Below are 114,478 nucleotides of genomic sequence, written 5' to 3' on the forward strand. Positions count from 1 at the left end.
CGGCGTTGCGGACGCTGGTCCAGTTGATGGCGCCCTGGTAGTGGGACACGTCGATGCCGGGGACGGTGGCGGCCTGTGCCGGGCCCGCGGTGGCCACGATCCCCGCCGCCGCGGTGGCGAGGACGGTGAGGCCGGCGGCGAGCAATCTGCGCAGGGATGATCTGGTACGGGTCATGGATGCCTCCAAGGACGCCGATGGGATTGACGACTATCTTTGGAGGTAAATGTCCTCGATCACAAGAGGGACTAAAGAAATCTACATCGATGTTCGACGTTCTCTCCGGTCGAGCCGACGGGTAGTGGTCGAAACGGCGGGGGGCGGTAGGCTCGCGCCCCATGGTGTCGATCGACGGGTTGACCGGGTTCTGGGACCGCCTCTTCGGGGCGCAGCCGGATCCGCCGCCGCTGCTGGTGCTGCTCACCGCCGCCGTCGCCCTGGTGGTGGTCTGCACCCGGTTGCCCTGGCGGATCGCCCGTAACGCGGTCACCATCGCGCACGAGGGCGGCCACGCGCTGGCCGCCCTGCTCACCGGCCGTAGGTTGCGCGGCATCCGGCTGCACTCGGACACCTCCGGGCTGACCCTCTCGGCCGGCCGGCCCACCGGCCCCGGGATGATCCTCACGCTGCTCGCCGGCTACCTCGCGCCGCCGCTGGTCGGGCTGGCCGGGGCGTGGCTGCTCGGCGGCAACCGGATCACCCTGCTGCTCTGGGTCGCCGTGGCGCTGCTGCTCGCCATGCTGGTCATGATCCGCAACGTGTTCGGCGTGCTGTCGCTGCTGGTCACCGGCGGGATCGTGCTCGCCGTCTCCTGGTACGCCACGCCGCAGGTGCAGGCCGCGTTCGCGTACACCGGGGTGTGGTTCCTGCTGCTCGGCGGCGTCCGGCCGGTGCTGGAGCTGCAACGGCTGCGTGGCCGGGGCCGGATGCCCGAATCCGACGCCGACCAACTGGCCGGGATCACCCCGCTGCCGGCGTTCTTCTGGGTGACCGTCTTCGCGCTGGTCAACCTCGGCACCCTGGCCGCCGGCGCGCTCCTGCTGGCCGGCCCGATCCTCACCGACGCCGGCCTCACCCTGTGACCGCGCACGAACCCTGGTGACCAGCCCGAAAGCACGAACGACGGTCAGGAGGCGGGATGACGGAGCTGATCGAGCGGAACCGGGCGGCGTACGACCGGATCGCGGCGGACTTCGACGCGCGGAACCCGGAGGTGCCGGCGACCTACCGGGCGATGGTCGACGACTTCCGCGCTCGGGTCGACGGGCCGGTGCTCGACCTGGGCTGCGGGCCGGGGCGGGACCTGGCGTTTTTGGCCGAGTTGGGGCTCGCCGGTGTCGGGCTGGACCTGTCGGCCGGAATGCTGGCCCGCGCCCGCGCCCGGGTGACGGCGCCGCTGGTGCAGGGCGACCTGCTCCGGCTGCCGTTCCGGTCGACCACCCTGGGCGGCGTCTGGTGTTCGGCGTCGCTGCTGCACCTGCCGAAGGCCGACGCGCCGGCCGCGCTGGGCGGCGTCCGCCGGGTGTTGCGGACCGGCGGCCCGTTGCTGCTCAGCCTCAAGGAGGGCGACGGCGAGCGCTGGGAACGCTGGCCCGGCGAGGCGGTGGACCGGTACTTCGCCCGCTACCGACTCCCCGAGGTCGAGGCGTTGCTCGGCGGCGCCGGCCTGGTCCCGGTGCGCCGGGAGCGGGACGTCTCCCCGGTCGGCGAGTCGTGGCTGGCCGTCCTGGCCGTCGCCGCCGGCTGAGCCGGGCCGGGTACCAGGCAGAATGGGGCCGTGCGGTATGTGATCATCGGGGCGGGCGCGGTCGGCGGCACCATCGGCGTACGGCTGGCGGAGGCCGGCCACGACGTCACCCTGGTGGCCCGCGGCGCGCATCTGGACGCGATCCGGCAGCGCGGCCTGACCCTGCGCCAACCGGAGCGCGAGCAGACCGTCCGGCTGCCCGCCGTGGACCGGCCCGGTGACGGCCCGCTGCCCGCGGACACCGTGCTGGTGCTGACCGTCAAGTCGCAGGACACCGCCGGCGCGCTGGCCGCCTGGGCGGACGCGCCGGTGGCCGGCGGCGGTACGGCGGGAGAGCGGCTGCCGCTGTTCACCGCGCAGAACGGGGTGGTCAACGAACCGGCCGCGCTGCGGCTCTTCGCCGAGGTGCACCCGGTCTGTGTCTGGCTGCCCGCCACCCACCTGGAGCCGGGCCTGGTGGTGGCCAACGGCCACCCGCACCCGGGGATGCTCCACCTGGGTCGCTACCCGACCGGGTCGGACGCCGTCGACCGGGCCGTCGCCGCCGACCTGACCGGTGCCGGTTTCGTCGCCCCGGTCCGCGACGACGTGATGCGCTGGAAGTACGGCAAGCTGCTGGCCAACCTCGGCAACGGCCTGCAGGCGCTGCTCGGCCGGAACATTCCGGACGGCCTCGCCGGCCGGGTCCGCGCCGAGGCCGAGGCGGTGCTCGCCGCCGCCGGCATCGCGTACACCAGCCGGGCCGAGGAGGAGGCCGAGCGGGGTGACAAGGTGCAGCACCGGTCGGTCGGTGGGGAGGAGCGGGCCGGCGGTTCCACCTGGCAGAGCCTCGCCCGCGCCGCCGGTTCGGCCGAGGCCGACCACCTCAACGGCGAGATCGTGCTGCTCGGCCGGCTGCACGGCGTACCGACGCCGGCCAACGCGGCCGTGCAGGTCGCGGTGCGCCGTGCGGTGCGGGAGCGGATCCCGGCCGGCGGGTTCCCGCACGCCGAGCTGGCGAAGATGATCGGCTGAGCCGGCAACCGGTGGCACCGCCTCGCGCGTGTCCCCTGCGACCGCCACGGGGGAGGTAACCAGGTGTCGGACGTCGACGAGTTCGACGAGTTCTACCGCGGCAGCCGGCAACGGCTGCTCGGCTTCGTCTACGTGCTCACCGGCGACTTCGCCGAGGCGCAGGACGCGGTCCAGGAGGCGTTCATCCGGGCCTGGCAGCGCTGGTCGACGGTGAGCCGGTACGACGAGCCGGAGGCGTGGGTGCGGGTGGTGGCGACCCGGATCGCGGTCAGCCGGTGGCGCAGCCTGCGCAGCCGGGCGCGGGCCTACCTGCGGCACGGCGCCGCCGAGAGCGTCCCCGGGCCGGACACCGACACCGTCGAGGTGGTGGCCGCGCTGCGCCGGCTGCCGGAGGAGCAGCGCACCGCCATCGCGCTCTACTACCTGCTCGGGATGCCGGTCGCCGAGGTGGCCCGGGAGACGGCCGCCCCGGTCGGCACGGTCAAGGCCCGACTCTCCCGGGGGCGGGCCGCGCTCGCCGGGCTGCTCGCCGTCGCTGACCTGGAGGAGGCCGCCGATGCGTGAGGACGTGACGGTCGTCAACCAGCTGAACCGCGCGCTGCGGGAGGTCCACTGGCCGGAGCCGGCCGAGATCCGGGCGCGGGCCCGCCGGCGCAGTCGCCGTACGGCGGCCGGCGCGGCGGCCGCCGTGCTCGTCCTGGCCGGCGGCTTCGGGTATGTGGCGGCGGACCGGTCGGCGCCGTCAGGGCCGCTGGTCGCCGCGACCCCCGGGCCGCCGGCGACCGTCGGGCTGGCCGAGATCCCGCAGGAAGCCCTGCTCGATCCCGAAGACGTGCCGCTGAAGACCGGCACGCGCCTCGGTGAGGCCGGCCTGCGGGAGCCGGTGCGGGTCGACCCGATGCTGGAGTCCTGCGGCCGCCAGCGGGGCGTGCCGTCGACCGCGCCCACCTCCCGCTACTCGCGGTCACAGACCCTGCTGCCGTCGGCGACCGGACCGGCGGGCCAACGCCCGGTGCTCACCCAGGACGTCTACCGGATCGAACCGGACCAGAGCCCGGCGGTCTTCGGCCTGGTCAAGCTGCTGCTGCACGCCTGCGCGGAATGGGAGTTCACCGGTTCCGCCGTGTTGAACGGCCGGGTGGTGCCGACCGTGAACCCGCACCGCTGGGATACGCCGGGCAGCGACTTCGCCGGCGACGAGTCCGTGATGGTGCGGCACGTCCCGCTGGCGCCGCGCAGCCGCACCGGCGGGAAGCCGGTAGCCGCGACCCCGCCGGTCGAGATCACCATGGTGGTGCGGGTCGGCGACCTGGTCACCGTGGTCGCCACCGGCCCGGACACCGTGGCGGACACCGTGGACGGTGCCCGACCCGGCGGCCTCAGCCACACCGACCTGGAGGCACTGGGCAGGACCGCGGCGCGCCGGATGTGCGTGGCCGCGAACCCCGGCTGCTGACCGGCCACGGTCCGCGCGACGTCCGGACAAACTCCCGGAAGCCGCGTGGCGGGACCGCGCTCAGAGCGGGATGTTGCCGTGCTTCTTGGGCGGCAGGGTCTCCCGCTTGGTGCGCAGCACGCGCAGAGCGCGGACGATCTGGGCGCGGGTCTCGTGCGGCGGGATCACCGAGTCGACGTAGCCCCGCTCGGCCGCGATGTACGGGTTGGCCAGAGTGTCCTCGTACTCGGCGATCTTCTCGGCGCGTACCGCGGCTGGGTCCTCGGCGGCGGCCAGCTCCTGCCGGTAGAGGATGTTCACCGCGCCCTGCGCGCCCATCACCGCGATCTGCGCGGTCGGCCAGGCGAAGTTCAGGTCCGCGCCGAGGTGCTTGGAACCCATCACGTCGTACGCCCCGCCGTACGCCTTGCGGGTGATCACGGTGACCTTCGGGACGGTGGCCTCGGCGTACGCGTAGATGAGCTTGGCGCCGCGGCGGATGATGCCGTCCCACTCCTGGCCGGTGCCGGGCAGGAAGCCGGGCACGTCCACGAAGGTCAGCACCGGGATGTTGAACGCGTCGCAGGTGCGCACGAACCGGGCGGCCTTCTCCGAGGCGGCGATGTCCAGCGTGCCGGCGAAGTGCATCGGCTGGTTGGCCACCACGCCGACCGGGCGTCCCTCGACCCGGCCGTAGCCGATCACGAGGTTCTGCGCGTAGAGCGGCTGGACCTCCAGGAACTCGCCGTCGTCGAGGACGTGCTCGATCACCCGGTGCATGTCGTACGGCTGGTTCGCGGAGTCCGGGATCAGCGTGTCCAGCTCGCGGTCCTCGTCCGTGATCTCCAGGTCGGCCGGCGCCTCGTAGACCACCGGCTCGTCCAGGTTGTTCGACGGCAGGTACGACAGCAGCGCCTTGACGTACTCGATCGCGTCGGACTCGTCGCTGGCGAGGTAGTGCGCGTTGCCGCTGCGGGTGTTGTGCGTCCGGGCGCCGCCCAGGTCCTCCATCGCCACGTCCTCGCCGGTGACCGTCTTGATGACGTCCGGGCCGGTGATGAACATGTGCGAGGTCTGGTCGACCATCACTGTGAAGTCGGTGACCGCCGGGGAGTAGACCGCGCCGCCCGCGCATGGGCCCATGATCAGGGAGATCTGCGGGATGACGCCGCTGGCCCGCACGTTGCGGAAGAAGATCTCGCCGTAGAGGCCGAGCGAGGCCACGCCCTCCTGGATCCGGGCGCCGCCGGAGTCATTAATACCAATGACCGGGCAGCCGATCTTCATGGCCAGGTCCATCACCTTGACGATCTTCTCGCCGAAGACCTCGCCGAGCGAGCCGCCGAAGACCGTGAAGTCCTGCGCGAAGACGCAGACCTGCCGGCCGTCGATGGTGCCGTAGCCGGTGATGACGCCGTCGCCGTACGGGCGGGTCCGCTCCAGCCCGAAGTTGGTGGACCGGTGCCGGGCAAGCTCGTCCAGCTCGACGAAGGAGCCCTCGTCGAGCAGCAGCTCGATCCGCTCCCGGGCGGTCTTCTTGCCCCGCGCGTGCTGCTTCTCCACGGCCCGCGCCGATCCGGCGTGCACCGCCTCGTCGACCCGGCGCTCCAGGTCCGCCAGCTTGCCCGCGGTGCTGTGGATGTTGATCCCGGTCTCGGTAGTCACCCAGGGAATATAACGATGGTTCAGGTCGTCGCCGCTGTGCAGTTCGCCTCAGCTTGGTCGGGGCGACCCGGCGAGCCGCAGCCGGGCGGGCCGTAGGCTGGCGGAATGCCGGGCTCGCCGTACACCGATCTGGACCGCCCGCCGCTGTCGGCGGCGCGGCTGCGGCGGGCGCTGGTCGCGCCGTACGGGCCGTGGAACCGGCTGGAGCTGCGGGCCGAAACCGGCTCGACCAACGCCGACGCGGCCGAGGCGGCGCTGGCCGGTGAGCCGGAGGGCCTGGTCGTGGTCGCCGAGCGGCAGACCGCCGGGCGCGGCCGCCGGGGCCGGCTCTGGCAGTCCCCGCCACGGGCCGGGATCGCGACCAGTGTGCTGCTCCGGCCCGGCGAGGCCGTCCCGGAGCGCCGCTGGCCGGCGGCGCCCTCCTCCGGGTACGGCTGGCTGCCGCTGCTGGCCGGCGTGGCCCTGGTCGAGGCGGTGGCCCGGCTGGCCGAGCTGGACGCCGGCCTGAAGTGGCCGAACGACCTGCTGGTCGGCGACGCGAAGTGCGCCGGGATCCTCGCCGAGGCGGTGCCGGCGCCCCGGCCCGGCGACCCGCCCGCGATCGTGCTCGGTGTCGGGCTGAACGTCACGCTGCGCGTCGACGAGCTGCCGGTGAACCCGACCGGCCTGCCCGCCACGTCGCTCCAGTTGGCGGGCGCGGCGGCGACCGACCGGGACCCGTTGCTGCGGGCCCTGCTGCGCGCGGTCGCCGACTGGTACGACCGCTGGCGCACGGCCGGCGGCGACGCGGTGGCCAGTGGGCTGCGCGACGCCTACCTGGCCGCCTGCGTCACGGTCGGCAAGGAGGTGAAGGTGCTACTACCGGACGGGACGGACGTCACCGGCCTCGCCACCGGCGTGGACCCGGACGGCCAACTCCTCGTCCGTACCGCCACCGGTGAGCGCCACCTGGCCGCCGGAGACGTCCTCCACCTCCGCTGAACGCACACTCCCCGGCGATCTTGCAGTTGACGCCCCCGGCGAAAGGGGTGAAAGCCGCGAACGAGGGGCGCTAAATGCAAGATCGCGCGAGCGGGCCGGTGCCGCCCGCGCGGCTGATGTCCGGGCGCGCCCTGACCGGTTACGGTCAGCGCGTCCGTTCCTGCGAGGAGGTTCCCGTGGCGTTCCCCGAAGACGTGCTCACCGAGGACGAGCACGTCGTGCTGCACCTGCACCCGCACTGGAAGGCCCTGATCCGGCCGGTGGCGGTGCTGGTGCTCGCCGTCGGCGCGGTGGTGGCCGGTCTGGTCCTGCTGCCGTCCGGCGGGGGTGGGTCGATCGCGCTCGCCGTGATCGGGGTGCTGGCCCTGGTGGCGGTGCTCTGGCTGGCGCTCTGGCCGTTCCTGGTCTGGCGCACCACGCACTACCTGTTCACCAACGAGCGGGTGCTGCTCCAGCAGGGGGTGCTCTCCCGGGACCGGCGGGACATCCCGCTCACCCGGGTCAACGACCACGCGATGAGCCAGCGTTTCGTCGAGCGCCTGCTCGGCTGCGGCACGCTGACCATCGAGTCGGCCGGCGAGCGTGGCCAGTCGGTGCTGCACGACGTGCCCCGGGTCGGCCAGGTGCAGACCAAGCTCTACGAGCTGGTCGAGGCGCACCACGACAAGCACTCGCTCGGCGACTCGGAGATGCGCGAGATCCTCGCCGACCTGAACGAGGGCAAGCCGCTGCGCGACCCCACCGCCTGATCCACCCGTCGCTCGCCCCTGGCCCTCGGCCGGTGGGCGGGCGGTCAGCGGCGCGGGGTGCGGCGGGAGGTGGCCTGGAGTTCGGCGGCGAGCTCGGCCTCGAGTTCGCGGTCCAGCGCGCCGACGCCGGCGTCGAGCGGAACCGGGCGGCCCTGCACCGGGGCGCCCGGGCCGTGCGCCGGTTCGGCGGCCGGGCTGCGTCTCGCGCCGGGTGGCGGCTGGACCTCCTCCAGCTCGGAGATCGACTCGGCCAGTTCGGCCACCGGGTCCATCTCGGCCATGGTGTCCCACTCGTCGCGCGGGATGCTGTGCCAGGTCTGCTCGGCCTCGGCGGGCGCCGGCTGGAAGACGAAGGTGCGGTACGACCAGAACCGGAACAGCGTGGCCAGCAGCACGCCGCCGGTCTTCGCCACGTTCAGGGCGAGCAGACTCGTCACGCCCAGGCCGTACTTGGCCAGCGCGAGCACGCCCAACTCGATGAGCAGGCCGGTCGCATTGAACAGGAAGAACAGGGCGTATTCGCGTCGCAGGGCCGATTTGGGGCGATCCCGGTACGTCCAGTGCCGGTTCATCAGATACGACGTGATCGTCGCCACCACGGTGGCGATGACCGTCGCCTTCAGTTGGCCGTCGACAAAAACGGTGAGTGCCAGTGCGTTGAACACCGCGTAATTGATGACGGTGTTGACGCCGCCGACAATGCCGAATTTGAGCGCCTCGTGGATGAACTTCTGCCAGCGCTCGGGCAGCAGACGGACAAGACGCATGCGGAACACCTTAGGCCAGTGGATGGGGCCGGCAGGGGGCCGGCCGGACGAGGTGGGCGGCAGGTCACGCCCCGGGTCGGTCGTGCGTCACTTCCGGAACGGTCGGAGTTCCCGCTTCCACGAAGACGAACCGTCGGTACGACCAGAATCGGAACAGCGTGCCGAGCCCGGTGCCGACGATGAAGCTGGCGATGTTGTCCGCCAGCGGGGTCTGGAACACCTCCGGCCAGATGCTGCCGAGCCCGTAACGGCTCACCGCGAGGCAAGCGACCGCGATGCCCAGGCCCACGCCGTTGAAGAAGAAGAACAGTGCGTACTCGCGGGCCGGGTTGGCGCCCCGGCGGTGCCGCCACGTCCAGAACCGGTTGCCCAGGAAGGCGACGGTGGCCGCGATGACGGTCGAGATGGTCTTCCCGATGACCGGCTCGACGTCCCGCACGCCCGTCAGGTAGTTGAACAGCGCGAAGTCGATGAGGAAGGCGATCCCGCCCACCGTCGCGAACTTGCTCAGCTCCCGGACGAGATGACCGAACCGGTCCAGCAGCGAGCGGACGAGACCCGGGCGCTTCCCCCGAGAGCTCGGCTCCTGCCGGGAGCTCGGCTCCCCGGTCATCGTCGCGGCCACGGAGCGAGCGTACCGGCTGTCGTCACCCGGTACGGGTAGCTACGGCGAGCCGCCGCGGCGGGTGCGATGTCGATGAACGGAGCGTAACCGTCCGGAGGGGAATCCGGAGCCGGTTCGCGGGTAACCATCCGGCGTGCAGCCGGTCGTACCGAGACGCCCGGCGGGTCTGGCGATCCGCCGTCGGTCGAGGGTGCGCGACAGGATTTGCGTGAAACTGCGCGCGAAAGCGGGTATTAGCTCGTGATGCCGCAGCGTGGCCGTACCTTGTGCAGTTCTTCACAACCAGTACCACTGACTGGCGAGGTCCACCGGTTTACGCTGAGCCCAATCCCAGGTTTCCACGAAGGCGACGCATCGCGCCGCCGAGACTCGTGCATCCCATAGACCGGTCAGCGTCGACCACAAGGAGATGTGTCATGGTTGCTCCGGCTACCGTTCGGGGTATCGATCAGGCCCCGACGTCCCACCCCAAACTTCTCGCCTGGGTCCGTGAGGTCGCCGAATTGACCACCCCTGACCGGGTGGTCTGGGTGGACGGGTCCGACGAGGAATGGCGTCGGCTCACCGACGAGCTGGTCGAGGCCGGCACTCTGATCCGGCTCAACCCCGAGAAGAAGCCCAACTCGTTCTACGCGCGCACCGACCCGACGGACGTCGCCCGGGTCGAGGAGCGCACCTTCATCTGTTCCGTCGACGAGGCGGACGCCGGCCCCACCAACAACTGGATGGCGCCGGCCGAGATGAAGCGGACGATGACGGAGCTCTACCGCGGGTCGATGCGCGGCCGCACGATGTACGTCATCCCGTTCTGCATGGGCCCGGTCGAGGCCGAGAACCCCATGTTCGGCGTCGAGATCACCGACAGCCCGTACGTGGTCGCCTCGATGCGCATCATGACCCGGATGGGGTCGAAAATCCTGGAGGCGATGGGCGACGACGCGGACTTCGTCCACGCGCTGCACTCCATCGGCGCCCCGCTCGCCCCCGGCCAGCAGGACGTGGCCTGGCCGTGCAATGAGACGAAGTACATCTCGCACTTCCCGGAGACCCGGGAGATCTGGTCGTACGGCTCCGGCTACGGCGGCAACTCGCTGCTCGGCAAGAAGTGCTACTCGCTGCGGATCGCCAGCGTGATGGGCCGTGACGAGGGCTGGCTCGCCGAGCACATGCTGATCCTGAAGATCACCTCGCCGGAGGGCCGGGTCTACCACATCGCCGGCGCCTTCCCGTCGGCCTGCGGCAAGACCAACCTCGCCATGTTGGAGCCGACCGTCCCGGGCTGGAAGGTCGAGACCATCGGTGACGACATCGCCTGGATGCGGTTCGGCCCGGACGGCCGCCTCTACGCGATCAACCCCGAGTACGGCCTCTTCGGCGTCGCGCCCGGCACCGACTGGAAGACCAACGCCAACGCGATGCGCACGCTCGACCGCGGCAACTCCATCTTCACCAACGTGGCCCTGACCGACGACGGGGACATCTGGTGGGAGGGCATGGGTGAGCCGCCGGCGCACCTGATCGACTGGAAGGGCAACGACTGGACGCCGGAGAGTGACAGCCTCTCCTCGCACGCGAACAGCCGGTTCTGCACCCCGATCACGCAGTGCCCGATCCTCGCCGAGGACTACTACGACCCGAACGGCGTGCCGATCGACGCGATTCTCTTCGGCGGTCGTCGCCGGGACACCGTCCCGCTGGTGACCGAGGCGCGCGACTGGGTGCACGGCGTCTACATGGGCGCCACGCTCTCCTCGGAGACCACCGCCGCCGCCTCCGGCGCGGTCGGTGTGGTCCGTCGCGACCCGATGGCGATGCTGCCGTTCATCGGCTACCACGGCGGCGACTACTTCCGGCACTGGATCGAGATGGGCAAGGGCGCCGACGGCGACGAGTCCAAGCTGCCGAAGATCTACTACGTCAACTGGTTCCGCAAGGACCCGGAGGGCAACTTCCTCTGGCCCGGCTTCGGCGAGAACTCCCGGGTGCTCAAGTGGATCATCGAGCGGATCGAGGGTCGCGCCGAGGCGGTGGAGACCCCGATCGGCATGGTCCCGGCGCCGGACGCGCTGGACGTCGAGGGCCTGGACATGACCCCGGAGGACGTCCGGATCGCGCTCAAGGTCGACCCGGAGGAGTGGCGCAACGAGCTCCCGCTGGTCACCGAGTGGTTCGAGAAGTTCGGCGACAAGCTGCCCGGCGTGCTCTGGGCGGAGCTGGACGCGCTGCGCGCCCGGCTGGACGCGGAGCAGCCGCGCAAGTAGGTGTGACGGTTGCCCGTACCGGGCACCATCGGATCCCATGAGGACGGCCGCCGAGACCGAGGTCCGGCGGCCGTCCGCCGTCCGGGCGTTGACCGGCGGCGGGCCGCTGGTCGCCGCGGCCGGCCTGACCCTGTACGCCCTCCGGCGCGCCACCCGCGCCGAGGGCGCAGCCCTGGCCTGACCCTCCTGGGACGCCGTGCCCCGGCCCCTGCCCCTGCCGCCGGCTTCGGTCGGACCGGGCACCCCCGGAACTCGCCGTGCCGGACTGACCGTGGCCGGACTGACCGTGGCCGGACTGACCGTGATGCCCGGCCGTGCCGTCGACGCCGCTCTCCGGGCATCACCGATGCCTTCAGTGCCCTTTCGAGCTGCCCCATCTGTAGGACCACTGGCTGACGAACGGCCGGGGGGCGGCGGGGCCCAGATCTGGGTCACCGGATGCAGGACCGCCGGGCGCGGACCACCGGCGCCGGGCTGGCCCCGCCGCCGGTCCTCGCGCTCGCACCCCGAGCAGCGGTTTCCGGGCCAGGTCGCGACGCTGCCCCTACAGATGGGGCAGCTCGACAGCGCCTGCGGGGTGTAGTGGGGGTAGTGGATGCCCGGCTCCGGGGTGGGCCGCTCGACATGCGGTGTGGGCTGTGCGTGCCCCGATGCGTGGGGCAGCTCGACAGGGTGGGGCGCGGGGTCGGCGTGCCGATCGGAGGAAGGCGGAGATCGGCCCGGTGCGGTATCGGCGATCGTGACGGTGCGCGAGGCAGGATGGCCCGTGGGAGCCGGCCGGCGCGGGCGACGCCGGGCGACGTGATCGCAGCGCAACGGGCCTGGGCGTCGAGGAGCTGCGGGCCGGAGGGAGGCGACGCGGTGAGCGACGAGTTCGACGTGGTGGTGGTCGGGGCCGGTCCGGCCGGGTCGGCCGCCGCGCTCGCGGCCCGCCGCCGCGGTGCCGGTGTGCTGCTGCTGGACCGGGCCGACTTCCCTCGGGACAAGGCGTGCGGCGACGGCGTCGCCGCGCACGCGCTGGACGTGCTCGCCGACCTCGGGGTACCCGACGCGGTCGCCGGCTACCCGCCACTGCCGGCGCTGCGGCTGATCAGCCCCGGCGGCGGCGCGGTGGCCCGGGCGCTGCCCCGGCCGGCGTACACGGTCCCCCGGTCGGTCTTCGACGCCCGGCTGGTGGCCGCGGCGGTGGCGGCCGGCGCGCGGCTGCGCCAGCACACGGTGCGCCGCGTCGAGATCCGCGCCGACCGGGTGGTGCTCGACGGCGAGATCGCCGCACGCGCGGTGGTCGGCGCCGACGGCGCCGGGTCGGTGGTCCGGCGGGCGCTGGGCCACCCGGCGAACCCCGACCGGCACCTGGCCCTGGCCATCCGGGGGTACGCGCCGGCCCTGCCCGGCCCGCCCGAACAGCTCATCGTCACCTCGGCGCCGCGCTGGCCGGCGTACGCCTGGTCGTTCCCGATCGGCGACGGCCGGGCGAACGTCGGGTACGGGGAGGTGCTGCGCGGCGAGCCGCTGACCCGGGCGCACCTGCTCGACCGGCTCGGCGCGCTGCTGCCCGGGACGGACCCGGCCACGGTCGGCGAGCTGCGCGCCCACCACCTGCCGCTGTCCACGCACCGCCCGCCGCCCGGCCGGGGCCGGGTGGTGCTCGCCGGCGACGCGCTCTCGCTGATCAACCCGTTCACCGGCGAGGGGATCTTCTACGCCCTGCTCTCCGGGGCGCTGGCCGGCGCCGCAGCGGCCGATGTGCCCGAGCGGGCCGCCCGCCGGTACGCCGCCGCGCTCCGCCGCCGCCTCGGCACCCACCTGCGGCACAGCTCGGTCGCGGCCTGGCTGGCCCGGCGACGCCGGGTGGTCGACGCGGCGGTCCGCGCGGCCCGCCGCGACGACCGGACCTACCGCGCCATCGTGGAGCTGGGGTTGGGCGACGGCCGGCTGGACGCGCGGACGCTGGGCATGATCGGCATCGGTCTCTCGGCGTGGGAACGGGCTCCGGGGCCGTGACCGGCCCGGCAGGTCGCTACGCTGCAAGGTGATGACGCTGCGGAACCTTATCTACTCGGTGTACGAGCGCCGGCTGACGGCGAAGCTCGCGGGCAAGCCGGTGCCCCGGCACGTCGGCGTGATGTGCGACGGCAACCGCCGGTGGGCCAAGGAGATGGGCTACGTCGACCCGAACGACGGGCACCGGGTCGGCGCCGCCAAGATCAAGCACGTGCTGGGCTGGTGCGACCAGGCCGGCATCGCGCACGTCACGCTCTATCTGCTCGCCACCGACAACCTGCGCCGGCCGGCCAGCGAGCTGGACCCGCTGCTGGAGATCATCGAGCGCCTGGTGGTCGAGTTGGCCGAGGAGGGCAACCCCTGGCGGCTGCGCATGGTCGGCGCGCTCGACGTCCTCCCGGCGCAGACCGCCGCCTCGCTCAAGGCGGCCGAGGAGCGCACCCGGCAGCGCAGCGGCGGGGCCGAGGTCAACATCGCGGTGGGCTACGGCGGCCGGCGCGAGATCACCGACGCGGTGCGCTCGCTGCTGCTGGAGCACGCCGCGGCCGGCGGCACCATCGAGGAGCTGGCCGAGGTGCTGGACGTCGAGCACATCGCCGAGCACCTCTACACCCGCGGCCAGCCCGACCCCGACCTGGTCATCCGCACCAGCGGTGAGCAGCGCCTCTCCGACTTCATGCTCTGGCAGTCGGCGCACTCCGAGTTCTACTTCTGCGAACTCAACTGGCCCGACTTCCGGCACATCGACTTCCTGCGTGCCCTGCGCTCGTACGCCAACCGCCAACGCCGCTACGGCGCCTGACGCCCGAGCCCCACCCCGGGGCGTGCTCAGCGGAGGTGGTGGGCGGCCTGGGTGAGGAAGTCGCCCAGGGCGGCGGGGGAGTCGATGGTGAGGTCGGCGGCGGAGGCGACCTCGTCCCCGGTCTCCGGGTTGGCGACGGCGACGCAGACGCCGTAGAAGGTCGGATCGGCGGCGGCCCGGGCGCGCAGCGCGGCGAACGCCTTGATGTCGGAGACGTCGTCGCCGAAGTACCAGGCCGCCCCGGCGTCGCGGACCACCTCGCCGATCACCAGACCCTTGTCCCGGTCGACCGGGGGCTTGAGCTCCAGCACCATCCGGCCGGCCTGCATCCGCAGCCCGAGCCGCTCGGCCTGGGCTCGGCCCCACTCCTCGACGGCGGCGGCGAGCTGGGGCGCGGTGCGGTAGTGCAGCGCCACGGAGAGCCGCTTGTACTCGACCAGGGCGCCGGGCGGCAGCTCGGCCCGGGCCAGGTCGGTCAGTTCCGCCATGGTCGGCACCCAGGGCAGCGCGGCCGGCTCGGTCACCGTCTCGCCGCCGGAGTGGCTGTGCTCCAGCCCGTAGAGGCCGTACAGGTCCACGCCGCTGAGCCCGCCGAAGTGGTCACGGAGAAACTCGACCGGCCGGGCGGAGACGATCGCGATCCGCCGGACCGCCGGCGCGAGCTCCGCGATCGCCTCGAGCACCTTCGGCGCCGGCCGCACCGCGGTCGGGTCGTCGCCCACCGGGGCGAGGGTGCCGTCGAAGTCGAAGAAGAGCACGGTCTCGGCCGCCCGGGGCGCGGTCGTCCGCCACGCCTGGTCGACGTCCAACGGGGTCCTCGGCTGCTGGTTGCCCAGATTCAACGGCGGCACGCGCGACAGCGTACCCCGGCTCCGAGGGGTCATTCCTCGGCCGGAAAGGCGGCCTGGCGCGGGAGGGTCAGCCTTCGGCGGCTCCCCGTCCCCGGCGCCCGAACGGCACCACGGCCGCGTCCTGGCCGTGGCTGAGCAGGTAGCCCTCCACGAAGCCGGTGTTTCGGTCGCCGGTGTGGGCCTCGATCTCGTTGAGTCGCGCCACCAGGAACTCGGTGAGCGCGCTGACCCGGTCGTTCAGCCGGTCGTGCAACTCGGCGACGACGGCCAGGACGACCGCGGTGCCGGCGGTGGTGAGCGCGAAGAGATTGACGAGCACGGGAAGCTGCCCGCCGTCGACCGCGAGGGTCACCGCGTTCCCGGTCGCGCACAGTGTCAGCGACACGGTGGCCACTACGACTGCCAACCATTTCAGGGTCATGGACAGACCCCTCCTTCTGTCCCGCAGGGCTGGGTTCGGCCTTGTCCCGTCCCCCCGCCGACGACGAGCCCAAGCAGTACGAATAGGGACGCTAGCGCGCCTGTTCCGGCCCCGGAGCGAAACGAATGAGTCTGACCTGCTGTTCTTTCGCCATCTGAGGAACTACCCGGCTTGTTTACCTCGCTTTCGGACGTCGACCGGCAGGGTCGGGCGGTATGCGAGGTAACGGATGGTCTCTCGAATGTGGAACTTCTCCGCGTCGGAGACGTTGGGGTCGACCAGCCGGCGTAGCAACGCCTCGACGTCCGGGTCCATCGGTGGCGGGGTCGGGACGCTGCGCGGGCGGGCGGCCCGATCCCAGCCGAGTGCGGCGAACGCGGTGGCCGGGTCGAGCCCGAGGCCCTCGCAGAAGGCGACCACGCGTTCCGCTTCCGGGTCGCTGGCCCAGTCGCCGCGTACCCAGCGGTTGATGGTCTGTCGGGAGACTCCGGTGCGTCGGGAGACCTCGGTGCCGCTCCAGGCCCGGGTGGCGCGCGCCTCGTCGAGCGCGCGGCGGACGAAGGTGGCGAAGGCGATCTTCCGTGCGTTGGCCGTCTCGGTCACCTCGTGACGGTACGGCCAGTTCGTCGCCAGCGGGCGTCCCGGCACGCTCCTGTCACGCGGACGTGACGGGATCCTCGGATTCCCGGTTAACGATTCACTGCGCTTTTCGAGGGGTGTCACCCGGGCAGAATAGATGACCGTAGGTGCGGGGGTAAACGCACGAAAAGCTGATACTGTCACGCTCATGAGACAACCTACGGTGTGTCACGTGCTTGAGACGATCAGTGCTCACATGCGTCACGCCCCCGGCGCGAGGGGGGTGTGGTGACCGAGCTCGCTACCCGTGCCCAGGCATTCGCCCTGATCGCCGACGGGGTGGCCGCGGGCCTCAGCGCGCCGTGGCGGCTCTACCTCGCCCGGGGCTGCCGGTTCCTCTCCCTCAGCGTCGGTGACCGGGCCGAGTGGAACGCCTGGCGCACCCATCTCGGCTGCCCGGAACTCAGCGTCCGGGTCTACGACGCCGGCGGCGAGATCCGCCGTTCGTCGGTGGCCGAGGTGGTCCTCGACGGCTGCCGGATCAGCGTCGAGCTGGTCGAGGAGGTCAGCACGGACGACCTGGACCGGCTCCTGGTCGCCGATCCCACCACCGTCGAGCCGGAGGAGCGATGACCCGGTACGCGCGGCCGACCGGAGCCGCCCGATGAGCCCCTTCCTCGCGGTCTTCCTCGTCCTCCTGCTCGGCTCGACGAGCTACGCGGCCGGGCGGCTGCACGGTCAGCTCAGCTACCGGATCGGCTACCGGTTCGGCTACCGGCAGGGTTACTTCGACGGCGACCGCGGCGCCTGGAACCGCCGTCGCCGGGACGCCCAGGCAGCCATCGCCTCCGCGCTGTCCACCCCGCCGCCGACCACCCGGGTCAGCGCCACGGTGGTCCGTCCCGGCACCACGTACACCGGATCGTCGTTCTCGGCGCCGGCCGCCCCGGTCACCGGGCGGCACCCGACCGGCACCCTTGTCCGACGGACCGGCTGAGCCCGGTCGACGGGGCACCCGAGAGCCCCGCCGGCCGGACCCAGGGCACGGTGCGTCGTCCGCGGCGGACACGCACCGTCGGGGCCATGTCAGACCGGTGACGGTGGTCCCGCCGGCCGGGATGCGCGCAGGGGGCATGCATCCCGGCCGGTTCCGCCGTGGCCGGGCCGCAACCGCCCCGCGCCCGCGGTCACACGTCGTTGACGGGAGCGTTACCAGAGATCCACGATCGCCCCTCTAGCCGGGACGGTCGCACGCGGCTAGCGTCTAGGCATGGCACGGGGTTGTCCCGGGCCAGCCGGCAGCCCGGACCTGCGACCTCGCACACGGGGCCCGCATCCGACCCCGTGTCCCCGGGCACCGGAGGAGGCGGAACGCGGGTGGCCGGGTGCCCATCCGCCGGAGCAGGCCTGTGACGACTCGCCGTACGACCGCCGGTGCCGACCAGACCCCGGCCGCGACTGCCACGACCCGCCGCGCCACCCGGAGCCGCCGTACGGCGGCCGCCGCGCCGGCCGACGCCAAGGAGCCCCGACCAGCAGGCCAGGCCTTCGTCCTGGACACCTCGGTGCTGCTCTCCGACCCCGCGGCCTTCCACCGGTTCGCCGAGCACGAGGTGGTGCTGCCGCTGGTGGTCATCTCCGAGCTGGAGGGCAAGCGGCACCACCCGGAGCTGGGCTGGTTCGCCCGGCAGTCCCTGCGCATGCTGGACGAGTTGCGGGTGCGGCACGGCCGGCTGGACCGGCCGGTGCCCGCCAACGACGCCGGCGGCACGCTGCGGGTGGAGTTGAACCACACCGACGACGGGGTGCTGCCGCCCGGCTTCCGCAACGAGAGCAACGACGCGCGGATCCTCTCCGTGGCGTTGCACCTGGCCGCCGAGGGGCGCGAGGTCACCCTGGTCAGCAAGGACATGCCGCTGCGGGTCAAGGCCGCGTCGGTCGGCCTGCGCGCCGACGAGTACCGGCACGGCCAGGCCAGCGATCCCACCTGGACCGGGATGTCCGAACTGGAGCTCGCCGAGGAGGACATCGGCCGCCTCTACGCCGGTGAGGCGCTCGACCTGGACGCCGCCGCCGGGCTGCCCTGCCACACCGGTCTGGTGCTGCAGTCCGCCCGGGGCTCCGCGCTCGGTCGGGTGCTGCCCGACAAGACGGTCCGGCTGGTCCGCGGCGACCGGGAGGCGTTCGGCGTGCACGGCCGCTCGGCCGAGCAGCGGATCGCCCTCGACCTGCTGCTGGACGAGTCGATCGGGATCGTGTCGCTGGGCGGCCGGGCCGGTACCGGCAAGTCGGCGCTCGCGCTGTGTGCCGGGCTGGAGGCGGTGATGGAGCGCCGCCGGCACCGGAAGGTGGTCGTCTTCCGCCCGCTGTACGCGGTCGGCGGGCAGGAGTTGGGCTACCTGCCCGGCTCGGAGTCGGAGAAGATGTCGCCCTGGGCGCAGGCGGTCTTCGACACCCTCGGCTCGGTGGTGCACGAGAACGTGCTGGAGGAGGTCACCTCGCGCGGCCTGCTGGAGGTGCTGCCGCTGACCCACATCCGGGGCCGCAGCCTGCACGACGCCTTCGTGATCGTGGACGAGGCGCAGTCGCTGGAACGCGGGGTGCTGCTGACCGTGCTGTCCCGGATCGGTCAGGGCTCCCGGGTGGTGCTCACCCACGACGTCGCCCAGCGGGACAACCTCCGGGTCGGCCGGCACGACGGGGTGACCGCCGTCATCGAGGCGCTGAAGGGGCATCCGCTCTTCGCCCACGTCACGCTCAGCCGTTCGGAGCGGTCTCCGATCGCCGCGATGGTGACGGATCTACTGGAAGACATCCCGACCTGACGGGCGTTCCACACCTGTTTGTACGCATTTTCGGTGTGGTGCAAGTCACAATTGGGGCTCTTGGTTTCCCATCAGCCTCACTGTGCGCGATGGTGTCCCACGAGCGCCCAGGTACCGGGAAGATCGTTGGTGATCGTTCGTCACACGGCGGACGGCCCCGGCGGTGCGGCCCGGCGAGCCGGTCGTCACCGGCCCAGGGCCGCCGGCGCTCACGGCGTGGACCGCCCGACCAGGGCGAAATCCCGTGCCGTGTCCTTGCCCCCGACGAAGGGACCACTTCGTGAGTCGGCTGTGGAGCCGGTTCGGCGCCCGCACGGCCGCTGTCGCGCTGCTCTCCGTGGGCGTTGCCGGCGGTTTCTACCTGGGCGAAGACCGGGAGACCCAGCAGCAGGGCCTGACCGCGCAGGCCGGAGTCGCGGTCGAGCAGGCCGAGTTCGACTACCAGCGCGAGCGGCAGGCTGCCCACCAGATGGAGTCCGCCAAGCAGCGGGCCGCCGAGTACCAGGCCAAGCTGCGTGCCGAAGCGGCCGCCAAGGAGGCCGCCAAGCGGGCCCGCGAGGCCGAGGCCGCCGCGGCGTCGCGGAAGAAGGAGCGGGAAGAGGCGGAGCGCAAGGCGGCGGAGAGCAAGCCGTACGACGGGCCGATCCCGGCGTCCTGCGCGGAGTTCAGCGGCAACCGGGAGATCGGGTGCGCGCTGATGCTCGAGGCGGGCTTCGAGATCGACCAGTTCCCCTGCCTGAACAAGCTCTGGGACAAGGAGAGCGGCTGGAACCACAAGGCCCGCAACCCCTCCTCCGGGGCGTACGGCATCCCGCAGGCGCTGCCGGGCAGCAAGATGGGTTCGATCGCCGACGACTGGCAGACCAACCCGGCCACCCAGATCAAGTGGGGCCTCGGCTACATCGAGGGCCGCTACGGCACTCCGTGCAAGGCCTGGGCACACTCCCAGGACGTGGGCTGGTACTGATCGAGCGCGTTCGGCGGGGCGGGTGGGTTGCCACCCGCCCCGCCGCCGTCGTGGGTCGCCGATCCGGGCCGCGAGTGGCGGCGGCCGGCGATTGCTGATAGCCATTGGAGGGTGACCCTGCTCCCCGGAAGCGGCGACCCGCACCGGTTCGGCACCGAGGCGTTCTACGCGGCGCTCGGCCGGGCCTTCGTCGCCATGTGCGCGGTGGTGCCGTTCCTCTTCCTCGTCGAGGCCGCCGACCAGGGCCTGGCCTTCGGGTTGGACGCCACCGCCGGGATCATCCCGCAGCGGATCGACGGGCTGGACGGGGTCTTCTTCTCACCGTTCCTGCACCACGGCTTCGACCACCTCTACAGCAACAGCATCCCGCTGATCCTGCTCGGCACCTTCGTGCTCGCCGCGGGCGCCCGCCGGTTCCTCTGGTCCACCCTGGTGATCGTGCTGGTCAGCGGGCTCGGGGTGTGGTTCACCGGCTCGCCCAACTCGGTGGTGGTGGGCGCGAGCGGGGTCATCTTCGGCTACCTCGGGATCCTGCTCACCCGGGGCATCGTCGAGCGCAGCTGGTGGAACTTCGCGGTCGTCCTGCTGGTCGGCCTCCTCTACGGCTGGCAGCTGGTCGGCATCCTCCCCACCGACGAGCGGATCTCCTGGCAGGGGCACCTGTTCGGGCTGCTCGGCGGGATCGTGGCCGCGATCGTGTTCCGGCGCCGCCGCCCCGACCTCGGCGGTCCCTACCACTCCGAGTCCTCGCTCACCCTGCCCTGACCAGGCGCCGGCGCCGTCCACGGCGCGGTGGGACGTGCTTGCCCGGACCCGCCGGCGGCCCTACCGTCGGGATCAGCACGCGTAGATCCGTGAGCGGAAAGCGACGGTACGCCCATGCGTGAGGTCGATGTCGCGGTGATCGGGGCCGGCCCGGCCGGGTTGTTCGCGGCGTACTACGCCGGGTTCCGTGGGCTGTCGGTCGCGGTGGTCGACGCGCTGCCCGAGGCCGGCGGGCAGATCACCGCCATGTACCCGGAGAAGCTGATCCACGACGTGGCCGGCTTTCCGTCGATCAAGGGGCGGGATCTGGTGGCGAACCTGGTCGCCCAGGCCGCCCCGTTCGATCCGCTCTACCTGCTCGGCACCCGGGCCGAGAAGCTCAGCTACGCCGGCGAGCGGCCGGTGCTCGGGCTGGCCGGTGGTGAGCAGGTGAGCTGCGGCGCGGTCGTCATCACCGGTGGGCTGGGCAGCTTCACGCCCCGCCCGCTGCCGGTCGCCGAGCACTTCGTCGGCGCCGGGATCGTCTACTTCGTACCGCAGCCGGCCGAACTGGCCGGGCGGGACGTGCTGATCGTCGGCGGCGGCGACTCGGCGTTCGACTGGGCCGCCACCCTCCAGCCGCTGGCCCGGTCGGTGACCCTGGTGCACCGCCGGGAGAAGTTCCGGGCGCACGCTGCCACGGTCGCCCGGGTGCTGGCGATGCCGGTACGGGTGGTGGTCAACGCCGAGGTCACCCGGCTGCACGGCGACGGTTCGGTGACCGGCGCCGAGATCACCGTACGCGGCGGCGCCGCTGAGACACTGCCGGTGGACACCGTGATCGCCGCGCTCGGCTTCACCGCCGACCTCGGGCCGCTCGCCGAGTGGGGACTACGGCTGGACCGCCGGCACATCGTGGTGGACAGCGCGATGGCGACCAACCTGCCCCGGGTCTTCGCGGCCGGCGACATCACCGAGTACCCGGGCAAGGTGCGGCTGATCGCGACCGGCTTCGGGGAGGCCGCCACCGCGATCAACAACGCGGCGGTGGCCATCGACCCGAGCGCGCACCTCTTCCCCGGGCACTCCTCCGACGGCACCTGAGGCGGCGGTGCCGGACGACGTCCCGGCCGGTGGCGGGTTGACGCGGCACTCCGGTATGCCCGCCCACCGGTCCCGTCGCCCGGCCCGCCCGCCGATCGCGCAGTCGGTCGGCGGGCTCAGGCCGGACCGGGCAGGCCGATGAGGTCGGCCATCAGCGCGATCTGGTGGTCGAAGTAGTCGTCCCGGTGCGGGAGCGCGCGGTTGATCCGGCCGAACAGTTCGAAGCTGATCAGCCCGAAGAGCTGGGTCCAGGCGGCCATGCCCCGGGCCAGCAGGGCCTCCGGCAGACCGCCGCCCAGCAGCGCGGCCATCTCCGCCAGGTCGGCGCGGAGCGGGTCGGCCGGCTCGGTGGTCGGCGGCGGATCGATCCGTCCGGCGGCGTACCCGTCGCGGAGGATGCCGACCAGGGTCAGCGGCGGCCGCTGGGCCGGGCCGATGGTGTCGTCCGGGGCGGCGTAGCCGGGCACCGGGCTGCCGTAGAGCAGCGCGTACTCGGCGGGATGGGCGAGTGCCCAGCCGCGGGCCGCCCGGCAGGCCGCGTGCCAACGCCCGCGCAGGTCGAGGCGGTCACGACCGGCGTCCGCCGTCTCCACCTCGGCGCCGAGCGCGTCGTACGCCTCGATGATCAGCGCGGTGAGCAGGTCGTCCCGGCTGGGGAAGTAGCGGTAGATCGCCGACGAGACCATCCCCATGTCGCGGGCCACCGCCCGCAGGGAGAGGTTGGCGCCGTCGGTGGCCAGGTGCCGCCGGGCCACCGCCTTGATCTCGTCGATCATCTCGGCGCGGACCCGGGCGCGGATCGAGGACGCGGACATGCGTCCACCCTGCCACGAAGAGAGCGCTTATCAAAATCGAGAGCACTGCTCTTGACGCGGCCGAAGGAACGCGCCATGCTGGTCCCGGCGGAGAGCACCGCTCTCGAAACGTATGACCGCTCTGGAGGAAAACTCTGATGGCACTGCACCTGATCGTCGGCGCCGGCCCCGTCGGCTCGGCCACCGCCCGACTGCTCGCCGACCGGGGCGAACGGGTGCGGCTGGTGACCCGCCGCGGCGGTGGACCGGAGCACCCGGCCATCGAGCGGATCGCGGCGGACGCCACGGACGCCGAGCGGCTGGCCGAGCTGGTCACCGGCGCGGCGGCGCTCTACAACTGCGCGAACCCGGCCTACCACCGGTGGACCACGGACTGGCCACCGCTGGCCGCCGCCCTGCTCGCCGCCGCGGAGCGCAGCGGCGCGGTGCTGGCCACGGTCGGCAACCTGTACGGCTACGGCCCGGTGGACGCGCCGATGACGGAGTCGACGCCGCTGCGGCCGAACAGCGTGAAGGGGCAGGTCCGGGTTGGGATGTGGACGGACGCGCTGGCCGCGCACCGGGCCGGTCGGGCCCGGGTCACCGAGGTGCGGGGCTCCGACTACCTGGGCGCCGGCGCGCAGTCGATGGTGAACATGCTGGTGCTGCCCCGGGTGGCGGCCGGCCGGCGGGCGCTGGTGCCGGCCGACCTGGACGCGCCGCACAGCTGGACGTACGTCGGGGACGTGGCCCGGACGCTGGTCGCGGCGGCCGGTGACGAGCGCGGCTGGGGCCGGCCCTGGCACGTGCCGTCACCGCCGGCGGTCTCGATCCGGGAGCTGGCCACCCGGGCGGCGGCCCTGGCCGGTGCGCCGGCGCCGCGGCTGGTCCGGATGCCCGGCCCGGTGCTCTGGCTCGGCGGGCTGTTCGACCCGACGGCGAAGGAGATGCGTGAGGTGGCCTACCAGTTCGACCGGCCGTTCGTGCTCGACTCCACCGCCGCCACGGCCACTTTCGGCATCGACCCCACGCCGCTCGACGACGCCCTCACCGCCACCCTGCCCGCCCTGCGCCCGGCCAGCGCCTGATCCCCGGGCGCCGACTCCGCCCGCTCAGCGGGCCGGAGCGGCCCCCGACCCGCCGCTACCGGCCGCCCGAACCCACCCGCTCAGCGGATGTCCGGGCGGCGCACGGGCGGGCCCACGGCGGCCACCACCACCGCGACCAGGGTCAGTGCCGCGCCCAGCAGGGTGGCCGGCCCGGGGTGCGAGGCCGCGGTGGGCAGCACCCAGTCGACCAGGACGGCGCCGACCACCTGCCCGGCGATGGTGGCCAGGCCGAGCAGCAGCACGCCGGTGAACCGGACGATCGCGGCGGCGACCGCGATGAACACGATGCCGATCGGGCCGCCCAGGTAGAGCCAGGGCTCGGCCGGCAGCTCGCCGGTCGGGCGGCCGCGTACCGCCAGGTCGACGGCGAACGTGACGAGCAGCGCCACGGTGCCGGCGGTGAAGTTGACCAGGGTGGCGGTCAGCGCGCTGCCGGTGGCCACCCGTACCCGGCCGTTGACCGCCTGCTGCCAGGCGATGGCCACCCCGGCGAGCAGCGGCAGCACGGCCAGCGCCAGCGCGGCCGGGTCGCCGAACCGGTCGCCGACGGCGAGCAGCACGGCGACCACGGTCAACCCGGCGCCGGCCAGCCGCTGGCCGGTGACCGGCTGCCGGCCGGCCGGGCCGACCCCGGCCCGGTCCACCGCCAGGCTGCTGGCCGACTGGCCGGCGACCACCGCCACGGTGAAGACCGCCACGCCGAGGGCGCCGATGGTCAGTCCCTGGGTGGCCACCAGGAACGCGCCACAGACGCCGCCCAGGCACTGCACCGGCCGCAGCTCGCCGGCCGCCAGCGCGCGGCGCAGGGCGGCCAGCCCGCGCCGCCCGGCCGGGGTGGCGGGCACCAGCACCAGCAGCACCAGCAGGCCCAGCCCGAAGGAGACCACCGCGGCGGCGATCCCGTCGGCCAGCCGTACGCCCAACTCGCCGTTGATCCGGGACTGCACGGCCACGGCGACCCCGGAGGTGATCGCCAACCCCACCCCGACGATCCGGCGGCTCGCCGGCAGGACGGGTCGGACCGTCGTCCCGGCGGCGCTCACTCCTGCTCGGCCAGCGGACGGCCGTCGAAGTCGACGGCCGAGTAGAGGGCCAGCTTCTCCAGCCGGTGGTACGAGTCGATCACCCGGATCGTGCCGCTCTTCGACCGCATCACGATCGACTGGGTGTACGCGCCACCCGCCTTGTAGCGGACCCCGCGCAGCAGGTCGCCGGAGGTGACGCCGGTGGCCACGAAGAAGCAGTTGTCCCCGGTGACCAGGTCGTCGGTGGTGAGCACCCGGTCCAGGTCGTGCCCGGCGGCGAGTGCCTTCTCCCGCTCCTCGTCGTCGCGCGGCCAGAGCTTGGCCTGCATCGCCCCGCCCATGCACTTGAGCGCGCAGGCGGCGGTGATGCCCTCCGGCGTACCGCCGATGCCCATCAGCACGTCGACGTCCGACTCGCCGCGGGCGGCGGCGATGGCGCCCGCGATGTCCCCGTCGGAGATGAACCGGATGCCGGCGCCGGCCCGGCGGATCTGCGCGACCAGGTCGTCGTGCCGGGACCGGTCGAGGACGCAGACCGTCACCTCGGAGATGTCGGTGCCCTTGACCTTGGCGATCCGGCGCAGGTTCTCGGCCACCCCGGCGTTGATGTCCACCACGTCGGCGTAGACCGGGCCGACGGCGAGCTTCTCCATGTAGAAGACCGCGCTGGGGTCGAACATCGCTCCCCGCTCGGCGACCGCGAGCACCGCCAGGGCGTTCGGCATGCCCTTGCTCATCAGCGTGGTGCCGTCGATCGGGTCGACCGCGACGTCCACCTCCGGGCCGGTGCCGTCGCCGACCTCCTCGCCGTTGAACAGCATCGGCGCGTTGTCCTTCTCACCCTCGCCGATCACCACGACGCCCCGCATCGGGATCGAGTTGATCAGCTTGCGCATCGCGTCGACGGCGGCTCCGTCGCCGCCCTCCTTGTCGCCCCGGCCGACCCACCGGCCGGCGGCCATCGCCGCGGCTTCGGTGACCCGGACCAGGTCGAGGGCAAGGTTGCGGTCGAGATCCTGTGGGATCCGCGTCCTGGTGTTCGTCATGACGGCTCCTCCTCGCGACGGTGCGGGGTGGACCGGCAGCATTCCGTGTCGCGGCTGCCGGTTTGTCGCTGATCCTCACACGATGGCCGAGCCGACGCCGGGGCGGGGCGGTGATGGCCCGGATACCGCCGGTCGGGCGGTGCGGGAAGATGGCGGGGTGGAACCCGCACAGCCTGCCGATCGCGTACCTGCCGACTCGACCCCGCCGGACGGCCAACCGCCGGTGACGGAGGGCGGCCGACCCCCCGCCGCCGCCCCGGCCGGCGAACCGGCCCTGGTCGAGCCGGGCCCGGCCGCCCCCGTTCCCGGAGCGACGCCGGCCGCCGGCAGCGCCGCTCTCGACGGGGCCGCCGAGACCGGGGAGCTGCCCGCCCCGCCGCCGCGGGTGGACGCCGGCAAGTCCGAACGGTCGCCCAAGGACATGGCCATCTCGCTGCTGGTGCTGCTGATCCCGATCGCCCTGCTGCTCGCCTTCTACCGGGGCTTCCTCGGCGGCGACCAGCCGGTCACGGTCGATCCGGCGCCGGCCGTCGAGTCGGCCCGGGCGGCCAACGCGTTCCCGGTGGCCGTCCCGGCCGACCTGGGCGACGGCTGGCGTACGGTCAGCGCCAACTTCCAGACCGTCGAGGGCGGGTCGACGCTGCGCCTGGGCTACCTCACGCCGGAGGGCCGGGGTGCCCAGCTGGTGCAGAGCAGCGTGCCCGCGGAGCGGCTGCTGCCGACCGAGCTGACCGACCAGGGCCAGCCGCAGGGGCAGACCGACCTGGGCGGACGCACCTGGCAGCGGTACACCGCCCGGGGCAACGAGCAGGCACTGGTGCTGCTGGAGCCGACCCGGACGGTGATCGTGGTGGGCGACGCCAGCGACAACGAGCTGCGTCACCTCGCCACCTCGCTGCGCTGACGCCCACCGGGGTCACCTGTCCGGGGCAACCGGACAGAACGGTGATTGTGCGACGCGGCGGCAGGGAACAGGAGAGGAGCGGACTCGCCCGGCCGACTCCGGCGGGCCCGCGCGGCGTGGCCGACCGTGCTGCCGCGCCGCCCGGTTTCCGGCCGCCGCCAGGTGCGTCGGGTGACCCTCTTGGGAGACACAGATGACTGTTCGACGACTGGGTGCCGGCCTGGTGGCCGCCGCGCTCTTCACTCCCGGTCTCGCCGCCTGCAACGCCACCGGGACCCCTTCGGCGGGCTCGTCCGCCACCCCGAGCGTCTCGGCGTCCGGGACCGCCTCCGGGTCCGCGTCGCCGGTGGCCGGTGACGCCAAACAGGCGCTGCTGGACTCCACCCGGGAGATCAGCAACGGCAACTTCCGGTTCACCATGTCCGGCGCCGGCTCCACGGCGGAGGGGCAGGTGCACGAGCCGAGCCAGAGCGCCGAGATGCGGGTCACCGTCGGCGCGCCGACCGACGACCTGTTCATGAAGCTCGACCTCATCCACGCCCGCCCGGACAGCTGGGTCAAGCTGGAGCTGGGCGGGAAGACGGCCGGCAGCCTGCCGGCCGTGCAGAAGCTCAACCTGGGCAAGTACCAGCACCTCGACCAGACCCGGATCAAGGGCAACCGGAACCTCGGCTTCGACTTCGACAAGCTCGACCCGGCCGGCAGCGACGTGCTCACCCAGGGCATCACCGAGGTGCGGCAGACCGGCGAGGGCAGCTACGCCGGCACCATCGACGTGTCGAAGGCCGCCGAGGCCGGCTCGATGGACCCCGGTGTGATCACCGCGCTCGGCGCGCAGGCGAAGTCGGTGCCGTTCACCGCGCGGCTCGACGCGCAGGGCCGGCTCAGTGAGCTGGTCGTCCAGATCCCGGCCGCCGGCCGGAACAAGGCGCAGGACGTCCGCATCACCTACTCCGACTACGGCAACGCCACCGCCGCCCGGAAGCCCCCGGCGGACCAGGTGGTCGAGGCCCCGCCGGAGCTGTACAACCTCTTCAACTGAGGTGACCACGCGGTCGTGGTGGGCGCCCGGCCGCCCACCACGACCGGCGTGACGGTCCGCCGGCGGGCGTGAGGTCGGCCGGCGGGTGTGACCCTCACTCGGCCGGCTGGCGGGCGGCGTCGATGCGGGCCCGGGCGCCGTCGAGCCAGCGCTGGCAGATCACCGCGAGCGCCTCGCCGCGCTCCCAGAGCGCCAGCGACTCCTCCAGCGAGGTGCCGCCGGCCTCCAGCCGCTCGACCACCGAAGCCAGTTCGGCGCGGGCCTGCTCGTAGCTGAGCCGCTCGTCGTTCTTCTCGTCAGTCATCGCTGCCATCCCACCACATCGTGCCCGCGGCCCCGGCTCATCCGTCGACCGTCGCGGCCAACTCGCCCTCGGCGAGCCGTACCCGTAGCGGGTCACCCTTGCCCACCTCGGACGCGGCGCGGACCACGTGGCCGTCGGCGCGCTGGACGATCGCGTAGCCCCGGTCGAGGGTGGCGGCGGGGGAGAGGGCGCGCAGCCGGGCCAGGGTGTGCCGCAGGTCGTCGGTGGCGGCGGCGAGCCGGTGGTCGAGGCAGCGGCCGGCGCGCTGGCGCAGCGCGGCGATCTCGGTGGCCCGCTGCTCGACCATCACCTCCGGTCGGGCCAGCACCGGGCGGGAGCGCAGCCCGTCGAGCCGGTGCGACTCGCGGTCGACCAGGTTGCGTACCGCCCGTTGCAGCCGGTGCCGGGCCTGGCCGATGAGGCGTACCTCCTCGGCGAGGTCGGGGACGACCCGCTTGGCCGCGTCGGTGGGGGTGGAGGCGCGCAGGTCGGCGACGTAATCGACCAGCGGCGCGTCCGTCTCGTGGCCGATCGCGCTGACCACCGGTGTACGGCAGGCGAAGACGGCCCGGCAGAGCGCCTCGTCGGAGAAGGGCAGCAGGTCCTCGATGCTGCCGCCGCCGCGGGCCAGGATGATCACGTCGATGGTCGGGTCGGCGTCCAGCACCTTGAGCGCGTCGACGATCTGCGGGACGGCGCTGGGCCCCTGCACGGCCACGTTGACGGTGCGGAACTCCACCGCCGGCCAGCGCCGCCGGGCGTTGGTCAGCACGTCCCGCTCGGCGGCCGAGGCGCGGCCGGTGATCAGCCCGATCCGGTTGGGCAGGAACGGCGGGCGGCGCTTGCGGGCCCGGTCGAAGAGCCCCTCGGCGGCGAGCAGCTTCTTGAGCTTCTCCAGCCGGGCCAGCAGTTCGCCGAGGCCGACCTGCCGGATCTCGTCGGCGCGCAGGCTCAGTGTGCCCCGGGCGGCGTAGAACTCGGGCTTGGCGTGCAGCACCACCCGGGCGCCCTCGCGCAGCTCGGGCGCGCCGGCGTCGAGGACGTCGCGGTTGGTGGTGACGGTCAGGCTCAGGTCGGCCGACGGGTCCCGCAGGGTGAGGAAGACGGTGGTGGCGCCGGGCCGGCGGCTGATCTGCGCCACCTGCCCGTCCACCCAGACCCACCCCAGCCGCGCGATCCACTGCCCGACCTTCTGGCTGACCACCCGGACCGGCCACGGCTCCTCGGACGTGCTCTTCCCGCCCACCTCGCCCGCGTTCACCCGCCCACCCTACGACCCACCCCCGACCATCCCCTTCGTTGATCATGAAGTTGTTGTCGCGACCCGCGGAAGGTGCCGCCAACCTCATGATCAACGGAGGTTGGGCCCGCTGTGAGTGGCCGGGACGGCACGTACGATGGGTGGGTGACTCAGGCTGAAGCGACTTCCCGGACCGGCAAGCGCGTGCTCCTGGCCAAGCCCCGCGGCTACTGCGCGGGGGTCGACCGCGCGGTGCAGACCGTGGAGGAGGCGCTCAAGCTCTACGGCGCCCCGATCTACGTGCGCAAGCAGATCGTGCACAACAAGCACGTGGTGCGCACCCTGGAGGCCAAGGGCGCGATCTTCGTGGAGGAGAACGAGGAGGTGCCGGAGGGCGCCACCGTCATCTTCTCCGCGCACGGCGTCGCCCCCGAGGTCTACGAGCAGGCGAAGGCGCGCTCGCTGAAGGCCATCGACGCGACCTGCCCGCTGGTCACGAAGGTGCACCAGGAGGCCAAGCGGTTCGCCGCCGAGGACTACGACATCCTGCTGATCGGCCACGAGGGGCACGAGGAGGTCATCGGCACCTCCGGCGAGGCACCCGAGCACATCCAGCTGGTCGACGGCCCGGAGGACGCCGACAAGATCACCGTTCGCGATCCGAACAAGGTCGTCTGGCTCTCCCAGACCACCCTGTCGGTCGACGAGACGCTGGAGACGGTGGCCCGGCTGAAGAAGCGGCTCCCGATGCTCCAGTCCCCGCCCAGCGACGACATCTGCTACGCCACCTCCAACCGGCAGCACGTGGTCAAGGAGATCGCCCCCGACTGCGACGTGGTGATCGTGGTCGGCTCGCGCAACTCCTCCAACTCGGTACGCCTGGTCGAGGTCGCCCTGGACGCCGGCGCGCGCGCCGGTCACCTGGTCGACTTCGCCGACGAGATCGACGACGCCTGGCTGGCCGGAGCGCGGACGGTCGGGCTGACCTCCGGCGCGAGCGTGCCCGACGAGCTGGTCCAGGAGGTGCTCGCCCACCTCGCCGCACGCGGCTTCACCGACGTCGAGGAGGTGGTCACCGCCAACGAGCGGCTGACCTTCTCGCTGCCGCAGGAACTGAAGCGCGACATGAAGGCCGCCGCGGCGGCCCGCGGCTGACGGCGGCGGCCGGGTCGGGAACGGCGGCCGGCGCCGCTGCGTCCGATACGGGTATGAGGACCCTTCGGCTCGCCCTCTCCGCGCTGGTGGTCTGCGTGGCGCTGAGCGCCTGCGGTGGCCAGGACGGCGGCGACGGCACCCCCAGTCCCAGCCCGACGGACGCGCCGGCGACCAGCCCGCCCGGCCCGACGCCGGCGAGCCCCAGCCCGTCGCCGAGCACCCGGGTCCCGGACGACCCGGTGGACCCGACGATTCCCGACCCGCCGCTGGGCACCAAGCGTCCGGGCGGGCCGACCCCGCCACCGCCGGTGGGGGACACCACGCTGACCGGCACGGTCGCCGCCGGGGTGGAGCCCAACTGCCTGCTGCTCGACGGCTACCTGCTGATCGGCGGGCCGCGCGACGTGCTGGCGGTGGGCGCGAAGGTGAGCGTCACCGGCCGGGCCCAGCCCGGCATGATGACCACCTGCCAGCAGGGCATCCCGTTCCTGGTCGAGTCCGCCCGGCGCGGTTGACGCCCGGCCCGCCCGCGCCGAGGGCCACCCTCGTCGCGGCCCGCGCGAGCCTCGCGGCGTAGCGGCCCGCCCTCGTCGCGGCCCGGCCGGCGTCGCGGCGTAGCGGCCCGCCTTCGTGGCGGCCGGGCCGCCCCCGGCGGCGAGGGGTCAATCCAGGGCGGCGCGGTGCGGCGGGATCTCGGGGTCGGCGGTGTCGAGCAGCTCCGGCGCCTGCGGTTGGCGGGGCGCCAGCTCGATCTGCGCCGGCGCGGCCAGCTCCTGGTCGGAGACCCCCAGCTCGGCGAGCTTGCGCGCGCTGACCAGCACCCGCGCCTCCAGCGACCCCACCGCCCGGTTGTACGCGGTCACCGCGCCGCTGAGCGAGGCGCCGAGCTTGCCGACGTGGTCGCCCAGCGTGGACAGCCGGCCGTAGAGTTCGCGGGCCAGCGAGTGCACGGCCACCGCGTTGCGGGCCAGCGCCTCCTGCCGCCAGGAGTAGGCGACCGTACGCAGCAGCGCGACCAGGGTGGCCGGGGTGGCGAGCACCACGTTGCGGGCGAAGGCGTACTCCAGCAACGTCGGGTCGCGCTGGAGGGCGACGTCGAGGAACGGGTCGGCGGGCACGAAGAGCACCACGAACTCGGGGGTGCTGTCGAACGCGGCCCAGTAGGACTTCGCCGCCAGCGCGTCGACGTGCGCCCGCAGGTGCTTGGCGTGCGCGTCGAGGTGGGTGTCGCGCCCGCGCTCGTCGCGCGCCTCCATCGCGGTCAGGTACGCGTCGAACGGCGCCTTGGCGTCCACCACCACGGACCGGCCGCCGTGCAGGCGTACCACCAGGTCGGGGCGGACTCCCTGGTGGTCGGTGGCGGCGGTGACCTGCTCGGCGAAGTCGCAGTGCTCCAGCATGCCGGCGGCCTCGACGATCCGCCGCAGCTGGTGCTCGCCCCAGCGGCCCCGCACCTGGGGCGCCCGCAGCGCCGCCACCAGCTGCTTGGTCTCGGTGCGCAGCTCGCCGGAGACGGTGCTCATCGCGCGCACCTGCTCGCGCAGCTCGGCGTAGGCGTCGACCCGGTCGCGCTCCAGCTCGGCGACCCGCTGCTCGTAGCGGCGCAGCGTGTCGTGCAGCGGGGCGACCGCCCGGGCGACCGCCTCCTGGGACTGGGCGGTGGCCTCGTAGCTCAGCGCCCGCATGGACTGCTCCAGCCGGCTCTCGCCCTCGCGGGTGGCGCGCAGCGTGGCGTCCAGCCGGGCGATCTCGGCCGCGGCGCGGGACCGGGCGGCGAGCCAGCCCAGGGCACCACCGGCGGCGAGGCAGACGACCACCACGGCCAGCGTCGAGAAGTCCACCCCCGGAGCTTGCCAGAAGAGTACGACGTGAGCGGCGCGGGTACCTTCGGGCCATGGAACTTCTGCTGGTGGTGATCCTGGCGGCGCTGCTGCTGGGCGCGTTCCTGTGGTGGCGCCGGGAGAGCGCGGCCCGGCAGGAGCGGGACCTGGCCGACGTGCGGGCCGACGCCCAGCGCTGGTACGAGCGCCTGGGCGGCCAGGTGATGAACCTGCACGGCGACGACCCGGCGGTCCGCCAGGCGCTGGTCGACGCCGGTGAGCGCTACAACGCCGCCGGCGGCCAGTTGGAGCAGGCCCGCACCGTCCAGCAGTACCGGCTGGCCCGGGAGACCGCGCTGGAGGGGCTCGCGTACGCGCGGGCGGCCCGGGTGGCGCTCGGCATCGACCCCGGTCCGGAGCTGCCCCCGCTGGCCGCCGCGGCGGACGCCGGGCAGTTGACCAGGGAACGCCAGGTCGACGTGCAGGGGCAGACGTTCAAGGCCGGTCCGCAGCCGGGCCGGGACACGCCCTACTACCACCCCGGTGGGCGGTTCCAGGGCCGGCCGGTGCCGGCCGGCTGGTACTCCACCCCGTGGTGGAAGACGGCGCTGGGCGCCGGCGCCGGGGTGCTCGGCGGCGTGCTGATCGCCGACGCGCTCTTCTCGCCGGCCTTCGCCGACCCCGGCTATGGCCACGACGCGGGCTACCAGGAGGGTTACCCCGACGGCGCCGACTACGGCGATCAGGGCGGCGACGTCGGCGGCGGGGACTTCGGTGGCGACTTCGGCGGCGGGGACTTCGGCGGCGGAGACTTCTGATCCCGCCGACGGCCGTCGGGCCGCCGGCGGACCAGGTTCGCCCGGGCCGCGATGGCGGAGCGGCAGGTTGATGACTCTCCGGTGTCAGGCTCGCCGACAGTCGTACCCGCGGGAGCGGGCGGCCGCTCAGCCCGTGTTGCGCATGCCGGCGGCGATGCCGTTGACCGTGGTGAGTAGCGCCCGCTCCAGGGCGGTGCCGTCGCTCGGCGCGCGCCGGCCACCCGGCGCGGTGGCCACCGCCCGCCCGGCGGCGCCGGAGTCGCGGTACTGGCGGAGCAGCGCCACCTGGAGGTGGTGCAGCGGCTCGAGGTAGGTGTCCCGTACGGCGAGGGTGCGCTGGAGCACCGGCGAGCCGTCCAGCAGCGCCGGGGACCCGGTCACCGCCAGCACCTCCTGCCGGGTCAGCTCGTACTCCTGCTCGATCTTGTGGAAGATCGGGTGCAGCTTCTTCGGCACCAGCGTCTCGACGTACCGGCGGGCGATGCTGAGGTCGGTCTTGGTCAGCATCATCTCCACGTTGGACAGGAACGTGCGGAAGAAGTGCCAGTTGCGGTGCATCTCGGCCAGCACGTCCGCCCGACCCTCGGCGCGGGCCGCGGCCAGCCCGGAGCCGACCCCGAACCAGCCCGGGACGATCTGCCGGGTCTGCGTCCAGCCGAACACCCACGGGATGGCCCGCAGGCCGGCCAGCCCGGCCCCGGTGTTCGGGCGCTTCGCCGGGCGGGAGCCGATGTTCAGCGCGCCGAGCAGCTCGGTGGGCGTCGACGCCCAGAAGTACGCCGGCAGGTCCGGGTCCTCGACCAGCGACCGGTACGACCGGAACGCCGCCCCGGAGACCAGCTCCATCGTCGCGTCCCAGCGTTCCAGCAGCTCGGCGGGCTGCCGCGGCGCGGTGTGCAGCAGCGTCGCCTGCAGCACCGCGGCCAGGGTCAGCTCCAGGTTCTCCCGGGCCAGCGACGGCAGGGTGTACTTGTCGGAGATCACCTCACCCTGCTCGGTGACCTTGATCGCGCCGTCCAGGGTGCCGTACGGCTGGGCCAGGATGGCCTCGTGGGTCGGCCCGCCGCCGCGACCCACCGTGCCGCCCCGGCCGTGGAAGAGCCGCAGGTGCACGCCGTGCCGGGCGGCCACGTCGCGCAGCGCCCGCTGGGCCCGGTGGATGGACCACTGGCTGGTGGTGATGCCCGCCTCCTTGTTGGAGTCGGAGTAGCCGAGCATCACCTCCTGCACGTCTCCGCGGGCGGCCACCAGCGCCCGGTACGCCGGCAGCGAGAGTAGTTCGTCGAGCAGGTCGCCGCCGGCGTTGAGCTCGGCCGGGGTCTCCAGCAGCGGGACGAAACCGATCCGGGCCCGGCCGCTGTGCACGTCGACCAACCCCGCCTCGCGGGCCAGCACCACCGCGGCGAGCACGTCGTCCACGCCGAGGGTCATCGAGATGATGTACGACTCGATGACCTCGTTGCCGAACCGGTCCTGCGCTTCGCGGATGGTGCTGAACACGTCGAACGTCTTGCGCGCCGCCTCGGTGAGCGGGGTGTCCAGGGTGGACAGCGGGCGGCGGCCGGCCAGCTCGTCGGCGAGCAGCTTCGTGCGCTCCAGCCGGGTCAGCGACGGGTAGTCGGAGACCTCACCGACGGCCCCGTAGAGCTGGGCCAGCACCGCGTGGTGTGCCTCGGCGTGCTCGCGGACGTCCATGGTGGCCAGGTGCAGGCCGAACGCGGAGACCGTACGGATGGTGGAGGCGAGCCGGCCCACCGCGGTGAGCTGGCCGGAGTTGCGGGCCAGCGAGGCGCGCAGCAGCTCCAGGTCGGCGACCAGCTCGGCCGAGCCGCGGTAGTCCCGGCCCGGCACGTGCGCGGTGCCCTGCCGCAGCCGCTGCCGGGTGTTGGCCAGCTTGGCCTTCACGCAGCGGGCCTTGAGCCGGTAGGGCTCCTCGGCGTTGACCCGGCGGAACCGGGGCGCCACCTCGGGCAGCGCGTCCAGGTCGGCGGCGAGGCTGGCGGAGAGGTCCAGCGACACCCCGCGCAGCCGGCGGGAGACCGACACCTCGTTGATCAGGTGGTCCATCGCCTTCTCGGTCGCCGCGATGCCGTGCTCGTGCTGGATGGTCAGCACCTCGCGGGTCACCGTCGGGGTGACGAACGGGTTGCCGTCGCGGTCGCCGCCGATCCAGGTGCCGAAGGTCAGTGGCCGGGCGGTCGGCGAGGTCTCCACGCCGAGGGTGCGCAGCGTGTCGGCGAGGTCGTCGAGGACCTGCGGGGCGGCCTCCGCGTACAGGTCGCGCAGGTAGTAGATGGCGTTGCGGGCCTCGTCCGTCGGGTCCGGCCGGTCCAGCCGCAGCTCGTCGGTCTGCCACATCAGGTCGAGCAGCTCGGCCAGCCGGCGGTTGGCCGGCCCTTCGTCGCTGGCCCCGTAGAGGATCGCGTTGGCGGTCTCGGCGTCCAGCTCGTCGGCGATCGCCCGCAGCTTCGACAGGATCGACCGGCGGGCCGCCTCGGTCGGGTGCGCGGTGAAGACCGGCCGGACCGCCAGCCGGCGGGCGACCGCCGCGATCTCCTCGGCCGGCACCCCGCGCTCGGCGATCATCTTGGCCGCCTGGTCCAGCCAGCCGCCCTGGACAGCCCGGCGGCGGCGCAGGTCGCGGGCCCGGTGCACCTGCTCGGTGATGTTGGCCAGGTGGAAGTAGGTGGAGAAGGCCCGGGCCAGCTTGGTGCCGGTGGTGACGTCCAGGCTGCCCAGCCGCCGGGCCGCGGTGGGGGCGTCGGAGCGGACCTGCGCGCGGATCTCCTCGACCAGGTCGAGCAGCGGGCGGCCCTCCTGGCGGGCCAGGGTCTGGCCGAGCAGGGTGCCGAGGCGGCGGATGTCGGCCCGCAGGGCGGCGTCGGGGCCGTCGTGGTCGTGCTGGTCGGTCACGGTGCGCTCCTTACGCGAGTACGAAGGACAGCGCTGTCCGACTCCCTGGATCGTATCCGCGTGGCCCCGGCGGGAAGGAGGGGGCCCGAACCTCAGCCTATGACGGGATTCGCCGGATTCAGGCTTCTTCGCCGGCCGGAAACCGCTCGACCGGCCGGTTAGCGTTCGATCATGGAACCGCTGAGTTATCCCCCCAAGCCGCGGCCCGGCGACCGGGTCGCGGTCGTCTCACCCTCCGCCGGCCTGCCGGGTCTCTTCCCCCACGTGTACGAGCTGGGCCTGCGCCGGCTGCGGGAGGAGTTCGGCCTGGAACCGGTGGAGTACCCGACCACCCGGGTGCTGGGCGCCGACCCGCGCGACCGGGCCCGGGACCTGACCGCCGCCTTCGCCGACCCGTCGGTGACCGCCGTGCTGGCCACCGTGGGCGGCGACGACCTGATCACGGTCACCCCGCACCTGGACGACGCGGTGCTGCGGGCCAACCCGAAGCCCTACTACGGCTACTCGGACAACACCAACGTGCTCAACCACCTGCACCGGCTGGGCATCGTGAGCTACCACGGCGGGTCGGTGCTGGTGCACCTCGGCCGGCCCGGCCAGCCACACCCGCTGACCTTCGACTCGCTGCGCGCCGCCCTGTTCACCGCCGGCTGGTACGAGCTGACCCCGGCGACGGAGTGGGGCGACCAGCCCAACGACTGGCGGGACCCGGCGTCGCTGGCGGACGAGCCGCTGATGTTCCCGGGCACCGGTTGGAGCTGGCAGGGACCCGAGCGGGTGGTCGAGGGGCGCACCTGGGGCGGCAACCTGGAGATCCTGCACTGGCTGCTCGCCGCCGACCGGGTCGCCCCGGCCGCCGAGCTGGCCGGCTCGGTCCTCCTGATCGAGACCTCCGAGGAGCTGCCGCCGGGCACCGAGGTCTACCGGATCCTGCGCAACCTGGGCGAGCGTGGCCTGCTGGCCACCTTCCCGGCCGCCGTGGTCGGCCGGGCCAAGGCCTGGGACTTCGAGCGGCCGCACACCCCCGAGCAGCGGCAGGCGTACGCGGCGGAACAGCGGGCGGCGGTGACCCGGGCGTTCGCCGAGTACGCCCCGGACGCGGTGCTGGTCTTCGACGTCGACCTCGGCCACACCGACCCGCAACTGATCGTGCCGTACGGCGGCGAGATCCGCGTCGACGCCGTCGACCGGCGCATCTCCGTCCGCTACTGACCACCCTCTTCTCGCACGAAGACTCCGGCGCCCGGCGCGCCTTCGACGAGTCCTCGCGCCTTGAGCCAGTCGATGGCCGAACGCACCACCTGACGGGACACGTCGAACTCGGCGCAGAGCTCGGTGCCGGATGGCAGCTTTGCTCCGGGCGGGTACTCACCTGACTCGATGCGCTGGGTCAGGGCGTCGATGAGGCGTTGCTTCTTCGTGTATGCAGGCATGGGCAGACTTCCGTGGCAGGTGAGCCCATGTGATCACGACTGTCGGTGAAGCGTCAATGAAAGGCACCGTCAGGTATTGACCTGACATGACAGGTAGTCCTAGGTTGACCTACGGGTGGCGGTGGCAGGCATACCCGTTCCAGAAGAGCGGCCCGGGGTGGAGGTGGCACTCCGCTCCCCGGGCCTTGACCGGGAAGGACCCAGCTCGTTCGGGCGCAGCCCCGGGCCGCCTGAGGCGCCGCCGCCGCGAGATCCACTCCATGTCCCGGATATGGCGGTATCCACGCGTGGTGGATACCGCCGCATCGCGAATCTCGTGTGGACTTGACCGGTGGGTCTGCCCGCGCTGCGGCGGGGCGGGCCGTTCGGCCGGCGGGTCGGTGGTCAGGCGTCGACGAGGGCGAAGGCGCGGACCGGGAAGGTGCCCATGCCGGCGACCCGCGGCGGGGCGGCGGTGAACCGGAAGCCGTCCGGCGGCAGCTCACCCAGGCCGGTCAGGTGTTCCACGATCGGGATGCCGGCGGCGAGCAGGCTGCTGTGCGCGGGGCGTTCGCCGCCGGCCGCCGGGCCCATGTCGTCGATGTTGATCGAGTCGATGCCGACCAGCGCCGCGCCCGCCTCGGCCAGCGCCCGAGCGGCCTCCCCGGTCAGGTGGGGCGCCTCCGGCGCGCCGTACCGGTCGGTGCCGAAGTGCGCGTCCCAGCCGGTGTGCAGCAGCACCGCGCGGCCGGCGACGTCGTACGGGGCCAGCATCAGCCGGTCGATCGCCCGGGTGCCGGCGGGCACCCGCACCACGATGCCGGGCAGGTCGGCGAGGCGGTCCAGCGGCACCCCGGTCAGGTCGGCCCCGTCGGCCCAGCGGTGCGCGGGAGTGTCCAGGTAGGTGCCGGTGTTGGCGATCATGTCGACCCGGGCCACCCGGAACTCGGTGCCCGGCGCGTAGTTCGCCCGGGACGCCGCGAAGGTCAGCCAGTCACCGATCCGCGGCGCCGGCCAGCCGGGCAGGGTGACCATGCCGTCGCTGATCACGTGGCTCAGCTCCACCAGCCGCCGACCGGCGCCGGTCGGCGCGCCTTCGGTGGCGGCCACGCCGCGGCCGCCCTTGTGCGGCTCCTGGATGATCGTCTTGTTGCTGATCCGTACCTCGGCGACCATCAACAGGCCGAGGTGCCGCACCAGGAGCGCGCCCAGGTCCGTGTCGCTGATCTCCCGGCCGGGGATGTCCAGCCGGAACCCCTCTGTCCGCAGCCCGCCGCCGTTGGCGAAGCTCACCTCCGCGTCGAACTGCGCCCGCCACTCCTCCGTCATGACAGCACCCGATCACCACCCCCGCCACCCCGTCAAGATCCCACCGGGACGCCAGAAACCACGCACGTTCTCCGAATGAGTGCCCTCCGGCGCGTCGGAGGGCACTCATTCACTGAAAGTGTCCGGATCTTCGGGCGGCTCGGGGTTCGGCGCTCAGGGGGCGGGTGGCTCCGGGAGGGCCAGAGCGCGCGGGAAGGGGGTGGGTGTCGGGCGGCGGAGATAGGCTGGCAGTCGTGCACCCCCCCCCGTCCGGCCGGACGAGGGGCATCTGTCGTGTGCCTGCCCACGCGTGCCGACTCCCCACGGAAGTGATCACATGCTCACCGGTCTGTTCTCCGCCGCCCTGGCCGACCCCGGGCTGGCCCGGGCGCGTGACCTGGCGCGCTCCGGTGCCGCCCAGGTCGACGGGCTGGACATCACCGCGCCGGCGGCGCTGCGGCCGTTCGCGGTCGCGGCCGTCGCGGCGGACGCCGACGGGAAAGCCGGCGGAGCCGGTCGGCCGGTGCTGGCCGTGACGGCCACCAGCCGGGAGGCCGACGATCTTGCCGCCGCCCTGGGCAGCCTGCTGCCGGCCGAGCAGGTGGCGGTCCTCCCGTCCTGGGAGACGCTGCCGCACGAGCGCCTCTCGCCCCGGTCGGACACGGTCGGGCGGCGGCTGGCTGTGCTGCGCCGGCTCGCGCACCCCGACTCGGCCGACGCGCACGGCCGTACCGGCCCGCTGCGGGTGGTCGTGGCCCCGGTCCGCTCCCTGCTCCAGCCGCAGCTCAAGGGCCTGGGCGACCTGGTGCCGGTGCAGCTCGCGGCCGGCGACGAGGCCGACCTGGAGGACGTCGCGCGGCGGCTCACCGACATGGCGTACGCCCGGGTCGACCTGGTCACCAAGCGCGGCGAGTTCGCGGTCCGCGGCGGCATCCTGGACGTCTTCCCGCCCACCGACGAGCACCCGTCCCGGGTCGAGTTCTGGGGCGACGAGGTGGAGGAGATCCGCACCTTCGCCGTCGCCGACCAGCGCACCATCGAGCAGGTCGCCCAGCTCTGGGCCCCGCCCTGCCGCGAGCTGCTGCTCACCCCCGACGTACGGGAGCGGGCCGCCGCACTGGCCCAGGAGCACCCCGAGCTGGCCGAGATCCTGGACAAGCTGGCCGAGGGCATCCCGGTCGAGGGGATGGAGTCGCTGGTCCCGGCGCTGCTCGGCGAGGAGAGCCTGGAACTGCTGCTGGACACCATGCCGGCCGGCACCCACGTGATCCTCTGCGACCCGGAGCGGATCCGCACCCGGGCGCACGACCTGGTGCGTACCTCCGAGGAGTTTCTCCAGGCCAGCTGGGCCGCGGCCGCCACCGGTGGGCAGGCCCCGGTCGACCTCGGCGCCGCCGCCTTCCGCACCCTGGCCGACGTACGTGCCGCGGCGGCGGCGCTGCGCCAGCCGTGGTGGACGCTCTCCCCGTTCGGCCTGGTCGACGCGGCCGCCGCGCCCGCCCGGCAGCCGTGGGAGGACGAGCCGACCGAGGTGGCGGTCACCCCGGACGACGCGATCGCGGTGACCCTGGCGGCCCAGCCCGCCCCGCTCTACCACGGCGAGACCGCCCGGGTGGTCGACGACCTGAAGCGCTGGGCCGGCGAGGGCTGGTCGATAGCGCTGGTGTTCGAGGGGCACGGCCCCGCCCAGCGGGCGGTCGAGGTGCTCCGCGACGCCGGCCTCGGTGCCCGCCTGGTCGAGGAGGTGCCGACCGCGCCGGCCCCCGGCGAGCTGCTGGTCACCTGCGGCAGCCTGGCCAGCGGGTTCGTCGACGAGGCGTCCCGGTTCGTGCTGCTCACCGGCAACGACGTCACCGGCGGCCGGGGCACCTCGACGCGCGACATGCGCAAGATGCCCAGCCGCCGCCGCAACACCATCGACCCGCTGGAGCTCAAGGCCGGCGACCACGTGGTGCACGAGCAGCACGGCATCGGCCGCTACCTCGAACTGGTGCAGCGCACGGTCAACGGCGCCTCGCGCGAGTACCTGGTCATCGAGTACGCGCCGAGCAAGCGCGGCCAGCCCGGTGACCGGCTCTTCGTCCCGACCGACCAGCTCGACCAGCTCTCCCGGTACGTCGGCGGCGAGCAGCCCACCCTGCACAAGATGGGCGGCTCGGACTGGCAGAAGTCCAAGGCCCGGGCCCGCAAGGCGGTCCGGGAGATCGCCGCCCAGCTGATCCAGCTGTACGCCGCCCGCAAGGCGTCCAAGGGACACAACTTCGGCCCGGACACCCCGTGGCAGCGGGAGCTGGAGGACGCCTTCCCGTGGCAGGAGACGCCGGACCAGCTCGCCGCGATCGAGGAGGTCAAGCGGGACATGGAGCAGTCGGTCCCGATGGACCGGCTGATCTGCGGCGACGTCGGCTACGGCAAGACCGAGATCGCCGTCCGGGCGGCGTTCAAGGCGGTGCAGGACGGCAAGCAGGTGGCGGTGCTGGTGCCCACCACCCTGCTGGTGCAGCAGCACTACAACACCTTCGCCGAGCGGATGAGCCAGTTCCCGGTGACCATCCGGCAGCTGTCCCGGTTCCAGACGCCCAAGGAGGCCGAGCAGACCCTGGCGATGGCCGCCGACGGCACCGCCGACATCGTCATCGGCACCCACCGGCTGCTCCAGGCGGCCACCCGGTTCAAGTCTCTCGGGCTGGTGATCGTCGACGAGGAGCAGCGCTTCGGCGTCGAGCACAAGGAGCACCTGAAGACCATGCGGGCCTCGGTCGACGTGCTGAGCATGTCGGCGACGCCGATCCCGCGCACCCTGGAGATGGCGATCACCGGCATCCGGGAGATGTCCACCATCGCCACCCCGCCGGAGGAGCGGCACCCGGTGCTCACCGCCGTCGGGGCGTACGACGACCGGCAGGTGGCCGCGGCCATCCACCGTGAGCTGCTCCGCGACGGGCAGGTCTTCTACCTGCACAACCGGGTCGAGTCGATCGACCGGGCGGCCCGGCGGATCCGCGAGCTGGTGCCCGAGGCGCGGGTCGCGGTGGCACACGGCCAGATGGGCGAGGACGCGCTCGAGAAGGTCATGGTCGGCTTCTGGGAGAAGGAGTTCGACGTGCTGGTCTGCACCACGATCGTGGAGTCCGGCATCGACATCCCGAACGCCAACACCCTGATCGTGGAGCGGGCCGACCTGCTCGGCCTGGCCCAGCTGCACCAGATCCGCGGCCGGGTGGGCCGGGGGCGCGAGCGGGCGTACGCCTACTTCCTCTACCCGCCGGAGAAGCCGTTGACCGAGCACGCGCACGAGCGGCTGGCCACCATCGCGCAGCACACCGAGCTGGGCGCCGGCATGTACGTGGCGATGAAGGACCTGGAGATCCGGGGCGCCGGCAACCTGCTCGGCGGCGAGCAGTCCGGGCACATCGAAGGCGTCGGCTTCGACCTGTACGTGCGGATGGTCGGCGAGGCGGTGCAGGCGTTCAAGGGCGAGCGCCCGGAGTCCGACGGTGCGGTGGACGACGTCCGGATTGATCTTCCGGTGGACGCGCACCTGCCGCACGACTACGTCGGCGTGGAGCGGCTGCGCCTGGAGATGTACCGCAAGCTCGCGGAAGCGCGCGACGAGGAGCGGCTGCGCGAGGTGGTCGCCGAGATGACCGACCGGTACGGCGAGCCGCCCGCTCCGGTGCAGAACCTGGTCGCGGTGGCCCGGTTCCGGCTGCTCGCCCGGCGGTACGGGCTCACCGACGTCAGCATGCAGGGCAAGCACATCCGGTTCGGCCCGCTGCCGCTGCCGGACTCGAAGCAGCTGCGGCTCAAGCGCTACCACCCGGACGCGGTCTACAAGTCCGCGCTCGACCAGGTCAGCGTGCCCCGGCCGAGCACCCGGCGGGTGGGCGGCGAGCCGCTGCGCGACCAGGCGCTGCTGGAGTGGTGCGCGCAGCTCCTCTCCGACGTCCTCGGCGTCCCGGCCCCGGCCGTCCCGGCCGGCGCGACCGCCTGACCCGGCCGGCTTCCGGTCGGCCGGGGAAGGGCCGTGTCACGACGGCGTCTCCCCGGCCGCCGGGCGGGTCGGCCGGGGAGGTGGGGGGCGTCACAGCGACGTCGGTTGGCGTGAGAGAGTGGCCCCCATGCGTGCTCGCCGTCTTGTCGCCGTCGCCAGCGTGGCGGTCGGCCTCGTCGCCCTCTCCGGTTGCCGTACCGAGCCCGGCGTCGCCGCGTACGTCGGTGACCACCGGATCACCGAGGACGCGGTCACCGCCGTGCTGGACGACGCGCGGGTGAAGAACCCGGCGCCGACCCCGTCCACCACGGCCAGCCCGGGTGAGGAGCAGCCGGAGCTGCCCGGGCCGCAGCTGCCCCGGCGCGGTCAGGTGGCGAGCGTGCTGGTGCTGACCGAGGTGTGCGAGCGGGTCTCGACCGAGCGGAACTACCAGCCGCGCGGGCAGGCGGCGCCGCAGCAGATCGCCCAGCAGATCGGCCTCTCGCCGGAGACCGAATACGTGCGGCAGCTGGCCACTCTCTACACCTGCCTGTCCGGCGTGCCGGCCGCGGCGCCGGTCGCGCCGACCGAGCAGGAGATGGCGGATCTGATCGCGGCCGGCCGCAAGGCGGGCGCGATCCCGGCCGACGTGACCGACGACGCCGCCGCCGGCCAGCTCGACGGTGACCAGCTGCGCAGCGCGCTGGCCACCCGGAAGACGCTGGCCGAGGCGGTCGAGTCCTACGACGTCACGGTCAACCCGCGCTACCGCCCGCTGGAGTTCCCGGTGCTCAGCTTCTCCGGCGACGCCGCCGCGGTGAGCGTGCCGCTGGGGGAGCCCGGCTCCGACACGGTGACCGACCTCTGAGCATGTCCCGGATCGTCCTGCTGGTCACCTCGCCCCGGCTGCCGGCCGGTCTGCTGACCGCGGCGGCCTGGGACGTCGTACGCTCCGCGCCGGTGCTGGCCGGCGCGGAGAGCGCTGTGACGGCGGCCGTGCGGGCGGCGGGCGCCGAGGTCACGGTGGTCGGCTCCGGGGCGACCCAGGCGCTGCTCGACGCGGTGGCGACGCACGGCACCGTGGTCTGGCTGGCCGGGCCGACCGGCGACGAGCCGCTGGCCCGGGAGCTGGGGCTGCGGCTGGCCCGGGAGCCCGGGCTGGCCGAGCTGGAGCTGATGTACGGCTCGTGGGACCCGCCCGGCGCCCGGCTGCTGGACGCGGTCGAGGTGATGGACCGGCTGGCGTCCCCGGGCGGCGACCCGTGGAAGCGGGCGCAGACGCACCGCAGCCTGGCCGGGTTCCTGCTGGAGGAGTGCTACGAGGCGTACGACGCGATCAGCGCCGACGACACCGAGGCGATGCGCGAGGAGCTGGGCGACGTCCTGCTCCAGGTGCTGCTGCACGCCCGGCTGGCCGAGGAACTGCCCGAGGGCGAGCGGTGGAACGTCGACGACGTGGCGGGCGCGCTGGTCGACAAGATGATCCGGCGCAACCCGCACGTCTTCGCCGGCGCCGAGGCGGGCACCCTTGAAGAGATCACCGAGAACTGGGAGCGGATCAAGCGGGCCGAGAAGCCGCGCGGCTCGGTGCTGGACGGGGTGGCGCCCAGCCAGCCCGCGCTGGCGCTGGCCGCGAAGATCCTGGAGCGTGCCGCCCGGGTCGGCCTGGCCGTGCCGCCCCCGCTCGCCGAGTCCCAGGTGGACCCCGCGGCCAGACTCGGCGCCAGCCTGCTCGCCACCGTCGCCGCCGCCCGCGAGGCAGGAATCGACCCCGAAGCCGCCCTCCGCCGCACCACCCTCGCCTACGCCGACGCCATCCGCGCCGCCGAACCCCGCACCCTCGACCAGTCCGGTTGATCATGAGGTTGTTGTCGTGACACGCCGGGCGCCGGATGACAACAACTTCATGATCAACGCGCCGGACGAGTGCGGCGCGCCGGACGCTCGGGTTGGTTAGGGTCGGTGGGTGGAATCGTTCGGGGTGGTGGCGGAGCGGATCGTCGAGGCGTTGCTGGAGAGCCGGCCGGGGCTGGCCTCGTCGGCGGGAGACCACCGGTACGACGACCGGCTGCCGGACCTCTCCGCCGACGCTCTCGCCGCCGACCGGGCGATGCTCCGGGAGGCGGCCGACGCGCTCTCCGAGTCGGACCCGGACGCGCTGGACGTCGAGGAGCGGGTCGACCACGCGCTGTTGACCGGCCTGGTCGACCGGGCGCTGTTCGAGGCGACCGAGATCCGTACCCACGAATGGGACCCGCTGCGGCACAACCCCGGCCCGCTGCTGCACGCGCTGGCCGCCCGCCCGTACGCTCCGGCCGAGGTCCGGCTGGAAAGCCTGGCCGGCCGGCTCGCCGCCGTACCGGACGCGCTGGCGACCGCCCGCGCGACGCTGCGGGACATGCCGCGGATCCACGCCGAGACGGCGGTCGGGCAGTTCACCGGCACGGCGGCACTGATCCGCGACGAGGTGCCGGCGCTGCTCACCCAGGCGCCCGCGCTGCACGACCGGGTCGAGCCGGTGGCGACCGTGGCCATCGCGGCGCTGGAGGAGTTCGTCGCCTGGCTGCGCACCGGCCTGGCCACCGACGCCGGCCCCGGGCGGGACCCGCGGCTGGGTCGGCGCCGCTGGGAGGCGCGGCTCTGGCACACCCTGGACACCGAGTTGGGCGCCGCCGAGATTCAACGCCGCGCCTGGGTCAACCTGGACCGGGTCACCGAGGAGATCCGCGCGGCGGCGGTCGAGCTGGTCGGCGGCCCCGCCGACGACGAGACGGTACGCCGGGCGCTGGACCTGCTCGCCGCGGAGCACCCGGACGACGACTCCATCGTGGACCTGGCCGGCGTGACGCTGGACGAGGCGAGCGACTTCGTCCGCGCGCACGACCTGGTCACCCTGGTCGACGACCCGTGCGTGATCCAGGTGATGCCGGAGTTCGCCCGGGGCGTGGCGGTCGCCTACTGCGACTCGCCCGGCCCGCTGGAGACGGCGAACGTGCCGACCTTCTACTGCATCGCGCCGACCCCGGCGGACTGGCCGGCGCACCGGATCGAGTCGTTCTACCGCGAGTACAACGACCACATGATCCGCAACCTGACCGTGCACGAGGCGATGCCCGGGCACTTCCTCCAGCTCGCCCACGCCCGCCGCCACGTCGGCGGCACCCGGGTGCGGGCGGTGGCGCGCTCCGGCCCGTTCATCGAGGGCTGGGCGGTCTACGCCGAGGAGCTGATGGCCGGGCTCGGCTTCGGCGGCCTGCCGGTGCGGTTGCAGCAGCTCAAGATGCAGCTGCGGATGACCATCAACGCGCTGCTCGACCAGCTGGTGCACTGCGAGGAGCTGCCCGAGGCCGAGGCGATGGCGCTGATGACCGGACGCGGCTTCCAGGAGGAGGGCGAGGCGGCCGGCAAGTGGCGGCGGGCGCTGCTCACCTCGACCCAGCTGTCGACCTACTTCGTCGGCTACAGCGAGGTGGCCGAGATCGCCGCCGCCCGTCCGGACGGGGTGCCGGTGCGCGACTGGCACGACGCGATGCTCGCCCACGACTGCCCGCCCCCGCGCCACCTGCGCACCCTGCTCGGCGTCTGACCCGCCGCCCGACCCCGGGCGCCGCCCGTCGCCGGCCAGCCCCGCCCGGCTCCGGGCAGCGGCCGTTCCCCGGTCAGCCCCGGGCCGCGGTCACCGCGGCGTCGATCAGCCAGCGCGAGATCGAGTACGCCGGCGGCAGCTCCGCCGGCAGCGCGTCCAGCGGGAACCAGCGCGCCTGCACCAGCTCCCGCCCGTCGACCACCGGCTCGGCGGCCGGGTCGGCGGCGGTGGCGGTGAAGCCGGCGAGCAGCACCCCGGGGCCGGACATCGCCCACGGCTGGCTGCCGAAGTAGGTCAGTCGGTCCAGGGCCAGCCCGACCTCCTCGCCGACCTCCCGGTGCGCCGCCCCCTCCAGCGTCTCGCCGGCCTCGACGAAGCCGGCGACCAGCGCCCACAGCTCGGTCGGCCCGTACGAGTGGCGGACCAGGAGCAGCTCGTCGGGGCGGCCGGCCGGACCGGGACGGGTGATCGCCACCAGCACCGCCGGGGAGAGCTGCATCGGCACGTACAGGTCGCAGTCGGGGCAGCGCCGGGCCGACTCGCCCGGCACGTCGGCCAGTTCGGTTCGGCAGGCGCCGCACCAGCGGTGGGCGTGCCGCCACGTGACCACCTGCAGGGCCCGCCCGGCCAGCGCGGCCAGCGGCTCCGGCACTTCGGCGGCGAGCGCCCGCCAGCTCAGCCAGCGGCCCGGGTGTTCGGTGCCGTCCGCGCCGCCCGGACGATCGCCGGCGTGGTCGGCCGGCCGGGCGGCCCCCCAGGCGGGGACGCCGTCGAGCGTGCCGAGCGGCACCCAGTCGGTGCCGGCGGGCAGGTCGGCGATCCGGAGGAAATGACCGTCCGCGCCGACCAGCAGCTTCCGGCCGGCCACCAGCAGCGCGGGGTCCTTCGGCGCCGGTGGCCCGGCGTGCCCTGCGCCGGGCACGAAGCGGGCACCGGCCCCGGTCGCCGCGGTCACGAGTCGGCCGTGCGGCGGTCGACCACGCCGGCGCCGGGCGGCAGGTCGAACGCCCCCTGGTCGACGGTCTCCCGGTAGCGGCTCAGCGCCAGCTCCACCGGCTTGCCGTCGACCTGTCCGGTGAAGCTGCCCAGCGCGCCCTCGGTGGTCACGCAGGCGGTGAAGTTGCCGGTGGCCTGTCGTACGTCCACGCAGGTGGCGTGCCGCCCGGCCAGCGTGGTGTCGCTCTGCGTGATCACCGCGTCCGGGTCGAGCGCGGCCTCGGTCAACATGCCCACCACGACCGGCGGGGTGACCAGGCCGCGCCGCTTGGCCGCGGTGAAGACGGTCACCGACGGCTTGCTGTTCGGCGCCGGCGGCGCCTCCAGGGTGCAGGTCGTCCGGGCGCCGGTGGTCTCGCAGCGGGTGGTCGCCTCGTCGGTGACGGTCAGCTTGCCGCCCGGGTAGGTGTACGCGGAGCGGGCCGGCTGCTGCGCCTGGGCGATGCTGGCGGTCTGCCCGCCCGGCAGCTGGTATTCGGCGGAGTAGGTCAGCTCCAGCGCCCGGTCCAGCCGGGCGGCGAGATCGTTGACCAGGTCGGACCGCCCGATCGCCCGGCCGGCGTCGTCGATGGCCTGACAGCCGGTGACGGTGAGCGACGCGATGACCGACACGGCGAGCGTACGAAGGGTGGTCGAGGCGGCGGGCATGGCGCCCAGCCTGCTCGATCCGGTCCACGGTACGCAAACCCGTTGCCGGTTGAGATACGAGAATCCGGGAATGTCCGGGTAACCCGCCGTCGGGGGCAGGTTTCGGGTCAAGCTGCGTCCGAGAGGGCAGGCCCGGGTGTGCCCGGACGGCCCTGCCCCGACCGCCGCCCGATACGCTGCGTTCAACACCTGCCCCAGCCGCACCGTCGCGGCCCATACCGGACCGGAACCACACAAACGAGGAGCGACTCAGTGGCAACCATCGAGGGAATCGTCGCCCGGGAGATTCTCGACTCGCGGGGCAACCCGACCGTCGAGGTCGAGGTCGGCCTGGACGACGGCACGGTGGCCCGCGCCGCGGTGCCCTCCGGCGCCTCCACCGGCGCCTTCGAGGCGATCGAGCTGCGCGACGGTGACGCCGACCGCTACCAGGGCAAGGGCGTGGAGAAGGCGGTCTCCAACGTCGAGGACAAGATCGTCGACGAGCTGATCGGCTACGAGGCCAGCGAGCAGCGGCTCATCGACCAGAAGATGCTCGACATCGACGGCACCGACACCAAGTCCGAGCTGGGTGCCAACGCCATCCTCGGGGTCTCCCTGGCGGTGGCGAAGGCCGCCGCGGGCAGCGCCGAGTTGAGCCTCTTCCGCTACCTGGGCGGCCCGAACGCGCACCTGCTGCCGGTGCCGATGATGAACATCCTCAACGGTGGCGCGCACGCCGACTCCAACGTCGACATCCAGGAGTTCATGATCGCCCCGATCGGCGCGCCCAGCTTCCGCGAGGCGCTGCGTTCCGGTGCGGAGGTCTACCACGCGCTGAAGTCGGTGCTGAAGAAGAAGGATCTCTCCACCGGGCTGGGCGACGAGGGCGGCTTCGCGCCGAACCTGCCCACCAACTCCGCCGCGCTGGACCTGATCGCCGAGGCGGTGGAGAAGGCCGGCTACCGGCTCGGCACCGACATCGTCTTCGCGCTCGACGTGGCCGCCACCGAGTTCTTCGACAACGGCACCTACACCTTCGAGGGCGCCACCAAGACCGCCGAGGAGATGAGCAACTACTACACCAAGCTCATCGGTGACTACCCGATCGTGTCGATCGAGGACCCGCTGTCGGAGGACGACTGGAGCGGCTGGCAGACGCTGACCGCCTCGATCGGCGACCGGATCCAGATCGTCGGCGACGACCTGTTCGTCACCAACCCGCAGCGGATCGCCCGCGGCATCGCCGAGAAGGCCGCCAACGCCGTGCTGGTCAAGGTGAACCAGATCGGTTCGCTGACCGAGACCCTCGACGCGGTGGACCTGGCGCACCGGGCCGGGTTCAAGTGCATGATGAGCCACCGCTCCGGCGAGACCGAGGACACCACCATCGCCGACCTGGCGGTGGCCACCGGCTGTGGCCAGATCAAGACCGGCGCGCCGGCCCGTTCGGACCGGGTGGCGAAGTACAACCAGCTTCTGCGGATCGAGGAGGAACTGGCCGACGCGGCGCGGTACGCCGGGGCGGGCGCGTTCCCGCGCTACCGTTCGGCCTGAGTCGCGCGAAGCCTCGGGGGAGGGGTGTGACGATGCAGCAGCGCCGCACACCGGGCGGTCAGCGGCCCGCCCGCCGGCCCGGTCAGCCCGGCCGGCCGGGCGGGAGCCGGGCCGGCCGGGGATCGGCCCGCGACGGCGGGGTTCGCGCCGACCCGCGCGCCGCCGCCGGCCGCGCGCCCGGCGCCGCCCGCGGTGCCGAGGGCGTACGCTCCGCGAACCGGCCCGCCGCCGCCCGGCGTGCGGCGGCCGGAGGCGCTGTCAAGCGGCTCACCGCACCCCATCCCCGACGCTTCACCGGGCGGGCCACCGTGCTCTTCGCGGTGCTGATCGCGCTCGCCCTGGCCTACACCTACCCGGTGCGGGTCTACCTGGACCAGCAGGCCGACATCGAGCGGATGGAGGCGTCCCAGGCGGAGCAGGAGAGGCTGATCGCGGACCTGTCCGCCGAGGCGGCCAAGTGGCAGGACAAGGCGTTCATCGAGACCAAGGCCCGGGAGCGGTTCTTCATGACCCGGCCGGGCGAGAAGATCGTCATCCTGCTCAACGACCCGGAGGGCGCCGCCCGGGACGCCGGCCGCGGTGCTCCGGCCCGGCCGACCACCCCGGACCCCTGGTACGACACCCTCTGGTCGAGTGTGCAGGCCGCCAACGCCGAGCAGCCCGACAGGTGAGCACCGGCCGGGCACCGAACGAGAGACGGACACCGTGACTGTCGTACCACCGCAGGAGCCGGCGGCGGACTCCGTACCCCTGCCGCAGCGGGAACCGGCCACCGAGGCCGACCTGGCCGCGGTGGCCGCGCAGCTCGGCCGCCCGCCCCGGGGCACCCGGGCGGTGGCCCACCGCTGCCCGTGCGGCCTGCCCGACGTGGTGGAGACGACGCCGCGACTGGCCGACGGCACGCCCTTCCCGACGCTGTACTACCTGACCTGCCCGCGGGCGACCGCGGCGTGCAGCCGGCTGGAGTCCGCCGGGCTGATGAAGGAGATGGCCGACCGGCTGGCCACCGATCCGGAGCTGGCCGCCCGCTACCGGGCCGCGCACCAGGACTACCTGACCCGCCGCGAGGCGATCGGGCACGTGCCGGAGATCGCCGGCATCTCCGCCGGTGGCATGCCGGGGCGGGTGAAGTGCCTGCACGTGCACCTCGGTCACGCGCTGGCCGCCGGGCCGGGGGTGAACCCGTTCGGCGACGAGACGCTGGAGCTGGTGGAGCCCTGGTGGACCGCGGGGCCGTGCGTGGACGTGCCGGCGGCCGAATGACCGGGGTCGCCGAACCGGGCCGGGTCGCCGCGGACGAGATCGTCGTCCGCCGGGCCCGCACCGGCGACGTCCGCGGCATCCGCCGGCTGGTGGACACCTACACCGACGACCGGCGGCTGCTCAGCAAGGCCACCGTCACGCTCTACGAGGACGTGCAGGAGTTCCGGGTCGCGGTCCGGGCCGCCGACGACACGGTGGTCGGCTGCGGCGCGCTGCACGTGATGTGGGAGGACCTGGCCGAGATCCGGACGGTGGCGGTGGACCCGTCGTGCCGGGGTCGCAAGATCGGCCACCGGATCGTCGGTGAGCTGATCGACGCCGCCCGGGACATCGGCGTCTCCCGGATCTTCGTGCTCACCTTCGAGACCCGGTTCTTCGGCTCGTTCGGCTTCACCGAGATCGACGGCGCGCCGGTGCCGCAGCCGGTCTACGAGCAACTGCTGCGTTCGTACGACGAGGGCGTCGCCGAGTTCCTCGACCTGGAGCGGGTCAAGCCGAACACTCTCGGCAACACCCGCATGCTGCTGCGCCTTTGACCCGGGCGGCGGTTCCCGGCTGGCTCCGCCGGCGGACTGCCGTAGGGTGGCTGCCGTGACGACGCGCGTGGCCGCCATCGACTGTGGGACCAACTCGATCCGCCTGCTGGTGGCCGACCTGCCCGACACCGACGCCGGACCGGAGGCGCCGCTGGTCGACCTGAGCCGGCGGATGGAGATCGTCCGGCTCGGCCAGGGCGTCGACAGGACCGGCCGGCTGGCCCCGGAGGCGATCGAGCGCACCCGGGTGGCGCTGGCCTCGTACGCCGCCGACATCGACAAACTCGGCGCCGAGCGGATCCGGATGTGCGCCACCTCGGCATCCCGGGACGCCTCCAACGCCGCCGACTTCCGGGAGATGGTCGAGCGGACCCTCGGGGTCGCGCCCGAGGTGGTGACCGGCGACGAGGAGGCGCGGCTCTCCTTCACCGGCGCGGTGCGCGGGGTGCCCGCCGACGCGCGCGAGCCCTTCCTGGTCATCGACATCGGCGGCGGCTCGACCGAGTTCGTGGTCGGCACCCGCACCGGCGGGGTCGAGGCGGCCGTCTCGATGGACATCGGCTGCGTCCGGATGACCGAGCGGCACCTGCACGGCGATCCGCCGAGCCTGGACGAGATCGCCGCCGCGCAGGCCGACATCGCGGTCGCCGTCGACCGGGCGCTGGAGGTCGTGCCAGGCCGGAAGGCGGCCACCCTGGTCGGGCTCGCCGGGTCGGTCACCACGGTCGTCGCCATCGCGCAAGGGCTCCAGGAGTACGACCCGGGCCGTATTCACCACGCCCGGGTGTCGTACGAGGCGGTGGCGGACGTGACGGCTGACCTGCTCGGCAAGACCCGCGAGCAGCGGCTGGCGATACCGGTGATGCACCCGGGCCGGGCCGACGTGATCGGCGCCGGCGCCCTGGTGCTCCGGGTGATCATGGAGCGCGCCGGGATGCCCTCGGTGGTCGCCTCCGAGCACGACATCCTCGACGGCATCGCCTGGAGTCTCCAGCCGTGAGGCCGTAGCGGTCAGGCGCGTTCGGTGGCGAGCCGGGCGCCGAAGCCGAGCAGGGCGAACCCGGTCAGCCCGTCCAGCCAGCGGCGCACCCGCCGCCGGGAGAGCATCTGTCGCGCCCGGTGCAGCGCGCCGACCAGCACCAGCAGGTACAGCAGCGAGAGCACCGCGTGGCTGAGCGCGAACGCCATCAGCACCGCCAGTGGCGCCGAGCCGCCGACGAACTGCGGCAGCACGGCCAGGTAGAAGGCGAGCACCTTCGGGTTGGTGATGTTGGACAGGAAGCCCTGCCGGAAGCCGGTCGCCGCCTGGCCGGGCGGGGCCGCGTCGCCGGTCAGCGGCGGGTAGCGGCCGGCCCACGCCGATCGCCACGCCTGCACGCCCAGGTACGCCAGGTAGGCCACGCCGGCCCAGCGGATCGCCTCGAACAGCGGCTGGGAGCGGACGACGAGCGCGCCGAGGCCGGCCGCCGCAGCGATGCCCTGCACCGCGTTGGAACCGGTGACGCCGACGGCGCTCCACACGCCGCGCCGCCGCCCGGAGGCCAGGGTGTTGCGGGTGACCACGGCGAAGTCCGGGCCGGGGATCAGGATCAGCACCAGGGCGAAGACCAGGAACGATCCGTAGCTGCTCCAGGACATGTTCCGACCCTAGGCGGGCGGACGACGGGAGGCCACCGGCGTGGCGAGCTACTGTTTCGTTGACGGTACTCCGCATCGCACAGTAGTGTGCGAATCGTGGACACCACACAGCTGCTGAAGGGCGTGCTGGATCTCGCGGTCCTCGCCGTGCTGCGCGAGGAGGACGGCTACGGCTACGACATCCTCCGCCGGTTGCGCGAGGCCGGCCTGGAGGAGGTCGGCGACGCCTCCGTCTACGGCACCCTGCGCCGGCTCTTCGCCGCCGGCCTGCTGACCACGTACGTCGTGCCCAGCGAATCCGGCCCGCACCGCAAGTACTACTCACTCAACGCCGCCGGGCGGGACCAGCTCTCCCGCTCCGGCAAGCTCTGGCGCTCGTTCGCCACCACCATGGACACACTGCTCGACGATCGGGGGATGGCGGCATGACCGTCACGGAGCAGGAGATCGCGAACTACGTCGGGCAGGTCCGGGCCGCGCTGGCCGACCTGCCCGCCGAGGCCCGCGACGAACTGACCGAGGACCTGCCGGAGCACCTCGCCGAGGTGGCCGCCGAGGCGGACGGCACCCTGGTCGAGCGCCTCGGCGAGCCCGAGGCGTACGCGGCGGAGCTGCGGGCCGCGGCCGGTGCGCCGGCCACCGCCGCCGGGCGCAACCTCGACCAGCGCGTGGCCGCCGTCGTGGGCCGGACCCGGCGCCAGGCGCGCCAGCTGGACACCCAGCTCGGTCCGCTGCTGGGGTACGCCCGGGCGAGCGAGTTCCTGCGGCTGCTCCGCCCAGCCTGGTGGGTGCTGCGTGGCTACCTCGCCGCCATGCTGGTCACCGTGATCACCACCGGCGGCACCTTCGGCCTGCTGCCGCGCTTCGGCGGCGAGCTGGTCGCCGGGCTGGTGATGCTGGCCGCCTTCCTGCTCGGCTCGATCTGGCTCGGCCACCGCTCGGCGCGGCTGCGGCGCTGGCCCCGCTGGGCGATGCACGCGGCCAGCCTGGTGCTCGTCGTCTTCGCGCTGGCCGGGCTGGCCAACGCGGAGGACCGGGCGGGCTACCTGAACTACAACTACGACGCCACCTTGGTGCAGAACCCGTACGACCAGGTGCGAGACGTCTTCGTCTACGACAGCGAGGGGCGGCTGGTGGAGAACGCGCGGCTGTTCGACCAGAACGGCGCGCCGATCCGGCTGGGCTACCCGGACTGCCTCGACCCGCGCGACCCGAGCGGTACCGGCAACCCGCTGCTGCGGACGTACCCGTACTGCCCCGAGCAGGCGCCCTTCGCGCCGCGCGCCCCGGCCGCACCCGCGCCGACCGTGCCCCCGCTGGGCACCCCGACGCCGGAGGCCACCGGCGCGCCGGAGCCCACCGGCGGACCGGACGCCACCGGCACGCCGACCCCGGGCGTGACGGTGAGCCCGAGCGCCACCCCGACCCCGGGCGCCACCGGCTGAGGCCACCGCCGGGATCCCGGTCACCCGCTGTGGAGTGGCCGGGATCTCGGCGTACCGGCCGAAGCTGGGAAATGGCTGAACGGATGAGGCCGGCGGGGCAGCGGCGCCGTCCGGTGATCGTTACGGTGTCGTCTGCTCATCAACCCCTCGGAAGGAAAATCCGTGTCAGAGCAGGTCGCACCGCCCCCCGCCCCGGACGCCCAGCAGTCCCAGCCGGGCGTCCAGGCGCCGCCCCCGGCGGAGCCGGCGCCGAAGAAGTCCGGCGGCAAGAAGGTGCTCGGCATCGTGGGCGCGATCGTCGTGTTCCTGGTCATCGCCGGGCTGAAGTTCGGCCTCGGCACGGCCATCGGCAACTTCCTGAACAAGGATGAGACGGCCGAGGCCAAGGCGGGCGACTGCATCGCCGAGCTGCCCGAGATCACCGGCACCGAGGAAGAGGAGGTCGACAACGCGAAGGTCGTCGACTGCACCTCCACCGAGGCGGTGTACAACGTGGTCGGCCGCGTCGACGGGCAGACCGAGGCGCAGGCCAAGACGGGCGAGGCCTGCGAGCAGTACATCAAGGAGGGTGAGGACGGGTACGTCTTCTACAGCATCGAGCCCGGTAAGAAGGGCTACCTGCTCTGCCTCACCAAGAAGGCCTGACCTTCCGTACGGCACCCCCGACGGCGGCGCGGAGACCTCCGCGCCGCCGTCGGCGTACCGGGAGGCGAACGGGAGGTGAATGCCACTGTTCCAGCGTCTTCCCGCCGACGGTGGGCGCGTGGCAGGCTACCGGCACGTAGGACCACTGGGCGACCAGCCAACGATGACTGACCGCTAGGAGGACGGGTCGATGGGCGAAATGGTGAGCTTCACCAGCAACGGGGGGACGAGCGAGGGGTATCTCGCGATACCCTCCGGCGGTGCGGCGAGCCCCGCGGTCATCGTCATCCAGGACTGGTGGGGGCTGGTGCCCCACGTCCAGGCCGTCGTCGACCGGTTCGCCGAGGCCGGCTTCGTCGCCCTCGCTCCCGACTTCCGGCACGGCGGTCCGGCCAGCAAGCCGGACGAGCCCCGGCAGATCCTGAACGCCCGGCAGATGGACGAGGCGGCGGCGGACATCGCCAGCGCGGCCGACTACCTCGCCGGCCGTCCGGAGGTCGCCGGCAAGGTCGGGTGCGCCGGCTTCTGCGCCGGCGCCAGCCTGGCCCTCTGGGCGGCCACCCGCTCCGAGCGGATCGTCGCCACCGCCGCGTTCTACCCCCGGCTGCCGTGGGACGGGATGCGCGCCGAGTGGGCCGACTACGCCGGCAAGGCCGCGCACGTCCACTGCTCGGAGGCGGACGGCACCTCCGCCGCCGAGGGCGTACAGACCGTCCGGCGGGCCATCGAGACCGCCGGCGGCAGCTGCCAGACCTACGACTACCCGGGCACCGCGCACGCCTTCTTCAACGAGGACCGGCCGGAGAACTTCGACCAGCGGGCCGCCGCCACCGCCTGGGCCCGTACCCTCGAACTCTTCCGGGCCAAGCTTGGCTGAGCCGCGTACGCCCGAGGAGGTGGTCGCCCGCGCCGCGCGGGCGACCGACCTGGCCGACCTCGACGGCGCGGTCAGCGACTGCTTCGCCTGCCCCCGACTGGTCGACTGGCGGGAGGAGGTGGCCCGGACCCGCCGGGCTGCCTTCCGCGACCAGGAGTACTGGGGCCGGCCGGTGCCCGGCTTCGGCGCTCCGGACGCGCGCATCGCCATCCTCGGCCTGGCCCCGGCCGCGCACGGCGGCAACCGCACCGGGCGGATCTTCACCGGCGACCGCTCCGGGGACGTGCTCTTCGCCGCGCTGCACCGCGCCGGCCTGGCCAACCAGCCGACCAGCGTCTCCGTCGACGACGGCCTCGCCCTGCGGGACACCCGGATCTTCGCCGCGGTGCGCTGCGCGCCGCCGGACAACAAGCCCACCCCGCAGGAGCGGGACACCTGCGCGCCGTGGCTGCACCGCGAGGTCGCGCTGATCCGCTCCACCCTGCGCGTCGTGGTCGCGCTGGGCGCGTTCGCCTGGGCCGCGTGGTGGCCGGTGCTGCGTCAGGTGTACGGCCAGCGCCCGCCCAGCCCGCGACCGGCGTTCGGGCATGGGGCACACTGGTCCGGCACGGCCGCCCCGGAGCTGCTCGGCTGCTACCACGTCAGCCAGCAGAACACCTTCACGGGACGGCTGACACCAGGGATGCTGGACGATGTGTTCGCCCGGGCGAAGCGGTTGGCCGGGGTGGACTGAAACGGCGGGGCGGTGACGATGACGGACGGAACCCACCGACCGTTGCGGCACGCCCAGGTGGTCCGGAGGTAGTCCCGGATGGATCTCAGCGTGTGGCGCAGGTGGTGGCCGGTGGCGGCGGTGGTCGCCCTGCTCGCCGCCGCCGCGCTGGCTGCCGCGCACTCGTCGATCGGCGCCAGCCGGATCCCGCCCGCCGCCGACAACGTCCCCTACGTCCCGGACTACCCGTCGGTGGAACCGCCGCCGTCGATACCGGTCGAGCCACGGGACGCGGGGGAGGCCACCAGGGCGCAGATCCCGCAGTGGCTCGGCACCGTGGCGATCGTGCTGCTCGGGCTGGCCGCGCTGGTCGCGTTCGGCTACCTGGTCTGGACCCTGGTCCGGGGCGCGATCCGCCGGACCACCCGGGCGTTGCCGGTGCAGCCGGCCCGGCGTACCGCCGAGGGCACCGCCCGCGAGGTGGTCGCCGCCCTCGACGCGGGCCTGGTCGAGCTGGACGACCGGGACACCGACCCGCGGACCGCGGTGATCGCCTGCTGGGTCCGGCTGGAGGAGGCGGCCGCCGCCGCCGGCGTCCCCCGGCTACCCGGGGACACCCCCACCGACCTGGTCACCCGCCTGCTGCGCGGGGACCCGGCCGCCGGCGTGCCGGCGATCGTCAGCGCCGATGTGCTGGCCGAGTTCGCCCACGTCTACCGGGAGGCGCGGTACGCCACCCACCCGGTCGACGAACACACCCGGGACCAGGCCCGCGCCGCGCTGCGCCGGCTGCGTGGTGAACTCACCACGGTGGTCGGGGCGGAGCCGGCATCATGAGCAGCACCAGCATCGACGACCTGCTCAGCTTCGAGGAGGAGCGGCCCCGGGCCGACGGGCGGGAGCGGGGCGGCCGGGTCGGGCGGGTGCTGCGCGCCCTGGCCGGCATGGCGGCGGTGGTGGTCGTGCTGGTCGCCGGGCTGCGCGCGGTCGGCCTGCGGGTCTCCCTGCTGATCCTGGTCGCCGGGGTGGTCGCGCTCTTCGCGGTGCGCCGGATCGTCGCCGCGCTGACGCCCCCGCCGCCGCTGCCGGGCGCCGGACCCCGGGCCTCGGTCGGCACGGACGACGGCGTCTGGAACTGGGGCGCCCGGGACGCGCTGCGGACCGCGATCAACGGCTGGGAGGTCCCGCTGGACTGGTCCGCCACCCGGCCGGAACGGTTCACCAAGGTGGTCCTGCCCCGGCTCGGTGAACTGGCCGACGAGCGGCTGCGCCAGCGCCACGGCGTGACCCGCGAGTCGGACCCGCCCCGGGCCCGCGCCCTGCTGGGCGAGCGGCTGTGGACGTTCCTGGAGACCCCGCCCCGCCGTACCCCGTCGCCGCGTGACCTCGCGGCGATCGTCGCCGAACTGGAGAAGCTCTGATGAACGACGTCGACCGGACGATCCCCGCCACCGAGGTCGGCCACCTCGCCCGGGCGGTGCTGGACGCGGTCGGCCAGGTCGTGGTCGGCAAGCGGGAAGCCCTGGAACTGGTCCTCGCGGGGATCCTGGCCGGCGGCCACGTGCTGTTGGAGGACCTGCCCGGGCTGGGCAAGACGCTCACCGCCCGCTCCTTCGCCCAGGCGCTCGGGCTGGACTTCCGCCGGCTCCAGTTCACCCCGGACCTGCTGCCCGCCGACGTCACCGGCTCGTTCCTCTACGACCAGCGCAGCGGTGACTTCGCCTTCCGGGCCGGGCCGGTCTTCACCAACCTGCTGCTCGCCGACGAGATCAACCGGACCCCGCCGAAGACCCAGTCGGCGCTGCTGGAGGCGATGCAGGAGAAGCAGGTCTCGGTCGAGGGCGTGACGTACCGGCTGGACGAGCCGTTCCACGTGCTGGCCACCGCCAACCCGATCGAGTACGAGGGCACCTATCCGCTGCCCGAGGCGCAGCTCGACCGGTTCCTGCTGCGGGTGTCGTTCGGCTACCCGGAGCACGAGGAGGAGTGGGAGGTGCTGCGCCGGCGGATGGCCCGCCGCCGCGAGGAGGCCGAGATCAAGCCGGTGGTCGACGCCGCCACGCTGCGCGCCATGCAGGCCGCGCTGGAGGACGTGGTGGTGGAGGACTCGGTGGGCCGCTACATCGTGGCGCTGACGGCGGCCACCCGCGAGCACCCGTCGGTGCTGGTCGGCGCCTCACCGCGTGGGTCGCTGGCACTGCTGCTGCTGGCCCGGGTGCGGGCGGTCCTCGCCGGCCGGGACTACGTGGTGCCGGAGGACGTCAAGGAGGTCGCCGCGCCGGCGCTGGCGCACCGGATCACGCTGCGCCCGGAGATGTGGCTGCGCCGGGTCGATCCGTCCTTCGTGGTCGGTGAGGTGCTCGCCGGCACCCCGGCCCCGGCCAGCGGCGCGCTGCCCAGCTACGCCGCCGGCCGGCCCGGGCGCTGATGGCCCGGTCCACGGCGCCGCGCGTCGACGCGGGCGAGCCGGAACCGTCGCCCGGCTGGGTGCCCACCTGGGCGCTCGGCCGGGCGGTGCTGCTGACCGGCCTGCTACTGATCGCGGCGGTGCTGCTCGGCCGGGTCGACCTGATCGTGCTGGCCGCGCCGATCGCGCTCGGCACGGCGTACGCGCTGCGCCGCCGGCCGACCGCGCAGCCGCAGGTCTGGATCGCCGGCGGGGACGACCACCTGGTCGAGGGCGGCGAGGTCGTCGGCACGGTCACCGTCGGCAACCCGGACACGGTGGACTACGACGTGGCGGTGGTCCGCACCCGGGTCTCGCCCTGGCTGCGGATCGAGCGGGCCAGCATCGCCGGCACCGCGATCGCCACCGGCGGCGGCCCGGGCGCCCCGGCGGTGGCCGACCGGCCGTTCGTCACCTCGCTCGCCACCGCCACCGCCGTCGACCTGGAACTCGCCGGCAAGGCGCTGCGCTGGGGGCGGCACCCGGTCGGCCCGGCCGGCGCGCGGGTCGCCGCCGCGCAGGGCCTGCTCGTCTCCCGCGCGGTGATCACCGAACCGGTCCGCATCCGGGTCTATCCGAAGACCGAGCCGTTCGAGGCGGTCGAGGCGATGCCCAGGGCCGCCGGCCTGGTCGGCGCGCACCACTCGCGCCGCCCGGGCGAGGGCGGCGAACTGGCCGGGGTGCGCGTCTTCGCGCCCGGTGACCGGCTGCGCCGCATCGACTGGCGGGTCTCGCTGCGGGCCCGGCAACTGCACGTGGCGGCCACCCTGTCCGACCGGGACGCGGAGGTGGTGGTCCTGCTCGACGTGCTCGCCGAGGCGGGCCGCTCCGGTGGCGTCGGCGGCGCCGCCTCGGTGCTGGACACCACGGTCCGGGCGGCGGCCGCGATAGCCGAGCACTATCTGCACCGGGGTGACCGGGTCTCGCTGCTCGAGTACGGCCCGAGCGCCCGCCGGCTGCGCCCGGCCACCGGCCGCCGGCAGTACCTGACCGTGCTGGAGTGGCTGCTCGACGTGCGCCCCGAGCACTCCCCGCACGAGCCGTACGACCAGATCTTCGGGCCGCAGCTGCTCTCCGCCGACGCCCTGGTGGTGGTGCTCACCCCGCTGCTGGACGAGCGGTCGGCGCAGATGCTGGCCCGGCTGGCCCGCTCCGGCCGGTTCGTGGTCGCGGTGGACACCCTGCCGGCCGACCTGCCGGTGCCGAAGGACCGCGGCTGGGCGGAGGTGGCGTACCGGCTATGGCGGCTGGACCGGGACACGATGATCGGGCAACTGCGCGAGCACGGCGTGCCGGTGGTGGGCTGGGCCGGCGCGGGCAGCCTCGACCAGGTGCTGCGTGACGTGGCCCGGCTGGCCACCGCTCCCCGGGTGGGTGCCCGGTGAGCGCGAGGAGTGAGCCGGGTTTGCGAGCCCCGCAGTCGCGAACGAAGGTGGCCCGGTGAGCGCGAGGAGTGAGCCGGGTTTGCGAGCCCCGCAGTCGCGAACGAAGGTGGCCCGGTGAGCGCGAGGAGTGAGCCGGGTTTGCGAGCCCCGCAGTCGCGAACGAAGGTGGCCCGGTGAGCGGGCGGCCCGCGGTGGCGGACGGGAGCGGGCGCGGATGATCGACGCGGTCAACGAACGGGTCCGGGCGGTCCGGCGGGCGGCCGGCCGGGTCAGCCTCACGCCGCTGCTGGTACGCGCCGGCATCTTCCTCAGCGCGCTGGTCGGCTTCGTGCTGGCGTACCCGGCGCAGGTGCTGTCCGGGCGGCCGCTCGGCGCACTGGTCGTGGTGGCGGTGCTGCCCGCGGTCGGGCCGCGCCGGGTCTGGCCGACCTTCGCGGCGCTGGTCACCGTCGGCGGGTGGCTGCTGGCCACCGACGGGTACGGCCGGCCGATCGCGCTCTGGCGGCTGCTGGCCGTGGCGGCGGTGCTGTACCTCACCCACACCCTCTGCGCGCTGGCCGCGGTGCTGCCGTACGACGCGGCGGTCGACCCGGACGTGCTGGTCCGCTGGCTGACCCGGGCCGGCGCGGTGGTGCTCGCCGCCGCGGTGCTCGGGGTGCTGCTGGTGGAGTTCGCCGGCGCCGGCGGCGCCGGCGGATTCCAGCTGGTGACGGTGGCCGGCCTGCTGGTCGCGGCCGCGGTGACCGCGTTGCTGGGGTGGCTGCTGCGCCGCAGATGACGCCCGGGGCGACCATTGCGGCGGCACCCCGGCGGACCCGGCCGCCCGGCACGTTGCGCAGGTCACAGGGGTTGTGCTCGGTCACAGAAGGGGGCCGCGAACGGGATTAGCCGAGCCGCCCGGGGAAAGATAGATGACGTGAATCCGAAGCGGATCCTTGTGGTGGGTGCCGGGCACGTCGGTCTCTACGCGGCCCTGCGCCTGTCGAAGAAGCTCAGCTCCCGTGAGGCTGAGGTCATCGTGGTGGACCCGCAGCCCCACATGACCTACCAGCCGTTCCTGCCCGAGGCGGCGGCCGGCAACATCTCCCCGCGGCACTCCGTGGTGCCGCTGCGACGGGAGTTGCGCCGGTGCAAGGTGGTGGCGGGCGCGGTGACGCGGATCGACCACGACCGCAGGACCGCCGTGGTACAGCCGATCAGCGGCCCGACCCGGGAGATCCGGTACGACCACGTGGTGGTGGCGCCCGGTTCGGTCTCCCGGACCCTGCCGATCCCCGGCCTGCACGAGCACGGCATCGGGTTCAAGACCATCGGCGAGGCGATCTACCTGCGCAACCACGTGCTGGACCGGCTCGACGTGGCGGCCGCCACGCCCGACCCGGAGGTCCGCCGCAGCGCGCTGACCTTCGTCTTCGTCGGCGGCGGGTACGCCGGCATCGAGGCGCTCGCCGAGATGGAGGACATGGCCCGCGACGCGCTGCGGTACTACCCGGAGCTGAAGCCGACGGACATGCGCTGGGTGCTGGTCGAGGCGACCCAGCGGGTGTTGCCCGAGGTCGACCGGGACATGGGCGCCTACACGGTGCAGCAGCTGCTCAAGCGGGACATGGACATCCGGCTGGACACCCGGCTGGAGTCCTGCGTCGACGGCGTGGTCAAGCTCTCCGACGGCGACAGCTTCAAGTCCGACACGATCGTCTGGACGGCCGGCGTCAAGCCGTCGCCGCTGCTGGACGCGACCGACTTCCCGCGTGACGAGCGGCGCCGGGTGACCTGCCTGCCGACGCTGCAGGTGGTCGACGGCGGCCGGGTGGTCGACGGCGCGTGGAGCGCGGGCGACTGCGCCGCCGTGCCCGACCTGACCGGCCCGCCCGGAGCGTACTGCTCGCCGAGCGCGCAGCACGCGGTGCGCCAGGCCGCCCGGATGGCCGACAACATCGTCAACGTCATCCGTGGCCGGGAACCGGTGAAGTACAAGCACAAGCACGCCGGCAGCGTGGCCAGCCTCGGCCTGCACAAGGGCGTCGCCCAGGTGTACGGCGTCAAGATGAAGGGCTGGCCGGCCTGGTTCATGCACCGGACGTACCACATGAGCCGGATCCCCTCGTTCAACCGCAAGGTCCGGGTGGTGGTCGACTGGACGCTGGCGTTCTTCCTCAAGCGCGAGGTGGTCGCCCTCGGCCAGCTGCACGACCCGCGCGAGGAGTTCGCCGAGGCGTCCCAGCCGGTCGGCGCCGCGCGCGGCTGACCCACGGCACGTCGACGCACGCCCCTCCGCCCCGGCGGAGGGGCGTTCGCCGTCTCCGCGCCCGGCCGCGCCGCCGGGGTGGTCAGACCCGCCAGATCCAGGCGTCGGCGATCCGGGTGGCCGGGCCGTAGAGCTGCTCCAGCGTGCCGCGCAGGCTCTCCGCGTGCGGGGTGTCCACCGCCAGCGCCACGCACGACGCGCCCCAGAAGTCGGCGTCCTTCTTCGCCTGCTGGCGCTGCTCGTCGCCGATGGCCGGTTGCAGGCCGCGCTTGGCGACGTCGGCCAGCAGCGCCGAGGTGGGCTGCTTGAAGGTGCCCATCGCGGCGGTGCCGCCCCGGCCGTACGGGCCGATGAAGAAGCCCTCCGGGATGCCGAAGCCGGCGTCGGTGGCGGCCGCCCAGCGCATCGGCCACGGTTCCTTCGGCGTGGGCAGTGGCACCGGTACCAGCACCCCGCCCGGCTGCACGCACTGCCGCCAGTGGCCGGCGGTGATGAACTCCGGCGCCGGCGGGCGGTCGGCGGTCGGCAGCGGCGTCGGCACCAGCGGCAGCAGCGCCGCGCCCACCAGCGCCGGCACCAGCCGGCGGACCCGGCCGGTGTCGCGCAACGCCCGGTCCACCGCCAGCACCAGCAGGGTGGCGGTCAGCGGCAGCACGGCGAGGGCGAACCGCATCGGCAGCGCGCCGTCCACCACCGGCAGCCCGGCGATCAAGGCGTACGGGCAGGGCACCGCGGTGCGGTCGCCGTCCAGCACGAGCCGGGGGCCGAGGGAGAGCGCCCCCATCGCGAGCGCGCCGGCCACGCAGGCGACGACCAGCGGACGGCGGCCCAGCCAGAACGCGCAGCCGACGGTGACGGCCAGCAGCGGCCAACCGAGGAAGGTGTTGTACTCGGCCGGGCCGGTGGTGAGCCGGGCCGTCTCCTCGCCACCGGCCAGCGACAGCGGGGAGATCGACCACCAGCTGCGCAGGTCCGCCGAGAAGTAGTCCGGGCTGAACATCCCGTCCGCGACGCCCTGCGGGCCGGCGAACTGGAACCACAGCGGCCCGGCGAGCGCGAGCAGGGCCAGCCCGGTGGCGAGCGTCATCCCGCCGGCGAAGCCGGGCAGTGCGCGCCGGGCCAGGTCCCGGTCCACCACCGCGTAGCCGATCGCCATGAACAGCAGGGTGACCGCGCAGAGGAAGAGCACCTCCTCGCCGATGAAGACCTGCGCGGTCACCGCGGCGGCGAGGCCGATCGCCGAGGTGGTCAGCCGGCGCCGGTCCGGCCCGGCGGTCCCGTCGCCGTCGCCGTCGCCGCCGGCGCGGCCCGGGTCGGCGGCGCGCAGCATCCGGACGACCAGCCAGACGATCACCGGGACCAGCCACTGGGCGGTCATGTGCAGGTGACTGTTGGTCTGCGACACCATGCCCGGACCGAAGCCGCAGACCGCGGCGCCCAGCCCGGCGGCGAGCCGGCGGGCCCGCAGGGTCCGGGTGTACAGCAGGTACCAGGCGATCGCGGTGCCGGCCAGGTTCCCCGCCGCCAGCAGGGCGAAGGTGACCGGCGCGCCGAGCAGCAGGGTGACCGGGGCGAGCAGCACGCCGAGCGCGATGACCGAGGTGTTGGTCATCAGGTTCACCCCGTCCGGCGCGTTGAGCCGGTCGCTGAGCAGGCCGAAGTCGCCCAGCAGGGCCCGCGAGTCCATCGCGAGGAACCACTCGTAGAGGGTCTGGTCCTCGGGGTTGAGCGCCAGGGTCCGGCCGTTCGGGTCGGGCCACAGGCCGTGGGTGAGCCAGCCGGCGAGCGCCACGAAGAGCAGCCCGACGAGCAGGTCCGTACGGTTGCGGGCGGCGGCCGTCAGCAGCCGGGCGAGCCGGGCCCCGAGCGCCCTTTCGGTGGAGTGGACAGCCTGGTCAGGGACGGCGTCCGGGGCCGTGGGGGCTGCGCTGGTCACGGTCTCGACCCTAGTGTGGGGCGGGCATCGGGGTACGCCGGGTCGCCGAGGACCCGCTACCGTGACACTGCACCACGCGTGTCGACACGCCGGTGTCCCTCGCCCGGGTGGTGGAACGGCAGACACGGCCGCCTTAAAAGCGGCTGCCGCAAGGCGTGCGGGTTCGACCCCCGCCCCGGGCACCGACACTTTCAGCTTCCCCTCAGGTCGCCGATCTCCACGGGACTGGCCGGGACGTTTACTCTTGACGGTGCACGTTCACGTGCAACGACCCCCTGAGGGAGGCCTGACAGTGAAGACTTCGAACCCGGTGCTCGCCCGGCTCGGCCAGGCGGCCGAGCGGGAGCGCTCCGCCGGGTACGCCCCGACCGGGCCGTACGGACAGCCCGGCTACCCCCAGCCATACCCGACGGAGGCGGGCTACCCGGCCGCGCCGCCCACCGTCGCCCCCATGACGCTCGACGACGTGGTGGTCAAGACCGTCACGCTCCTGGGCATCCTCGGCGTCTCCGCCGCGGCCGCCTGGGTGCTGGTGCCCGACGCGCTGGTCGGCGTCGCCTGGATGGGCGCCGCGATCGTCGGTCTGGTGCTCGGCCTGATCATCTCGTTCTCCCGGATGGCGAACCCGGCGCTGGTCGTCACGTACGCCGTCGTCGAGGGTGTCTTCGTCGGCATGGTCAGCAAGGCCTTCGAGTCGCTCTACGACGGCATCGTGCTCCAGGCCGTGGTGGCCACCTTCGGGGTGTTCTTCCTGATGGCCATGCTCTACAAGGCGAAGGTCATCCGGGCGACCCCGAAGTTCGTCAAGGGCATGATCGCCGTCATGGCCGGTCTGTTCGCGGTCATGCTGATCAACCTCGTGTTCGCGCTCTTCGGCGTCAACACCGGCCTGCGCGACGGCAGCCCGCTGGCCATCGGGTTCAGCCTGGTCTGCATCGTGGTCGCCTCGCTGAGCTTCGTGCTCAGCTTCAAGGAGGTCGAGGACGGCGTCCGGATGGGTCTGCCGCAGCGCTACTCCTGGGTGGCCGCCTTCGGCATCCTGGTCAGCCTGGTCTGGCTCTACATCGAGGTGCTCCGCCTGCTGAGCTACTTCCAGGGCGACGACTGACCTCGCCCGCAGCCGACCGGCGCCCGTCCCCGCACCCGCGGGGGCGGGCGCCGTCGTTTCCGCCCTCCGCCGGGCCGGGCCGTCGCTTTCCGGCCCGCGCCGGGCCGAGGCGTTTGCCCGCCGCCGCCGGGCCGTCCGGGGCAGAGTGACAGCGAGGGGTACGCGGTGGAGGAGGCGACGTGCGCAGCAGCAACCCGGTGCTGACCCGGCTGGACGACACCAGTCGGGTGCAGCGACGGGTGCTCGGGGTCGGCGGCGCGGAGGCGATGACCGTCGACGACGTGGTGGTCCGCACGGTCGGGTTGCTGCTGCTCACCGGGGCCACCGCCGCGGCCGCCTGGGTGGCGGTGCCGCAGGCGGTCTGGCTGCCCGCCGCGCTGGCCGGCAGCGCGCTGGCCGCGGTGGTGCTCGCCGTGGTGATCTCCTGGCGCGGCATCACCAACCCGGCGCCGATCGTCGGCTACGCCCTGCTCCAGGGGCTGCTGCTGGGCGTGGCCAGCCGGGCGTTCGAACTGGTCTATCCCGGCATCGTGGTGCAGGCGTTGGCGGGCACCTTCGCGGTCTTCCTCGGTATGGCGCTGCTCTACCGGGCCCGGCTGGTCCGGGCCACGCCGCTGCTGGCCCGGCTGGTGGTCGGCACGCTGCTCGGGATCGTCGCGATCAGCCTGGTCAACCTGGCCGTCTACCTGGTCACCGGCCGGCAGGGGTTGGAGATCTACAGCCTCACCGGTGAGGTCGGCTGGCCGGCGTACGCCTTCTCGGCGGTCGCGATCATCGCGGGCGCGCTCAGCTTCATCCTCGACTTCGACCTGGTCGAGCGTTCGGTCCGCGCCGGCCTGCCCCGCCGGTACGCCTGGCTCTGCGCGTTCGGCGTGCTGGTCGGCCTGATCTTCCTCTACTGGCAGATCCTCCGCCTCCTCTCCTACCTCCGCCGCTGACCGCCCCCGCCCACCCCGTCGATCATGAAGGTGTTGTCGCGACACGCCGATCCGGCGGCTGACAACTTCATGATCGACGCTCGGGGCCGAAGGTGGGGCGGGCGTCGTAGGGTGGGTGGGTGCGTGGGACGGAGTTGGGGCGGGCGGTGGAGCTGCTGGTGCGGCAGGTGGGGCACTGGGAGCAGCCGCGCTGGGCGGCCGCGGCGGCGGGCGGCAACGCCGCGCGGGGGGACCTGGTGCACCGGCTGGTGCAGGAGGTGGCCAACCTGGCCGCCGACGCCGAGGGGCAGCCCCGCCGTACGGTGCCCCGGCTCGACAACGACCTCGCCCTGCCCGACCAGCTCCGGGTGGTCGCCGCCGACCTGGTCGCCGCCGGCCCGCCGCCCGAGGTGCTGGCGCGGGCCGCCGCCGAGGTGACGGCGACCCGCGGCGCCCTCTAGCCGGGGCGCCCGCCAGCAGTGCCAGGGGCAACCGGCGTCGGGCTCAGCTGAGGCGTTCGAGGACCATGGCCATGCCCTGGCCGCCGCCGACGCACATCGTCTCCAGTCCGATGGTCTTGTCGTGCCACTCCAACGCGTTGAGCAGGGTGCCGGTGATCCGGGCACCGGTCATGCCGAACGGGTGCCCCACGGCGATGGCGCCGCCGGCCACGTTCAGCTTCTCCAGCGGGATGCCGAGCTGGCGGTAGGAGGGGATCACCTGCGCGGCGAACGCCTCGTTGATCTCCACCAGGTCGACGTCGTCGATGGTCATGCCGGCCCGCTTCAGCGCCTGCTTGGACGCCTCGACCGGACCGAGGCCCATGATCTCCGGAGAGAGCGCGGTGACGCCGGTCGAGACGATCCGGGCCAGCGGGGTGAGCCCCAGGTCCCGGGCCCGCTGGGCGCTCATCACCACCACGGCGGCGGCGCCGTCGTTGAGCGGGCAGCAGTTGCCGGCGGTGATCCGGCCGTCCGGGCGGAACACCGGCTTCAGCCCGGCGACACCCTCCAGGGTGACCCCGGGACGCGGGCCGTCGTCGGTGCTGACCACGGTGCCGTCCGGGGTGGTCACCGGGGTGATCTCCCGGGCCCAGAAGCCGTCGGCGATCGCCTTCTCGGCCAGGTTCTGACTGCGTACGCCGAACTCGTCCATGTCGGCGCGGGTCACGTCGTACACCTGGGCCAGGTTCTCGGCGGTCTGCCCCATGGCGAGGTAGATGTCCGGCAGTTCGCCGGCCTCGCGCGGGTCGGTCCAGACCGGGGCGCCGGCCTCGGCGCGCGCCTTGGACCGCCGGCGGGCCCCGGCGAACCGCGGGTTCTCCCAGCCGCCACCGACCAGCGCCTGCGCCTCCGGCGGCAGGGCGTCGGAGTTGCCGCGGGCGTACCGGGAGACGCACTCGACGCCGGCGGAGATGAAGACGTCACCCTCGCCCGCCCGGATAGCGTGCATCGCCATCCGGGTGGTCTGCAGCGACGAGGCGCAGTAGCGGGTGAGGGTGGCGCCCGGCAGGCCGTCCAGGCCCATCAGGGTGGCCACCACGCGGGCCATGTTGAAGCCCTGCTCGCCGCCGGGCAGGCCGCATCCGAGGTAGAGGTCGTCGATCTCGGTCGGGTCGAGCGCCGGGATCTTGTCGAGCGCGGCCTGGACGATGGTCGCGGCGAGGTCGTCCGGGCGGACCTCGCGCAGGGACCCCTTGTGCGCCCGGCCGATGGGGGAGCGGGCGGTGGCGACGATGACGGCGTCGCGGGACGACTCAGTCGGCATGAACCAACGTTAACCTGCGGGTAACTTGGCACGGAAGGCGCGCACCCGGCGGGAAATGTCACCCCGGAAGCGGGCACCGCGCCGATCGCCATGTAGTGGCCTCGGAGCGTACCGGTGGCCACCACATCCAGGATCGAGCACGATCTCGCCGGCCGGCGACGGACGGTCCCGCCGAGGCGGGGGCGCGGGTCAGTGGCGGGAGGCGACCGCCGCCGCGGCGGCGACGGCGGGCAGCAGGGCGTGCGCCCAGACCCGGTAGCCGTCGGCGGAGGGGTGGAAGCCGTCGTGGCAGAGGGTGCCGGCGTCGGCCCGGAACACCGGCCCGGTCTCGGTGCCCAGGTCGACCACCGTGCCGCCGGCGTCGAGCACCGCGGCGATCTGGGCGCGGGCGATGCGCCGCCCGGACCAGCCGACGAGCTGCCGCAGCGGGGGCGCGATCGCGCGTACCGCGCCGAGGTCGGGGCAGGTGCCGACGACGACCTCCACCCTGGCCTCGCGCAGCCGGTGCACCGCCGCGCCGAGGTACGCGGCGGCGTCGGCCGGCCGGCGCAGGCTGGTGGCGTCGTTGGCGCCGATCAGGATCACCGCCACGTCGGGCCGCTCGCCGAGCAGCGCCCGGGCCACCTGGGTGGCCAGGTCGGTGGCCCGGGAGCCGGAGACGCCGACGCTGGACAGGTGGACCTGCCGCCCGGCCGGGCCCTCGGCGAGCAGGTTGGCCAGCTGGCCGCCGATGGTGTCGTCGAGGCGTGCGACGCCGACCCCGAGGGCGGACGAGTCGCCGAGCAGCACCAGCCGCAGCGGCGGGGCGTCGGTCCGCCCGACGGTGGCGCGCAGCGCGAGCCCCAGCTCGGGCTGGGCGTACCGGCGGTGGCGGGCGAGGAACGCCTGGCCGGCGAGGACGGCCGCGCCGCCCACCGTGCCGGCGAGCAGGGAGAGCGCCGCCGCCCGGCCGAGCTGGCGGGCGAGCCCCGAGGTGACCATCTGCTCGCTCATGACGGCACTCCGCTGCGCTGCGTGCCGTCATGAGGCACCTTCGCGCTGAGCCTGATGATTCGCTCGCTGCGCTCGCTCATGACGGCACTCCGCTGCGCTGCGTGCCGTCATGAGGCACCTTCGCGCTGAGCCTGATGATTCGCTCGCTGCGCTCGCTCATGCCAGTCCCTCCACTGTGGGTGAGTCGGTGGCGCGACCGGGTTGCGGCACGGCACCGGCCCCGAAGAACGCCCGCCGGCGCAGTTGCGCCCACCGACCGGCGGGGCCTCGGTCGCGGCCCCGGACCTGGGTGCCGCTGACCTCGGTGCCCGCGTGCCGGGCCGCCTCCTGCGCGGCCTCCGGCAGCGACCGTACGCCTTCTCCGCGCACCGGCGCAGGGCGGCGTTCCGGCCCGGCGCCCAGCGCGGAGAGAATGGTCGGCAGCAGCGCGGCGGCGGCAACCGCGTAGCCCTCGGCGGACGGGTGGAAACGGTCCCAGGCGAACATCCGGGTGGGCTCGGCCGCGAACCGGGGGCCGAGCAGGTCGCCGAGGGAGACCGTCCAGCCGCCGGCCTCGACCACGGCCACCGTCTGCGCGGCGGCGAGCTGCCGGCTCCAGCGCCGGGCCAGCCAGCGCAGCGGCGGCTGGATCGGCCGGATGGCGCCCAGGTCGGGGCAGGTGCCGACGACCACCTCGCAGCCGGCGGCGCGCAGCGCGCGGACCGCCTCGACCAGATAGCGCACGGCCAGCCCGAGCGGGGTGCGGTTGGTGACGTCGTTGCCGCCGATCAGGATCACCGCGATGTCGGGCTGGCACTCCAGGGCCGCCTCGACCTGGTGCCGGAGCCCGGCGGAGATGGCGCCGACCACGGCGAACCGGTGCAGCTGCACCGGCCGCTGCAACCGGCGGGACAGGCCGGTGGCGAGCAGCGCGCCCGGGGTCTCCCGCCGGCGGTGCACGCCGTAGCCGGCCGCCGAGGAGTCACCGAGGATGACCATGGTGACCGGCGGGCCGGGCAGTTTGGCGCCGTAGACCCCGTCGCAGCGTGGCGGTGGCGCCTCGGCCATCGGGATGGTGCGCCGGGCCTGCCGGGCCTGGCCGAGCAGCACCCCGGTGGTCGCCGCCGCGGCCGCCACGGTGGCGCCCGTGCCGATCGCCGCCAGGCGGGCGACCCGCCGGGCGCGCTGCCAGCGCGAACCAACCGGTACGACGGAACCAGCGACCCCCATGAGGCGACATTATCGCGCCGGCACGACAGGCCGCTGTCGTCGTGCCGGCGGGCGGGGTGCCGGGAACACGACGGCTGGGTACCAGTACCGGTGCCGGCCGGACCGCCGGCACGGGGTTGCGCGGGCGCGGCACCCTGGCACCCGGAGAGGGGCGGAAGAGATGGCGAAGACGTTGAAACGGAGCGCGGCCTTCACCGCGCTGGCGCGGGCGCTGATGGCCGGCGCGCGGGGCGGCCCGTCGCTCGGGGCGCGGCTGGCGGCGCTGCCCCGGATGATCCGGGCCACCGCCCGCGGCGAGTACGACGGCGGTTTCCGGCTGGCCCTGATGACGGCGGCGACGGCGTACATCGTGTCGCCGGTCGACCTGCTCCCGGAGATCCCGCTGGCGATCTTCGGCCTGGCCGACGACGCGGTCATGGTCACCTGGCTGGCCGGCAGCGTGCTCGCCGAGACCGAGCGCTTCCTGGAGTGGGAGGAGCGCCGCCGGTCGGTGATCCCCGGTCACGTGGTGCCCTGACCCGACGTACCCTGGGCGCGGGAAACCGCGAATCACCAGCCCGGCCGCCGGCGCCGGCGCCGGAGGAGAAGGGCACAACGAGGTGCAGTACTACGACAACGTCGTCGAGTTGATCGGCAACACCCCGCTGGTGCGGCTGCGCAACGTCACCGAGGGCATCCAGGCGACCGTGCTGGCGAAGGTGGAGTACCTCAACCCGGGCGGTTCGGTGAAGGACCGGATCGCGCTGCGCATGGTGGAGGACGCCGAGGCGGCCGGGATCCTCAGGCCGGGCGGCACCATCGTCGAGCCGACCAGCGGCAACACCGGCGTCGGGCTGGCCCTGGTGGCGCAGCTCAAGGGCTACAAGTGCGTCTTCGTCTGCCCGGACAAGGTCAGCCAGGACAAGCAGGACGTGCTGCGCGCGTACGGCGCCGAGGTGGTGGTCTGCCCGACCGCGGTGGCCCCGGAGGACCCCCGCTCCTACTACAACGTCTCCGACCGGCTGGCCCGGGAGATCCCCGGCGCCTGGAAGCCGAACCAGTACAGCAACCCGGCCAACCCGCGCTCGCACTACGAGACGACCGGCCCGGAGCTGTGGAAGCAGACCGGGGGCGGGCTCACCCACTTCGTGGCCGGGGTGGGCACCGGCGGCACCATCTCCGGCATCGGCCGGTACCTGAAGGACGCCTCGCAGGGCCGGGTCAAGGTGATCGGCGCGGACCCGGAGGGCTCGGTCTACTCCGGCGGCACCGGCCGGCCCTACCTGGTGGAGGGCGTCGGCGAGGACTTCTGGCCGGAGACGTACGACCGGGGCGTCGCCGACGAGATCGTCGAGGTGTCCGACAAGGCGTCGTTCGAGATGACCCGCCGGCTGGCCCGCGAGGAGGGGCTGCTGGTCGGCGGCTCCTGCGGGATGGCCGTGGTGGCTGCCCTGGAGGTGGCCCGCAAGGCCGGCCCGGACGACGTGATCGTGGTGCTGCTGCCGGACAGCGGCAAGGGTTACCTGTCCAAGATCTTCAACGACCAGTGGATGGCCCGGTACGGGTTCCTGGACAACTCCGGCGCCGAGCCGACGGTCGCCGACGCGCTGGCCGGCAAGCCGGGCGGCCTGCCCGAGCTGGTGCACGTGCACCCCACCGAGACGGTCCGCGACGCGATCGACTACATGCGCGAGTACGGCGTCTCCCAGCTGCCGGTGCTCAAGGCCGAGCCGCCGGTGGTCACCGGCGAGGTGGCCGGCTCGATCGCCGAAAAGGACCTGCTCGACGCGCTCTTCACCGGCCAGGCGCACCTGCACGACACGATCGAGCGGCACATGGGCGACCCGCTGCCGATGATCGGCGGCGGCCAGCCGGTGAGCGAGGCGGTCAACCTGCTGGAGAAGTCCGACGCGGCGCTGGTGCTGGTGGACGGCAAGCCCAAGGGCGTGCTCACCCGGCAGGACCTGCTCGCGCACCTGGGCGCCCGCTGACCCACGACCGACCGTGAACGGGCCGCGTCCCCTTTCGGGGAGCGGCCCGTTCGCGTACCCGGCCGGCGTGGCGAGAGGTCAGCGGGTCAGCTCGGTGGGCACCGCCACCACGTCGACGAAGGCGCCCTTGCGCAGTACGGTCACCGGCAGCCGGGTGCCGATCGCCCGGCCGAGCATCAGCCGTTGCAGGCCCTGGCCGTCGCGCACCGGCCGCCCGCCGGCCGAGACGATGACGTCGCCCAGGTAGATCCCGGCCACCCCGGCGGGAGAGCCCGGCACCACCTCCACCACCCGCAGGCCGCGCCGCTGACCGGTGCGCGCGGCGACCTCCGGCGGCAGCGGCACCGGCACCCCGGCGACGCCGAGCCAGGCCCGCCGGACCCGGCCATCGGTGGTCAGATCGGCGATGATCTGTCGGGTGGTGCCGTTGATCGGTACGGCGAGCCCGAGCCCGTAGCCGGCGACCGCGGTGTTCACGCCGATCACCCGCCCGGCCGAGTCGGCGAGCGCGCCGCCGGAGTTGCCCGGGTTCAGCGCGGCGTCGGTCTGGATCACGTCCTCGATGAGCCGGGTCACCCGGCCGTCCCGGGCGGGCAGCGAGCGGCCCAGCCCGGAGACCACGCCGGCGGTGACCGAGCCGGCCAGCCCCATCGGGTTGCCGACGGCGACCACCAGCTGGCCGATCCGCAGCGCGTCGGCGTCGCCCAGCTCGACCGGCGGCACGGTGGCCTCCTCGACCCGGAGCACCGCCAGGTCGGACAGCGGGTCGGCGCCGACCACCCGGAACCGGGCCTCGGTGCCGTCGGCGAAGCTCGCCGTCCCGCTCCCGGCGCCCTGCACCACGTGCGCGCTGGTCAGCAGCAGGCCGTCGGCGCCCACGGTGACCGCGGAGCCGGCGCCGGCCCCGCGCGCGGTCCGCACCGACAGCGCGGCCACGCTGGGCAGCACCCGGGCCGCCACGGTCGTGACCACCCGGGAGTACGCGTCCAGAGCGGCGGCCTCCGCCGGCTCCGGCACGGTGTGATCGGTCTCCATGACCCCGGCAACGCGGCGGGATCGACGGGCATGCCCCGATCAGCTCAGAGCGAACGGGCGGTCACAACGGACGGGCGTAGCGCAGCTGAGTGGTGACCGCCGTGCCGATCACGTCCTCCCGCTCCTGCCCGGTGTGCGCCCACCCGCCCCGCTCGTAGAAGCGCCGGGCGTGGGTGTTCCGTTCGAGCACCCAGAGCGCGGCGCGTCGCCAGCCGCGCTCCCGCATGGTGGTCAGCGCGTCGACCATCAGTTCCCGGCCCACCCCGCGGCCCCGTTCGGCCGGGGCGAGGTGGATGGCGTGGAGCAGCCCGGCCTCCGGGTCGCCCTCGTCGTCCGGTCCCACGTAGCTGAAGCCGACCAGCGCGCCGTCCCGTTCGGCGACGGTCATCAGGTGGGTGTCGCGTTCCCAGCCCCACCGCTCGGCCCAGTACGACCCCATCGCCCCGGCCGACGGCTCGGCCAGCGACTCCGGTGGCAGGAAGGACGAGTACGCGGCGACCCGGGACCGCTGGTGGAGGGCGCCGACCGCGAGCAGGTCGTCGCGGGTGGCCCGGCGGAGGGTGACGCTCACCCGGCCGAGGATACCTGCCGTGGCGGCACCTGCACGGTCAGCAGGTCCTCGGCGATCACCAGCTCCCCGTCGAAGTGCTCGCGCGCCTCGTCGGCGAACCGGCTCGCGTCGGCGTACCGCTGGGAGAAGTGGGTGAGCACGAGCCGGCGTACCCCTGACTCGGCCGCCACCCGCGCGGCCTGGGCCGCGGTCAGGTGGCCGACCTCGGCGGCGAGCGCGGCCTCCGACTCCAGGAAGGTCGACTCGATGACCAGCAGGTCGGCGTGCTCGGCGAGGGCGTAGACCCCGTCGCAGAGGCCGGTGTCCATCACGAAGGCGAACCGCTGCCCCGGCCGGGGCACGCTCACCTCGTCCCGGGTGACGCGGCGTCCGTCGAGGTCGAGGTGGCCGACCCGGACCAGCTCGCCGACCGCCGGCCCGGTGACGCCGTACGCGGCCAGCTTCTCCGGCAGCATCCGGTGGCCGTCCGGCTCGATCAGCCGGTAGCCGTACGTCTCGATGGGGTGCCGCAGCCGGCGGGCCTCCAGCGTGCCGCAGCGCAGCGCGACCCGCTGCCCGTCGGCCTCGATCGGCTCGACCCGCAGCTCGGCGGTCTCGTAGAAGCTGGATGCGTGCCGCAGCCGGGCGAAGTACTCGGCGCCGCCGGCCGGGAAGTGCATCGCCACCGGGCGGGGCACCCGGTCCAGGGAGAGCCGCTGGATGGTGCCGGGCAGGCCGAGGCAGTGGTCGCCGTGGAAGTGGGTGACGCAGACCCGGGTCAGGTCGGTGGCGGTGACCCCGGTGTACAGCAGTTGCCGCTGGCTGCCTTCGCCCGGGTCGAAGAGGATCACCTCGTCGTCCCAGCGCAGCACGTAGCCGTTGTGGTTGCGCTGCCGGGTCGGCGCCTGGCTGGCCGTCCCCAGCACCACCAGCTCGCGCATCGACACGGGCCCTCCCGGAACATGAAGCGACCCCCGGGGCTTCCGCGCTCGCGCGGACCGGCTGGACTGGGCCGGTACCCCGGGGGTCGGGTGGCTGTCGTGGATTCGCCGCACCGCTGCCACACGGTCTCGACGATGGTGCCTGTGCCCGCCTCGCGGCGGACGGGATTACTGTCGAGGACAGCGGCTAGCGGACAGCCACCTCACGAGTCCGATTGCTATACAAGTCTGGACCACCTCCTTTCCCGTGTACGGCCACGCTATCCAGTGCCGGTGCCCCCGGCAACGGATTTCGATCACACGGCCGGTCGGGAATGCGGGGCGGCTGCGGCGGCGTCGGCGATGCCGATCGGGCCCTCGCGGGGCCCCTCCCCGCCGGCCGGCTGTACCGCCAGCGACGGAAAGTCGGCCAGGTCGCGCCGCGACGGGCTCGGGATCTCCAGCAGCTCCATCAGCACCTGGCGCAGGTAGTCCAGGTCGATCGCCAGCGGTCGCGGGCTCACCCGGCACCTCCCGGGCCGGCCGGCGACCAGAGCCGCTGCGGGGCCCGGGTGCCGGGGAAGAGCAGGTCCACGAAGCGTTCGGCGGTCGGCTGCGGCTCGTGGTTGGCCAGGCCGGGCCGCTCGTTCGCCTCGACGAAGACGTGCTCGGGCCGGTCCGGGGAGCCGACCAGCAGGTCCAACCCGGTGACCGGGATGTCCAGCGCCCGGCTCGCCGTTACGCACGCCTCGGCGATCTCCGGGTGCAGCTCGCCGGTGACGTCGTGGATGGTGCCGCCGGTGTGCAGGTTGGCGGTCCGGCGCACCACCAGCACCTCCCCCTCGGGCAGCACGTCGTCCAGCGTGTAGCCGGCCTCGGCCAGCACGTCCCGGGTCAGGTCGTCCACCGGGATCCGGGACTCGCCGCCGGTGGCGGCCGCCCGGCGGCGGCTCTGCCGCTCGATCAGCTCGGCGATGTCGTGCACGCCGTCCCCGGTGACCGCGGCCGGCCGGCGCACCGCCGCGGCCACCACCTCGTGGTCGATCACGATCACCCGCAGGTCCTCGCCGCCGCACAGCTCCTCGATCAGCACGTCCGGGCAGAACCGGGCGGCCAGCTCGACCGCGGCGGCCAGCGCCTCGGGGCTGGCCACCCCGACGGTGATGCCGTTGCCCTGCTCGCCGCGCGCCGGCTTGACCACCACCCGGCCGACCTCGGCCAGGAAGGCGGTGTCGCCGTCGTCGCCGATGGCGGTCCGGCCGCGCGGCACCGACAGGCCGGCCTCGGCGAGGATCCGCCGGGTGACCCGCTTGTCGTCGCAGCGGCTCATCGCCACCGCCGAGGTCAGCTCGGACAGCGACTCCCGGGTGAGGATGGTCCGGCCACCGCTGGTCAGTCGCAGTTCGCCCCAGGCCGGGTCGGTCACCTCCACCCGGATGCCTCGGCGCATCGCCTCGTCGGCGACGATCCGGGCGTACGGGTTGAGCCGGTCGTAGCCTTCGGGCAGGGCGGGCAGGAAGAGTCGTTCGTTGATCGGGTTCTTCCGCTTCACGCAGAGCGTGGCGGTCCGGTGGAAGCCGAGCCGCTCGTAGAGCCGGATCGCCCCCTCGTTCTCCGCCAGCACCGACAGGTCCACGTACGCCCGGCCGCGGGCGACCAGCCGGGACGCCAGCTCGGTGATCAACGCCTGGCCGGTGCCGGGCGGGGCCCGGTTGAAGTCGACGGTGAGGCACCACAGGCTGGCGCCGCGCTCCGGGTCGGCGAAGACCGCGACGTGGTCCACGCCGGTGACGGTGCCGACGATCGCACCGTCGGCCGCCTCGGCGACCAGGTGCAGGAAGCGGTCGGTGCGGGCGTTGGCGACCAGCACGTCGACCGGCGCGGTGACCATCCCGTTGGCCGCGTAGATCCGGTTCACCGCGTCCGCGTCGGCGGCGTCGCGCAGCGGCCGGACGCGTACCCCGGGCAGGTCGACCGGCGGGTCGGCGGCGGCCCGGCGGTCCGCGCCGAGCGGCAGCCGGTAGGTCAGCGACGGGTCGATGAAGAGCTCGTCCGGCAGCCGGGAGACCAGCACGTGCGGGTCCCGCAGGTAGATGCAGATGTCCCGGGAGCCGGCCGCCTCGGAGCGCAGCACGTCGGCGACCTCCGCCTGGTCGGCGAAGGTCTGCCCGAAGACCAGCCGGCCCCAGCCGCAGTCCAGCACCACGCCCGCGTCGTCGACCGGAGGCTCGTCGCCGCCCGGCGCCACCGGGTCGCCGCCCGGACCGACCCGCTCGTACCGCCGGACGTCGCCGCGGGCCCGGTCGAGCCGCGCCATCCCGGTCGCGATGGTGTCGGTCACGGTCAGTCGATTCCGTGGCTCTGGAGCCACATTTCCAGGAGTCCGAGTTGCCACAGCTTGTTTCCGTTCAGCGGGGTCAGTTCGGCGTTCGGGTCGGCCAGCAGCGCGTCGACGTAGTCGGCGCGGAACAGGTCGCGGCGGCGGGCGGCGGGGGCGGTGAGCGCGTCCCGGACCCGGTCGAGCAGCTTCCCCTCCAGGTGGGTCAGGCCGGGCACCGGGAAGTAGCCCTTGGGCCGGTCGATGACCTCGTGCGGCAGCACCCGGCGGCCGATCTCCTTGAGCACGCCCTTGCCGCCCTGGGCCAGCTTGAGTTCGGGCGGGCAGCCGGCGGCGAGTTCGACGAACTCGTGGTCGAGGAACGGCACCCGGGCCTCCAGCCCGTGCGCCATGGTCATGTTGTCCACCCGCTTCACCGGGTCGTCGACCAGCATCACCTGGGTGTCGATCCGCAGGCCCGCGTCCAGGGCGGTCTGCGCGCCGGGGCGGGCCAGGTGCGCGGCCACGAACTCCCGCGCCGGGTCGCCGTCGGCCAGCCACGCCGGGTTGAGCAGCCGGGCCAGGCCGGCCGCGTCCCGGTCGAAGAACGCCTTGGCGTACGTGTCCAGGGCCCGCTCCCGGTCGACGCCGGCCAGCGGCGGGTACCAGTGGTAGCCGCCCAGGATCTCGTCCGCGCCCTGGCCGGACTGGACCACCTTGACGTGCTTGGCGACCTCCTGGCTGAGCAGCCAGAACGCCACGCAGTCGTGGCTGACCATCGGCTCGGACATGGCCGCCACGGCGGCCTCCAGCGGCGGCACCAGGTCGCCGGCCGCCACCCTGATCTGGTGGTGGTCGGTGTCGAAGGTCTTCGCCACCAGGTCGGAGTAGACGAACTCGTCGCCCTCCCGGCCGCCGACCGAGTCGAAGCCGATGGAGAAGGTGGCCAGCCCGCGCTGTCCCTGCTCGGCGAGGAGGGCCACCACCAGGCTGGAGTCCAGGCCGCCGGAGAGCAGCACCCCGACCGGCACGTCGGCGACCATCCGCCGGCGTACGGCGGTGGTCAGCGACTCCCGCAGGGCGTCCTGCCAGTCCCGCGCGGACCAGCCGGACCGGCCGGCGTCCCGGGTGAACGACGGATCCCAGTAGACCCGCTCCTGGGTGCTGCCGTCCGGCTCGTAGACCCGGACGGTGGCCGGGGGCAGCTTGGTCACCCCGCGCAGGATGGTGCGCGGCGGCGGCACGATGCTGTGGAAGCTCAGGTAGTGGGCGAGGGCGACCGGGTCGATGCCGGTGTCGACGCCGCCGCCGGCCAGCAGCGCGGGCAGGGTGCTGGCGAACCGCACCACGCCCGGCGTCTCGGCCAGGTAGAGCGGCTTGATGCCGAGCCGGTCCCGGGCCAGCACCAGCCGGCCGGTGTCCCGCTCGGTGATCGCCACGGCGAACATGCCGACCAGGTGGTCGACGAAGTCGAGGCCCCACTCGGCGTACGCCTTGACCACGACCTCGCTGTCACCGGTGGAGAAGAAGCGGTGGCCCCGGGCGGCCAGTTCCGCCCGCAGTTCCCGGTAGTTGTAGACACAGCCGTTGAAGACGCAGGTCAACCCGGCGTCCGGGTCGACCAGTGGCTGACCGCTCGCGGCGGAGAGGTCGATGATCTTCAGGCGTCGGTGCCCCAGGGCGGTCGGTCCCTGGGACCACACTCCGCTGTCGTCGGGCCCTCGGTCACTCATCGTGGCCGCCATGCGCTCCACCGCCGCCACCTCGGCGCGTGAACCGTCACGGCGGAACTCACCCGCAAGTCCGCACATGCGAGCCCATGCTGCCAGAGGATGTTGCAGTTCGCCTGTTGAGACGATGACAGTCAGATGACAGCTTCGCTAGAATGCCCGCCACTCTGGGTAACCGTTGACCCCCGGCGGCGGTTCCTGTCCTGGCCCGGCGGATGCCGGAAATGTGCCGGGCCCACGGTGTGACAAACACCGCAGGCCCGGAACCGGACTGTCGGGACGTTCAGCCCGCCGTACGCGCCACGCCGACCGGGCAGCTCAGCCCGTTCGGGCCGTGGTTGCAGTACCCGTTCGGGTTCTTCGTCGGCGCGAGGTACTGCTGGTGGTAGTCCTCGGCCAGGTAGTAGGTGCCGAGCGGGCGGATCTCCGTCGTGATCTCGCCCTTGCCGGCCCGCGCCACGATCGGGGCGAACGCGTCCCGCGACGCCTCGGCGACGGCGAGCTGCTCGTCGGTCGTCGGGTAGATCGCCGACCGGTACTGGGTGCCCACGTCGTTGCCCTGGCGCATGCCCTGGGTCGGGTCGTGGTTCTCCCAGAAGACCTTGAGCAGGTCCTCGTAGCTGATCACGTTGGGGTCGTAGACCACCTGGACCGCCTCGGCGTGCCCGGTCATCCCCGAGCAGACCTCCTCGTACGTCGGGTTCGGCGTGATGCCGCCCGCGTAGCCGGCGGAGGTGGTGAAGACGCCGGGCAGGGACCAGAACAGCCGCTCGGCGCCCCAGAAACAACCCATCCCGAACACGGCGACCTGGGTGCCGTCGGGGAACGGACCCTTCAGCGGGGTGCCCAGCACCTCGTGCCGGTCGGCGACCGGCATCGAGATCGGGCGGCCCGGCAGGGCCTGGTCCGGGGTGGGCAGGTCGGCCTTCATACGGCGCAGGAACACGTGGGACTCCTTTCGTCCTCTCCCAGCGTGCAACGCCGGCGGACCCGGCATCCTTACCCGCCCCACCACCACTCAGGCGCGCCCGCGTCGGTACCTCGTGCGGGCGTACTCGTTGACCCACTTCCGGCTGCTGCGCCAGACGCCGTCGTCTCCTTTCACCGCCCGAAGACGGCCACGGCTGGCGGCGACCCGCAGGGCGTCCTGCGCGTCCGTTGCCGTTTGTTCGGAATCGCCGAGGAAACTCGTACGAACAAAATCAGCCTGCGGACGCGCTCGGGTCGCGCCGGTTTGCGTACAGCTGTTGTCGCTGTTCAGCCCGGCCAGGCACGACCGCCTGCCGTCAGGGGGCGGGCAGGGCGGCGCTGACGCGGGTGGCGTGGTCGGCGGCGTCGGTGTCGTCGGCGTAGCGGGTGCGGGGCCAGAAGAAGCCGCGCAGCCCGTCCCTCTTGGTCCGGGGAACCACGTGGGTGTGCAGGTGGGGGACGGACTGGGACACCTTGTTGTTCATCGCCACGAACGTCCCGCCGGCCCCCAGACCGGTCTCCACGGCCACCGCGATCCGCCGGACCAGGCCGAAGTAGCCGGCGAGCGCGTCGGCCGGCAGGTCGGCCAGGGTGATCAGGTGGGTGCGGGGCACCACGAGCACGTGTCCCTTGAAGACCGGTCGGGTGTCCAGGAAGGCCACCCCGTCCGGCTCGTCGGCCACCCGGAACGCCGGGACCTCGCCCGCCACGATCCCGCAGAACACGCACCCGCTCATCCCGGCAGGGTAGTCCCGTCCGCCCGGCGCACGTGCCGGTCAGCGCGCGTCGCTGATCGACCCCGCTCCGCCGGTGTGGGGCCATCCCGCTCATCCCGACACCCCCACTTGGGCGACACGGAGTCGATCGAGCGGGCGACGTGCGACCCGGCGAAGTCGACCAGGCCCGTCGCGGCGGGCGGGCGGAGGTGAGCTGCCCCGGGTTCCGTGGGCTGGGACGGGCTGGACGACTAACGTTCCGGGAATGAGTCACGGCTTCGAGACGCTCGCCATCCACGCCGGTCAGGACCCCGAGGCCCGCACCGGCGCGGTGATCCCACCGATCTACCAGACCAGCACCTACGCCCAGGACGCGGTCGGCGCGCCCCGCCAGGGGTACGAGTACAGCCGCTCCGGCAACCCGACCCGCGACGCGCTCCAGGAGTGCCTCGCCGCGCTGGAGGGCGGCCCGGTCGGGCTCGCCTTCGCCAGCGGCCTGGCCGCCGAGGACACCCTGCTGCGTACCGTCTGCAAGCCGGGTGACCACGTGGTGATCCCGGACGACGCGTACGGCGGCACCTACCGCCTCTTCGCCCGCGTCGCCGAGCGCTGGGGGCTGGACTTCACCCCGGCCAAGGTCTCCGACCCGGACGCGATCCGGGCCGCGATCCGCCCCGGCGCCACGAAGATCGTCTGGGTGGAGACCCCGACCAACCCGCTGCTCGGCATCGCCGACCTCGCCGCGCTGGCCGCCGTCGCGCACGACGCGGGCGTGCTGCTGGTGGTCGACAACACCTTCGCCTCGCCGTACCTGCAGCAGCCGATCGCGCACGGCGCGGACGTGGTGGTGCACTCCACCACCAAGTACATCGGCGGTCACTCCGACGTGGTCGGTGGGGCGCTGGTCGCGGCCGACGCCGGGCTGGGCGAGGAGCTGCGTTACCACCAGAACGCGATGGGCGCGATCAACGGACCGTTCGACGCCTGGCTCACCCTGCGCGGCGTCAAGACCCTGGGCGTACGCATGGACCGGCACTGCGACAACGCCGAGCGGATCGCCGCGTACCTGGACGGGCACGCCAAGGTCGCCCAGGTCATCTATCCGGGCCTGCCCGCGCACCCGGGGCACGAGGTGGCCGCGAAGCAGATGCGCCGGTTCGGCGGCATGATCTCGTTCCGCGCGGCCGGCGGCGAGGACCACGCGGTGGAGATCTGCAACCGGGCCAAGCTCTTCGTGCTCGCCGAGTCGCTCGGCGGGGTGGAATCCCTGATCGAGCACCCGGGCCGGATGACACACGCAAGTGCTGCCGGCTCGCCGCTTGAAGTTCCCGGCGATCTCGTGCGACTGTCTGTCGGCATCGAGACGGTCGACGACCTGCTCGCCGATCTGGAGCAGGCGCTGGGCTGACCGCTGGCTGGGGAGGGTGGCCGTGCAGGACATCATGCCGACCTGGGTGGGGGCGACCGCCAAGCAGATCGCCCGCGGCGTACGTCGGGGCGACGTCTCCGCCACCCAGGTGGTCGCCGACCACCTCGACCACATCGCCCGCGCCGACGCCGACCTCGCCGCGTTCCGCACGGTCCGCGGCGGGGAGGCGATCACCGAGGCGGAGAAGGTCGACGAGCAGGAGGATCTGGCCAACCTGCCGCTGGCCGGGGTGCCGGTCGCCGTCAAGGAGAACACCCCGGTCGCCGGGCTGCCCACCTGGAACGGCTCGGCCGCGGTGCGGACGCCGGTGGCGGAGGCCGACCACGAGGTGGTCCGCCGGCTGCGCGGCGCCGGCGCGGTGATCCTCGGGGTGACCCGGATGCCGGAGCTCGGCCTCTGGGGCCTGACCGACGACGCGACGGCGGTGACCCGCAACCCCTGGGACACCGGCCGCACCCCCGGCGGGTCCTCCGGCGGCGCGGCCGCCGCGGTCGCCGCCGGCCTGGTGCCGATCGCGCACGGCAACGACGGCCTCGGCTCGATCCGTATCCCGGCCGCCTGCTGCGGCCTGGTCGGGCTCAAGCCCGGCCGGGGCGTGGTCCCCTGCCAGCTCGGCGCGGACGACTGGTTCGGCCTCACCGAGCACGGCATGTTGACCACCACGGTCGCCGACGCGGCGGTCGGCTTCTCGGTGCTGGCCGGTCGCCGGCCGGAGAAGCTGGTCCCGCCGCAGCGGCTGCGGGTCGGCGTCTCGCTCCGCTCGCCGGTGCGTGGCGTCCGCCCCGACCAGCCGAACCGGGACGCGGTCGCGGCCGCCGGCCGGCTGCTCGCCGCCGCCGGGCACGACACCGTCCCCGCCGACCCGGTCTACCCGACCCGCCTCGGCCTGCAGGGGATCGCCACCTGGTTCGCCGCGGCCGCCGCCGACGCCCGCGCCGGCGGCGTGGACCGGCGCAGCCTGCAACCGCGCAGCCGCCGGCACGTCGCGCTCGGCGAGTGGGCGCAGCGGCGCGGGTACGTGCGGGAGGCCGACCGGGCCGCCTGGCGGGAGCGGTCCATCGGCTTCTTCACCGACCACTCGGTCGACCTGCTGCTCACCCCGGCGCTGGCCGGCCCGCCGCCGGAGGCCGCGCAGTGGTCCGGCCGGTCCTGGCGGGCCAACATGGTGGCGAACATCCGCTACGCCCCGTACGCCGCGCCGTGGAACGTCGCCGGCCTGCCCGCGCTGGTGGTACCGGTCGGCCGCCGCCCGGACGGGCTGCCGGTGGCGGTGCAGCTGGTCGGCCCGCCCGGTTCGGAGCTGCTGCTGCTCGGCGTGGCCGGCCAGTTCGAGATGCAGGCCCCCTGGTCCCGGCACGCCCCTGGCTACCCGCGGATCCCCGCCCCCGCCGTCTGACCTCGCCGATCCTGCACTTCCCGTCCCGGTGAACCGGGGCAGATGGTGCGTTCCGGGGGCCACAACTGCAAGATCGCGGAGACGTGGGTGCGGGGGCGTCGGTGCCGGCCGCCCGGCGACGGGTGGCACGATCGGGGCATGACGGAACTGGTCGGTCTCGCCGACGTACGGGCCGCGCGGGACCTGCTCGCCGGCGTCACCCGCACCACCCCGCTGGAGCCCTCCCGACCGCTGAGCGCGGCGCTCGGCGGGTCGGCGTGGCTCAAGTGCGAGAACCTCCAGCGGGCCGGCTCGTACAAGGTGCGCGGCGCGTACGTGCGGATCTGCCGGCTGTCGGAGGCGGAACGGTCCCGCGGCGTGGTCGCGGCGAGCGCCGGCAACCACGCCCAGGGGGTGGCGCTCGCCGCCGGCCTGGTCGGCACGCACGCCACGGTCTTCATGCCGGTGAACGCGCCGCTGCCGAAGGTGGCTGCCACCAAGGGGTACGGCGCGCAGGTCGAGCTGGTCGGCAACAACGTCGACGAGTCGCTGGTCGCGGCGCAGACCTTCGCCGAGCGCACCGGCGCGGTGCTGATCCACCCGTTCGACCACCGGGACGTGATCGCCGGCCAGGGCACCGTGGCGCTGGAGATCCTGGAGCAGTGCCCGGACGTCAAGACGATCATCACCGGGGTCGGCGGCGGCGGGTTGATCTCCGGCATGGCGGTCGCGGCCAAGGCGCTGCGCCCGGACGTCCGGGTGATCGGGGTGCAGGCGGCCGGCGCGGCGGCCTTCCCGCCCTCGCTCGCCGCCGGCGAGCCGGTACGCCTGCCCGCGTTCGCCACCATCGCCGACGGCATCGCGGTGGGCCGGCCGGGCGAGCTCACCTTCACCCACGTCCGCAAGCTGGTCGACGAGGTGGTGACAGTCTCCGAGGAGGACATCTCCCGGGCGCTGCTGATGCTGCTGGAACGGGGCAAGCAGGTGGTGGAGCCGGCCGGCGCGGTCGGGGTGGCCGCCCTGCTGGCCGGCGCGGTGGAGGTCCAGGCGCCGGTGGTAGCGGTGCTCTCCGGCGGCAACATCGACCCGCTGCTGATGCTGCGGGTGATCGAGCACGGCCTGGCCGCCGCCGGCCGCTACCTGCGGTTCACCGTGCGCTGCTCGGACCGCCCCGGCCAGCTCGCCTCGCTGCTCGGCGAGATCGCCGAGCACCGGGCGAACGTGGTGGACGTGGAGCACCAGCGGGCCAACCCGCACCTGCGGCTGGGCGAGGTGGAGGTGGCGTTGTCCGTGGAGACCCGTGGGGTGGAGCACTCCGACACGCTGATCAGCGCCCTGCGGGCCAGCGGCTACCAGGTGGTCTTCGCGGCCGAGGCGTGACACCCGCCGGTGCCACGCCTCGGTCTAAACGCGATGCCGCCCGGCGCCCGGCCGTGGCCTAGCCGGAGAACGGCTCGAAGCTGACCACGGTCACCTTGATGTCGGCGCCACTGGGCGCCGTGTAGGTGCAGGTCTGGCCGGCCTTGCAGGCCAGGATGGCCTTGCCGAGCGCGGATTCGGGGCTGTAGACCGTCAGGTCGGTGGTGGACGCGATCTCCCGGGAACCGAGCAGGAAGGTCTCGGTGTCGTCCTTGTCGTCGTCGAAGTAGATCGTGACGACCATGCCGGGCGCCACCGCGTCGACGGACGGCGCCTCGCCGACCTTGGCGGTGCGCAGCAGCTCCTGGAGGTAGCGGATCCGGCCCTCGGCCTTGCCCTGCTCCTCGCGGGCCGCGTGGTAGCCGCCGTTCTCCCGCAGGTCGCCCTCCTCGCGCCGCGCGTTGATCTCGGCGGCGATGACCGGCCGGTTCGCGATGTGCTCGTCGAGCTCGGCCTTCAGGCGGTCGTAAGCGTCCTGGGACAGCCAGGTGGCGGGCGCCTCGTTGCCGTTGGACACAGGCGATCTCCTCAGATGTGCGTGGCTGGCTGACAGGTGAACTTCCAAGTTACCAGTGCGGTACGACACCGGGTGTCGCCGATCACCACCGGTGCCCGTTCCGGGCGCCGGTCGTTCCGTGGCCGCTCAGCCGGCCGATCGGCAGCGCAGCACCTCGCCGATGAAGGGCCGCGCGCTGGTCGCCAGGCGGTGCACCGTGGTGACGTGCCGCTCACCGGGCGGGGCGGTCACGGTCACCTCCTCGCGGGCCACCTCGGCGCCGTCGCGGTCGCGGGCCCGCAGCACGCAGACCGCCGAACCGCCGTCCGGCACGGTCACCCGGAAGTTGACCAGCACCTGGGTGTCCGTGATGTCGGTGTACGTGATCACCTGGGCCTGGTAGTTCGGATCGCCGTACTGCCGGTAGAGCCGGACCGAGACCAGGCCGAGCAGCGCCACCAGGACCACCGCCAGCAGTGCCGCCAGCAGCGGGCGGCGGCGGCCGGGCTGGCGGCGGCGGCCGTACCGCCCGGGCGGGAAGACGGGCGTGCCCGGGGGGATTGTGGCGTGCGTCTCGGTCACCGGCGGGTATCTCCTGGCGTTGTTGTCGGCGGTATCGGCAAGAATGAGAGTCCATCCTCCCGGTCCGGCTTCGCCACTCAAGGATGACACCTCGGTGCCGGCGGTCCTCGGGGCGGGGAGGATTTCGGCAGGTCAGCAGGCCAGCAGGTGGTCCCGGGGTCGGGGCCCGCCGCTGGGCACGAACAAGGAGCGCACGTTGGCAGAGCAACTGCGACTCATGGCCGTCCACGCCCACCCGGACGACGAGTCGAGCAAGGGCGCCGCGACCATGGCGAAGTACGTCGCCGAGGGGGTGGACGTCCTGGTCGTGACGTGTACCGGCGGTGAGCGCGGCAGCGTGCTCAACCCGAAGCTCGACCGGCCGGACGTCTGGGCCAACATCGGCGAGATCCGCCGGGCCGAGATGGACGCCGCCCGGGCGATCCTCGGCATCGAGCAGGCCTGGCTGGGCTTCGTCGACTCGGGGCTGCCCGAGGGCGACCCGCTGCCGCCGCTGCCCGAGGGCTGCTTCGCCCTGCAGGACGTCGAGGTGGCCGCGGGGCCGCTGGTGCGCCTGATGCGCGAGTTCCGTCCGCACGTCGTCACCACGTACGACGAGGAGGGCGGCTACCCGCACCCCGACCACATCATGTGCCACAAGGTCAGCGTGGCGGCCTTCGACGCGGCCGGCGACCCGGAGCGCTACCCGGAGCTCGGCGCGCCGTGGCAGCCGCTCAAGCTCTACTACGACGTGGGCTTCTCCAAGGGCAAGATCATGGCGCTGCACGAGGCGATGCTGGCCGCCGGCCTGGAGTCGCCCTACCAGGAGTGGCTGGAGCGCTGGGAGGACCGGCCCGACAAGGGCAGCCGGATCACCACCCGGGTCGAGTGCGCCGAGTACTTCCCGGTCCGCGACGACGCGCTGCGCGCCCACGCCACCCAGGTCGACCCGGACGGCTTCTGGTTCCAGGTGCCGATGGAGCTCCAGCGGCGCGCCTGGCCCACCGAGGACTTCCAGCTCGCCCGGTCGATGGTCGACAGCCCGCTGCCCGAGTCGGACCTCTTCGCCGGTGTCCGCGAGACGGCGCATGCCCGCTGATCCGGCCCGGCGTTACGCTGGGTGCCAGTCGCACATCGGAGGAACGCCATGCTGACCGCTGCACAGGTGCTCGCCCAGAACAACTTCGGGGACACCCGCACGGGTGGCCTGGCCGGCCCGATGGGCCTCTTCCTCATCCTGCTGCTGGGCACCGCCACCGTTCTGCTGATCCGCAACATGAACTCCCGGCTGCGCCGACTGCCGGACCGGTTCCCCGCGCAGGCGCGGTCGGGCGAGCCGGGTCGGGCGGACGCCGCAGTCGCCGATCCGACAGACGGGACCGGCTCGCAGGATTCATCCGCGAACGCTCCCAACGGGCGTCAGCAGGAGCGCAACGGCTAGTTCCGGCATGATTCACGTCGAACCGGGTCGTCGCCCCCTGTTGCGACCACCGGGTTTGGCTTAGCCTTCCGCCGGGGGGACCACGCGTCCCCGAGCCGTGCGCGGGAGGGGGCGCCGATGACCGTCACAGTCGCGGCCGCCCGCCGTACCCTCCGCCGGTGGGCGGGAGGGGGTCGGTGACCTCCGATCGGGCCGGTGCGGAGTTCGACCGGCTCGGGTTGCGCGGCACGCCGCCACGGGTGCTCCTGCTCACCGCCGCGGTCGCGGTCACCGCCCTGGTCGCCGCCGCGGTGGGGCTGACCCTGCCGGCCCGGCTGCCGGCCGACGACCCGCTCGGCGGCCCGGCCCGGTTCGGCGTCGCGGTCGCCGTACTCGCCGTCGCCCAGCTGGCCCGCCTGCGGTTCCGCGCCGCCGCCGGCATGGTCAACATCACCTGGGGCGAGGCCGCGTTGATCGTCTGCCTCTACCTGGTGCCGGCCGGCTGGCTGCCCGCCGCCACCCTGCTCGGCGCCGGGCTGGCCTGGTCGGCGATCTCGCTGTTCGGCGAACGCCGCAGCGCCCTCGAGGTGGTCCGCATCGCGGTGTCGCTGACCGCCGCCACCGCGCTGGCCGTGTCGGTCACCACCGCGCTGGGCCAGCCGCTGCTGGCCGTGCCGACGCCGGCGCTCGCGCTCGCCGTGGTCGCCGGCTCGGTCACCTACCTGTTCGCCAGCGCCTGGCTGGGCGGGGTCACCCTGGCGCTGCGGCACGGGGTGCCGATCGGGCCGTCGCTGCTCGCCGCGCTCCGCGGCAAGCTGCTGATGTTCGTCGGCAACGTCGCCGTCGGCCTGACCGTGGTGACCCTGCTGGAACTCGACGCGCACTGGCTGCTGCTGCTTCCGCCGCCGCTCTGGCTGCTCCAGCAGACCTACCGGCACCGCCTCCGGGCCGACGAGGAGCGGCGCACCTGGCGGGCGTTCGCCGACGCCACCGCCGCGCTCAACCAGCTCGACGAGCGGGGGGTGGCCACCGCGGCGGTCACCGGCGCGGTGGCCCTGTTCAATGCCGAGCTGGTCGACGTGGACGTGGCCCGGGGCGACGGACGGTGGCGCCGCTACCGGGCCGACGCCGCCGGCCAGGTGGTCGACCGCGAGGTCGGGCCGCCCGGGCGGGCCGAGCCCGACGAGCACGAGCTGGTCCGCACCCTGACGGTGGGTGCCGCCCGGGTCGGCGAGCTGCGGGTCCGGTTCCCCCGGTCGGCGCCGCCGAGCGCCCGGGAACACGACGCGGTGGCCGCCTTCGGCGACGCCCTCGCCGCCGCGTTGCACGACGCCGCGACCCACCGGGAGCTGCGGCTGGTCACCGCCCGCTCGTCGTACGAGGCGGTGCACGACCAGCTCACCGGCCTGGTCAACCGGGCGGCCATGCTCAGCAAGGGCGACCAGGCGCTGCGGCAGCTCGCGCACGACCACCCGGTGGCCCTGCTGCTGCTGGACATCAACCAGTTCAAGGAGGTCAACGACACCCTCGGGCACGCGGCCGGCGACCAGCTGCTGCGGCTGACCGCCAGCCGGCTGGGCACCCTGGCCCGCTCCGGCGACCTGCTCGGGCGGCTCGGGGGCGACGAGTTCGCGCTGCTGCTCACCTCGGTCCCGGTGCTCGGCGGCCGGACCGCCCCGATGGCGTACGCGCTGCGCCAGGCCCGCGAGATCGCCGAGCGGCTGGCCGCGCCGACCGAGGTGGCCGGGGTGCGGATGTCCGTGGAGGTCTCCGTCGGGGTGGTGGTCGCCGACGCCGGCACCGCCGACCTGACCGAGCTGCTGCGCCGCGCCGACATCGCGATGTACCAGGCCAAGGAGGGCGGCGGCAACGTCGCCGCGTACGACTCGGCCCGGGACGCGGCCAGCACCGACCGGCTGGCCCTGCTGGCCGAGCTGCGCGAGGCGCTGGCCGCCGACGACCAGCTGGTGCTGGCGTTGCAGCCGGCGGTGGACCTGGCCAGCGGCGCGCCGACCGGGGTGGAGGCGCTGATCCGCTGGCGGCACCCGCGCCGCGGCTGGCTGGGGCCGCACGACTTCATCCGGCCGGTGGAGAACAGCGAGCAGTTGGGCACCTTCACCCGCTACGTGCTGGACAAGGCGCTCTCGGTGGCCGCCGGCTGGGCCCGCGAGGGGCTGGACATCCCGATCTCGGTGAACCTCTCGGCGCGCAGCCTGCTCGACCCGCGGCTGCCCAACGAGATCGCCGACGCGCTGCGCCGGCACCAGGTCCCGCCGCAGCGGCTGGTTCTGGAGATCACCGAGACCGTGGTGATGAGCGAGCTCGAGGTGATCGACGAGGTGCTCGCCACCCTCCGCTCGATGGGCGTGCAGCTCGCGGTGGACGACTTCGGCACGGGCTTCTCCTCGCTCACCTTCCTCACCCGGATCGCGGTGGACGAGCTCAAGGTCGACCGGTCCTTCGTGATCCGGATGGCGGACTCCCCGGAGGCGGCGGCGATCGTCCGGACCACCGTCGGGCTCGCCCACGAGCTGGGCCTGCGGGTGGTCGCCGAGGGGGTGGAGACCGCCGAGCAGCGCACCGCCCTGGCCGAGCTGGGCTGCACCGCCGCCCAGGGCTACCACTTCTTCAAGCCGATGCCCGCCGACAAGATCGGTGCCGTCCTCGGCACCCTGCTCGACGAGGCCCGCCCCAACGTCTTCCCGCTGCGTGCCGACGACGCCTCCTGACCGACCGGCGGGCCCGGCGGCGGCTGGTTATGGTCGTCGGGTGAACCGACTCGCCGACGCCACGAGCCCGTACCTGCTCCAGCACGCCGACAACCCGGTCGACTGGTGGCCGTGGTGCGACGAGGCGTTCGCCGAGGCGAAGCGGCGGGACGTGCCGGTGCTCGTCTCGGTCGGCTACGCCGCCTGCCACTGGTGCCACGTGATGGCCCACGAGTCGTTCGAGAACGAGCAGGTCGGGGCGCTGATGAACGACGACTTCGTGTGCGTGAAGGTGGACCGCGAGGAGCGGCCGGACGTCGACGCGGTCTACATGACCGCCACCCAGGCGATGACCGGCCAGGGCGGCTGGCCGATGACCGTCTTCGCCACCCCGGACGGCACCCCGTTCTTCTGCGGCACCTACTACCCGCGGCCCAACTTCGTCCGGCTGTTGCAGTCGGTGGCCACCGCGTGGCGCGACCAGCGGGAGGCGGTGCTGCGCCAGGGCGCGGCGGTGGTCGAGGCGATCGGCGGCGCCCAGGCCGTGGGCGGGCCTACCGCGCCGCTGGACGCCGGGTTGCTCGACGCCGCCGCCGACCAGCTCGCCAGGGAGTACGACGAGATGAACGGCGGCTTCGGCGGCGCGCCGAAGTTCCCGCCGCACATGAACCTGCTCTTCCTGCTCCGGCACCACCAGCGCACCGGCTCGGCGCGCAGCCTGGAGATCGTCCGGCACACCTGCGAGGCGATGGCCCGGGGCGGCATCTACGACCAGCTCGCCGGCGGCTTCGCCCGCTACGCGGTGGACGGGCACTGGACCGTGCCGCACTTCGAGAAGATGCTCTACGACAACGCGCTGCTGCTGCGGGCGTACACCCAGCTGTGGCGGCTCACCGGGGACCGGCTGGCCCGGCGGGTGGCCCGGGACACCGCCCGGTTCCTCGCCGACGAGCTGCACCGGCCCGGGGAGGGCTTCGCCTCCGCTCTCGACGCCGACACCAAGGGCGTCGAGGGCCTGACGTACGTCTGGACCCCGGATCAGCTGGTGGCGGCGTTGGGGGAGGAGGACGGCCGGTGGGCGGCCGACCTGTTCGGCGTCACCGCGGAGGGGACGTTCGAGCACGGCACCAGTGTGCTCAAGCTGGCCCGCGACGTCGACGACGCCGACCCGGCGGTCCGCGCCCGCTGGCAGGGCGTCGTCGGCCGGCTGCTCGCGGCGCGGGACACCCGCCCGCAGCCGGCCCGGGACGACAAGGTGGTGGCCGCCTGGAACGGCCTGGCGATCACCGCCATCGCCGAGTTCCAGCAGGTGGCCGCGCTCTACGCGAGCCCGGACGACGAGGACGCCAATCTGATGGAGGGCGTCGTCATCGTCACCGACGGCGCGATGCGCGATGCCGCCGAGCACCTGGCGAGGGTGCACGTCGTCGACGGCCGGCTGCGCCGGGTCTCCCGGGCCGGGGTGGTCGGTGAGCCGGCCGGGGTGCTGGAGGACCACGGCTGCGTCGCCGAGGCGTTCTGCGCCATGCACCAGCTCACCGGCGAGGGGCGCTGGCTGGAGCTGGCCGGCCGGCTGCTGGACGTCGCGCTGGAGCGGTTCGCCGCGCCCGGCGGCGGCTTCTACGACACCGCCGACGACGCCGAGCGGCTGGTCACCCGGCCGGCCGACCCCACCGACAACGCCACCCCGTCGGGCCGGTCGGCGATGGTGGCCGCGCTGGTGGCGTACGCGGCGCTGACCGGTGAGACGCGCTACCGGGAGGCGGCCGAGGCGGCGCTCGGCACCGTCGCGCCGATCGTCGGCCGGCACGCCCGGTTCACCGGGTACGCGGCCACCGCCGGCGAGGCGCTGCTCTCCGGGCCGTACGAGATCGCGGTGGTCACCGACGACCCGGCCGGGGACCCGCTGGTCGCCGCGGCGCACCGGCACGCCCCTCCCGGGGCGGTGATCGTGGCCGGCCGGGCCGACCAGCCGGGGGTGCCGCTGCTCGCCGACCGGACGACGGTCGACGGGCGGTCCACCGCGTACGTCTGCCGGGGTTTCGTCTGCGATCGCCCGGTCACCGGCGTGGCCGACCTGGTCGCCCAACTCGGCCGGCGCTGAGGCTCACGGCCAGAGCAGTTCGCGCTCCCACTCGCGGCCGGTCCGGCGGTAGCGCAGCCGGACGTGCCGGCGCTGCCGGTCCGCCTGCCAGAACTCGACGGTGTGCGGCGTGACCGTGTAGACCGTGTGCGTCTCGGCGATCAGGCCCGGGCCGGCGGCCAGTCGCTCGCGGACCCGGTCCAGCTCGCGGTCCAGCTCGGCGTGGTCGCTGAGCACGTCGCTCTGCCGGCCGGCCAGGCTGGCGATCCGTGACGGGCGATCCGCGGGTTGCCGGCGAGGTGGCGACCCTTCGCGCTGGCGGAGCTGGTGGCGAAGTGCCAGCCGGTCTCGTCGAGCCCCGGCCGGGTCGAACGACGGCATCTCGTGCGCGAGCACCGGCAGGCCGCGCAGCAGGGTACGGATGGTCATGACATGAGCATCTCAGCAGGGTCGACGGGTGTCTGATCGCCATCCGGCGGTGGCGGCGGCGACCGGCCCGGATAGGCTGGCGCCGCTATGGATTCCCGTACCGGTCTGCCTGTTGTCGGCATGGTGGGCGGCGGCCAGCTGGCCCGGATGACCCACCAGTCCGCGATCGCCCTCGGCCAGTCGCTGCGCGTGCTGGCGCTCGCCCCCGACGACGGCGCCGCGCTGGTCGCCGCCGACGTCCAGTACGGCGACCACACCGACCTCGCCGCGCTGCGCACCTTCGCCAAGGGCTGCGACGTGGTCACCTTCGACCACGAGCACGTGCCGAACGAGCACATCCGCACCCTGGCGGCCGAGGGCGTGAAGCTCTTTCCGCCGGCCGAAGCGCTGCGGTACGCCCAGGACAAGCGGGCGATGCGCGAGCGGCTGACCGAGCTGGGCGCCCCCAACCCGGCGTGGCGGTCGGTCCGGGAGCCCGCGGACCTGGTCGGCTTCGGCGACGAGGTGGGCTGGCCGGTGGTGCTCAAGGCGGCCAGCGGCGGGTACGACGGCCGGGGCGTCTGGCTGGTGGACGGCCCGGCGCAGGCCGCCGAGCTGGCCGGCAGCCTGCTGGCCGGCGGGACCCGGCTGATCGTCGAGGAGCGGGTGCCGCTGCGCCGCGAGCTGGCCGTGCAGGTGGCCCGCTCGCCGTTCGGGCAGGTCGCCGCGTACCCGGTGGTCGAGACGGTGCAGCGGGACGGCATCTGCGTCGAGGTGCTGGCCCCCGCGCCCGACCTGCCCGAGGAGCTGGCCGTCGCCGCCCAGCAGCTCGCCATCGACCTGGCCACCTCGCTCGGCGTGGTCGGTCTGCTCGCGGTCGAGCTGTTCGAGGTCGCCGATTCCGGCGGCCGCCCGGCGATCATGGTGAACGAGCTGGCCATGCGGCCGCACAACTCCGGCCACTGGACCATCGAGGGCGCCCGCACCTCGCAGTTCGAGCAGCACCTGCGGGCGGTGCTCGACTACCCGATGGGTGACACCGCGCTGACCGCGCCGGTGGTGGTGATGGCGAACGTGCTCGGCGGCGAGCCGGGCGGGATGTCGATCGACGAGCGGCTGCACCACCTCTTCGCCGCCGAGCCGGGGGCGAAGGTGCACCTCTACGGCAAGCAGGTGCGCCCCGGCCGCAAGATCGGGCACGTCACGCTGCTCGGCGACGACCTGGACGAGGTACGGACGCGGGCCGCGCGGGCCGCCCGCTGGCTGCGGGAGGGACGCGAGTGAGCGCGAGAAGTGAGCTTGCGAGCCCCGCAGTCGCGAACGAAAGGCAGGCACGCGTGAGCACCGTCGGGTTGATCATGGGCAGCGACTCGGACTGGCCCACCATGAAGGCGGCCGCCGAGGTGCTGGTCGAGTTCGAGGTGCCCTACGAGGTCGAGGTCGTCTCGGCGCACCGCACCCCGGTGAAGATGATCGACTACGGCCGGGCCGCCGCCGACCGTGGCCTGAAGGTGATCATCGCCGGCGCGGGTGGCGCCGCGGCGCTGCCCGGCATGGTCGCCTCGGTCACCCCGCTGCCGGTGATCGGCGTGCCGGTGCCGCTGAAGCACCTGGACGGGATGGACTCGCTGCTCTCCATCGTGCAGATGCCGGCCGGCGTGCCGGTGGCCACCGTGTCGATCGGCAACGCCCGCAACGCCGGGCTGCTCGCCGTCCGGATCCTGGCCGCCGCCGACCGCGCCCTGCTCGACCGGATGTCGGCCTACCAGGCCGACCTGGAGCAGTTGGTGGCCGAGAAGGACGCCGCCCTCCGCGCCTCCCTGGCCTGACCCGCCGGAGCGCCCCTGGCGCTGCCGGACCGGGATCTGATGCCGTGGGGTCGGTCGCCTGCCGGAGCGGCGCCGGCCGGCCCTGACGCCGTGCGCCCAGGGTCGGGTCCGGGCCGTGCCCGGCGTCCGCTACCTGCGGGCCGGGCAGCAGGCGGTTGCCACTTTGACGTGATACCTCTGAGGCATATTTATGACTCACAGGTATCGGGCTCGCCGGCGACAACATCCAGGCCGGCCGACACGCGGCGCTGAACCGCCGCCGCCCGGTGCCCCGGGCCTCGGCCGCAGTGCCGGCACGCGGGTGCGACGCAGTCCGGGCCGGCACGCACTGCCCACCCGGGCCGACGCCCGCACGGACCCTCCGGTTTCACCGCATGCCGCGCAGGGCGGTCTGCAACCGCTCCTGAGCGCGACGGCGCCGCTCGTTGCTGGCGCCGAGCACCAGCAGCAGGATGCCCACCGGGATCAGCGCCAGCCACGGGCCGAAGGCGAACAGCGCGTGGATCGCGGTGATCGCGGTGACCGTGGCGCCGACGATCACCGGGGCCTGCTGCTGGCTCATCGAGCCGAAGATCAGCACGGCCACCGCGCCGAGCAGCAGCAGCACCTGCCGCAGCGTGCTGGAGTCGGTGGCCAGCACGATCGCCAGGGTCGGCAGGAACGCGGCGACCAGCGCCGGCCCGTACGCCACCCAGCTGCTCAGGTCGGCGCGCTGCCGCAGCTCCAGGACACCGACCAGCAGGGCCAGCGCCGCGAACGGCAACGTGTACGCCTCAGGCAGCGCCACGTCGGCGACCCGCATCAGGATCCACCAGGCGCTGATCTCGCAGACCACCACCGCCCAGAACAGGATCCGCCGCTCCACCGGCCGGCGGCCGGGCCGGGTCGCCGCCACGCCGAGGACCGCACCCCAGGCGGCCAGCAGGGCAGCGATGTGCCGCGGCGAGTCGAACGCCAGCGCCAGGGCGATCAGCGCGGCGGCGTGCCCGCTCCACTCCACGGTGGCCGCCTCGCGCTGCGCCTCGGGGCGGCGCAGCCGGGGCAGGGTGGCCGCGAACACCTGCAACGCCGCGCCGACCGCCAGTACGCCGAACGCTGACCAGACGGCCGCCAGCCCGGCGACCAGGCCGGCGGTGAGCACGAAGAGCTGGGCCATCAGCGAGGCGAACAGCCAGCCGAGGATGCGGGCCCGCTGGGTGGTGCCGAAGAGCGCGGCGACCGTGCCGACGCCGACCGCGCCGCCGAGCGTGAACAGGGTCAGTTCCCGGGTGGCCAGGCTGCCGGCGAGCCCGGCGCCGCCGGCCGCCAGCCCGATGACGAAGACCAGCACCCGCGCCAGCCGCAGCGAGCGGGCCGGCTCGACCAGTGGCGGGGGCGGAGTCAGCGCCAGACCGAGCATCGAGATGGTGAAGACGGAGAGCGCGGCCAGCGTGCTCGTCGGCCAGCCCATACCGAGCGCGGTCGGGGTGATCAGCAGGGTGACCGCCGCGCCGGGCAGCACCACCGGGACCGCCCGGGACCGGCGGCCACCGCTGAAGCCGGTGGCGGCCAGCGCCGCGGTCGCGGTCAGCAGCAGCGCGGTGAGCACGTGCGCCGGGTCGACCGCGCTCGGCGGCGGGTCGAGCAGCCCCGGCGGCGGCCCCTGCCACACCCGGGTGAGAGTGGCCTGCGGCTCGACCAGCGCCACGACCAGCGCCGGCATGATCGACACCAGCGCGAGCGCGGTCGGCAGGGCGGCCGCGGCGAGGGCGCCGGCCGCCGGGCTGACCCGCCATCGGCGCCGGCCGTCGTCGTCGGGCAACCGCCGTAGCGCGCCGTCGAGCAGCACCGACCAGCGCCGTACCGGCTGGGCCGAGCCCACCGGTGGCTCGGTGGCTCCGCGGACCAGTTCGGCCAGCACCCCGAGCAGGGCCGCGGCGGCGGCGTACACGCCCACCGGCAGGCCACTGGGGACGGCGGCCAGGGCGCTGATGGTGGCGCCGCCGACCACCGCCGCGCTGGTCCACGGCAGATACTGCGGAACCTGCCGGCGTACCGCGGCCACCCCGGCGAGACCGAGGCTGGACGCGGCCAGCGCGGCGGTCAGCACCACCTGTGGCGAGCGGCCGAATTCGGCGGCCAGCGCGGCGACCGCACCGGGCAGCGCGAGCACCGCCGCGCCCGCCGCCGCGCCCCCGATCTGGGCCAGGTACGGCGGCATCCCGTCGGCCTCGATGTCCGGCACCAGCGGCTCGGCGAGCGACCGGGCCAGCGCCGCCACCACCACGCCGATCAGCGTGATGCTGCCCAGGGCCAGGGCGGTGGTCCACGGCCGGACCAGCCCGGCACCGGCCGCGTGCAGGGCCACCACCCCGGCCACGGTGGCCCGGGACAGTGCGGCGCGCGGCTCGACCGAGGCCACCGCCGCCATCCCGAAGACCGTGGCGACCATGCCCCCGACCAGCACGGGTGACCACCACGGCAGGTTGAACGCGGCCGGGGCGCCGATGGTGGCCAGCACGGCCGCCACCCCGGACACGTCGTACCGCCAGGGCGGCGGCAGGAGGATCGCGGCGGCGACGCCGAGCAGCGCCAGCGCGACCGGAGCCTGCCAGGTCGCGCCGCCGGTCGGCGCGGCCGGCCAGCCGCTCAGGTCACCGGCCCAGATCGCCCCGGGGGTGGCCAGGACGCCCACCCCGCCGCGCAGCGCCATCCAACCGGCCAGCACCCCGATCAACGTCCCGCCGAGGGCTATCCCGAGGACCGGCCCGCGCCGCCACTCCGTCGGCATCGCCCGGGCGGCGACCGCCACCACCAGCACCAGCGCGGCGGCCACCGCGAGCTGGCCATCCGGGGCGAGCACGGCGGCCACCCGGACCAGGGTGGCGATCAGGGCGGCGGTCACCGCGGCCGCCGCCAGGTCGGACCCGTCGAGGGTGAGGTCGGAGCGCCGGCCGGCGTCGATCGACGGAGCCAGGAAGAGCAGCACCGCGGCGACCAGCAGCAGCGCGCCCACCCAGGCGTCGGCGACGGTCGCGCCGGGTGCGCCGAACGCGGCCGCGGTGACGACCAGCGCCCCGAGCCCGGTGCCGACCGCCAGCGGGACCGGGATCTGCCGCTGCGAGACCTGCACGATGGCGGTGTACCCGAGGGTGACGCAGACCGCGAGGAAGGCGGCCGCGAGCACCGGGACGGTCACCTCGCGCAGGGCGGCCGGGGTGGGGGTCGGATCGGCGGGCACGGTCGCGGCGACGAACGCCGCCACCGCGCCGGGCAGCGCGAACGCGGCGCTGCCGGCGGCCCAGGCGGAGAGGGTCGAGGTCGCCGCTGGGGCGAGCCGGACCCGGGGCGCCACCGCGACCAGGACGCCCGCCGCGAAGAGGGTGAGCAGCACCGCGGTGGTCAGCGCCGGCCGGGCCAGCGCGGCGCCCGCGCCGAACAGGCCCACCCCGGCGGCGGCGAGCGCGTGGGCCAGCGCGGCCCGTTCCGTGCCGGCGGAGAGGCCGGCCACGCCGATGCCGACCGCGGCCAGCACCATCGGCCAGGGCGCCACCGCCCAGTCGAGCCCGACGGACGCCGGGACGGCGAGCGCGGTCAGTGCCGCGCCGACCACCGCGAACTCCCGGCGGATCTCCGGCGGCAGGGCCAGCACCGCGGCGACGGTGAGCAGGAACGCGCTCGCGGCGAGCTGCCACGCGGCCGGGCCGACCGCCGCCGCCAGTTCGGCCGGGTGCCGGTCGAGGTCGGCGGCCCAGGCCGGCAGCGCGGCGCGGACCGGGGCCACGCCGGCCCGCAGGGCGCCGCCGGCCACCACCACGCCGCTGACCGTCAGCGCCACCGCGGAGGCGAACTGCGGGCCCCGCCGGGCCGCCTCCGGCACCGCGCGGACGGCCAACCCGGTCACCGTGATCACCGCCGCGATCAGCAGCAGCGACCGGCCGGGCAACGCCACCGAGGCGACCCGGCCCAGCGCCCCGATCACGGCGAGGGTGAGGATGCCGGCGCCGACGTCCGGCAGCGGCGGCTTGCGCAGCGCGATCGTCCCGACCAGCGCCACCGTGGCGGCCAGCAGCACCACCGCGCCCGCACCGACCGCGGTGGGCACGGTCTGCGCGCGCAGCAGCGCGGTGACCGCGTACGCGAGGGCGACCGCGACCGCGACGCCGTGCAGCAGCCAGGTCAGCTCGCGCAGCCACGGCACCGGACGGGTCGGTGCGGCGTCCGGGCCGGCCGGGGTGGTGCCGGTGAGCAGCTCGCCGGACTCCTCCGGCGCGCCCTCCGGCCGGCCCTCGGGCTGCCGCTGCCGGGGCGCCGTCGGCGTTGCCGCCGGTGCGGCCGGTTCGGTCGGCTCGACCGGGGCGGGCGGCGGGAGGTCGCGGCGCACCGGCCGCTCCACGGTGACGGCGGTGCGGGCCAGCCAGAGGTCGAGGACGGCCACTGCGGTCAGCGCCAGCGCCCAGCCGGCCGGGCCGGTGATCCGGTCGTACGCGAACAGCGGCAGCACCGGTTGGGCGGCGAGCACGGTGGCGAACCGCGGGGCGCGCAGGCCGGTCCAGCTGGCGTACCCGAAGGCGACGCCGGCGGTGACCGCGAAGATCAGCCCGGCGAAGACCGCCCCCGAGGCACCGCTGCCGCCGATCCGGTCGACCGCCCACAGCGCGTACCCGGCCAGCGGCAGCAGCAGCAGCCCCACCGCGGCGATGGTCTCGGCGGTGGAGGTGAGCCCCCGGCGGGCCAGCGCGGGCGGGGCGAGCAGCATCAGCACCGTGGCGAGCAGCAGGATGCCCAGCCGGCCCAGCGCGTCCATCGAACTGGTCGCCACCGCGGCGAAGACCACCGCGGCCACCCCGAGCAGCAGCGCGCCCAGGCCGAGCGGGATGTTCTGCACCTCCCGGGAGGACGCCTCCGGCGGGTGCTCCGGGTCGTCGGCGTCGAGCCAGGTGGCGGTCGACAGGGGCGGCGCCGGGTCGTCCGGGCCGGGCGGCGGGGTGCCCTGCCGGGGCACCCGGGGCGGGGCACCGGTGGTGGCGGTCGGCGGCCGGCGGCCGGGCCGGCGGCGCAGCACCCGGCGGGGCCGGGTGGCCTGCTTGAGCCGTTCCTCACCGGCGTGCGCGAGGATGTCCCGCTGGAAGAGCGCGGCCTGCATCTTGGCGGCGATCTGCCGCTGCTCGCTGGCGATGGCGGCCTCGCGGGCCTTCATCTCCGCGATGGAACGCTCGATCTCCGCCAGGTGCTCGATCCACTGTGGCTGCTCGGCCCCGCAGTGCGGGCAGCGGACGGCCGGCTTGATCTCCCGGCCGCACGAGGAGCACTGAAAGGTCGCCACGACACCCCTCCACCCGCACTGTGGACTTCCACTGTCGCAGCATGCCCAATGGCGGCGCGGAATTCGACAGTTGACGGCGGGTCCGGGGCAAACCAGTGACGCGGCCGGCCGCGGAGCACGCTCCGCGGCCGGCCGCCGGTGTCGAGGAGGGAACCGTCAGGGGCGGCCCATGCCGCGGTACTCCCAGCCGGCCTGCGTCCACAGGGTGGAGTCGAGGCAGTTGCGGCCGTCGACCACCTTCCGGCCGGCGGCCAGTTCGCCGAGGGCGACCGGGTCGGCGTTGCGGAAGTCGGCCCACTCGGTGAGCACGCAGACCAGGTCGGCCCCGGCGACGGCGTCGTTCATGCTGGCCTCGTAGGTCAGCTCGGGAGCCACCCGGCGCGCGTTCTCGGTGCCCTGCGGGTCGTAGACGTGCACGTCGGCGCCGGCCTTGTGCAGCAGCGCGGCGACGGCCAGCGCGGGCGCGTCGCGTACGTCGTCGGTGTTGGGCTTGAAGGTCGCGCCCAGCACGGCGATGCGGGTGCCGGACAGGTCCGGGCCGGCCGGCCCGGAGCGGCGGCCGAGCAGGTCCGCGGCGAGCTGGAGGACGCGGGTCCGGCGGCGCAGGTTGATCAAATCGACCTCGTGCAGGAAGCGCAGCGCCTCCCCGGCGCCCAGCTCCTGGGCGCGGGCCTGGAACGCCCGGATGTCCTTGGGCAGGCAGGCGCCGCCGAAGCCGAGGCCGGCCTGGAGGAACCGGTTGCCGATCCGCGGGTCGTAGCCGATCGCCCGGGCGAGCTGGGTGACGTCGCCGCCGGAGGCCTCGCAGACCTCGGCCATCGCGTTGATGAACGAGATCTTGGTGGCCAGGAAGGCGTTCGCGGCGACCTTGACCAGCTCGGCGGTGGCGAAGTCGGTGACCACCAGCGGCACCTCGCGGTCCTCGGTGGCAGCCAGGTCGAAGACGCCCTTGTGAGCGGCGTAGAGCATGCCGTTGGCCCACTCGCTCTTGACCCCGACGACGATCCGGTTGGGGCGCAGCACGTCGTCGACGGCGAAGCCCTCCTGAAGGAACTCCGGGCTCCACGCCACCTCGACGCCGAGGTCGGCCGGGGTGTGCTTGCCGACCAACTGCTCGACCCACTCGGCGGTGCCGACCGGGACGGTGGACTTGCCGACGATCAGCGCCTTGCGGGTCAGGTGCTGGGCGAGGCTGGTCACCGACGCCTCGACGTACGACAGGTCGGCGCCCATGCCGTCGGCCCGCTGCGGGGTGCCGACGCAGATGAAGTGCACGTCACCGAAGTCGGCGGTCTCGGCGATGTCGGTGCTGAACCGCAGCCGGCCGGCGGCCAGGTTGCGCTTGAGCAGCTCGTCCAGGCCGGGCTCGTGGATCGGCACCTCGCCCGCGTTCAGCTTGGCGATCTTGTCCGCGTCGACGTCGAAGCCGAGCACCTCGTAGCCGAGTTCGGCGTAACAGATGGCGTACGTCGCGCCGAGGTAGCCGGTGCCCAGGAAGGTGACCCGCGGCCGGGGTGCGCCCGAGGGGGGCGTCACCGCGGCGATGGCGGGTACCGGCTGGATGTTCGGGTACGGAATCGTCACGCCTGTCTTCTCCGCTCGCACTGGCGGCGCGTCGTCGCGTCGCGTTCTGCCGCTGCGGCGCCTGGCCGGGCACCAGAGGGACTCTATGCCTGTCTGTTCCATCATCGCCGGCGGCGTGGGCGCTCCGTCAGGTCCAAGCCTACGCGGCGGTAACATCAGCTGAACCGGTCGCTATCCTTCAGTCTGCGCCGTGGGGCGATCAGGTGACGTTACCGACTGCGCATGATAGCCGTGAAGGGGAGGGGCCGACATGGCCGCAGAGGAGTCGTTCGACGTCTACCGGTTGCCGGAGGAGCACCAGGCGATCCGGGAGGCGGTCCGTGAGGTCTGTGCGGCCAAGGTGGCGCCGCACGCCGCCGAGGCGGACGAGACCGGTGAGTTCCCGAAGGCGTCGTACGACGCGCTGCGGGCCGCGGACTTCCACGCCCCGCACATCCCCGTCGAGTACGGCGGCGCCGGCGCGGACGCCCTGGCCACCGCGATCGTGATCGAGGAGGTGGCCCGCGCCTGCGCCTCCTCCTCGCTGATCCCCGCGGTGAACAAGCTGGGCACCATGCCGCTGCTGCTGGCCGGCTCCGACGAGCTCAAGCGCCGCTACCTGACCAGCGTCGCCTCCGGTGACGCGATGTTCTCGTACTGCCTCTCCGAGCCGGAGGCGGGCAGCGACGCGGCCTCGATGACCACCCGCGCGGTCCGGGACGGCGACCACTGGGTGCTCAACGGCGTGAAGCGGTGGATCACCAACGCCGGCGTGTCCGAGTACTACACCGTCTTCGCGGTGACCGATCCCGCCGCCCGCTCCCGGGGCATCTCCGCCTTCGTGGTCGAGAAGTCCGACTCCGGGGTCAGCTTCGGCGCGCCGGAGAAGAAGCTGGGCATCAAGGGCTCGCCGACCCGTGAGGTCTACCTGGACAACGTGCGGATCCCGGCGGACCGGATGATCGGCGCGGAGGGCACCGGTTTCGCCACCGCGATGAAGACCCTGGACCACACCCGGGTCACCATCGCGGCCCAGGCGGTCGGCATCGCGCAGGGCGCGCTCGACTACGCCAAGGGCTACGTGCAGGAGCGCAAGCAGTTCGGCAAGCCGGTCGCCGACTTCCAGGGCGTGCAGTTCATGCTCGCCGACATGGGCATGAAGCTGGAGGCGGCGCGACAGCTCACGTACGCCGCGGCCGGCCGGTCCGAGCGCGGCGACGCCGACCTGACCTACTTCGGCGCGGCGGCCAAGTGCTTCGCCTCCGACGCGGCCATGGAGATCACCACCGACGCGGTGCAGCTGCTCGGCGGCTACGGCTACACCCGGGACTACCCGGTGGAGCGGATGATGCGGGACGCCAAGATCACCCAGATCTACGAGGGCACCAACCAGGTGCAGCGCATCGTGATGGCCCGCCAGCTGCTCAAGGGCCTGGCCTGACCGGTCGGCGGGCCTGACCCGCGGCGGCGGACGGCGAGTCATGGGCGGGCCGGTCACCCGGCCCGCCCGTCCGTCACTTGATCTCGGTGGTGGTGTCCTCCGGACGGCTGGTCGAGCGCGGCGGCGCCGACCAGGGCGACTCGCCGCCGGTCCGGCGGGGCAGCGGCTCGGTCGGCGTGGGGTCGGGGTAGCCCAGGGTGAGCGGGGGAGTGTCCTGGTCCGGCGTGCCCGACGACGACCAGTCGGTCAGGGTGAAGTCCTGCCCGGCCGGTCCGGCGGCCGGCGCCGGCTCGGTCGCCGGTGGTGGCCACTGCCGCCAGCGCTGCCCGCTGAACACCGCCACGATCAGCAGCAGGCCGATCAGGAACAGCGTGCCGTTCTCCACCGGCAGCCGCAGTGGGAGTGGATCACCGAAGGCCTTCCAGTCGTCCGGGATGCGGTTGCGCACCTGGAACGGCGCGACGAACAGCCCCACGTACGGGACGGCCAGCAACAGCCCGGCCACCAGCGGGCCGAGCGGTGAGATGCGCAGCGTGCCGAGCAGGCCCAGCACGATCCCGCCGACCGCGAGGTAGACGGCCGGCTCGATGAGATTGGCCGTGTTGAAGGTGCCGATCTCCACCCAGCGGTCGACCGTGCCGGCCGACCCGTCCTGCCCGAGGGCGACCAGCACCCACGTGACGGGTGCCACCACCAACCCCGCGAGGAAGCTCCAGAGATGTCGCATCCGCGCACCGTACCGTTTCCGACATGACAGAGCACCCCTCCGCCGCACCGTCGGGCAAGCCGACGTCGTACTCCCGCGTCACGCTGAGCCGGATCATGACCGCGGTCGACGTGAACCTCTACGGCACCGTGCACGGCGGCGTGCTGATGAAGTTCGTCGACGACGTGGCCGGCGCCGCGGCGGCCCGGCACAGCGGTGGCACGGCGGTCACCGCGGCGATCGACGAGATCGTCTTCTCCGAGGCGGTCCGGGTGGGTGACCTGGTGCACGCCCACGCTCAGGTCAACTGGACGGGGCAGACCTCGATGGAGGTGGGCGTGCGGGTGGTGGCCGAGCGCTGGGACTCGGCCGAGGACGAGCCGGTCCGGGTGGCCACCGCGTACCTGGTCTTCGTCGGGGTGGACGTGGGCGGGGCGCCGCGTCCGGTGCGTCCGGTGCTGCCGGAGACCCCGGAGGACGAGCGCCGGTTCCGGGAGGCGGAGATCCGGCGTGCCCACCGGCTGGCCCGCCGCCGCGCCATCCAGGCCCACCGGGCCGGCTGAGCCAGCGGCCCCGGCGCCCACCCCCGTGGGGGCGGCGGAGAGCGGGGCCGGGCGGGTCCACACAACCGGCCGGTGCGGCATGTGGCCCGGCCACGCGCCCTGGACGGCACCCGGTGCGCAGAATGACGATCTGAGGTAGGGCAAGATGGCGCCACGGCCCATTTCACAGCGTCGTGCGGGGCCAGGGGAGGGTGGAGCAGTGACTGACGTGCTGTGGACGCCGCCGGCGGACGTACGCGAGCGGTCCCGGATCGGGACCTACCTGAGCTGGCTGCGTGAGCACCGGGGGCTGGACTTCGCCGACTACGACGAGCTGTGGCGGTGGTCGGTCACCGACCTGGACGCGTTCTGGCGGTCGATCTGGGACCACTTCGAGGTGGTCGCGCACACCCCGCCGACCGCGACGCTGGCCGACCGGGGAATGCCCGGCGCCCGCTGGTTCCCCGGCGCCACGCTCAACTACGCCGAAAACGTGCTGCGGATGCCCGGCCGCGCCGACGACGACCAGGTGGTCGTCGCGCACGGCCAGACCCGGGAGCCGGTCACCCTCACCGCCGCCGAGCTGCGCGAGCAGGTCCGCCGGGTGGCGGCCGGGCTGCGCCGGCTCGGCGTCACCGCCGGCGACCGGGTGGCGGCGTACGCGCCGAACATCCCGGAGACGTACGTGCTGCTGCTCGCCACCAGCAGCATCGGGGCGATCTTCTCGTCCTGCGCGCCCGAGTTCGGCACCCGCAGCGTCACCGACCGGTGGCAGCAGATCGAACCGAAGGTGCTGGTCGCGGTGGACGGCTACCGCTACGGCGACAAGCCGGTGGACCGCCGGGGCGAGGTGGCCGCCATCCGGGCCGCCCTGCCGTCGCTGGAGCACACCGTCGGCATCGCCTACCTCGACCCGGCCGGTCCGCCGCCGGAGGGCGCGATCTCCTGGGACGATCTGGCCGCCGACACCGACGAACCGCTCACCTTCACCCCGGTCCCCTTCGACCACCCGCTCTACGTGCTCTACTCGTCCGGCACCACCGGCCTGCCGAAGCCGATCGTGCACGGCCACGGCGGCATCCTGCTGGAACACCTGAAGATGCTCGCCCTGCACCACGACCTCGGCCCGGCCGACCGGTTCTTCTGGTTCACCACCACCGGCTGGATGATGTGGAACTTCCTGGTCTCCGGGCCGGCCGTCGGCGCGGCGATCGTGCTCTTCGACGGCAACCCGGGCCACCCCGACCTGAGCGCGCTCTGGCGGCTGGCGGAGCGGACCGGCACCACCTACTTCGGCACCTCGGCGCCGTTCCTGCTGGCCTGCCGCAAGGCCGGCCTGGTGCCGAAGGAGATCGCCGACCTCACCGCGCTGCGCGGCCTCGGCTCCACCGGCGCGCCGCTGCCTGCCGAGGGCTTCACCTGGGTGTACGCCGCCGTCGGCGACACCCTCCAGCTCCAGTCGCTTTCCGGCGGCACCGACGTCTGCACCGGCTTCGTCGGCGGCGTGCCGCTGCTGCCGGTGCACGCCGGGCGGATCACCTGCCGGGCGTTGGGCGCCAAGGTGGAGGCCCGCTCCGGTGACGGCACCCCGGTCATCGGCGAGCTGGGCGAGCTGGTGATCACCGAGCCGATGCCGAGCATGCCGGTCGGGTTCTGGAACGACCCGGACGGCAGCCGCTACCGGGAGGCGTACTTCGACCACTACCCGGGGGTCTGGCGGCACGGCGACTGGATCACGATCGACGAGCGGGGCGGCTGCGTGATCACCGGACGCTCCGACGCCACCCTCAACCGGGGCGGCGTCCGGCTCGGCACCGCCGAGTTCTACTCCGTGGTCGAGGGGCTGGACGAGGTCGTCGACTCGGTGGTGGTGCACCTGGAGGACGACGAGGGCGGCGCCGGTGAGCTGCTGCTCTTCGTGGTGCTCGCCGAGGGCCTGGAACTCGACGACGCGCTGCGCGTGCGGATCTGCCGCGAGCTGCGGACCGCGCTGTCGCCGCGGCACGTGCCCGACGAGATCCACCAGGTCCGGGCGGTGCCGCGCACCCTGTCGGCGAAGAAGCTCGAGGTGCCGGTCAAGAAGATCCTCACCGGCACGCCGGTGGACTCGGCGGCGGCCAAGGGCGCCCTGGCCAACCCCGAGTCGCTGGCGGCCTTCGCCAGCTTCGCCCAGCGCCGGGCCACCGAGAACCACCCCACCCCGGCCTGACCCCGGCGAGGGCTCAGGGCAGGGTGCGGGTGACCTTCTCCGTCTCCGCCCGCGCCGGAAGGCGGGCGGGGTCGAGGTTGGCGCAGAGGACGGTGCTGGCGGTGGCGGTGAGCGGGGCCAGCAGCCAGTCGACCGGGTCGGGGTGCGCGGCCGTGTCGATCAGGACCCGGTCGCCGGGGGCGATGCCCAGCTCCGCCGCGCGCTCGACCGCGCGGGAGATCAGCTCCGGCTCGCCCGGCCCGGCCGGGGCGTACGGGGTGAACTGGTCGCCGTGCGCGCGTACCTCCAGCACGTAGTCGGCGAAGCCGGGCGGCACCTCGGGCAGCGGCAGGGCGAACGGGTGCAGGGCGAGCGCGTACCGCTCGCCGGCCGGCCAGGCGTCCGCCTCGCCGGCCCGGTCGGCGGTGGCGAAGAGCGCATCCACCGGCCCCGGTTCCCGGGCCACCGCCAGCCCGGCCGACCAGCAGCCGAGCAGGACGGCGGCGGTCTGCCAGTGCGGTGGGAGCAGCACCGCGGCGCTGTCGCCCGGGCCGAGCGCCGCGCCGTCGACCAGCAGGTTGGCCGTCTTGGCCACCCAGTTCGCCAGCGTCGCGCCGGACAGCTCGGTCCGCTCGCCGGTGGCGTCGTCGTACCAGGTCAGCAGCGGGCGGGTGGGGTCGGGCGCGATCGCGCCGGCGAACACCCGGGCAATGTTGTCGGCCATCGACGCGAACGATACGCCCCCGCGGGCCGTACTCGATGACGACGTCAAGTCGGCGTACCGTCGGGTCGCAGTCAGCGCCCGAGCCGGGCTCCGGCGTAGGCTTGCCCGGAGTGTTGTTCCCCACAGACCCGCCAGTTCAAGGAGTCGCCCCGTGACCGCCGGTCGCCCGCCCCGCGTGCTCATCGACGCCACGAGTGTCCCCGCCGACCGTGGCGGCGTCGGTAGATACGTCGACGGCCTGCTCGGCGCGCTCGGCAAGGTGTGCGGGTCGGGGGTGGACCTGGCCGTGGTGAGCCTCCGCACCGACCTCGAGCGCTACACCCGGATGCTGCCCGGCGCGGAGATCATCCCCGCGCCGGCCGCCGTCGCGCACCGCCCGGCCCGGCTGGCCTGGGAGCAGACCGGTCTGCCGCTGCTCGCCCAGCAGGTCGGCGCCCAGGTGCTGCACTCGCCCTTCTACACCTGTCCGCTGCGGGCCGGCTGCCCGGTGACGGTGACCGTGCACGACGCCACCTTCTTCACCGAGCCGGAGCACTACGACAAGTCGCGCCGCACGTTCTTCCGCAGCGCGATCAAGACCTCGCTGCGCCGCGCCGACCGGGTGATCGTGCCCAGCAAGGCCACCCGGGACGAGCTGATCCGGCTGCTCGACGCCGACCCGACCCGGATCGACGTGGCCTACCACGGGGTCGACCACGCGGCCTTCCACGCGCCCAGCGAGGAGGAGAAGGCCCGGGTGCGGGCCCGGCTCGGGCTGGGCAGCAGCAGCTACGTGGCGTTCCTCGGCGCCAAGGAGCCGCGCAAGAACGTACCCAACCTGATCCGGGGCTGGGCCCGGGCGGTGGCCGACCGGGTCGACCCGCCGGCCCTGGTGATCGCCGGCGGGCAGGGGCACGACGACGACATCGATCGCGCGGTGGCCGAGGTCCCCTCGCACCTGCGCCTGCTGCGCCCCGGCTACCTGCGCTACGCCGACCTGCCCGGCTTCCTCGGCGGGGCGCTGGTCGCCGCCTACCCCTCCTACGGCGAGGGCTTCGGCCTGCCGATCCTGGAGGCGATGGCGTGCGCCGCGCCGGTGCTCACCACGCCCCGGCTGTCGCTGCCCGAGGTCGGCGGCGACGCCGTCGCCTACACCAGCGAGGACGCCGATCAGATCGCCACCGACCTGGCCGCCCTGCTGGACGACGAACAGCGCCGGCTGACCCTGGCCAAGGCCGGCTTCGACCGGGCCAAGGAGTTCACCTGGGAGTCCAGCGCCGAGGTGCACATCGCGGCCTGGTCCCGGGCTCGGGCCTGAGGGAGTGCGGCCGGTCGGCGACCGCGGCGTACCAGGCCGGGCGAATCGGGCATGATGTGCGGGTGATTTACGCCGTCATCCCGGCGGGCGGCAGCGGCACAAGGTTGTGGCCGCTGTCCCGCGCGGGCCACCCCAAGTTCCTCCACCCGCTGACCGGCACCACCGCCTCGCTGCTGCAGGCCACGGTGGAGCGGCTGGCGCCGCTGACCACCCCCGAGCGCACCCTGGTGGTCACCGGGGCCGCGCACGTGGCCGCGGTGGCCCGCCAGCTGGCCGGCCTGCCGGAGGAGAACATCCTGGTCGAGCCCTCGCCGCGGGACTCGTGTGCGGCGATCGCGCTGGCCGCGGCGGTGATCGCGCTGCGCGACCCGGAGGCGGTGATGGGCTCGTTCGCCGCCGACCACCTGATCGCCGACCCGGAGCGCTGGGTGGCGACGGTCCGCGAGGCGGTCCGCGGCGCCGAGCAGGGGCGGCTGATGACGGTGGGGATCACCCCGACCCGACCGGAGACCGGCTACGGCTACCTGCAGACCGGCGACCCGGTCGGCGACGGGCCGATGCGCCCGGTCACCGAGTTCAAGGAGAAGCCGAGCGCCGAGGTGGCCGAGGCGTACGTGCGCTCCGGGCAGCATCTCTGGAACGCCAGCATGTTCGTCTGGCGGGTGGACGTCTTCCTCGCCGAGCTGGCCCGGCAGCAGCCGGCCCTGCACGCCGGGGTCACCGCGATCGCCGCGGCGTGGGGGACCGAGGACCAGGACGACGTGCTCGGCACCGTCTGGCCCACGCTGCCCCGGATCTCCGTCGACTACGCGGTGATGGAGGGCGCGGCGGCGGCCGGGCGGGTGGCCACAGTCCCCGGCGAGTTCGGCTGGAACGACGTGGGTGACTTCCACACCCTCGGCGACGTGCTGCCGGCCGACGGCGACGGCAACGTGGTGCTGGGCGCGGCGAAGCCGGGGGTGCTGCTGCGGGACAGCAGCAACCTGGTGGTGGTGCCGCACTCCGGCCGGCTGGTGGCCACCGTCGGGGTGCACGACCTGATCGTGGTCGACACCCCGGACGCGGTGCTGGTCTGCCCCCGCGACCGGGCGCAGGACGTCAAGAAGATCGTCGACGAGCTCAAGGAGCGGGGCGAAGAGGGGCTCGTCTGAGGGCGGCCAGGGCCGGCGCGACGAGCTGTGCGGTCCCGCCGGCCAGCGGCTGCGGCAGCCGGTCCGGCGGGAACCAGCCCAGCGCCTCCGACTCGTCGCTGACCCGTTCCACCGCGCCGGGCGGGGCGAGGACGGCGAACCGGACGTCGTAGTGCAGCGAACCACCCTGGCAGGCGACCGGGTGGATGTCCACGTCGATCGGCACCGGGTCGACCCGCAGGCCGGCGATCCCGGACTCCTCGGTCGCCTCGCGCAGGGCGGCGCCGGCGAGGGTCCGGTCGGCCGGCTCGCAGTGCCCGCCGAGCTGCACCCAGCGCTTGAACTTGCCGTGCAGGCAGAGCAGCACCCGCTCGCCGGTCGGATCGAGCACCAGGGCGCTCGCGGTGACGTGCCCGGCGCGGTGCGCCCGGCTCATCGCCACCGGCCCGGCGTCCAGCAGGTCGAGGGTGCGGTCCCGGGCCGCGGCGGCAGCCGGGCTGGTCGGCGCCCAGTCGCCGAGCACCGCGAGCGCGTCGGCGTGCAGCGCCGGGTGCCCGGCCGGGTCGGTGGTGCGGATGGCGGTGGATGCGTCCGGCATCCCGACACTGTACGAGCCGCCGGTTCGTACCCTGGCCGGGTGACCCTGCGACTGCTCGAGTTCGTGGTCGGTGGCAACGAGGCCAGCGACCTGCTGCCGGTCCGCTCCGCGGCGCTGCTGCGCGCCCACGGGGCCCGGCGTGGCTTCTGGACGGTGCTCGACGAGGGCCCGGTGGAACACTGCCTGGCCCTGCTGCTGGAACTCGACGACGGCCGGTGGACGGCCCACCACGTCAGCGCCGACGCGGGTACGGAGAACGGCCGGACCGAGGACGGCGAGGCGCTCGCCCACCACGACGGCTGGGTCTACGTGTTCGGCTCGCACTTCGGCTCCAAGGGCGGGCCGCTGCGCCCGCGGCGCGCCTTCGTCGCGCGGTTCCGGGAGGACGACGCGGCGACCGGGGTGCTGCCGGTGCGGGTGGTACGGAACCGGTTCCGGGTGCACCGGGCGGTCAACGACGCGCTCACCAAGGCGGCGTTCACCCCGCTGCCGCCCGGCGACCGGGTGCGGTCCCGGTTCGTCGAGGCGACCCTGGCGCGCGGCACCGCCCGGGCGAAGGGCTGGGTGAACCGGCTGAACCCGGACGACCTGCCGCTGAACGTCGAGGCGACCGCGTTCACCCCGGCCGGCACGGTGCTGCTCGGGCTGCGGTTCCCGGTGACCGTCGACGGCGAGCCGATCCTGGTGGAGCTGGCCGGGGTGCCGGAGCTGTTCGCGGACGCCCCGGCCTGGCCGACCGCGGTGGCCGCGTACGCCCTGACCGGGGTGACCCCGCGCGGCGCGCTCACCGGCTTCCGGGCCCTCGCCCCGACGCCCGACGGCGGGTACGCGGCGGTGATCGGTTCGATCGACGCGCTGGGCAAGGGCTCGGTGCTGCTCGACGACCATCCGGCCGGCGGCGACGTCACCTCGCGGCACGTCCGATTCCGGCTGCCGGCGCAGGGGCACCTGGTCGCCGGTGAGCTGGTGGCCGACCTGGCGCCGTTCCACCACGTCGAAGGGCTGGCGGAGCTGGACGGGCGGTGCTTCTACGTGACGGACGAGGACCACCGGGTGGCGCTCTGGGTCGGCTGAGCCGGCGGATCGCCCGGGACGAGACGACCGGACGGCACCTCTGCGGAGCGTGGGCCGCAGACCCTCGTGGTGCCGCCCGGCCACCGGTTCCTCCCCGGTCCCGGCGCCCCGGGCACGTGGCGCGTCGTCGACGCGCCGGCCTCATCGGGCATCTGGAAGCATGCCTAACCGTCCCCGGGGGCGTCGAGGTTTTTCAGTCCACGCTTAAAAATGGAGATAAGTGCCGGCCGGGTACAGTGCGAAGGGTCGCCCGCCGTCCCCCTGACCCGGCGGCGCGGGAGCGCACCATGCTGAAGATCTACTTTTCCGAGGAGGACATCCTCCGCACCCGGGTGGCCCCGGGTGCGGACCCGGTCTGGGAGTTGGTCCTCAGCCTGCACCTGCTGCAGGGGCGCAGCCGTGACCCGTTGATGGCCAACTGGCGGCGCTCGGTGGCCCAGGGGTTGCGCCAGGAGAGCGCCTCCGAACGGCTCCGCCTGCTGTTCGCGCTGAACCCGCCGCGCGGCTACTTCCCCGACTTCCTCACCCCCTACCAGAGCGTCGCCGGTTTCGAGGCCGGCCTCGACGCGGTCCGCAGCACTCCGGTCCCGCTGCTCCAGCGCGACCTCGCCCTGCTGGCCGGCGGCACCAGCCTGCCCGACAGCGCGTCCGCGCTGGCTCGGGGCGAGCCGGAGGCGCTGCGGCAGCTCACCGGCGCCATGGAGCAGTACCGGTCGCTGGCCATCAACCCGTACTGGGCGCGGATCCAGGCGGCGGTGGAGGCCGACCGGACCCGCCGGGCGCGGGCCCTGCTCGACGGCGGGGTGGAGGGGCTGCTGGCCAGCCTGCGGCCGGCGATGCGCTGGGAGTCCGGCATGCTCGAGGTGCGCGACTATCCGGACAGCCGGGAACTGCACCTGGACGGGCGCGGGTTGCTGCTGGTCCCGTCGTTCTTCTGCGCGCGCACCCCGGTCGCGCTGCTCGACCCGGCGCTACCGCCCGTGCTGGTCTACCCGGTGGACCGGCTGGGTGGCCTGGAGCCGGGCGGGGCCGGGTCCGCCGCCGGCCGGGAGGCGCTGGCCGCGCTGCTCGGCCGCACCCGGGCCGCGGTGCTGGAGGCCAGCGACGACGGCTGCACCACCGGCGAGATGGCCCGCCGGCTGCGGATCTCCCCGGCCGCCGCGAGCCAGCACGCCACCGTGCTGCGCAACGCCGGCCTGCTGGTCAGCCAGCGCGACCGCAACACCGTCCTGCACACCCTCACCCCCCTCGGCCGCGCCATGCTCGACGCCTGACCCGCCCTTTCCGGGTCGAACCCGGTCGATCATGAAGTTTGTTGTCAGTCGTCCCGGCGTGTCGTGCCAACAACTTCATGATCAACGGGGGTGTCGGGGCGCGGGCTCAGAGGGCCAGGGCGGCGGTGGCGGTGGTGTGGGCGGGGGGTGGGAGGAGGGTGGAGGGGATTCCCTCGGCCGCCAGGGCGGTGCGGAGGCGTTGCAGGTCGGCGCCGAAGCGGACCAGGTCCGCCGGGGCGACCGGGGTGGCCGGTGAGCCGAGCACCAGGGTGCTGGCCTCGGCCGGCCAGCCGGGCACCGCGGCGACCAGTCCGGCGCGTACCTCCTCGTCGGCGACCAGGGTGAAGGTCGTGCCGGGCGCAACCACCTCGGCGACCGCGGCGATCGCCCGGCGCACCGCGGCCGGGTCGGGCGGGGTGGCACCGGGGCCGTCCGGCAGGGTGGCGGCGGCGGCCAGCCCGGCGGCCCGCGCCTCCGCGGTGCCGAGCGAGAAGAGGTCCATCGAGGCGTCCCGGACCAGCGCCGCCGCGCCGGCGCCGTCGTCCGGTCCGGCCGCGCCCAGGTAGCCGCGCACCACCGCGACCGGGACCTGGTCGCACTTGCCCTTGACCAGCTCACCGGCGCCGGCCAGCTCGTCGACCACCGCCATCTGGGTCAGCTGGAGCTCGTTGCCGTACGGGTCGGTCTCGCCCCGGTGGTCGCGGATCGCGTCCATCCCGGCCACGCCGAGCGCCACGTCGGTGAGCCCGTTGCGCCAGGGCCGGCCCATGGTGTCGCTGATGATCACCGCGACGTCGACGTGGTAGCGCTCGCGCAGCGCGGCCCGCAGCGCCCGGGCGGAGGCGTCCGGGTCCTTGGGCAGCAGCACCAGCCGGGTCTTGTCGACGTTGGACGCGTCGATCCCGGCCGAGGCCATCACGAAACCGTGGTGGGTCTGCACGATCCGGGTGGTGCCCCGGGTCGCCACCACCCGCGCGGTCTCCGCGGCCAGCATCTCGTCCCGGGCGGCGAGCCGGTCCGGCCCGTCCGCCGGGACGTCCACCAGCCGCCCCTCCGCCTTGGAGACGATCTTGCTGGTCACCACCAGCACGTCGCCGTCGCGCAGCCACGGCGCCGCGGTGGCGATCAGCGCCGCCAGGTCGTCGCCCTCGGTCACGTCGCCGATGCCCGGCACCGGCAGGATCTCCAGCCTCACGTCAACTCCACCGCGGCACGGACCATGGCCGCCGTCGCCGCCTCGTCGGTCATCCGCAGCGGCACCGCGCGGACCGTCACCTCCGGCACCACGGTGCCCTCGTCCTCCTCGGCCACCAGCCAGCCGTCGAGCAGTCCGCCCGCCGTCCGGCCGCCGTAGAGCCGGCCCACCCCGGCCGCGCTGCACTCGACGCCGAGCACCTCCAGACAGCGGTCGGCCATCCCGCGGACCGGCGCGCCACCGATGATCGGCGACACGCCGACCACCGGGGCCGGGCCGTCGGCGACCGCCTCGCGTAGCCCGGGCACCGCCAGGATCGGCGCCACGCTCACCACCGGATTGCTCGGCGCGATCAGCACCACGTCCGCGCCGGCGATCGACTCGGCCACGCCGGGCGCCGGCTTGGCCGTCTCGGCACCGACGAAGACGAACCGGTGGGTGGGCAGCTGCGCCCGGTGCCGCACCCACCACTCCTGGAAGTGGATCGCCCGCTGGCCGCCGTCCAGGTCGACCACCACGTGCGTCTCCAGCCGGTCGTCGGTCGCCGGCAGCAGCCGTACGCCGGGCTGCCAGCGGGTGGCCAGCGCCTCGGTCACCGCGTGCAGCGGGTAACCGGCGTTGAGCATCGTGCTGCGCACCAGGTGGGTGGCGACATCCTTGTCACCCAGGCCGAACCAGGCCGGCTCGGCGCCGTACGCGGCCAGCTCCTCCTTCACCGTCCAGCTCTCCCCGACGCGTCCCCAGCCCCGCTCGGGGTCGGCGCCGCCGCCCAGGGTGTACATGACGCTGTCCAGGTCCGGGCAGACCTTCAACCCGTGCAGCAGCAGGTCGTCACCGACGTTGACCACGGCGGTCACCTCGGCGCCGACCTCCCGCGCGTACGCCCGGACGCCGAGCAGGAAGCGGGCGCCTCCGATGCCGCCGGTCAGAACCACGATGCGCATGCCGACCATCCTCGCGCACGCGACGCCGTCGGTCCGCCGGAGGCCGGGGAGACTAGGCTCACGTCGGCAACTGTCCGCTTTCGCCCCCAGGGGGATCTTCGTGACCAGCCCCGCCGAGCCCGCGTCCACCGACGCGACCCGGGCCAGCCAGCTGACCAAGCCGTTCCGCGAACCCGCCGCGCTCGTGCTTCTCGGCGCGAACGCCGTGCTGCTGTTCGTCGGGCTGATCCGGTTGCTGACCCCGACCGAGTACGGCACCTTCACCAACC

The 114,478-nt window shown here is 73.9% G+C and carries 106 protein-coding genes, 1 tRNA gene and 2 pseudogenes (2 of these 109 cut by a window edge); 67 read left to right on the forward strand and 42 right to left on the reverse strand.

What is annotated here, in order from left to right:
• Positions 1-175, reverse strand: partial view of a GH25 family lysozyme gene (locus FHX32_RS13830; protein ID WP_167181623.1) — the 5' end (the start) only. It extends 578 nt beyond the left edge of the window; 175 of the gene's 753 nt are visible here — the first part of the coding sequence; its start codon is at positions 173-175; its stop codon lies off the left edge, out of view.
• 161 nt (positions 176-336) lie between these two features.
• Here FHX32_RS13830 and FHX32_RS13835 point away from each other — a divergent pair, with 161 nt between their 5' ends.
• From FHX32_RS13835 to FHX32_RS13855, 5 genes are all read left to right on the forward strand, one after another.
• Positions 337-1,080 (forward strand): M50 family metallopeptidase, encoded by a 744-nt coding sequence (locus tag FHX32_RS13835; protein WP_167181625.1) that lies wholly within the window; start codon positions 337-339, stop codon positions 1,078-1,080.
• A 56-nt stretch (positions 1,081-1,136) separates the two neighbouring features.
• Positions 1,137-1,745: a class I SAM-dependent methyltransferase gene (locus FHX32_RS13840; RefSeq protein WP_167181627.1), complete on the forward strand. Its 609-nt coding sequence runs from the start codon at positions 1,137-1,139 to the stop codon at positions 1,743-1,745.
• Positions 1,746-1,775: 30 nt separating this feature from the next.
• Positions 1,776-2,759 carry a ketopantoate reductase family protein gene (locus FHX32_RS13845; RefSeq protein WP_167181629.1) on the forward strand — a complete coding sequence of 328 codons (984 nt, stop codon included), beginning with the start codon at positions 1,776-1,778 and terminating at the stop codon, positions 2,757-2,759.
• 63 nt (positions 2,760-2,822) lie between these two features.
• Positions 2,823-3,323, forward strand: coding sequence for a SigE family RNA polymerase sigma factor (locus FHX32_RS13850; RefSeq protein ID WP_167181631.1), 501 nt, complete (start codon positions 2,823-2,825; stop codon positions 3,321-3,323).
• Entirely contained in the window at positions 3,316-4,215 is a 900-nt protein-coding gene (locus FHX32_RS13855; RefSeq protein WP_167181633.1) for a hypothetical protein, read from the forward strand. Before FHX32_RS13850 ends, FHX32_RS13855 begins: the two co-directional genes overlap by 8 nt.
• A 60-nt stretch (positions 4,216-4,275) precedes the next feature.
• On the opposite strand, the gene FHX32_RS13860 is transcribed toward FHX32_RS13855, so the two are convergent.
• Positions 4,276-5,859 (reverse strand): acyl-CoA carboxylase subunit beta, encoded by a 1,584-nt coding sequence (locus tag FHX32_RS13860; protein ID WP_167181635.1) that lies wholly within the window; start codon positions 5,857-5,859, stop codon positions 4,276-4,278.
• A gap of 105 nt (positions 5,860-5,964) precedes the next feature.
• On the opposite strand from FHX32_RS13860, the gene FHX32_RS13865 reads away from it, so the two are divergent.
• Positions 5,965-6,840 carry a biotin--[acetyl-CoA-carboxylase] ligase gene (locus FHX32_RS13865; protein WP_167181637.1) on the forward strand — a complete coding sequence of 292 codons (876 nt, stop codon included), beginning with the start codon at positions 5,965-5,967 and terminating at the stop codon, positions 6,838-6,840.
• Between the two features lie 176 nt (positions 6,841-7,016).
• On the forward strand, positions 7,017-7,589 hold the full coding sequence (locus FHX32_RS13870) for a PH domain-containing protein (protein ID WP_167181639.1): 573 nt from the start codon (positions 7,017-7,019) through the stop codon (positions 7,587-7,589).
• A 44-nt stretch (positions 7,590-7,633) separates the two neighbouring features.
• On the opposite strand, the gene FHX32_RS13875 is transcribed toward FHX32_RS13870, so the two are convergent.
• The 3 genes and pseudogenes from FHX32_RS13875 to FHX32_RS35100 all read right to left on the reverse strand — a co-directional run.
• Entirely contained in the window at positions 7,634-8,356 is a 723-nt protein-coding gene (locus FHX32_RS13875; RefSeq protein ID WP_167181641.1) for a GtrA family protein, read from the reverse strand.
• A gap of 64 nt (positions 8,357-8,420) precedes the next feature.
• Positions 8,421-8,969, reverse strand: a complete 549-nt coding sequence (locus FHX32_RS13880) for a GtrA family protein (RefSeq protein WP_088997949.1) — start codon at positions 8,967-8,969, stop codon at positions 8,421-8,423.
• Between the two features lie 204 nt (positions 8,970-9,173).
• A pseudogene (locus tag FHX32_RS35100) lies at positions 9,174-9,261 on the reverse strand (GtrA family protein); the annotation flags it as partial.
• A gap of 136 nt (positions 9,262-9,397) precedes the next feature.
• Here FHX32_RS35100 and FHX32_RS13885 point away from each other — a divergent pair.
• From FHX32_RS13885 to FHX32_RS13900, 4 genes are all read left to right on the forward strand, one after another.
• A complete protein-coding gene (locus tag FHX32_RS13885; RefSeq protein WP_167181643.1) occupies positions 9,398-11,242 on the forward strand; it encodes a phosphoenolpyruvate carboxykinase (GTP) in 1,845 nt (614 codons plus the stop codon).
• Positions 11,243-11,279: 37 nt separating this feature from the next.
• On the forward strand, positions 11,280-11,423 hold the full coding sequence (locus FHX32_RS13890) for a hypothetical protein (protein WP_167181645.1): 144 nt from the start codon (positions 11,280-11,282) through the stop codon (positions 11,421-11,423).
• Positions 11,424-12,001: 578 nt separating this feature from the next.
• Positions 12,002-13,246 (forward strand): geranylgeranyl reductase family protein, encoded by a 1,245-nt coding sequence (locus FHX32_RS13895; RefSeq protein WP_167181647.1) that lies wholly within the window; start codon positions 12,002-12,004, stop codon positions 13,244-13,246.
• Positions 13,247-13,277: 31 nt separating this feature from the next.
• Entirely contained in the window at positions 13,278-14,048 is a 771-nt protein-coding gene (locus FHX32_RS13900; RefSeq protein WP_167181649.1) for an isoprenyl transferase, read from the forward strand.
• 26 nt (positions 14,049-14,074) lie between these two features.
• On the opposite strand, the gene otsB is transcribed toward FHX32_RS13900, so the two are convergent.
• From otsB to FHX32_RS13915, 3 genes are all read right to left on the reverse strand, one after another.
• Entirely contained in the window at positions 14,075-14,899 is an 825-nt protein-coding gene (gene otsB, locus FHX32_RS13905; RefSeq protein WP_167181651.1) for a trehalose-phosphatase, read from the reverse strand.
• Positions 14,900-14,966: 67 nt separating this feature from the next.
• Positions 14,967-15,320 carry a hypothetical protein gene (locus FHX32_RS13910; protein ID WP_088996013.1) on the reverse strand — a complete coding sequence of 118 codons (354 nt, stop codon included), beginning with the start codon at positions 15,318-15,320 and terminating at the stop codon, positions 14,967-14,969.
• A 162-nt stretch (positions 15,321-15,482) separates the two neighbouring features.
• Positions 15,483-15,923: an XRE family transcriptional regulator gene (locus FHX32_RS13915; protein WP_167181652.1), complete on the reverse strand. Its 441-nt coding sequence runs from the start codon at positions 15,921-15,923 to the stop codon at positions 15,483-15,485.
• Between the two features lie 264 nt (positions 15,924-16,187).
• Between FHX32_RS13915 and FHX32_RS13920 the strand changes: the two genes are divergently transcribed.
• From FHX32_RS13920 to FHX32_RS13945, 6 genes are all read left to right on the forward strand, one after another.
• On the forward strand, positions 16,188-16,532 hold the full coding sequence (locus tag FHX32_RS13920) for a hypothetical protein (RefSeq protein WP_167181653.1): 345 nt from the start codon (positions 16,188-16,190) through the stop codon (positions 16,530-16,532).
• A gap of 31 nt (positions 16,533-16,563) precedes the next feature.
• On the forward strand, positions 16,564-16,896 hold the full coding sequence (locus FHX32_RS13925; protein WP_088996011.1) for a hypothetical protein: 333 nt from the start codon (positions 16,564-16,566) through the stop codon (positions 16,894-16,896).
• 412 nt (positions 16,897-17,308) lie between these two features.
• A complete protein-coding gene (gene phoH2, locus FHX32_RS13930) occupies positions 17,309-18,724 on the forward strand; it encodes an RNA 5'-3' helicase PhoH2 (protein ID WP_167181654.1) in 1,416 nt (471 codons plus the stop codon).
• 280 nt (positions 18,725-19,004) lie between these two features.
• Positions 19,005-19,691 carry an aggregation-promoting factor C-terminal-like domain-containing protein gene (locus FHX32_RS13935; protein WP_167181655.1) on the forward strand — a complete coding sequence of 229 codons (687 nt, stop codon included), beginning with the start codon at positions 19,005-19,007 and terminating at the stop codon, positions 19,689-19,691.
• 111 nt (positions 19,692-19,802) lie between these two features.
• Positions 19,803-20,456, forward strand: coding sequence for a rhomboid family intramembrane serine protease (locus FHX32_RS13940; RefSeq protein ID WP_167181656.1), 654 nt, complete (start codon positions 19,803-19,805; stop codon positions 20,454-20,456).
• Positions 20,457-20,570: 114 nt separating this feature from the next.
• Positions 20,571-21,539, forward strand: a complete 969-nt coding sequence (locus tag FHX32_RS13945; protein ID WP_167181657.1) for an NAD(P)/FAD-dependent oxidoreductase — start codon at positions 20,571-20,573, stop codon at positions 21,537-21,539.
• A gap of 116 nt (positions 21,540-21,655) precedes the next feature.
• On the opposite strand, the gene FHX32_RS13950 is transcribed toward FHX32_RS13945, so the two are convergent.
• Positions 21,656-22,354 (reverse strand): TetR/AcrR family transcriptional regulator, encoded by a 699-nt coding sequence (locus tag FHX32_RS13950; protein ID WP_167181658.1) that lies wholly within the window; start codon positions 22,352-22,354, stop codon positions 21,656-21,658.
• 137 nt (positions 22,355-22,491) lie between these two features.
• On the opposite strand from FHX32_RS13950, the gene FHX32_RS13955 reads away from it, so the two are divergent.
• Complete coding sequence (locus FHX32_RS13955; protein WP_167181660.1) at positions 22,492-23,421, forward strand: NAD-dependent epimerase/dehydratase family protein; 930 nt, start codon at positions 22,492-22,494, stop codon at positions 23,419-23,421.
• Positions 23,422-23,501: 80 nt separating this feature from the next.
• Here FHX32_RS13955 and FHX32_RS13960 read toward each other — a convergent pair whose 3' ends face one another.
• Both FHX32_RS13960 and glpX read right to left on the reverse strand, forming a co-directional pair.
• Positions 23,502-24,485 (reverse strand): DMT family transporter, encoded by a 984-nt coding sequence (locus FHX32_RS13960; protein ID WP_167181662.1) that lies wholly within the window; start codon positions 24,483-24,485, stop codon positions 23,502-23,504.
• Positions 24,482-25,513: a class II fructose-bisphosphatase gene (glpX, locus tag FHX32_RS13965; protein WP_088996002.1), complete on the reverse strand. Its 1,032-nt coding sequence runs from the start codon at positions 25,511-25,513 to the stop codon at positions 24,482-24,484. Before glpX ends, FHX32_RS13960 begins: the two co-directional genes overlap by 4 nt.
• A gap of 157 nt (positions 25,514-25,670) precedes the next feature.
• Between glpX and FHX32_RS13970 the strand changes: the two genes are divergently transcribed.
• Together FHX32_RS13970 and FHX32_RS13975 are read left to right on the forward strand one after the other, a co-directional pair.
• Positions 25,671-26,417, forward strand: a complete 747-nt coding sequence (locus tag FHX32_RS13970; RefSeq protein WP_167181664.1) for a DUF4245 family protein — start codon at positions 25,671-25,673, stop codon at positions 26,415-26,417.
• 193 nt (positions 26,418-26,610) lie between these two features.
• A complete protein-coding gene (locus tag FHX32_RS13975) occupies positions 26,611-27,459 on the forward strand; it encodes a hypothetical protein (protein WP_167181666.1) in 849 nt (282 codons plus the stop codon).
• A gap of 94 nt (positions 27,460-27,553) precedes the next feature.
• Here the strand turns inward: FHX32_RS13975 and FHX32_RS13980 are convergent, their stop codons facing one another.
• Together FHX32_RS13980 and xseA are read right to left on the reverse strand one after the other, a co-directional pair.
• On the reverse strand, positions 27,554-27,763 hold the full coding sequence (locus tag FHX32_RS13980) for an exodeoxyribonuclease VII small subunit (protein ID WP_167181668.1): 210 nt from the start codon (positions 27,761-27,763) through the stop codon (positions 27,554-27,556).
• Positions 27,764-27,800: 37 nt separating this feature from the next.
• A complete protein-coding gene (xseA, locus tag FHX32_RS13985; RefSeq protein ID WP_486481052.1) occupies positions 27,801-29,024 on the reverse strand; it encodes an exodeoxyribonuclease VII large subunit in 1,224 nt (407 codons plus the stop codon).
• A 144-nt stretch (positions 29,025-29,168) separates the two neighbouring features.
• Here xseA and FHX32_RS13990 point away from each other — a divergent pair, with 144 nt between their 5' ends.
• Together FHX32_RS13990 and FHX32_RS13995 are read left to right on the forward strand one after the other, a co-directional pair.
• Positions 29,169-30,158: a 4-hydroxy-3-methylbut-2-enyl diphosphate reductase gene (locus tag FHX32_RS13990; RefSeq protein ID WP_167181670.1), complete on the forward strand. Its 990-nt coding sequence runs from the start codon at positions 29,169-29,171 to the stop codon at positions 30,156-30,158.
• Positions 30,159-30,211: 53 nt separating this feature from the next.
• On the forward strand, positions 30,212-30,673 hold the full coding sequence (locus tag FHX32_RS13995) for a hypothetical protein (protein WP_167181672.1): 462 nt from the start codon (positions 30,212-30,214) through the stop codon (positions 30,671-30,673).
• A 147-nt stretch (positions 30,674-30,820) separates the two neighbouring features.
• On the opposite strand, the gene FHX32_RS14000 is transcribed toward FHX32_RS13995, so the two are convergent.
• Positions 30,821-31,999 (reverse strand): DNA recombination protein RmuC, encoded by a 1,179-nt coding sequence (locus FHX32_RS14000; protein WP_167181674.1) that lies wholly within the window; start codon positions 31,997-31,999, stop codon positions 30,821-30,823.
• A gap of 53 nt (positions 32,000-32,052) precedes the next feature.
• On the opposite strand from FHX32_RS14000, the gene FHX32_RS14005 reads away from it, so the two are divergent.
• Positions 32,053-32,796: a hypothetical protein gene (locus FHX32_RS14005; RefSeq protein ID WP_167181676.1), complete on the forward strand. Its 744-nt coding sequence runs from the start codon at positions 32,053-32,055 to the stop codon at positions 32,794-32,796.
• A gap of 126 nt (positions 32,797-32,922) precedes the next feature.
• Here the strand turns inward: FHX32_RS14005 and ppc are convergent, their stop codons facing one another.
• Positions 32,923-35,709: a phosphoenolpyruvate carboxylase gene (gene ppc / locus FHX32_RS14010; RefSeq protein ID WP_167181678.1), complete on the reverse strand. Its 2,787-nt coding sequence runs from the start codon at positions 35,707-35,709 to the stop codon at positions 32,923-32,925.
• 171 nt (positions 35,710-35,880) lie between these two features.
• Here ppc and FHX32_RS14015 point away from each other — a divergent pair, with 171 nt between their 5' ends.
• Complete coding sequence (locus tag FHX32_RS14015) at positions 35,881-36,921, forward strand: S66 family peptidase (RefSeq protein ID WP_167181680.1); 1,041 nt, start codon at positions 35,881-35,883, stop codon at positions 36,919-36,921.
• On the opposite strand, the gene FHX32_RS14020 is transcribed toward FHX32_RS14015, so the two are convergent.
• Both FHX32_RS14020 and FHX32_RS14025 read right to left on the reverse strand, forming a co-directional pair.
• Entirely contained in the window at positions 36,915-37,142 is a 228-nt protein-coding gene (locus FHX32_RS14020; RefSeq protein ID WP_167181682.1) for a winged helix-turn-helix domain-containing protein, read from the reverse strand. The two genes, FHX32_RS14015 and FHX32_RS14020, sit on opposite strands and share 7 nt — an antisense overlap.
• 384 nt (positions 37,143-37,526) lie before the next feature.
• On the reverse strand, positions 37,527-38,450 hold the full coding sequence (locus FHX32_RS14025; protein WP_167181685.1) for a cyclase family protein: 924 nt from the start codon (positions 38,448-38,450) through the stop codon (positions 37,527-37,529).
• A gap of 316 nt (positions 38,451-38,766) precedes the next feature.
• Between FHX32_RS14025 and mfd the strand changes: the two genes are divergently transcribed.
• From mfd to FHX32_RS14045, 4 genes are all read left to right on the forward strand, one after another.
• A complete protein-coding gene (mfd, locus tag FHX32_RS14030) occupies positions 38,767-42,423 on the forward strand; it encodes a transcription-repair coupling factor (RefSeq protein ID WP_167181687.1) in 3,657 nt (1,218 codons plus the stop codon).
• Between the two features lie 127 nt (positions 42,424-42,550).
• Complete coding sequence (locus FHX32_RS14035) at positions 42,551-43,270, forward strand: hypothetical protein (RefSeq protein ID WP_167181689.1); 720 nt, start codon at positions 42,551-42,553, stop codon at positions 43,268-43,270.
• Between the two features lie 2 nt (positions 43,271-43,272).
• Entirely contained in the window at positions 43,273-44,259 is a 987-nt protein-coding gene (locus FHX32_RS14040) for a nucleoside triphosphate pyrophosphohydrolase (protein WP_167181691.1), read from the forward strand.
• 109 nt (positions 44,260-44,368) lie between these two features.
• Entirely contained in the window at positions 44,369-45,988 is a 1,620-nt protein-coding gene (locus FHX32_RS14045) for a DUF885 domain-containing protein (protein WP_167181693.1), read from the forward strand.
• 73 nt (positions 45,989-46,061) lie between these two features.
• Here the strand turns inward: FHX32_RS14045 and FHX32_RS14050 are convergent, their stop codons facing one another.
• Both FHX32_RS14050 and FHX32_RS14055 read right to left on the reverse strand, forming a co-directional pair.
• Positions 46,062-46,943: an NUDIX domain-containing protein gene (locus FHX32_RS14050; RefSeq protein ID WP_167181695.1), complete on the reverse strand. Its 882-nt coding sequence runs from the start codon at positions 46,941-46,943 to the stop codon at positions 46,062-46,064.
• Positions 46,940-47,632 (reverse strand): hypothetical protein, encoded by a 693-nt coding sequence (locus tag FHX32_RS14055; protein ID WP_167181697.1) that lies wholly within the window; start codon positions 47,630-47,632, stop codon positions 46,940-46,942. The genes FHX32_RS14050 and FHX32_RS14055 overlap by 4 nt, the downstream gene beginning before the upstream one ends.
• A 252-nt stretch (positions 47,633-47,884) precedes the next feature.
• Between FHX32_RS14055 and eno the strand changes: the two genes are divergently transcribed.
• The 5 genes from eno (at position 47,885) to FHX32_RS14080 (ending at position 51,967) form a co-directional block, all read left to right on the forward strand.
• The gene (gene eno / locus FHX32_RS14060) at positions 47,885-49,168 is read left to right on the forward strand and encodes a phosphopyruvate hydratase (RefSeq protein ID WP_167181699.1); all 1,284 of its coding nucleotides are present in this window, start codon (positions 47,885-47,887) and stop codon (positions 49,166-49,168) included.
• Between the two features lie 32 nt (positions 49,169-49,200).
• On the forward strand, positions 49,201-49,839 hold the full coding sequence (locus tag FHX32_RS14065; protein WP_167181701.1) for a septum formation initiator family protein: 639 nt from the start codon (positions 49,201-49,203) through the stop codon (positions 49,837-49,839).
• 34 nt (positions 49,840-49,873) lie between these two features.
• A complete protein-coding gene (locus FHX32_RS14070) occupies positions 49,874-50,431 on the forward strand; it encodes a DUF501 domain-containing protein (protein ID WP_109900259.1) in 558 nt (185 codons plus the stop codon).
• The gene (locus FHX32_RS14075) at positions 50,428-50,967 is read left to right on the forward strand and encodes an amino-acid N-acetyltransferase (RefSeq protein WP_167181703.1); all 540 of its coding nucleotides are present in this window, start codon (positions 50,428-50,430) and stop codon (positions 50,965-50,967) included. The genes FHX32_RS14070 and FHX32_RS14075 overlap by 4 nt, the downstream gene beginning before the upstream one ends.
• Positions 50,968-51,034: 67 nt before the next feature.
• Complete coding sequence (locus FHX32_RS14080; RefSeq protein ID WP_167182738.1) at positions 51,035-51,967, forward strand: Ppx/GppA phosphatase family protein; 933 nt, start codon at positions 51,035-51,037, stop codon at positions 51,965-51,967.
• Positions 51,968-51,978: 11 nt separating this feature from the next.
• Here FHX32_RS14080 and FHX32_RS14085 read toward each other — a convergent pair whose 3' ends face one another.
• Complete coding sequence (locus tag FHX32_RS14085) at positions 51,979-52,605, reverse strand: LysE family translocator (protein ID WP_167181705.1); 627 nt, start codon at positions 52,603-52,605, stop codon at positions 51,979-51,981.
• Positions 52,606-52,701: 96 nt separating this feature from the next.
• On the opposite strand from FHX32_RS14085, the gene FHX32_RS14090 reads away from it, so the two are divergent.
• The 11 genes from FHX32_RS14090 to FHX32_RS14140 all read left to right on the forward strand — a co-directional run bounded on the left by FHX32_RS14090 (position 52,702) and on the right by FHX32_RS14140 (position 62,363).
• A complete protein-coding gene (locus FHX32_RS14090; protein WP_167181707.1) occupies positions 52,702-53,034 on the forward strand; it encodes a PadR family transcriptional regulator in 333 nt (110 codons plus the stop codon).
• Positions 53,031-54,050, forward strand: coding sequence for a DUF1275 domain-containing protein (locus FHX32_RS14095; protein ID WP_167181709.1), 1,020 nt, complete (start codon positions 53,031-53,033; stop codon positions 54,048-54,050). The genes FHX32_RS14090 and FHX32_RS14095 overlap by 4 nt, the downstream gene beginning before the upstream one ends.
• Positions 54,051-54,212: 162 nt before the next feature.
• The gene (locus FHX32_RS14100; RefSeq protein WP_167181711.1) at positions 54,213-54,695 is read left to right on the forward strand and encodes an LppU/SCO3897 family protein; all 483 of its coding nucleotides are present in this window, start codon (positions 54,213-54,215) and stop codon (positions 54,693-54,695) included.
• A 190-nt stretch (positions 54,696-54,885) separates the two neighbouring features.
• Positions 54,886-55,572 carry a dienelactone hydrolase family protein gene (locus tag FHX32_RS14105; protein ID WP_167181713.1) on the forward strand — a complete coding sequence of 229 codons (687 nt, stop codon included), beginning with the start codon at positions 54,886-54,888 and terminating at the stop codon, positions 55,570-55,572.
• 19 nt (positions 55,573-55,591) lie between these two features.
• Positions 55,592-56,305, forward strand: a complete 714-nt coding sequence (locus tag FHX32_RS14110; protein WP_167182741.1) for a uracil-DNA glycosylase — start codon at positions 55,592-55,594, stop codon at positions 56,303-56,305.
• Positions 56,306-56,383: 78 nt separating this feature from the next.
• Positions 56,384-57,121 carry a DUF4129 domain-containing protein gene (locus FHX32_RS14115; protein WP_167181715.1) on the forward strand — a complete coding sequence of 246 codons (738 nt, stop codon included), beginning with the start codon at positions 56,384-56,386 and terminating at the stop codon, positions 57,119-57,121.
• A complete protein-coding gene (locus FHX32_RS14120; protein ID WP_167181716.1) occupies positions 57,118-57,705 on the forward strand; it encodes a hypothetical protein in 588 nt (195 codons plus the stop codon). Before FHX32_RS14115 ends, FHX32_RS14120 begins: the two co-directional genes overlap by 4 nt.
• Positions 57,705-58,712 (forward strand): AAA family ATPase, encoded by a 1,008-nt coding sequence (locus tag FHX32_RS14125; RefSeq protein WP_167181718.1) that lies wholly within the window; start codon positions 57,705-57,707, stop codon positions 58,710-58,712. Before FHX32_RS14120 ends, FHX32_RS14125 begins: the two co-directional genes overlap by 1 nt.
• The gene (locus FHX32_RS14130) at positions 58,712-60,115 is read left to right on the forward strand and encodes a DUF58 domain-containing protein (RefSeq protein WP_167181720.1); all 1,404 of its coding nucleotides are present in this window, start codon (positions 58,712-58,714) and stop codon (positions 60,113-60,115) included. Before FHX32_RS14125 ends, FHX32_RS14130 begins: the two co-directional genes overlap by 1 nt.
• 217 nt (positions 60,116-60,332) lie before the next feature.
• A complete protein-coding gene (locus FHX32_RS14135; protein ID WP_486481110.1) occupies positions 60,333-60,893 on the forward strand; it encodes a hypothetical protein in 561 nt (186 codons plus the stop codon).
• Positions 60,894-61,031: 138 nt separating this feature from the next.
• A complete protein-coding gene (locus FHX32_RS14140) occupies positions 61,032-62,363 on the forward strand; it encodes an NAD(P)/FAD-dependent oxidoreductase (RefSeq protein ID WP_167181724.1) in 1,332 nt (443 codons plus the stop codon).
• An 82-nt stretch (positions 62,364-62,445) separates the two neighbouring features.
• On the opposite strand, the gene FHX32_RS14145 is transcribed toward FHX32_RS14140, so the two are convergent.
• A complete protein-coding gene (locus FHX32_RS14145) occupies positions 62,446-64,299 on the reverse strand; it encodes a hypothetical protein (RefSeq protein WP_167181726.1) in 1,854 nt (617 codons plus the stop codon).
• Positions 64,300-64,400: 101 nt separating this feature from the next.
• On the opposite strand from FHX32_RS14145, the gene FHX32_RS14150 reads away from it, so the two are divergent.
• The 4 genes from FHX32_RS14150 (at position 64,401) to FHX32_RS14165 (ending at position 66,785) form a co-directional block, all read left to right on the forward strand.
• Positions 64,401-64,481: transfer RNA gene (locus FHX32_RS14150), tRNA-Leu, on the forward strand.
• Between the two features lie 110 nt (positions 64,482-64,591).
• Positions 64,592-65,407, forward strand: coding sequence for a Bax inhibitor-1/YccA family protein (locus tag FHX32_RS14155; RefSeq protein WP_167181728.1), 816 nt, complete (start codon positions 64,592-64,594; stop codon positions 65,405-65,407).
• Positions 65,408-65,586: 179 nt separating this feature from the next.
• A complete protein-coding gene (locus tag FHX32_RS14160) occupies positions 65,587-66,345 on the forward strand; it encodes a Bax inhibitor-1/YccA family protein (protein ID WP_167181730.1) in 759 nt (252 codons plus the stop codon).
• A 119-nt stretch (positions 66,346-66,464) separates the two neighbouring features.
• Positions 66,465-66,785: a hypothetical protein gene (locus FHX32_RS14165; RefSeq protein WP_167181732.1), complete on the forward strand. Its 321-nt coding sequence runs from the start codon at positions 66,465-66,467 to the stop codon at positions 66,783-66,785.
• 43 nt (positions 66,786-66,828) lie between these two features.
• Here the strand turns inward: FHX32_RS14165 and FHX32_RS14170 are convergent, their stop codons facing one another.
• The 3 genes and pseudogenes from FHX32_RS14170 to FHX32_RS14180 all read right to left on the reverse strand — a co-directional run bounded on the left by FHX32_RS14170 (position 66,829) and on the right by FHX32_RS14180 (position 70,293).
• Complete coding sequence (locus FHX32_RS14170; RefSeq protein ID WP_167181734.1) at positions 66,829-68,091, reverse strand: acetyl-CoA C-acetyltransferase; 1,263 nt, start codon at positions 68,089-68,091, stop codon at positions 66,829-66,831.
• A 189-nt stretch (positions 68,092-68,280) separates the two neighbouring features.
• Positions 68,281-69,084: an SGNH/GDSL hydrolase family protein gene (locus tag FHX32_RS14175; RefSeq protein WP_167181736.1), complete on the reverse strand. Its 804-nt coding sequence runs from the start codon at positions 69,082-69,084 to the stop codon at positions 68,281-68,283.
• A gap of 76 nt (positions 69,085-69,160) precedes the next feature.
• Positions 69,161-70,293, reverse strand: a pseudogene (locus FHX32_RS14180) (SGNH/GDSL hydrolase family protein).
• A 160-nt stretch (positions 70,294-70,453) separates the two neighbouring features.
• On the opposite strand from FHX32_RS14180, the gene FHX32_RS14185 reads away from it, so the two are divergent.
• On the forward strand, positions 70,454-70,810 hold the full coding sequence (locus FHX32_RS14185; RefSeq protein ID WP_167181740.1) for a YkvA family protein: 357 nt from the start codon (positions 70,454-70,456) through the stop codon (positions 70,808-70,810).
• An 82-nt stretch (positions 70,811-70,892) separates the two neighbouring features.
• Complete coding sequence (locus tag FHX32_RS14190; protein ID WP_167181742.1) at positions 70,893-72,263, forward strand: cystathionine beta-synthase; 1,371 nt, start codon at positions 70,893-70,895, stop codon at positions 72,261-72,263.
• 78 nt (positions 72,264-72,341) lie between these two features.
• On the opposite strand, the gene FHX32_RS14195 is transcribed toward FHX32_RS14190, so the two are convergent.
• The 8 genes from FHX32_RS14195 to FHX32_RS14230 all read right to left on the reverse strand — a co-directional run bounded on the left by FHX32_RS14195 (position 72,342) and on the right by FHX32_RS14230 (position 80,521).
• Complete coding sequence (locus tag FHX32_RS14195; protein ID WP_167181744.1) at positions 72,342-73,298, reverse strand: trypsin-like peptidase domain-containing protein; 957 nt, start codon at positions 73,296-73,298, stop codon at positions 72,342-72,344.
• Positions 73,299-73,359: 61 nt separating this feature from the next.
• Complete coding sequence (locus FHX32_RS14200) at positions 73,360-73,869, reverse strand: GNAT family N-acetyltransferase (protein ID WP_167181746.1); 510 nt, start codon at positions 73,867-73,869, stop codon at positions 73,360-73,362.
• Positions 73,866-74,795: a ribonuclease Z gene (locus FHX32_RS14205; protein ID WP_167181748.1), complete on the reverse strand. Its 930-nt coding sequence runs from the start codon at positions 74,793-74,795 to the stop codon at positions 73,866-73,868. Before FHX32_RS14205 ends, FHX32_RS14200 begins: the two co-directional genes overlap by 4 nt.
• A gap of 290 nt (positions 74,796-75,085) precedes the next feature.
• Entirely contained in the window at positions 75,086-75,292 is a 207-nt protein-coding gene (locus FHX32_RS14210) for a hypothetical protein (RefSeq protein ID WP_167181750.1), read from the reverse strand.
• Positions 75,289-77,109: an N-acetylglutaminylglutamine synthetase gene (ngg, locus tag FHX32_RS14215; RefSeq protein WP_167181752.1), complete on the reverse strand. Its 1,821-nt coding sequence runs from the start codon at positions 77,107-77,109 to the stop codon at positions 75,289-75,291. Before ngg ends, FHX32_RS14210 begins: the two co-directional genes overlap by 4 nt.
• Before the next feature lie 2 nt (positions 77,110-77,111).
• Positions 77,112-78,896, reverse strand: coding sequence for an N-acetylglutaminylglutamine amidotransferase (locus FHX32_RS14220; RefSeq protein WP_167181754.1), 1,785 nt, complete (start codon positions 78,894-78,896; stop codon positions 77,112-77,114).
• A gap of 202 nt (positions 78,897-79,098) precedes the next feature.
• Positions 79,099-79,761, reverse strand: a complete 663-nt coding sequence (gene msrA, locus FHX32_RS14225) for a peptide-methionine (S)-S-oxide reductase MsrA (RefSeq protein ID WP_167181756.1) — start codon at positions 79,759-79,761, stop codon at positions 79,099-79,101.
• A 340-nt stretch (positions 79,762-80,101) separates the two neighbouring features.
• On the reverse strand, positions 80,102-80,521 hold the full coding sequence (locus FHX32_RS14230) for an HIT family protein (protein WP_167181758.1): 420 nt from the start codon (positions 80,519-80,521) through the stop codon (positions 80,102-80,104).
• Positions 80,522-80,765: 244 nt separating this feature from the next.
• Between FHX32_RS14230 and FHX32_RS14235 the strand changes: the two genes are divergently transcribed.
• The 3 genes from FHX32_RS14235 to ilvA all read left to right on the forward strand — a co-directional run bounded on the left by FHX32_RS14235 (position 80,766) and on the right by ilvA (position 84,684).
• Positions 80,766-81,908, forward strand: coding sequence for a cystathionine gamma-synthase (locus FHX32_RS14235; protein ID WP_167181760.1), 1,143 nt, complete (start codon positions 80,766-80,768; stop codon positions 81,906-81,908).
• Positions 81,909-81,924: 16 nt separating this feature from the next.
• Entirely contained in the window at positions 81,925-83,325 is a 1,401-nt protein-coding gene (locus FHX32_RS14240; protein ID WP_167181762.1) for an amidase family protein, read from the forward strand.
• Positions 83,326-83,463: 138 nt separating this feature from the next.
• Complete coding sequence (gene ilvA / locus FHX32_RS14245) at positions 83,464-84,684, forward strand: threonine ammonia-lyase (RefSeq protein ID WP_167181765.1); 1,221 nt, start codon at positions 83,464-83,466, stop codon at positions 84,682-84,684.
• A gap of 58 nt (positions 84,685-84,742) precedes the next feature.
• Here the strand turns inward: ilvA and greA are convergent, their stop codons facing one another.
• Together greA and FHX32_RS14255 are read right to left on the reverse strand one after the other, a co-directional pair.
• Positions 84,743-85,240, reverse strand: coding sequence for a transcription elongation factor GreA (greA, locus tag FHX32_RS14250; RefSeq protein ID WP_167181767.1), 498 nt, complete (start codon positions 85,238-85,240; stop codon positions 84,743-84,745).
• 126 nt (positions 85,241-85,366) lie between these two features.
• Positions 85,367-85,801 carry a DUF4307 domain-containing protein gene (locus FHX32_RS14255; RefSeq protein ID WP_167181769.1) on the reverse strand — a complete coding sequence of 145 codons (435 nt, stop codon included), beginning with the start codon at positions 85,799-85,801 and terminating at the stop codon, positions 85,367-85,369.
• 196 nt (positions 85,802-85,997) lie between these two features.
• Here FHX32_RS14255 and mca point away from each other — a divergent pair, with 196 nt between their 5' ends.
• The 4 genes from mca (at position 85,998) to FHX32_RS14275 (ending at position 92,012) form a co-directional block, all read left to right on the forward strand.
• On the forward strand, positions 85,998-86,879 hold the full coding sequence (gene mca, locus FHX32_RS14260) for a mycothiol conjugate amidase Mca (RefSeq protein WP_167181772.1): 882 nt from the start codon (positions 85,998-86,000) through the stop codon (positions 86,877-86,879).
• Between the two features lie 48 nt (positions 86,880-86,927).
• The gene (locus FHX32_RS14265) at positions 86,928-87,221 is read left to right on the forward strand and encodes a hypothetical protein (protein ID WP_167181774.1); all 294 of its coding nucleotides are present in this window, start codon (positions 86,928-86,930) and stop codon (positions 87,219-87,221) included.
• 218 nt (positions 87,222-87,439) lie between these two features.
• Entirely contained in the window at positions 87,440-89,929 is a 2,490-nt protein-coding gene (locus tag FHX32_RS14270; RefSeq protein WP_208418772.1) for a bifunctional diguanylate cyclase/phosphodiesterase, read from the forward strand.
• Positions 89,930-89,969: 40 nt separating this feature from the next.
• The gene (locus FHX32_RS14275) at positions 89,970-92,012 is read left to right on the forward strand and encodes a thioredoxin domain-containing protein (protein WP_167181778.1); all 2,043 of its coding nucleotides are present in this window, start codon (positions 89,970-89,972) and stop codon (positions 92,010-92,012) included.
• A 3-nt stretch (positions 92,013-92,015) separates the two neighbouring features.
• On the opposite strand, the gene FHX32_RS14280 is transcribed toward FHX32_RS14275, so the two are convergent.
• Positions 92,016-92,420, reverse strand: a complete 405-nt coding sequence (locus tag FHX32_RS14280) for a pyridoxine 5'-phosphate oxidase C-terminal domain-containing protein (RefSeq protein WP_208418085.1) — start codon at positions 92,418-92,420, stop codon at positions 92,016-92,018.
• An 87-nt stretch (positions 92,421-92,507) separates the two neighbouring features.
• Between FHX32_RS14280 and FHX32_RS14285 the strand changes: the two genes are divergently transcribed.
• Both FHX32_RS14285 and purE read left to right on the forward strand, forming a co-directional pair.
• The gene (locus tag FHX32_RS14285) at positions 92,508-93,683 is read left to right on the forward strand and encodes a 5-(carboxyamino)imidazole ribonucleotide synthase (protein ID WP_167181780.1); all 1,176 of its coding nucleotides are present in this window, start codon (positions 92,508-92,510) and stop codon (positions 93,681-93,683) included.
• Between the two features lie 53 nt (positions 93,684-93,736).
• Positions 93,737-94,228: a 5-(carboxyamino)imidazole ribonucleotide mutase gene (purE, locus tag FHX32_RS14290; protein WP_167181782.1), complete on the forward strand. Its 492-nt coding sequence runs from the start codon at positions 93,737-93,739 to the stop codon at positions 94,226-94,228.
• A gap of 367 nt (positions 94,229-94,595) precedes the next feature.
• On the opposite strand, the gene FHX32_RS14295 is transcribed toward purE, so the two are convergent.
• Together FHX32_RS14295 and FHX32_RS14300 are read right to left on the reverse strand one after the other, a co-directional pair.
• Entirely contained in the window at positions 94,596-99,533 is a 4,938-nt protein-coding gene (locus tag FHX32_RS14295; RefSeq protein WP_167181784.1) for an SCO7613 C-terminal domain-containing membrane protein, read from the reverse strand.
• A gap of 156 nt (positions 99,534-99,689) precedes the next feature.
• Positions 99,690-101,117: a UDP-glucose dehydrogenase family protein gene (locus tag FHX32_RS14300; protein ID WP_167181786.1), complete on the reverse strand. Its 1,428-nt coding sequence runs from the start codon at positions 101,115-101,117 to the stop codon at positions 99,690-99,692.
• 250 nt (positions 101,118-101,367) lie between these two features.
• Between FHX32_RS14300 and FHX32_RS14305 the strand changes: the two genes are divergently transcribed.
• Complete coding sequence (locus FHX32_RS14305; protein ID WP_167181788.1) at positions 101,368-102,537, forward strand: acyl-CoA dehydrogenase family protein; 1,170 nt, start codon at positions 101,368-101,370, stop codon at positions 102,535-102,537.
• Between the two features lie 73 nt (positions 102,538-102,610).
• Here the strand turns inward: FHX32_RS14305 and FHX32_RS14310 are convergent, their stop codons facing one another.
• Positions 102,611-103,264, reverse strand: coding sequence for a hypothetical protein (locus tag FHX32_RS14310; protein WP_167181790.1), 654 nt, complete (start codon positions 103,262-103,264; stop codon positions 102,611-102,613).
• Between the two features lie 23 nt (positions 103,265-103,287).
• On the opposite strand from FHX32_RS14310, the gene FHX32_RS14315 reads away from it, so the two are divergent.
• Positions 103,288-103,806 carry an acyl-CoA thioesterase gene (locus FHX32_RS14315; RefSeq protein WP_167181792.1) on the forward strand — a complete coding sequence of 173 codons (519 nt, stop codon included), beginning with the start codon at positions 103,288-103,290 and terminating at the stop codon, positions 103,804-103,806.
• A gap of 199 nt (positions 103,807-104,005) precedes the next feature.
• Positions 104,006-105,994, forward strand: coding sequence for an acetoacetate--CoA ligase (locus FHX32_RS14320; protein ID WP_167181794.1), 1,989 nt, complete (start codon positions 104,006-104,008; stop codon positions 105,992-105,994).
• Between the two features lie 13 nt (positions 105,995-106,007).
• Here FHX32_RS14320 and FHX32_RS14325 read toward each other — a convergent pair whose 3' ends face one another.
• Entirely contained in the window at positions 106,008-106,697 is a 690-nt protein-coding gene (locus tag FHX32_RS14325; RefSeq protein WP_167181796.1) for a TIGR03089 family protein, read from the reverse strand.
• Between the two features lie 151 nt (positions 106,698-106,848).
• Here FHX32_RS14325 and FHX32_RS14330 point away from each other — a divergent pair, with 151 nt between their 5' ends.
• Both FHX32_RS14330 and FHX32_RS14335 read left to right on the forward strand, forming a co-directional pair.
• Positions 106,849-107,994 (forward strand): glycosyltransferase family 4 protein, encoded by a 1,146-nt coding sequence (locus FHX32_RS14330; protein WP_167181798.1) that lies wholly within the window; start codon positions 106,849-106,851, stop codon positions 107,992-107,994.
• Between the two features lie 62 nt (positions 107,995-108,056).
• Complete coding sequence (locus tag FHX32_RS14335; RefSeq protein ID WP_167181800.1) at positions 108,057-109,145, forward strand: sugar phosphate nucleotidyltransferase; 1,089 nt, start codon at positions 108,057-108,059, stop codon at positions 109,143-109,145.
• Here the strand turns inward: FHX32_RS14335 and FHX32_RS14340 are convergent.
• The gene (locus FHX32_RS14340) at positions 109,114-109,722 is read right to left on the reverse strand and encodes an NUDIX hydrolase (protein ID WP_167181802.1); all 609 of its coding nucleotides are present in this window, start codon (positions 109,720-109,722) and stop codon (positions 109,114-109,116) included. The two genes, FHX32_RS14335 and FHX32_RS14340, sit on opposite strands and share 32 nt — an antisense overlap.
• 39 nt (positions 109,723-109,761) lie before the next feature.
• On the opposite strand from FHX32_RS14340, the gene FHX32_RS14345 reads away from it, so the two are divergent.
• A complete protein-coding gene (locus FHX32_RS14345; RefSeq protein ID WP_167181804.1) occupies positions 109,762-110,796 on the forward strand; it encodes a DUF4185 domain-containing protein in 1,035 nt (344 codons plus the stop codon).
• 287 nt (positions 110,797-111,083) lie between these two features.
• Entirely contained in the window at positions 111,084-112,070 is a 987-nt protein-coding gene (locus tag FHX32_RS14350) for a winged helix-turn-helix domain-containing protein (protein ID WP_167181806.1), read from the forward strand.
• A gap of 106 nt (positions 112,071-112,176) precedes the next feature.
• On the opposite strand, the gene FHX32_RS14355 is transcribed toward FHX32_RS14350, so the two are convergent.
• Together FHX32_RS14355 and cofD are read right to left on the reverse strand one after the other, a co-directional pair.
• Positions 112,177-113,265, reverse strand: coding sequence for a coenzyme F420-0:L-glutamate ligase (locus tag FHX32_RS14355; protein WP_167181808.1), 1,089 nt, complete (start codon positions 113,263-113,265; stop codon positions 112,177-112,179).
• Positions 113,262-114,209, reverse strand: a complete 948-nt coding sequence (gene cofD, locus FHX32_RS14360) for a 2-phospho-L-lactate transferase (protein WP_167181810.1) — start codon at positions 114,207-114,209, stop codon at positions 113,262-113,264. The genes FHX32_RS14355 and cofD overlap by 4 nt, the downstream gene beginning before the upstream one ends.
• A 100-nt stretch (positions 114,210-114,309) precedes the next feature.
• Between cofD and FHX32_RS14365 the strand changes: the two genes are divergently transcribed.
• On the forward strand, positions 114,310-114,478 hold the 5' portion of the coding sequence (locus tag FHX32_RS14365; protein ID WP_167181812.1) for a hypothetical protein. 755 nt of this gene lie beyond the right edge of the window; only the first 169 of its 924 coding nucleotides appear in the window; its start codon is at positions 114,310-114,312; its stop codon lies beyond the right edge, outside the window.

This window comes from Micromonospora sp. CNZ280 (assembly GCF_011759515.1).

Coding starts and splice junctions, on each gene's coding strand:
- FHX32_RS13835 (WP_167181625.1), top strand. CDS start 337: ATGGTGTCGATCGACGGGTTGACCGGGTTCTGGGACCGCCTCTTCGGG.
- FHX32_RS13840 (WP_167181627.1), top strand. CDS start 1,137: ATGACGGAGCTGATCGAGCGGAACCGGGCGGCGTACGACCGGATCGCG.
- FHX32_RS13855 (WP_167181633.1), top strand. CDS start 3,316: ATGCGTGAGGACGTGACGGTCGTCAACCAGCTGAACCGCGCGCTGCGG.
- FHX32_RS13865 (WP_167181637.1), top strand. CDS start 5,965: ATGCCGGGCTCGCCGTACACCGATCTGGACCGCCCGCCGCTGTCGGCG.
- FHX32_RS13875 (WP_167181641.1), bottom strand. CDS start 8,356: ATGCGTCTTGTCCGTCTGCTGCCCGAGCGCTGGCAGAAGTTCATCCAC.
- FHX32_RS13880 (WP_088997949.1), bottom strand. CDS start 8,969: ATGACCGGGGAGCCGAGCTCCCGGCAGGAGCCGAGCTCTCGGGGGAAG.
- FHX32_RS13885 (WP_167181643.1), top strand. CDS start 9,398: ATGGTTGCTCCGGCTACCGTTCGGGGTATCGATCAGGCCCCGACGTCC.
- FHX32_RS13890 (WP_167181645.1), top strand. CDS start 11,280: ATGAGGACGGCCGCCGAGACCGAGGTCCGGCGGCCGTCCGCCGTCCGG.
- FHX32_RS13895 (WP_167181647.1), top strand. CDS start 12,002: ATGGCCCGTGGGAGCCGGCCGGCGCGGGCGACGCCGGGCGACGTGATC.
- FHX32_RS13900 (WP_167181649.1), top strand. CDS start 13,278: ATGACGCTGCGGAACCTTATCTACTCGGTGTACGAGCGCCGGCTGACG.
- FHX32_RS13910 (WP_088996013.1), bottom strand. CDS start 15,320: ATGACCCTGAAATGGTTGGCAGTCGTAGTGGCCACCGTGTCGCTGACA.
- FHX32_RS13925 (WP_088996011.1), top strand. CDS start 16,564: ATGAGCCCCTTCCTCGCGGTCTTCCTCGTCCTCCTGCTCGGCTCGACG.
- FHX32_RS13945 (WP_167181657.1), top strand. CDS start 20,571: ATGCGTGAGGTCGATGTCGCGGTGATCGGGGCCGGCCCGGCCGGGTTG.
- FHX32_RS13950 (WP_167181658.1), bottom strand. CDS start 22,354: ATGTCCGCGTCCTCGATCCGCGCCCGGGTCCGCGCCGAGATGATCGAC.
- FHX32_RS13955 (WP_167181660.1), top strand. CDS start 22,492: ATGGCACTGCACCTGATCGTCGGCGCCGGCCCCGTCGGCTCGGCCACC.
- glpX (WP_088996002.1), bottom strand. CDS start 25,513: ATGACGAACACCAGGACGCGGATCCCACAGGATCTCGACCGCAACCTT.
- FHX32_RS13975 (WP_167181666.1), top strand. CDS start 26,611: ATGACTGTTCGACGACTGGGTGCCGGCCTGGTGGCCGCCGCGCTCTTC.
- FHX32_RS13980 (WP_167181668.1), bottom strand. CDS start 27,763: ATGACTGACGAGAAGAACGACGAGCGGCTCAGCTACGAGCAGGCCCGC.
- FHX32_RS13995 (WP_167181672.1), top strand. CDS start 30,212: ATGAGGACCCTTCGGCTCGCCCTCTCCGCGCTGGTGGTCTGCGTGGCG.
- FHX32_RS14005 (WP_167181676.1), top strand. CDS start 32,053: ATGGAACTTCTGCTGGTGGTGATCCTGGCGGCGCTGCTGCTGGGCGCG.
- FHX32_RS14015 (WP_167181680.1), top strand. CDS start 35,881: ATGGAACCGCTGAGTTATCCCCCCAAGCCGCGGCCCGGCGACCGGGTC.
- FHX32_RS14020 (WP_167181682.1), bottom strand. CDS start 37,142: ATGCCTGCATACACGAAGAAGCAACGCCTCATCGACGCCCTGACCCAG.
- FHX32_RS14025 (WP_167181685.1), bottom strand. CDS start 38,450: ATGACGGAGGAGTGGCGGGCGCAGTTCGACGCGGAGGTGAGCTTCGCC.
- mfd (WP_167181687.1), top strand. CDS start 38,767: ATGCTCACCGGTCTGTTCTCCGCCGCCCTGGCCGACCCCGGGCTGGCC.
- FHX32_RS14035 (WP_167181689.1), top strand. CDS start 42,551: ATGCGTGCTCGCCGTCTTGTCGCCGTCGCCAGCGTGGCGGTCGGCCTC.
- FHX32_RS14040 (WP_167181691.1), top strand. CDS start 43,273: ATGTCCCGGATCGTCCTGCTGGTCACCTCGCCCCGGCTGCCGGCCGGT.
- FHX32_RS14055 (WP_167181697.1), bottom strand. CDS start 47,632: ATGCCCGCCGCCTCGACCACCCTTCGTACGCTCGCCGTGTCGGTCATC.
- FHX32_RS14065 (WP_167181701.1), top strand. CDS start 49,201: ATGCAGCAGCGCCGCACACCGGGCGGTCAGCGGCCCGCCCGCCGGCCC.
- FHX32_RS14075 (WP_167181703.1), top strand. CDS start 50,428: ATGACCGGGGTCGCCGAACCGGGCCGGGTCGCCGCGGACGAGATCGTC.
- FHX32_RS14085 (WP_167181705.1), bottom strand. CDS start 52,605: ATGTCCTGGAGCAGCTACGGATCGTTCCTGGTCTTCGCCCTGGTGCTG.
- FHX32_RS14095 (WP_167181709.1), top strand. CDS start 53,031: ATGACCGTCACGGAGCAGGAGATCGCGAACTACGTCGGGCAGGTCCGG.
- FHX32_RS14105 (WP_167181713.1), top strand. CDS start 54,886: ATGGGCGAAATGGTGAGCTTCACCAGCAACGGGGGGACGAGCGAGGGG.
- FHX32_RS14115 (WP_167181715.1), top strand. CDS start 56,384: ATGGATCTCAGCGTGTGGCGCAGGTGGTGGCCGGTGGCGGCGGTGGTC.
- FHX32_RS14120 (WP_167181716.1), top strand. CDS start 57,118: ATGAGCAGCACCAGCATCGACGACCTGCTCAGCTTCGAGGAGGAGCGG.
- FHX32_RS14125 (WP_167181718.1), top strand. CDS start 57,705: ATGAACGACGTCGACCGGACGATCCCCGCCACCGAGGTCGGCCACCTC.
- FHX32_RS14130 (WP_167181720.1), top strand. CDS start 58,712: ATGGCCCGGTCCACGGCGCCGCGCGTCGACGCGGGCGAGCCGGAACCG.
- FHX32_RS14170 (WP_167181734.1), bottom strand. CDS start 68,091: ATGCCGACTGAGTCGTCCCGCGACGCCGTCATCGTCGCCACCGCCCGC.
- FHX32_RS14175 (WP_167181736.1), bottom strand. CDS start 69,084: ATGAGCGAGCAGATGGTCACCTCGGGGCTCGCCCGCCAGCTCGGCCGG.
- FHX32_RS14185 (WP_167181740.1), top strand. CDS start 70,454: ATGGCGAAGACGTTGAAACGGAGCGCGGCCTTCACCGCGCTGGCGCGG.
- FHX32_RS14195 (WP_167181744.1), bottom strand. CDS start 73,298: ATGGAGACCGATCACACCGTGCCGGAGCCGGCGGAGGCCGCCGCTCTG.
- FHX32_RS14220 (WP_167181754.1), bottom strand. CDS start 78,896: ATGTGCGGACTTGCGGGTGAGTTCCGCCGTGACGGTTCACGCGCCGAG.
- FHX32_RS14230 (WP_167181758.1), bottom strand. CDS start 80,521: ATGAGCGGGTGCGTGTTCTGCGGGATCGTGGCGGGCGAGGTCCCGGCG.
- FHX32_RS14235 (WP_167181760.1), top strand. CDS start 80,766: ATGAGTCACGGCTTCGAGACGCTCGCCATCCACGCCGGTCAGGACCCC.
- ilvA (WP_167181765.1), top strand. CDS start 83,464: ATGACGGAACTGGTCGGTCTCGCCGACGTACGGGCCGCGCGGGACCTG.
- FHX32_RS14265 (WP_167181774.1), top strand. CDS start 86,928: ATGCTGACCGCTGCACAGGTGCTCGCCCAGAACAACTTCGGGGACACC.
- FHX32_RS14280 (WP_208418085.1), bottom strand. CDS start 92,420: ATGACCATCCGTACCCTGCTGCGCGGCCTGCCGGTGCTCGCGCACGAG.
- FHX32_RS14285 (WP_167181780.1), top strand. CDS start 92,508: ATGGATTCCCGTACCGGTCTGCCTGTTGTCGGCATGGTGGGCGGCGGC.
- FHX32_RS14305 (WP_167181788.1), top strand. CDS start 101,368: ATGGCCGCAGAGGAGTCGTTCGACGTCTACCGGTTGCCGGAGGAGCAC.
- FHX32_RS14310 (WP_167181790.1), bottom strand. CDS start 103,264: ATGCGACATCTCTGGAGCTTCCTCGCGGGGTTGGTGGTGGCACCCGTC.
- FHX32_RS14315 (WP_167181792.1), top strand. CDS start 103,288: ATGACAGAGCACCCCTCCGCCGCACCGTCGGGCAAGCCGACGTCGTAC.
- FHX32_RS14325 (WP_167181796.1), bottom strand. CDS start 106,697: ATGGCCGACAACATTGCCCGGGTGTTCGCCGGCGCGATCGCGCCCGAC.
- FHX32_RS14340 (WP_167181802.1), bottom strand. CDS start 109,722: ATGCCGGACGCATCCACCGCCATCCGCACCACCGACCCGGCCGGGCAC.
- FHX32_RS14350 (WP_167181806.1), top strand. CDS start 111,084: ATGCTGAAGATCTACTTTTCCGAGGAGGACATCCTCCGCACCCGGGTG.
- cofD (WP_167181810.1), bottom strand. CDS start 114,209: ATGCGCATCGTGGTTCTGACCGGCGGCATCGGAGGCGCCCGCTTCCTG.